The sequence below is a fragment of the Syntrophotalea carbinolica DSM 2380 genome (assembly GCF_000012885.1).
In the GTDB taxonomy this organism is placed as follows: domain Bacteria; phylum Desulfobacterota; class Desulfuromonadia; order Desulfuromonadales; family Syntrophotaleaceae; genus Syntrophotalea; species Syntrophotalea carbinolica.
In genome coordinates this window covers 1383493-1498835 of sequence record NC_007498.2, presented here as the reverse complement: position 1 = coordinate 1498835, position 115343 = coordinate 1383493, and the positions used below count along the sequence as shown (strand labels likewise).

Below are 115343 nucleotides of genomic sequence, written 5' to 3'. Positions count from 1 at the left end.
AACGGGTAGCGGCATCGAGCACCCAGTAGATTAATGGCCGCCCTGCCAGATTTTTGATATTTTTACGTGGAATCCCCTTACTGCCTCCCCTGGCCGGGATAAATGCAATAATTTTTTCCATCACTTCGCAGTCCGTTTTAATTTTGCACGCTGAACTTTTTCAACATCCAGGATCTCTTCTTTTTTATAGGAAAGAGCTTTACTGACATTGCGCACATCACGCACGAGCTTACGTAACCCATCAGGCTCCAGAGATGCGGCATGATCGGTGCCTTTCCAGGTGCGGTCGAGAGTGAAATGCCGCTCGATCCATTGCACACCAAGAGGCAGTGCGGCAATATCGGCAGCGATCCCCAAATGGTGGCCGGAAAAACCGATGGCCTTGACCCGACTGCCGAAGCGTTCTTTTAAACGGGTAATTTCATAAAGGCAAATATCTTCAAAGGCCACGGGATATCCGGATGTACAACCGTAAAGAACCAGATCTTGAGCACGTCCTTTTTTCTCGAAGAAGGCCACGATCTGCTCTTCTTCCTCTTGGGTAGTCATACCCAAAGATACGTGAATTTCCCCTTTATAATGATCGCACAGATATTCGAGCATCTTGAATTGCAGATTGCAAGCCGAGGGAACCTTGATCAATTCGGGATTGAGGCTGGCAATTTCCTTTGCGGAAGTCAAATCCCAGACGGAGGTACTGTAAACGATGCCAAACTCCTCGCACCATTTCTTGAGTTGCCGATGCTGATCTAAAGACAATTCCAGAAATTCGCGATGTTCTCCATAGGTAGAGCCATAGGAATTGGCAGGATTGGGATGCGGAGCATCGTATTCTTCCTTGCTCAACAATTCAACATTATGGCGCTTTTGAAACTTGGCAACGTCTGCTTTGCAAAAAGTTGCGGCAACAACGATCAGCTCCTTGGCGATATCCATATCGCCTTTATGGTTGCAGCCTATTTCGGCAATAACTTTCGGTGTCAACATAAAAATCCTTCCTGAAACTCCCGGAAATCCGAGTTGGTGTCATTTATTAGGGTCATAGACATACATAACCGCCCAGATCGGACATGAATGCCTAACACACCACCTAGAGGTTTACAATCTGAAAATGGTCACTTAGATAATGCTGGCGATAATAGGTGTAAACACGTTCGGTAAATACTTTCCGCTCTGATTTAAGGATGTCTTCAACGGGAATCTCATAACTGTGTATCGGCAACTGTTCCCCGAAAAGAGTATGAGCATTATCCAATGCGGTGGAATAAAGTCCGATCAAGCCCAGAGGGAGCTCCCCCTTTTCCAGAAGAACCAATTCAATAGGCTTATCGAAGGATTTGACCTGCCAGTTGAGACATGTTGCAAGGTCACGAACGCGCGGAGCATCCTCACGCCTATGAGGAATGTAACAGATCGTTTCTTTGAAATCCTGTGCTATCCGTTCGAGATATCCCCGGTAGTGACTTTCGCTCACAATCCCCATTTCCACCAATGGGCAACCGATAAAATACCTTACAGGCTGGCGCTTGCAGACAGACATGCCCCGACGTAAAGCCTCATAACGATGCTTTACGATCCGATCCTGGTCCGGAACTTGAAAATTAAAGGTAGAAAAAAAAGTCAGTGCGGGAATGTCATGATCGCGATACCCAAAGAGGCGACGTTTATTTAAATAACGACGCCACCCCCGTTCATATTTGGCATCGGGTGTGACGTTCTGCCGACGTCTGTCGGCCACGGCAAGAGTCGCCGTCCCATCGTCGAGCAAAACCACGGGTTGCCCTAGAGTATTCGCCACGTGGCGCATGAATCTGGAGCGGAAATCCCCGATAATGACTTGGTCAATGCTTTCGTACCTCCCATGCAACCAGCGATGAAAAAACATGCGTGCGGAGAGAAACGACACCAAAGACTGTGCAGACCCAATCGATTTAACTTCACTCCAGTCCGACTCTCGAATCAAAGATAGGGTTTGGCGCTGATTCAGAGGCGACACGCCCTCCAGAACAAGCAGCAAGGACTGATCCGGAGAAACCCCAAAATGCCGCTGAGCCTCTATCGCATTGATCAGTTGAAGCGGCGATTCAACCATAAACAATTTCACAACTATTCATCCCTATTGGCAGCTGATTTTCGTTTGATGCGTCTTTCCTGCTGATGCAGTATGGCCTCGGCTTTTTCAGTAATCGCACGAAACAAGCCCCCATTTGCCTCAAATATACGTGACAAAGACCGTTCACCGAAATAGGTTTGTAAAAAACGCAGGTGGTCACGCTTCGATAACGGTTTACCCAGAACCGAAAACAACAAAGCAGCCAGATCCTTCACCCGCCACCGGTATGATAGAACTGTATGCTCTTGAGCCCGATGCAGATCCATTAGAAACAAGGGAGGTTCGCCGATGGGATTTTCCAGCCAGTTTAGAGGCAAGCGGAAATGATTAACATAAAGATCCCTATGATTTATCCCGGCACCGTGCATCTTTGCCACGATCTCACCCACCGCACGTATCAATTGTCTTTTCAGTTTTGCCGACGGTTGTTGTTTCCACTGCATGCACAGTTCGTTCAGAGTACAACTCTGAGGCAGGGCACGGGTAATGATAAAGGAGCGCTGTGTCGTAGGCCAGCGACCATCAACCCCGAAGGCAACGAGTTGCGCGGTGTCGATACCGATACAGTTGAGCAACGCAGTCATACGATATTCGTTGCCAGCGCCCAAAACCGGACGCCGCAAACGTATGACTTCTCCGACGATATCGGCCCAGGTCAATCCGTAATGTTGTTTGACAAAATAGTCCCGTCCCCCAAGTTCGACCCGAAACGTGTGACGCCGCTCGATCCGACGAACACTCTCTCCCGCCAGCCCCATAACCCAATCAAAGGTCGCTTTGGGGCCCTGTGGCGCCATATGCCGCAATTCATCAGCAAGCCAGATCTGCATGCACTTTTTCCTTGACGAGTTTCTCAATGATATCGCAGGCCACCCGCGGGCGGCCGTAAAGATCCGTGATATCGGCATAATACCAACCATTTTGGCCGAGTTGTTTCCTGAACTCCTGATCGCTTGCGAGTCGCAAAAGTGCCTTATCCAGCAAATGTTGATGCCAAGGTATGTCGGATACGACCAAGCCCCCATCCGCCCTGGCAACATGCACACTAAATCCGGCACTTTCACTGACAACGACCGGAATGCCGGCGACCAAACCTTCAAGAATGGCGTTGCCGGCAGTTTCGCTCAGAGCGGGATGCAACAAAATATCGGCAGCGGCAAGCAAGTGGGGAACATCGTCGCGAGGCCCCAAAAAGACAACCTGGTCAGCAATACCCAACTCTGCCCCCATTTTGGCAAAGGGGCGCGCGTCGCCCTTTCCCACCACCCAGAGCTGCGTATTCTGGCGCAAGTCTGCAGGCAGTGCGGCCAGCGCACGCATGGAACGATCCACCCCTTTACGTTGAAAATCGGATCCGATCATCAACAGTACCAAAGAATCCCCGGACACCCCCAGAGCGGAACGCGTTCTGGTGCGCTGGCCGGACGAACTAGCATCCCGAATAGACTTTTTATCGATTCCTGCCGGCAATGGATGAAATCGCTGCTCGGGTGTCTCGTAGCAGGACTGAAAGATACGTTTTTCACGTTCCGCAATATACATGATATGCGTGGACGCTTCCTTGGAAAAAACCGCTTTTTCAAAGGAAGACAGAATTTTGTAACGAGGAGCAAGCTTGAGCAATGGGATGTATTTTAAACCGACTTCATGTTGGTAACAGACATCCCCATTATAGTAAAGATCGAGCCCGGGCATCCGCTTAAATCCCACAACCAGATCATGTTCACATTTATGAACTGTTTTCTGAAACTTCCGAACAAACGAAAGCATCTTTCCGTGATTGGTCCAGCCTTTGGCGGGAATTATTTCAATCTTGGCACCCGAAAGATGAGGCCCCTCCCAGGAATGGCAATAAAACGTGAGCTTATGCCCACGCCTCAAAACCTCCCGGGCAATGTTGTGCATACTTTTCTCTAACCCCCCAAAGGGATAATACTGAAAAGTAGCGAATCCTATATCCATGAACGGCTTCCTATATTCTTATTAAAAAATCACCGTGATCATTACTCAGGGCAACAAAAAACGATTTGATTTGTTTTGCGACTGAACAAGCCAAAATCCGATCTATCCGGTTGAAGGTAAAAAGGCACCGATAACCATGCTGAGATTGGCCCATTCGCGAACCGTTAAAGCCATAACGATTCTTCACAACAAGTGGTGGCCATCGCCAGCCGCCATGGTACGCATAAACTCGGCACTGCCCATAATGTACATGACGCCGCGCTTTGACAGGTAAGGTTGCATCTGATCGATAATCTCTAATCTCAAACCGTCAGCCTTTTTAATATGCTTCTTTCTCACCAACACCAGAAAGGGACGCTGTTGCTCCTGCCACAGGGCAACTTTATCGGCCGTGATTTCCGGAAGAGGCCGCCCGTAATAATAAATCAGCTGAATCGGTTCTTCGCCCAGATAATAAACCGGCACATCGCCTCGTAATGAGTCGATCCTGGAGGCTAAAGGTTTTAGCGATTCAAAACGATAAGCAACGGCCCGCGGCTCAACATAACCAAAATAGCCAATCAAAACCAGCATCAATACGGCGGTTCCCCCGACCATTACACGACCTACCCAGGCTCGCCCACGCTGCGCCATCGCCATGCGCCAGTGCTCCGCCACCATGCCAAGACATACGGCCATAGCCGGATAGATAGGCAGGATGTATTTGTCCCGCTTATAGTCGAACAATGAAAAAAGCAAAAGCGGTACCAACGCCGCCAGACCGAAAAAACGTCCGGATTTTGAAGCAACTATACGCCGAAAAACGTGCATGGGACGATAAAAAATCAGTAGAACCCATGGGGCAAAGGATCCCAGCAGATGGCGAATATAATAGTATGCCGGCTCAGCTTGATGCGCTACCTCCACGACCTTGGCGGAAACTTCACTGCGTATCACCGAAAGCATGGGCGTACCTTCGAGATACAGATTGACATACAGATACCAGGGAAAAGCTATGAGACCGAATACCAGCCATCCAGGCCAATAAACGAGAGCCTTGAGTGTCCGGCGATCTTTTTCCAACAGCCCAAAAATAAGCACGGGTGGAATAAAAAACAATAGCGCCACGGGGCCCTTGGTCAAAAAAGCCAACCCCAATGCGCCATAAACCAGAGACAGATATCTGCGGGCACCACCGCAGATGTATTCGTAAAGGCACACAATCGCCGCGAACACGCACACCGTCAACAGCATATTAATCTCGGCAAGACGGGCCTTGGTGGAAAAAAAATACGAGGTCACCAAAACCGCGGCCCCAAACAGCGCAGGCCATTGACCAATATAGCGCTTCAGCCGATAAAACAAAAGCCAGGTAGCTCCGAACCCACTCAACGCCGAGGGCAGCCGCAAAACCCATTCGGCAGTACTAGCGCTAAGCAAGGCAAAAACCGCACCGAACCAGGTAAACAAAGGCGGCTTTTGCAGATATACCTGACCATTTTTGGTCGGTATCAACCAATCGCCACTGGCCAGGAGCTCCCGTAATACCACCAATCGCCTGGCCTCATTGTGGGTCAGCAGCGGTACGGACCAGATCCCCCACCCGTAAACCAGCAGAGAGCCAACAAAAACCAACCAGAAAAAGAGCCGAAACAACTTGTCACAATCAGGCTCGGGTTGCAAAAAGCCACCGGGCGGATCAGTAAAATTCATCATAGAAGCCAAAAGACCGGGCATACCGGAAAAGGAAGGGAAAAAGAAGTGAAGCCATAATCAGCAGTCAGGCCATGGCATTTTGCTTGCGTTGCTTGTGAATAAAATAAAGATTACGACCATAAATGAGAAACCCTGTCGACTGTCCAAGGGTGAATACCAGGTCGCGCCGCAAAAGAGCATAAATCAACAGCAGAAGACTGCCACCCAGGCTAAAATACCAGAACGCTGTCGGAATCACGCTCTGACGACGTTTTTCCGAATAAACCCATTGAATAATAAACCGCATGGAAAACAGGGCTTGTCCTGCCAGGCCCAAAACCAGGATAGCCGTTTCAGTTTTAATCATTGAATTCCTTGATCCTTACCTTGAGATGGCGCTTGATCATCCAACGCACGGCAATGACATCGTACAGCCCTTCGATGCCGCGCTGCAGATTATTGTACTTGGAAACACCGTGCACCCTTGCCCGATGATGCACCGGAACCTCCAGAACCCTGGCACCTTCCAGGCGCATAAGCGTCGGTAAAAAACGGTGCAGACCACGGAAAATGCGAATTTCTTTAAGCATGGAAGCACGCATGACTTTAAGGGAGCAACCGGTATCGTGAATAGTCTCCCAAGTCAAACGATTGCGCACAAAATTGCCGATGCGGCTGCCAATTTTTTTGGACAAGGTGTCCTGCCGGTCGGCACGCCAGCCGTTGATCATATCGTATTCGCCGAAATGCTGCAAAAGGGTCGGTATATCGGCCGGGTCGTTCTGAAGATCCGCATCCATCGTAATGATGATATCTCCGTCGGCATGTTGAAACCCCGCATATAGCGCCGCCGACTGGCCACAATTGTTTTCGAACGAAAGATAACGAACCTGCTTATGGCGAGCCGCCAGAACCTTGATGATACCCAGGCTGCCATCGCTGCTGCAATCGTCCACCAGCAATATCTCGTAAGGATGTTTGAGCATGTCGGCCACACAGGTCAGCTCTTTGAACAGCTCCTCGATGTTGCCTTCCTCGTTGTAAATAGGTATGACAAAAGAAATTTTTTCCATGATATCTCAATCTTATAGGATGGCGGACATGAGCCGTAGACGCTGTCGCAACACTGCGGGAAAATGCGTTTCCGTTACCCTTTGGACAAATCAAGGGCCGATTCATTGCCCTGCAATAGCCGGCTATTTCACAAAACGTTTCGGCCGTGGATCGCAGTGCTGCAAAACCAGGCCTTGCGTATCTGTAACAACTTTACATATTACTCCGTTTGCCCGGACGGGGTAAACAATTCCTTTTCCAGCAGATCGCAAAACAGGTGCAATACCGCCCCATGCGCTGTCTGAATATAAGGGGTATGATGCTCCGGTACCGTCAGGTTGACATCGACGATGGATGCAATGCTGCCGCCTTCGCGCCCAAGCAGACCGATGGTTTTGCAGCCAACCTGATTAGCCGCCGTCAGAGCATGAAATACATTGTTCGACATCCCGCTGGTACTGAGACCGATAACCACGTCCCGAGGATCGGCAAGAGCTTCGATCTGGCGTTTAAAAATCTCATCAAACCCGTAATCGTTGCCCACCGCCGTCAAAATGGACGTATCGGTGGTCAAAGCGATGGAGGGCAAAGCCTTGCGTTCCATAAGAAACCGACCCACAAGCTCCGCGGCAAAATGCTGTGCATCCGCCGCGGAACCGCCGTTGCCCATGATCAGAACCTTACCGCCGCAACGCAGGCACGCCGTCAAAAGTTGAACGCTCTGCCGAATCTGGTCGACCTTTTCACGGCCAACCCGATCAACCACATCCCGCAATTCCTGAAAATATGTTTGTATAGCGACTGTCGTCATTAAAGTACCCCTTATAAATTGTTCAGTGCATGCTGCCAGTGGCGGCGAAACAGTTGCACGGTCTCCCGGTCCGCACCAATACGAGACAAGTCACGCAGAAAATGCCCGATATCTCGCTCTGCCCGCTCTGCGGGAAGCCGTCGATAACGGCGCACGCCGTCCAGGTCGACAAGCCAGATCTGGGGGTGGGACGTATGTTCATTCCCGATGAGGATATTGCGCCAGTTACTATCTCCATGAATGACATGAGCCCGGTGCATCCGTCCCATCATGCCGCCCAACACCCTTAAAAAATACTGCCGCCTGGAATCATCCAGTTCCGGCCAAAGATCGCGCAGCGAACGACACCCTTCCAGAAACGGGCAGACCAGATAGCTTCGACCCAACAACCCCAGGTGGCGTTCTTCCAAACCCACCAGCGGCGCCGGCGTCGGAATTCCGATAGACAGCAAAAGCTGTCCGGCGCGAATCGAGCGTAGAGCCCTGGAAGCCCTGAATATATTCTTGATGCGGTAGTAAGTACCCTGGCAATTGTAACGCTTTACAAAATACGGTTTACTCCCGACAACAACTTTGACCTGATCGCGGGGATTGCCGGAACGCCCCGAAGAAACCTTCTCGCCAAGACGGAACAGGCGCTCCGGATCGGGAAGCAGCGCCTCCTTTATCTCTCCAAGAAATGTTCCCCTTGCAAAATAGCAGCGATAAACCCCTCTGCGCTCGAATTCAACCCCTGCTGGCGTTTCCCTTCGTGTTGGCTGTATACCCATCACCAGTACCTCTGCCGATGCCAGCCACGCATAAAAATATCCAGAAAACCATCCGGCAACCGGGAGCGTTTGAAATCACGGGAAAAACGACGCAAATCCTTCAGCACCCGCCGGGAACGAACCCAACGGTTAACCCGACTGCCGTCAAAATCGACCAACGATACCTGAGCCGGCTGTTGCGGGTTAATCAGAATGTTATCCCATTTTAAATCCCCATGGGAAAACCCCGATGCATGCATGTTACCGACCATTTGACCGAGCCGGTACAGATGGTGGCCAAGCCTGGCTTCCGGGATGTTTTGAAGATGCCACAGTCGTTGATGCCCTTCAAAAAAATCCATCAGGATCCAGGATCGTCGAACCACGCCAAAGGACTTCTCTTCCAGACAAAGCAATGGCCGGGGCATAGGCAGATGCCGGAAGATTCCCTTCCAGGTAACCAGCCAGGTGCGGCGGGCGCGGGAAAAACGACCGAAACGGACCAAACTGTAAAACAGACCGCGACGATTGTAGCGTTTTAAAAAATAAGAACGCCCACCCAGCACAACATGCCCGGCATGCGTACGACTGCCCGGTTTATAGATCACGGCATTTTCGAAAGCCTGATCGGGATCCGGCAGCAAAGCGCGTAAAGCGGCCTCAGCTTCGGCGCCGCGCTGGCGATAAACATCGTAGCCCTGACGGTTTTCTCTGACAAAATCGTCATTGATGCCAAAACAGCGCCGAGCCTGCCGGGACCATAAACGCCTGGCCTGCCTGAGACAGCGGGCCTGCAGCCCTTTTAACCATCTGCGTCGCAGCGCCCGGCTGACTTGAGGACCGAGATAAGCCGTAATGAGTCGCCACCTCTCGGATCGGCTGGCACGACCAAAAACCGAAGCATACAAAGAGGCCAGGGAAACCATACGTTGTCTATCGGATAACGCTTTTCCCCAACGGCCCGGCGGATGACCATAAAGCCCAAAGGAGATCTCCGATCTTTGCGCATCAACCAGCAACTCACCCCAGAGACGGTGATCAAAAGCAATGCCGGCATCGTGCAGACGATGCAGAAAGCGCCCCAGAACCCGAACAAACCGGCGCTTATCGGCAGCAGTCAAATCACCGTATGCACCATTCCAATAGGCCTCCAGGGGGAGTGCCTTGCCGACAGACCGTGTCTGAAAAACAATGCGCTCGGATAACCACCCGGCACTCTGCACCCCGACACCCACGACACCCCAGGCCGGACACCCGCAGTTTTCAAGGTGTCGCAGAAACCGCTGTGTGCGACGCGCGACTCGGTGGAACAGGTGTCCCCTCGGGGAAACAACAGATACCACCTCGCAGGTATCGGCAGCGACCGAACGGCTGGATCGATAAAGCCAGACAGTTGTTGGTGGTGTTTTGGCACATAACATCGAACCTGATTTTCCTCTCAACCTTTGCATCCCGCTCATGTACTTGAGGTATCGATCGCAGCTTGCCGCCATAAGGTCAGCGAATACCACTCACCCCGTGCTAAATCAGGCGCCACACGCCACCAGCTTTTATCCGACAACGGGGTTCAAGCGCAACTGAAGATCGAATAAAAAGCATCCGCAAATGAACGCATCACGAACAGTACGGGAAAAACAAGCTATCATAGGGGCAAAAAATCGTTCTGACAACCGTGATTTTATCGTTATGGTGTCTTTTATTTGCCCAGGCACAGCAAAAACTTCAACAGATACGAGCCCTTGAACAAACAGCGGGGGGAGGTTTGCAGTGCCTGCGCATAATAGGCTCGGGCCCGGGCATGATTGCCAGCCAGGTAGTGTGCACGAAACAGGCGTAAGCAGCGGTTGGCTCGATACATGGAGCGCAGCTTCATTTGCTCGGGGGTCAGCCGGGCGGGATCAAACAGCGCATCGACGGAACGTAGACCGGTTTCCTCGATACGATCGAGATTTCCCCGCAAGCTGGCGGGATGACGTATCTTTTCGACCAGCACCTGGGGAATCGCCAACGTATCGCAACGAGCGATCATCTGTCCGAAAAAGACCACATCCTCGTTGACATGAATACCTTCGGGAAACCGAAGCTCCCCCAGAGCCGCCTTGCGAATGACCACGGCTCCGGTGGTGAGACTTTTGAGATCTTTCCGCAGAAACCGCCGAAAATTTTCCGTCCGGTCGGAACTCAAATTTCCCGGAAGTTTATCCGTTGACACCCCGGACTGCGCGACCGAGCGGTAACCGCCGAAAAACATCTCGCCGTCAGGATGCTGAGCCACAGCCAGACGCAGATGCTCAAGGGCATTGGGGGCCAGGCGGTCATCGGAATCAAGGAACCAGATGAAATCCCCCCTGGCCTTGGCAATACCATGATTTCGCGCAGCCGCGGGGCCTTGATTGGATTGATGCAAAAGGCGCAGGCGACCGACGGGTAGCTTGTGTTTTTGCATAAAGGTCTTGATAACGTCGCGGGTATCGTCCGTGGAACCGTCGTCGACAACCACGATTTCGTAATCCTCGCCGGACTGATCGAGAATGGAAAGCAGACATCGCTCGATATAACGACCGTAATTGTAGGTGGGAATGATAATAGACCATTGCATTGCAAGTATCCCTTGCCGGTTGAACAATCTGAATTATCGAAGAGTCAGCGAAGTGAAGGCAAAATCGCCCGAATCGCCGATTGTTCCATGGCGCGGGCACTTGACAACAGGCGTGCATGCACGGCCTGCGTGGATACGGGCGTTTGCAGCAATTCGGTTAATTGATCGAGCCTTCGGCCACGCAAGCGGCGATCCCCGATCTCTTCCGCGTACACGTAATAGTCCAGAGCATCGTACATGCCGTAGAATACCTGCCGTTTATCCCTCCAGGCGAACACGTGGCCGCTGTTGATATTGTCCTGTTCCGAAACTACCGCCTGACCGATGCACACCGCGGGAACCCCCAGACGCCAGGCATTCACACATACATGATAGGTATCGGAGATCACCAGTTCATAACTGCCAAGCATCCGGTACAGATCGCCGGGAGTCGGCGGCGTCGGATGGTTCACAATCTCCAAACCGGGAAACCGGAAACGAACCTTGTCGCGCATGCGCCCGAAACCCTTGGTCAGGCCCCACGGCAACCATTGTCCGCGCTTACCCAACCTGCGACACAGATCGCGCGCAAAACGTGCCATGATTCCGGGATGGCATTTATTGCGCCCGAAAAAAACACCGACACGGCCGGTGTCGGGAACAATAGGATTCTGCCGATCGCTGCAGGCCAGCTCTTTTAAATCCTCTGGCAATAACACCAGGGAACAATCGCACCCCAGATAACTCGCAGAATAGTCGTTGCGCAGTTCGGACACCCGGGCCGCCGAATAAATATCCCGCATCTTGATCTGTTCGGCACGCCGAAAAAATCGTTGCGCCTCTGGTCCGTAATCGTCGGCGCTATAATGCGCTGAGCGATTATGGAGCAAGTTACCGCCGAAAACCAGGACCTTCGACCAGACCTCTGCGGGCGCGTGGCGTAGAAAATAGTGATCCCTTACCAACGCAAGAGCATCATCGGCATGATCGACCAGGCCGATTTTTACCAGGCGTCGCGCAGCCGCCACATGATAATCCGCACTATGCAGAAAGTCGCCCCAAAACACGATCCGGTCACTGGAGAAAACATCTTCCAGACGATTGCGAAAATTCTGGTAGGCAAACGGCAGGCTCTGCCGGATACGCACTTCCTTTTGCAGCTCATCTCCAGCTTGTGCATGCAACTCATCGGCGGTGTAAAGCTGATAAAAGGTTACCTGATCGGCAAACCCATGCCGACGGCTTAATGCATGGAAAGCGAGATCGACACTGGCCATGCCGGGATTGGGTTTGGGCGCAGGTGCGCATATAACGCTGATTTTCCGAGTCATGCACCCCCCAATGCTATGCATCGTTCAGGATTTAAGGTAATTCTCCGCGGCGACGGCGACGCGCCAGCAACTTGATATCGTGTCGGGCAATACGGGCCGTCTTGGCCAGAACAGCCTTCACCAGCTTTCTTTCCGGAACAGTCAGGTGGGAATGACCGAAATAAGCCGACAGAAACCGCAACCGATCGGTTCGGCTCAGACAGCTCACGCGACCGGCGGCATAGTTAAGTTGAGCCAGATCCTTGATACGAAAATGACCGGCACGCAAAGGATTGGACAAGACCCGCTGCAGATCGATAAGATGCAGTACATCGTCGGGACCAAGGAAGAAATGGCTCAGATAAAAATCCTGATGATAGAGGCCATTCTCATGCAAACGGCGAGCAAGCTCCCCCAATTGACGAATGAAACCGCGCTTGCGTTGGCGCTGCTCCCGGGATAAAGCCCCGGAAAATCCTGTGTTCAGCACCTGATCCAGCGGAAGGCAATCATACAACTCTTCGGTCATGCTGAAAGAACAGGTTTCAATCCCCAGTAGGGGGCGTTCACCAAACGCAACAGCCATCACCGTCGGCACGCCGACAGCACGCACCTTGGCAATATTGCGCCACTCGCGAAGCGCCCCGCGAACCGGCAGACGCAGACGCGAGATCCCCTTTAAAAATTCAACCCAGTGAAACCGGTTACGCTTGAGAAAAAAAGCCCGCTCGCCGATCTGCAAACGCACAGTGGAGCGACCCCGCTTATGGCAGATATGCGTACCTCCCGCATATCCCATAAAATCATTAAAACGGGTAAGACCGGCGGCCTCGAGCGCGGATCGGGCTTCCTCGGTGACAGTCATACTGCCTGTGCCATAAATCATTGTTGGCCCTGTCTTTTGAGTTGTTTGCGTGTGGCGTCCAGCACCTGGTTAACGGTAATGCTATGTCCGCATTCCGCATCCCTTGGACATGATTTCTGAAGACAAGGCGAACATTCCAGGGGACTCTGCAAACGTATGTGAAGTGGCCCACGCGGCCCGTTTCGGGATCCGTCCGTCACTCTGAAAATCGACACGGTAGGAGTGTCGAGGGCGGCAGCAATATGAATCGGACCGGTATCGCCTCCGATCACTAAATCGGCTCTCTCCAGGAGCGCGGCAAGTTCCTGTAAAGTGCCGCGCGGCCAGATCACGGCCTGTCCATCGGTAGCCCGGTAAATGGCCTCGGCGGCGTCACGTTCGGCCTCGTTGCCCCATATCAATACCGGTCGCAGGTTATCTTCCGTACAGAGCGTGCGAGCCAATCGCTGCCAGGAATCAAGGGGCCAGAGTTTGGTTTCCCAGGTCGTTCCGTATTGCAGGACAACCAGCGATGGGCCATTCATATTAAATGAACCGAGCTGCTTCTCCACCGCTGTACGTGCCTGAGGTGTCACGTGCAAAGGCCCCGCCGCGGAACGCGCATTGCCGACAGGAAACGCCTCGCGTGCCACCGCCAGGGAACGATCACTGATATGATGGTCGGCGGCAGTCAATACAACCCTGCGATTGGTCGCAAGCAGGTTCGGCCATTCCCGCACGCCACTGAAAGAAAATCCGTACCGCCGGGGAGCACCGCATAGCAAAGTAAAGAGACCACTTTTACAGTTCCCCTGCAAATCGAGAACCATATCGTAACGCTCGTTACGCAACTCGTGCACTGTGGACTTAACGCCTGCGAGAACGGATCTCCAGCCCTCGCGCCGCCAGCGCTTGAGTCCAAGACGGTAAACCCGCCGCAACATCGGGTGGCCTTCGATCAGCGGTGCGAAGCCTTCTTCGACCAACCAGTCGATCTTGATCTCCGGATGGGCCTCCTTGAGATAGGCGAGCACCGGTAACGCATGCACCACATCGCCCAGGGCACTGATTTTAACAATCAGCACTCTCATGAGACATCTCCCAGGAGCTGACGTGCAGCGGTCAGTACATCTTCGGGCGAAATGGCCCGCATACAACGATGATCGGTCGGACACTGCCGGAGCAGACAGGGGGCGCAATCGATGGATTTACGTACGATGCGACAATCCTGAGTCCAGGGTGAAGTGGTGGTATGATCGGTCGGGCCGAACACCGCCACGATGGGCACATCGAAAGCAGCCGCTACGTGCATAGGCCCCGAATCGTTGGTAATCATCAGCCGACAGGCCTCCAGTACCGCCATCAACTGCCGCACGGATGTTTCGCCAATCAGATTCAGTGCCGGGGCACGCATGGCCTGCGCGATATCCCGGCCGATTTCCTTCTCGCCGGGTCCGCCGGTCAACACCACCCGCAAACCGAATTCCTCGACAAGACCATCGGCAACCGCGGCGAACCGCTCGGGCAACCAACGTTTGGCGGAGCCATAAGCGGCACCGGGATTAATGGCTACCCAACGATCGTCCCCGAGAGTCTCCCTTACCCAGGACTGCTCCGCCTCGCTGCACGCAAGACGCAGGCGACCGTCACCCTGCCCCGGGCAGATATGGCCAAGCATATGACGGTAATATTCTGTATGATGCAAACGTTTCTGCTCGGCCCCCACGGCGACACCGTGGGTTAAAAGTAAACGCCGCGCATCGGTGCGGTATCCGACCCGTCGCGGTATGCCGGCCAGAGCAGCCATAATGGCCGCTTCGATGGCGTTTTGCAGCAAAACGGCCATATCGAAGTTTTCCCTACTGAGTTGCCGTGCGAATTTCCACAATCCGGCAAACCCTTTGTGAGGCCCTTTTTTGTCGTAAACCAGCACACGATCGCAATAGGGGTGCCAGGTAAACAGTTGAGCCACCAGAGGATTGGCAACAACGACGATTTCAGCGTCGGGAAAGGCCTTCCTAAGATCGGCCATAGCCGGCGTGGTCATGACGGCATCGCCAACCCAGTTGGTCGATCGCACCATGATACGCCGAATGTTTTGAGGATCGATCGGTTTCAAAAAACAGCTACTCCTTTATCAGGGAATGCATCGTAGGCACCATGAAAGTACAGCGAAATAACGAGGTACTTTACCACGGAAAAGACAGAAAACACGATGGCCATGACAAGCCATTCAGGCCTGCACGACCATGCGTTCAACGCCTGAACCAAGCTGGACCAGCTAATTCATGGGGTCATCGGGGATTTTCGACTTTGTCACAGTCTTCCAGAGGCTGGGCTTCCTCAACCAGCATCACGGGGATGCCGTCCTCAACGGGATATTTCAGGCAACACCGATCGCAAATCAGCGACTCGGGAGCCTCCACCTGACGAACCGCACCCTTACATTGCGGACAGGCAAGAATTTCAAGTAATTCCTGAGATATCGCCATACAGATCACCTCTGATTGCTGATAATGGGGGATAGCTTTTGTTCCAGTTGACCAGTTTCAACAAACATCAACCGCAACGGCACCTGAAAACAGGGTAACGGTAATGTCATGTGCGCCAACTTGACGGCGTCTTTTTCCGTGGTAATAAAATAATCCCCCGACTTTGCCGCATCCTTTAAAAGGATCGCCGCCCGCTCATCATAGGCGGCATGATCCGAAAAATGCAGCGTCCGGGTCAAAGTTAAACCATGGCTTTGGAGCTCACGAAAAAAACCCTCGGGCTCGGCGATACCCGCAAAAGCGATGCCACGCAGCCCGGCCAATTCCCGCAGACTTCGAACTTCGCCATCCAGATCGACAGCGCTCTCTTCCAAAATATGCCGGCAATGCACCACGGGACCGGGCACATCCGCTGTACCGGCCAAATCTTCCGGACAGCGCGTCAAAACAAACAGGTCACCCCGCCTCAGCGCAGAGACTGGCTCGCGCAAAAGCCCGGCCGGCAATACCTGCCCATTACCGAAAGGCCGCAAGGCATCGAGCAGTACCAGGTCAAAATCTCTGGACACGGCCAGATGCTGAAAACCGTCATCCAGCAACACCACCTCGGCACCGAGATTTTCAACCGCATGACGCACCCCTTGAGCACGATGCGGCGCGACGATAACAATGGCTGCGGGATTGCGACGGGCCAGCAACCAGGGTTCATCGCCGGCCTGCTGAACATCGAGTATTGGACCCTGCCCGGCGCAGACAACACGCAGCGCGGCCCCTTTGCCGCCGGCATAACCGCGGCTGACAACCGCCACGCGCTTATCCAGCGACCGGCAATAGCGGATCAGGTAATCGACAACCGGCGTTTTCCCGGTCCCCCCCACGCTCAGATTACCGACGGAAATAACCGGAACATCCGCACAATAGGCATCAAACCAGCCGATGCGGTAGAACAAGGCCCGCAGGCGCATGACTGCACCATAAAGCCATCCCAGCGGCAGCAAAAATGCAAAGATCAGCCATTCCAGCGGGGAACACGGACCCTTGACTGCCAGATGCCGATAAAATAGAGCCAGCTTTGTCATACTTCAGCGCTCAAAACACGCCGGATAACCTGCACCGTGCGTTCCGTGGCGCCGGTATGCTGCAGCAATAGATCGTATCCGATCGCGCCCATCGTCTTTCTGGCTTCAGGATCGGTCAACAACCGCACCAGTTCATCAACCAGCTCCTGTTCCGCGACCATTTTGCCGCCACCGGCCTCGGTCAACAACCGCGCGATTTCACGGAAATTCTGCATGTGCGGTCCGAACAACACCGGTTTTTTCAACAACGCCGCTTCCAGGACATTATGCCCGCCCACCGGGGCCAGACTACCCCCGACAAATACGACATCCGCAGCCGCATAGAGTTTCAACAACTCGCCAACGGTATCGACCAGCAGGACAGCCCCATCCTTCAGGACATCGCCATACTTATCCAGCGAAGTACGCACGACCCAGGTCAGCCCATGGCTGTCGAGCAACTCTCCGACCTCCTGGGCCCTGCCGGGATGCCGCGGGGCCAAAACCAGCGTCAAGGCAACGCCCTGTCTTCGAACTTCATGGAAGGCATGCAGGATTTTCTCTTCTTCGCCGGGATGGGTACTTCCTGCCACCCACACCAGTGTTTCCGTGGATAATTTGTAGGCAAGCCGTAATGCTTCGGGCGTCAATGCCCCGACCCCGTCACAGGACATGTCGAACTTAAGATTGCCCGTAACGGCGACATGCCCCTCGCTGGCACCGAGTGCCAGCATACGTTGCTGATCCTGCCGGGTCTGCATACACAACGCATCGAACCGATTCAGAATGGCCCGCAGCAAAAACCGTACTTTGAGATAACGGGGAAAGGACCGATCCGAAATCCGCCCGTTGACGAGTACCATGGGGATCGAGGCCCGCTTGGCGCACCGCACCAGATTGGGCCAGATTTCCGTTTCGACGATGACGACAATATCAGGTCTGATCTGCCGCAAGACACGCCGCACCGCCCATGATATATCGAAAGGGAAAAACAGGCTCAGATCGACTTCGTCGATATCGCAGGCAATGGCATGGCCGGTTTCCGTAACGTTGGTAAGGACCAGGGCATGTTCGGGATAGGTCTGTTTAAGGGCACGAATCAAAGACACCGCGGCGCGGGTCTCCCCTACGGAAACGGCATGCAGCCAAAGCACCGGACGCCCCTGTAAGGGGGCCAGACGATGAGGGGCATACCAACCGAAGCGTTCGCGAAGACCTTTCCGGTTTTTGCCTCCACAGAATCTGCGCAACAGATACCATGGGATTAGAACCGTGGCTGCGACAAGCCAGATCAGATCGTAAAGCAGGTACACTCCACCCTCCCCTTAAACCCTACTCAATCCCGGTCGGCGAATTGCATCTCATACAGACGCCGGTAAAGACCGTCACCGGAGAGCAAATCCTGATGGCGACCGATTTCGCGAATACGGCCACCCTCCAGAACCACGATCTTGTCGGCATGCATGACGGTGGATAGCCGATGCGCGACAACGATGGTGGTACGGTTGTTCATAAGATTGACGAGAGCTTTTTGCACCGTTGCTTCGCTTTCGGTGTCGAGGGCACTGGTCGCCTCGTCAAGCAGTAGAATCGGCGCATCGCGCAAAATGGCGCGTGCAATGCAGATGCGCTGGCGCTGGCCGCCGGACAGGCGGACGCCCCGGTCGCCGATAACCGTTTCATACCCATCGGGCATGGCACGCACGAACTCGTCCGCATAAGCCTGCCTGGCAGCCTCTTCGACTTCGGAATCGCTGGCTTCGGGACGACCGTAACGGATATTATTCCACACCGTATCGTTAAACAAAAAGGTTTCCTGATCGACCAGGGCCATGCTCTGTTTGAGGCTATCCTGGGTCAATTGACGGATATCGTACCCATCGATATGAATGGCACCCTGTTGCGGGTCGTAAAAACGGTTCAGAAGGCCGATAACGGTCGATTTACCGCCGCCGCTCGGACCGACCAGGGCCGCAATTTCCCCGGCCCGAATCGACAGATTAAGATCATGCAGCACCGGCTCATCACCATACGAGAAACCCACATGCTCAAAAACGATATTCCCGACAGCTCTTGGCGCCTGTATGGCATCGGGCTGATCGGCAATTTCGGGAACTTCATCCATGAGTTCAAAGACCCGCTCCGCGGCACCGAGTGACCGCTGGATGGTATTGCTTACCTTGGTCAAACGCTTCATGGGGGCATACATCATGAACAATGCGGCGATAAACGCCGACAAATCCCCCTGCGTCATGGCTCCGTCGCTGACCCGGCGGATACCGTACCAAAGAACGGCGCCGATGCCGAAGGACGAGAGGATCTCGATCACTGGGGTGGCCGCCGAATCGTACTTCAGAACCTTACGGATAAAATGATAGAAACGTTTGTTCTCGGTTCTGAACCGCTGACATTCCCGATCTTCGGAGCCAAAGGCCTTGATGACTTTGATGCCGGCAAGACTCTCCTGCAGAACCCGGGTCAAGGTACCCATGGTGCGTTGGCCCCGCCGGGTGTTTTCTTTGATACGTCTGCCGATGACACTTGCGGGAACAATGGATACAGGCATCACCAGAAATGCAATGGTGGCCAAACGCCAATCGCTCTGAAAAGCCACGAAAGTCAGCCCCATAAGGGTAAAACTCTCCCGCAGGCCATCGACCATGACATCCGCGGCTGATCTCTGCAGGGCACCGACATCGTTAAGGATGCGAGACATCACGTTGCCCGTGGAACTGCGCGAAAAGTATCCCATGGAGAGATTCATGGAATGTCGATAGAGATCATTACGGATATCCTGCACCACCATCTGACCGGCAGTCTTGATAAAATATTCCTGGATATAACGCCCGCCTCCCTTGCAAACAGCCAGACCAATCACGATGATCGGTACCAGATTGGCCAGACCTCTGTCGGCCGCCATCAGCACATCATCGACAAAGGGCTTCACCAACTTGGCGGTTGCCACATCCACGCCGGAAACCACGATAGATGCGAACATCGCCAGAAACACCCGGGGCAGATAAGGCTTGGAATAGCGCCAAAGGCGCTGATAAAGTTGTTTAGGATTGTATTTCAAACCATACGCTCCTTACCTGGAATCTCACGGCAAAGCTCCGAAACCATACGAGCTACCCGTGCAGCGCAACCACCCTCTCCCATCCGCTGTTGAACGGTGGCGAGGCCGCCGCGTATGCTGCGGTTGTACTCGGCATCTGTCAGTATGGCGTCAATCTCCCGTGAAATCATGGCCGGCGTCGCGTCTTCCTGAATGAATTCTTTGACCACGCCCCGGCCTGCCACGATATTGGCAAGCCCGATGTGGGGAACCCGGATCAAACGTTTTCCAATAGCGAAACTAAGCGGTGCCATTTTGTAGACGATAGCCATGGGGGTACCGACCAGAGCGACCTGCAGGGTAACGGTACCGGATACGCTAATGACAGCATCACAAGCATTTATGACATCGTAAATAGGCTCGTCGACCACGGTGACAGGCAGACCGTAGGGAGCCACAAGAGCTTCGATGTCCTGACGGCGGAAGCTGGAAGCTACCGGCAGCAGGAATTGCGCATCGGGGTGTTTCTCCCGCAACTTGACCGCCGACTGCAGAATGGTTTCGGCGATATACTTAAGCTCGTTTTTTCGGCTGCCCGGAAACAGGCCTATCACCTGCCGGGCGGGGTCAAGACCCAGGCGCCGCAAAAAAGCATCCCGCTCGCAAGTGATGGCAAACTCATCGAGTAACGGGTGACCGACATACTCGACATCGATATCCAGCCCCTGGTAGAGTTCAGGCTCAAACGGAAAAATGGCGGCCAGACGATCGACCACCGAAGCGATGCGGCGCACCCGCCCGCGCCGCCATGCCCAAACCTGCGGACTGACATAATAAAGCACCGGCACTCCGGCCTTTTTTGCCTGAGCGGCCAGCAACAGATTGAATTCCGCAAAATCGATAAGAACCAGGGCATCGGGTCGCTGCGGCCCGTGCAAGATCTTCTTCAATTTTCGAAAAGCACGCCATATGGTCGGGAAATGACCAAGCACCTCGACCAACCCCATGACCGCCAGATCTTCGCCGGGGATCAGAATCTCGCACCCGGCTTTCGCCATGCATGCACCACCGACGCCGAAGAAAGATAAACCGGGGTCCACCTTGCCTGCGGCCTCGATAAGATGGGCGCCATGCAAATCGCCGGAAGCCTCTCCGGTCACGACCATAATGCGTCGCGGTTGTTTGACTTCATGCATGTCGCTCACCTAAAGGGCAGCCAACAAGGTACGGCAGATGGTGTCAATCTGTTCTTCCTTCAATTCCGGATACATCGGCAACGACAGAACCTCTTTGGCAACCTGCTCCGTAACCGGAAGCGATACACCGGCGCAATCGGCGGCAAAAACCTCCTGCTGATGAAGCGGCACAGGATAATAGATGGCCGACGCAATGCCTTGTGCCGTCAAAGCTTTCTGGATCTTTTCGCGATCCTTGACGCGAATGGTGTACTGATGGAACACATGGGTGCCGTCCCCGCTTACAAACGGCACCGTCACGCCGGAACCGTCCAGGCGCGAACTGTAATGGCCGGCATTTTCACGGCGTAACCGGTTATAGGTATCGATATATTTCATTTTGGTGCGCAAAATCGTCGCCTGCATGTCATCCAGGCGGCTGTTATATCCGACAACGGCGTGATAATAGCGCTCCCGGCTGCCATGATTGCGCAGCATCTGGATATTTTCCGCAAGCTGGTCGTCATCGGTGACGATCATGCCGCCATCGCCGTAACAACCGAGATTTTTACTCGGGAAAAAGGAAAAGCAACCGAGATCCCCCCAGGAGCCGGTCATGCGTTCTCCATAGGCAGCACCAAACGACTGGGCACAATCCTCTATCATCTTCAGATTATGCTTGTCACACAACCGGGCAAGACTCTCAAGATCGGCGGGCTGGCCGAACAGATGCACCGGAAGAATGGCTCGAGTACGGGGGGTCAACGCATCTTCGATTTTGCTCACATCGATGTTGAAGGTGGCCGGATCGATATCGACGAATACGGGCTTGGCGCCGACATAGGCGATAGCCTCGGCGGTGGCGATAAAGGTAAACGCCGTGGTAATCACTTCATCACCGGCACCGATGCCCGCTGCCAATAACGCAAGATGCAAGGCATCTGTCCCGGAAGCCACACCGAAGGCATGCCGCACACCGCAATATGCGGCTATTTCCCGTTCAAGCGCACGGCCCTGGGGACCGAGAATAAACTGGCTGGACTCAAGCACATCGAGCAAACCCTGGCAGATTTCTTCCTTGATGCTGTTGTATTGCCCTTTAAGATCAACCATAGGTATGGACATATCTAATCCTTTTGAAAAACCCTCTGCCTGTAGGTCAGAACATGGGAAGACAAATTTTAAAAAACCTCCGGCACGGCTCGACACGCGAAGCGGACAGGTGTTATATGGCTGTGCAGCGAGGCAGACGCTCATATGCCCGAGATGAGAGCATAATCCTCACTCAATGATAAAAAGGCGAGGTCTGACACAGGTCCCCGCCTTCAAAACCATCATGGCAAGCCAAACATCAACCTGGAAGCATGCCACCCAGGTGACTGCTGATCTGCAGAGCCACGTCAAGAGCACGACGGCCATCCTCGCCGCCGACAACGGGTGAAGTCCCGTTCCTGACGGCACCGATGAAAGCCTCGATCTCATCCAGCAGGGCATCACTTTCGGCAAAACCCTTTTCCTGCATGGTGATCCCGGGCAACCCTGGCAGATTCATGCCGACGCCACCCTTGCGACACACCGCGATTTTCCGTTTCTGATAATCGATGGAGAAATATCCGTCCGGCTGGAAGACGCGCACCTTGCGCATGGCGTCCCGGCTGACCCGGCTGGCGGTGACGTTGGCAACACATCCGCTGGAAAATTCAAGGCGCGCATTGGCGATATCGACCTCTTCGGACAGCACAGGCACCCCCGATGCGCTAATGGAGGTGAGATCGGCCTGAACCATGTTAAGAATGATGTCGATATCGTGAATCATCAGATCGAGAACCACATTGACGTCGGTCCCACGACCGCGAAAGGGTGTCAGCCGATGCGATTCGATGAACATGGGCGTGTGCAGTTCGCCGTTGAGCGCGACAATGGCCGGATTAAAGCGTTCCAGATGTCCGACCTGCAATACAGCCCCGTTCTGCCGCGCCAGGGCGATAAGCTCATCCGCCTCGGCTACCGTTTCGGTAATCGGCTTTTCCACCAGCACATGGCGACCCGCATTCAAAAAGTCCTTGGCGACTTGATAGTGCAGGCGAGTGGGCACGACAATCGACACGAGATCGACCCGCTCAAGCAGCTCGCGATAGTCGGAAAAAGCGCGACACCCCACCTCGGCCGCAACATTCTCTGCCGCGGCCTGATCGACATCGACCACACCGATTAACTCAACGCCGGGCAGTGCCGCATATTTCTGGGCGTGAAAACGCCCCAGATATCCCACACCGATAACGGCGGCCCGCAGTTGACTCATCGTGCAACGCCCCTTTCGCTGGTTCGTATAAAATCGACAAATGCCTTGATTTCAGGAGCATCCGAAATTTCGGCGGAGATCCGGTCGAGGGCTTGTTCCTGACGAAGGTTACTACGGAACATCAGCTTGTAAGCCTGTTTTATGTCCCGCAAAATTTCATCGGAAAAGCCGCGCCGTTTCAGACCGACAAGATTGATCCCGGCGGCCTTGGCCCGGTCCCCCTGCGCGATGATGTAAGGAGCGATATCCTGGGTAACCATACTTCCGCCGCTGATCATGGCATGGCAGCCGACACGGGTAAATTGATGTATGGCGGACAATCCGCCGAGAATCGCCCAGTCATCTACCCGAACATGCCCGCCGAGGGTAGCGCCGTTGGCGAGAATGACCCGATTGCCGATGATGCAGTCGTGGGCTACATGCGTGTAAGCCATAAACAGGTTGTCGTCGCCGACCACAGTCTCAAGGCCGCCATCTTCCGTACCCCGATGCATGGTGACAAATTCGCGGATGGTATTGCGGTCACCGATACGCAAGCTCGACTGCTCGCCATGGAATTTAAGATCCTGAGGATCAGCACCGATGGACGTAAACTGGAAAATACGATTATCCCTGCCGATATCGGTCCAACCTTCAATAACGGCATGCGCACCGACACTTGTACCGGCGGCGATGCTCACATGGGGACCAATCACCGCGTAGGGACCGATTTCAACGCCATCTTCGATACGGGCACCATCATGAATAATTGCTGTTGCATGAATCATGCTGTCAATCCTGAGAACGAGGTGCAAAGACCGCTTTCAACTCCGCTTCGGCAACCAGGTTGCCATCGACATAAGCTTTTCCGCTGAAAACAAACAGACCGCGCCGACTGCTGAGAAGTTCCAGCTGCAACTGCAAAACGTCGCCGGGGCCTACCGGCCGACGAAAACGCGCCTTATTGATACCGGTGAAATACGGCACCTGATCGTCTTTATCTCCGGCTGTGATAGCGGCAACCGCGCCACCCACCTGGGCCATGGCCTCGATGATCAGAACCCCGGGCATGATGGGATGACCCGGATAATGACCCTGGAAAAACGGTTCGTTGATGGTGACATTCTTGATGCCGACGGCCCTTTTACCCGGTTCCAGATCTTCGATGCGATCCACCAGAAGAAAGGGGTATCGATGCGGCAGCAGTTTCATGATATCAAGAATCTCGAGGGTCATGCGGTTACCTTTCCTTGATAAGCTTTTCCAGCTCTTCAATACGTTTTTGCAGATTGCTGACGGTTTTACGCATTGCCGGCAGCGATCGCATACTGGCCGAGGCTTTGAGCCACTCCCGATGAGGCATGGTAGGCGTTCCGGAGAAAACCTGGCCAGCCGGCAGATCGCTGATGATCCCGCTCTGCGCACCGACCATGGTATTATCGCCAATCTTGAGGTGCCCGGAAACACCGACCTGACCGCCAAGCGTACAGTGATCGCCGACTTTGCTACTGCCGGCGATACCGACCTGCGCAACCAGAATGGTATCTTCTCCGATGCTGACGTTATGGGCGATCTGTACCAGGTTATCGATCTTGGTGCCGCGCTTGATGAGAGTCACCCCCATGGCTGCACGGTCGATACAGACATTGGCCCCAACTTCCACATCGTCTTCAATGGCGACGATTCCCACCTGGGGGATTTTGTAATAACTTTTCCCGTCGGGAGCAAACCCGAATCCATCGGATCCGATCACCGCTCCAGGCTGCACCACAACGCGATTGCCGAGACGGCATTGTTCACGAACCAGCACGCCGGCATGGACAAGACAATCCTCGCCAACCTGGACATCGTCATAAAGAACAACCCCGGGGTAGAGAATCGTGCCGCGGCCGACACGGACGTTCTTGCCGACGACACACCCCGGATGAACGGTCACATCGGCACCAAGTTCGGCTGAGGGGTCGACCCATGCACCGTCCATAACCCCTTGCGGTGCGGGCCGCTGCGCATGCAATGCCGTGAGTACTTTGGCAAAAGCCAGATAAGGGTTGGCACATATCAGCAAATTAACGCCGGGACATTCAATCCCCGCCTTGACGATAACGGCCGAAGCGGTGGTGTCTTTAAGTTTTGCCAGGTACTTGGGGTTGGCGACAAAAGTGATATCGCCCGGGCCGGCTGACTCAATGGGAGCCATACGGTTCAGGACCACGGATCCGTCACCGACCACCTCGCCACCGATCAGTTCAGCCAATTCATTCAGGGTCGCCATGGCTTCTCCTTTTCCCTTTACTTGCCTTTAAATTGCTTATCGTAGGCTTTCACCACCTGGTCCGTCAAATCGGCACGGTCGGCGGTATAAAGGGTTGTACTCTTTTCAACAATGACATCGTAGCCGGCTTTAGCGCCCATCTCTTTGACAACCTTGGCCACTTCATCAAGAATGCGGGTAGTTGCCTGGCGGTCTTCCTGCTGCAGTTCTTCCTGAGCATCTTTGCCGAAGCGCTGAAAATCCTTAACTTTTTGCTGAAGATCACGCTCTTTGTCGGCGACGGCCTCCTTGGACAATACCATCTTCTGTTTTTCGAAATCCGCATTGAGCTTCTGAAGATCTTTTTGTCGGCCCTGCATGGTTTCCTGGAAAGCCTTGGCTTTTTCGGCAATGTTTTTCTGAGCCGCTTGTCCGGCCAAAGAGGTCCGCAAAACTTTCTGCAGGTCGATGACGCCGATTTTCACATCGGCGGCTGCGGCGGGTGCGGCCGCAATCAACATGGCAACCAACATAAATCCAAAGATCTTTTTCATTTAACGCTCCTTTAAGGTTAAGTGAATCAGCCCAGCTTACTATGAAAGAGAGGGCCGACGAAAAAAGCGCCGGCCATGTATCATACCTGGCCCGTTAAGACCGGGTTAAAAGTTTTTCCCGACCGAAAAATCGAATGCCGAAGGTTCTTCCCATTCCTTGGGACTGAGGTTATACCCCCAGGCGAAGCGCAATGGCCCCATGGGGCTGTTCCAGGCGATCCCGGCACCGACACTGTAACGCATCTCGGAGAACATGGTTTCATCGTCGGCCCAGGCGTTGCCGGTATCAAAGAAGACCAAACCTTTCATCTTCATATCTTTGATGAGCGGAAAGGTAAGCTCCAGGTTGAAAACGGCTTCCTTCACCCCACCGACAAAATCGTAGTCGGTGCCATCATCGTTCGCTTCACGGGGGCCGACTTCGCGGGATTCGAAACCGCGCAGCGAATTCATCCCCCCGAGGAAGAAGCGCTCATCCAGCGGAGCATCTTTCCCGCCCATTTCCTGGATGTATCCCACCTGTCCATGGGCGCTGAAGACCATGCCCCACGGTAGCGGATAAAAGTACCGATGATCGGCGGTGTATTTGATGAACCGCTCGGTACCACCGAGCCCGGCATACTCAATGGCGAGTTCGGAAATATTGCCGCGGCTGGGGTCCGGACGAAAATCGGTGGTGTTGCGTGACAATGAGGCGGTGATGGACGACAGGGTATGCTTGCCCGCCTGCTTCCGGATCGTCCAACTGGCGTCGTCGTCGACATCGGTGATGTTTTTCTCTTCGTAGCGATAGACGAAGAACGTACGGATGTCGTCGGTAATCGGTAACCCGAGTTTGATATCGCCCCCGGTTGTATCCCGATCGAAATCGGTCCATTCCCGTTCGGTATCGTACACGTCGAAACCCAGCGCCAAATCGCGATCCAGAAAGTACGGATCGAGCAAACCGACCCGGTAGACCGTACGACTGCCACCCAAAGAACCGGACAAATCGAGACGCAGGCCGCGTCCAAGGAAGTTATCCTGGGAAACGGAACCCTGCACCATCATGCCGTCGACGGAAGAAAAGCCCGCCCCGATGCTGAAGCTGCCGGTAGCTCTTTCCTTGACATCGATATCGATATCCATCAGCGACAGATCATCACCCTTGCGGGTGGTCAGGTTGACTTCGTCGAAATAGCCAAGATTATTGATTTTACGGCGGCTGTTTTTAATCAGGGAGGCGCTGTAGGTTTCCCCCTCGGCCAGCTTGACCTGTCGACGGATAACTTTGTCGCGGGTTCGCGTATTGCCTGAAATATTAATGCGGCCGATGCGTGCGCGGATGCCCTGTTCGACATCGTAAGTGATATCGACCTGCCGAGTCTGTTCATTAACCTGAGTTTCCGGCGTGACATTGACATAGGCAAAGCCGCTATCGGCATAGAGATCGTTGAGTTTGGACATGTCTTCGCGCATGACCTTGCGGCTGAACACCGCGCCTTTGTGCAGGGTCATGGTCTCCAACAGTTCCTGTTTGTCCTTCAGAAGATCTCCCGATATGTCCAGGTTGCCGGCAAAAAACTGAACGCCTTCTTCTATTTCATACAACAGTTCGATGGACTTTTTGTCCGGCAGCAAATTGACAATCGGACCTTTGACTCGAACTTGAATGTAACCTTCATTGTAGTACTGGTCGGAAAGAATATCCCGATCGACCTTGGTCATTTCTTCATTATAGCCACCGCGGCCGGTGATAAAGGACAGGAACCACTTCTCCTTGGTCAGCATGGCCTTTTTGAGTTCCTTGGCCTTGAATACCGTATTCCCCTCGAATTGGATGTCGGTCACATAAACCTTATCACCCTCATCGATGGTGAACGTGATGGTAGCCTCCTGGCGGTCATTGATATCGACGCTGGCCTCGATCTCGGTGGCGTAATAACCTTCCTGGATATACGCCCGCTTGATGATTTCCGTGCCTTCACGGATGATCTGCGGACGGTAAAATTCGATTTTCTGAGCGTTGACCATTTCGCCCAGCTTATCCGTTTTTATTTCCGAATTTCCCGAAAAAACGATTTTACGCAGCAAAGGCCTTTCACTGACGTTGAACACAAGCACCTGTTTGCCGTTGCGTTCAACAAGCTCGGCGGACACGTCCCGGAAACGGCCGGTCTTGAATATTGCCTGGATATTCCGATCTACGTCCGCAACAGTGATGGGTTTGTCGGCCGAAACCGTCAACACCCCTTCGATATAGGAGCGTTCAACACGGCGGTTGCCTTCGACCACAACCTGATCCACCTGGATGGGAGAAGCCACCCCGGAGACCGGTATCAACAAAAACAGTATCAGCCAGATTATCCAACGATTCTTCATGCAACCATTACTCCGAGCGGGCAAACAAAAGGGTGCCATTATAGGTAAAGATCCATGGGGTGTAAACCCCTATCTAGCCGGTAATTCGGCCATCTGCCATATGCACGACACGATCGAGGCCAGCCGCAAGACGGGCGTCATGTGTAACGATAAACAGAGTAAGTCCACGGGTCTCATGCAGCCTGGACAACAACCGATAAATGCTTTCGGAGGTATTGCTGTCAAGATTGCCGGTCGGCTCATCGGCAAACAGCACCCGGGGCGACCCGACCAACGCCCGTGCGATGGCGACGCGTTGCTGCTCGCCTCCGGATAATTCCCCCGGTTTGTGGCTCAACCGCGACTCGAGGCCAACCTCCGTAAGCAGTTCCCTGGCCGCGGACTTTGCCTTGGCGCGCGACCATCGGGCGATCAGAGCCGGCAGCATGACATTTTCCAGCGCCGTAAACTCCGGCAGCAGTTGATGGAATTGAAAAACAAAACCGAGAGTGCGATTGCGAAAATCGTCAAGCCCAGCCCCCTTGAGACTGAAGATATCCTGCTTATCGTATAGGACATCGCCGCTGGTGGGGCGATCCAGGCCTCCAAGGATATGCATCAGAGACGTCTTGCCTGCCCCTGAAGCACCGACCACTGCAACCCTTTCGCCGGCATCGATCTTCATATCGACATGCGAAAGCACATCAACCCGACGGGTACCGCTAACGAAGCTTTTGCATAAATTCGTAACCTCGATCATAGCAGCCCCCCTACTCATAACGCAGGGCTTCACCCGGATCCATCCGAGATGCCCGCCACGCCGGATATACGGTTGCCAAAAGACAAATGCCCATGGCCATCAATGCCACCGCGGCGACATCATCCATATGAACCACCGAGGGAAAGTGCTCCATGCCATACACCGCCTGATCGAAAATCCTGATATTCAGAGCCTTCTCAAGCCCCTTGATAATAGGATCGGCATTGCTCGCGAGCGTAACGCCAAGCAACATGCCAAGCAGGGTGCCCAGAGTACCGATAATCAAACCCTGGAACACGAAGATGCGCAAAATACTGCGGGAAGTTGCCCCCATGGAACGTAAGATGGCTATATCCTTATGTTTCTCCATGACAATCATGATCAGGGTGGTAGCGATATTGAACGCTGCGACCAGAACAATGATGCCCAGCACAATAAAAAGGCCGAGTTTTTCAAGCTTAAGGGCAGAAAGAAAAGATCCGAACAGATCTTCCCAGGAACTTACAAGATAGGGATACGGCAGGCTTTCGCGCAGGCGCCTGGTTACCGGACGCGACTGCTCAAACGAGGACAATTCGATTTCCACACCGCTGACCTGCTCACGGGTTTCAAGGAACTGTTGCGCCTGAAGCAGGTCGACATAGGCAAAATACGCATCAAGAAAGCCACCCCGGTGCTCCAAGATCCCCACCACCCGAAAGGGTTTCATTTTCGGGATAAGGCCAAAAGGTGTCACATTAAACTTGGGAGGAATAACGTTGACGGTGTCTCCCAGTGCAACTCCGAGCGTAGACGCCGTATCCAGGCCGAGGATAATGCCGGGCAGTCCCTCCTGATCGTCGAACAGAGCGGATTGCACCTGCTCGCTGCGAAAATTCAAAAAAGACTGAGTGAAAACCTTGTTGCCCTTTTCAATCCCCTTGACACTCACTGCAGCGACATTGCGATGCGCCAGCAACATGGCCTCTTTACTGACAAAGGGATTGACGGCGATCGCTTCGGGGACCGTTTGCCTGACTTGCTCGACAAGATCCTTGTATCGAGCAATGGATCCACCCTGTTGTTGAATCAACACATGGGGCACGTTGCCAAGGATCTGCTGCCGAACCCCGTCGTGAAAGCCCGTCATTACTGCCAGCACCACGATCAGAGCAGCCACTCCCAGAGTTACCCCGGCAATGGATATAAACGAAATCACCGAGATAAATGTTTGTTTACGCTTGGCCCGCAGATAGCGCAGACTGACAAACCATTCGTAGCCCATGAATCTCCCGTGGTAGCGATACGGGCAAGCGCGAGAACGCACTTGCCCGGCATAATGATTTATTTGGCTTCAGGACGCAATTGAGGAAACAGGATGACCTCCCGGATCGACGCTGCATCGGTCAGCAGCATGACCAGCCGATCGATACCGATGCCTTCACCTGCGGTGGGAGGCAATCCGTACTCCAGGGCACGGATGTAGTCTTCGTCCATGGCATGCGCTTCATCGTCGCCGGCTTCCTTCTCCAACAGCTGCTTGGCAAAGCGATCTTTCTGATCAATCGGATCGTTGAGCTCGGAAAAGGCGTTGGCCAATTCGCGACCGACGACAAACAACTCAAAGCGATCGACCACCTCGGGATTGTCCTCGTTTTTGCGCGAAAGCGGGGATACTTCGGTCGGATATTGGGTGATAAAGGTCGGATTCCACAATTTCGGCTCCGCCACCTCGTCAAAAAGTTCGGTCAACAGCTTGCCGTAACCGATCGTATCGTCAAAATCCAGACCGAGGCTTCGGGCGTAGGCCAGACACTGATCCTTGTCCTCCAGCACTTCCGGTTCGACATCGCCATACTTGAGAATCGCTTCCTTGACGGTCAAACGATCCCACGGAGCCGTCAGATCCACCTCCCGGCCGCCGTAAGTAAAGGTGAGAGAACCGACCACCTTTTCCGCCACATGGCAGATGAGCTTTTCGGTAAAGTCCATCAGGTCTTCGTAGTTAGCGTAGGCCTGATAAAACTCCATCATGGTGAATTCGGGATTATGCTGAATGGAAATCCCTTCGTTTCGGAAGTTGCGATTGATCTCGAACACCCGTTCAAATCCGCCCACCACCAGACGCTTGAGGTACAATTCGGGGGCAATACGCAGAAACAGATCCATCTTCAGCGTATTATGATGGGTCATAAACGGTCGCGCCGTGGCGCCGCCCGCCACAGGCTGCATCATGGGTGTCTCGACTTCGAGAAAGTCGTTATCCACCATGAAATTACGTATAAGACTGACGATCTGACTACGTTTTTTGAATATCTCCTGGACATCCGGATTTACGATCAGATCGAGATAGCGCTGACGATAGCGCATTTCCACATCGGTCAGGCCATGCCATTTTTCCGGCAGCGGCTGCAAGGACTTGGTCAGCAGACGAAGGGAGTCCGCACGCAAAGACAGTTCGTTGGTCTTGGTACGAAACGGCTTGCCTGTCACCCCGACAATATCCCCGATATCGAGCTTGCGGAACATCTGGAAAGCTTCTTCCCCGACATTGTCACGACGAACGAATACCTGCAGACGACCATGGCGGTCCTGAATCTGTATAAAAGCGGCCTTGCCGAAATCACGACGAGCCATCATGCGACCGGCAAGAGCATAGTGGTGATTGATATTTTCCAGCGCTGCGCCGTCCTGCTCACCATGGGCTGCGACAATATCCCCGGAGGTAGCAGTCACGCAAAAATCGTTGGCGTAGGGATTGACCCCCTCGCCCCGAAACTCGTCCAATTTGGCGCGACGCTGCAGCAACAGATCGTTTAATTCTTCCATGTTTTCCCTTCCTTTTCCTTGCATTTTGTCAAACAAGGCACCTTAAACAATGGCCTCCGGCAAGTCAAGGATAAAGCCTGTCTTTCCCGTAGGTTCAGAGGCGCATTCGTTCCTGCAGGATCGGCTGAAAAGCTACTTGGCCGAAAGGAGATACGCCTCGATAAAACCATCCAGATCACCGTCGAGCACAGCATCAGCATTGCCGGACTCAAAGTTTGTGCGATGATCCTTTACCATCCGATAGGGATGCAGCACGTAAGACCGAATCTGACTGCCCCACCCGATCTCCATCTTTTCACCGGCGATAGCAGATGCTTCCTCTTCTTTTTTCCGCAATTCAAGTTCATACAACCGGGCCTTGAGTTGCTTCATCGCTGTAGCTCGGTTCTTGTGCTGAGAACGTTCATTCTGACACGCGACAACGATACCGCTTGGAACATGGGTAATACGAATGGCCGAATCGGTCTTGTTGACATGCTGGCCGCCGGCACCGCTGGATCGGTAAGTATCGACCTTGAGGTCCTTCTCGTTGATATCGACCTCAACATCATCGGGCAATTCCGGAAAGACAAATACCGAGCAAAAGGAGGTGTGCCGACGAGCATTCGAATCGAAGGGCGAAATTCTCACCAGGCGATGAATCCCTATTTCGGCCCGCAACCAGCCGTAGGCATAATCCCCGGAAACAGTAAGGGTCGCACCCTTGATCCCCGCCTCATCGCCGGGCTGATGATCGGTCAGTTCGGCCTTGAAACCTTTTTTCTCAAAATACCGCATATACATACGCAGCAGCATATCGGCCCAATCCTGAGCCTCCGTACCGCCGGCGCCGGCATTGATACTGAAAATAGCGTCACAGGAATCGTGCTCACCGGAAAGCATGCGAGCAAACTCCATTTTATCCACCCGCCGCTGCAGATCCGGCAACAAAGCGGAGATCTCTTCAAGCGTGGCTTCATCACCGCTTTCGGCGCCGAGGTCTGCCAAAAGCTGCAGATCTTCCAATTCCTGCTGCGATTCACGAAAAGACGTGACCAGCTTCTCAAGACCGGTTCGTTCCTTGAGAATATCCTGAGCCTGATCTCCCGATTCCCAGAATCCGGGACGAGACATTTCAGCCTCTAGCTCAGCGACTCGCTCGGCCTTGGCATCAACGTCAAAGATACCTCCTCAGCTCATCGAGCTTCTTTTTGAGAGAACCCAATATTTCATTAACTTCACGATACATTATTCGTTCTCCTTGAATACGTTCGACAAAAGAGTCAACGCACATGCAAGCGAATGCAAATCACATTACTTCACCTTGGACAAACAACCTCCCTAGCTAAAGGGATTACCGTTAAGGAGGCGCGAGTATAGCGACTTGCCGCGTTCAGAGCAAGGTGTTGTTGCGAACACACCCACTGTTCATTAGCACAGTCATACGCGAAATCGGCAACTTAACACCAAATTGCTGAAGAATTAACAACACAGAATACAGGGATGACGATGGATATTATTCGACCAAAAAAATTAAAAATCTACTATTTTCATAATCGTTGTATACGATTTTTTGCACTCATATAAAAACGAGACAACCCCAAAACCTTTTAAACGCGGTAATCAACCATTGTTTTACCCTTGTTTTACGGGGTATTGCGTGTGTTTCAATGAATGCTCCAAGTTTCGCTTTAAGGTATTTTTTCACCTTTTTGTCTTGACTTTAAAGCCGTTTCTTCCTAGAAGGTTGCATTCGATAAAGATTGACATTGCCTTTTTGAATTTCGTGAGTAATCGGTATTGGTCGGGAGATACGGACTCACTGCGCCACACTTTATCCAAGGATTTATCATGAGTGGACAGTCAGCCCAATCTGCCCGGCTGCAGTTAAGATGCCTGTTTCAGGTAGTCATTCCAACACATCTAGGAGGAACACAATGGACGCAAAGCAAGTCATTGACCAGATGGTAGAAAAAGCTCAGGTCGCTCTGGAGGAGATGAAAAAGCTCAACCAGGAACAGACCGACGCTATCTGCAAAGCCATTGCCGAAGTCATCGAAGCCAATAAAGAAGACCTGGCCAAAGATGCCGTTGAAGAAACCCGCCTCGGTAAATACGAAGACAAGGTCATCAAGAACCATTTCGGTTCCACCGTGATCTGGGAAGACATGAAGGACGTCAAGACCGTTGGTGTCGTCAAGGACGAAAACGACATCATCGAGATCGCCGAGCCTTACGGCATCGTTGCTGGTGTTACTCCGACCACCAACCCCACTTCGACCGTATCCTTCAAGATCCTCTCCGCTCTTAAAGGCCGTAACGTTATCATCCTCGGCTTCCACCCCCGCGCCCAGAAGTGCTGCGCCAAGACCGCCGAAATGGCTCTCAAAGCCGCTATGGCTGCCGGTGCTCCCAAGGACTGCATCCAGTACATTGCCGAGCCTTCCATCGAAGCTACCAACGCTCTGATGACCAACCCCGGCGTAGCCGTTATCCTGGCTACCGGTGGCGGCGCCATGGTTAAAGCCGCTTACAGCTCCGGCAATCCCGCTTTCGGCGTTGGCGCCGGCGGCTGCCCTGTATATGTTGCCGCCGATGCTGACATCGACCAGGCTATGGCTGACACTCTGCTGTCCAAAAACTTCGACCACGGCGTGGTCTGCGCTTCCGAGCAGAACCTGATTTTCGACAACGCCGAAACCGCTGAAAAAGCCATTGCTAAACTGAAGGAACTCGGCGCTTACATCTGTAATGATGAAGAAAAAGCCAAGCTGGAAAAACTCTACTTCGGCGACTGCTACGTTGTTTCCGGCAAGGTCGTTGGCCAGCCTCCTTACAAAATCGCCGAAATGGCCGGTTTCTCCGTACCCGAGAGCACCGAAGCTCTGATCGTCGGCCCCCTCAAAGGCACCCAGGACGAAGAGCCCATGAGCCGCGAAAAACTCAGCCCCTCTCTCGGCTACATGATCGTCGACGGTAAAGACGCAGCCATCGAGCGTTGCGCCGAACTGCTCAAAAAAGGCGGCAAAGGCCACACCGCTGGTATCCACTCTGCCGACGACGCTCTTTGCATCGAGTTCGCCAGCCGTGTCGATGCCAACCGCGTTACCTTCAACTCGCCCACCAGCCACGGCGCCATCGGCGGTCTGTTCAACGTCATGATCCCGTCGCTGACCCTCGGTTGCGGCCCTCAGGGTAACAACATCACCTCGGACAACGTCAGCTTCCGCAACCTGGTCAACATCAAGCGCGCTGCCCGCCGTGTTGTACAGGGCTAAGTTGCACCAGAAACTTACCAGGGAATTAACCAACCATACCTAATCCTCCGGTAAGCAAGCCCCCCGCGCAAGCGGGGGGCTTTTTTCATGCACGCATCATTGAATGTTGGTCTTCCTTGACCCTTGCATTCTCCGCATGCTCTGGGATAACCGATCGACTTAGAGTCTGTCGATATTCAGCATCGATATAACGCTCCGGCCTGGGCTAAAAGAATACCCCCTTGCAGGATGCAGGCTCTTCATCCAAAATAGGCAAGCCCCCTGCCATGGAGACATGAATTGAAGGATCACCCCCTGTCCAGCATCCCGCTCTTGGCCATCATTGCCTGTCTGTTATGGTCGACGGCCTTCGTCGGTGTTAAAACCGGCTTGCAGTACTGCGGTCCGCTGGCCTTCGCCGGATCACGTTTTGTGCTTTCCGGTCTGCTCCTCGTCCCTCTGTGGTGGTCCCGGCGCCCCCGCCCGGCGACCGTTTTAGGTAACGGCGGGTTAATTCTCAAGGTCGCTTTTTTCCAGACCTTCGCCCTGTACGGACTCTTTTACTTGGGCTTGACCCTGGTTCCCGGTGCCCTGGCTGCCATGGTCATCGGCGCGTCACCACTGGTTTCGGCGGTTTTGGCACACTATCTTATGCCTGGGGACCGCATGACGCCGATCAAAACCGTCAGTCTCCTGCTGGGACTCATCGGGATAGCCATATTAAGCTTAAGCCGTCAACCCTGGACATCCCCCGCCGGCTTGTCGGAACTGATCGGCATCGGTGTTTTGCTGTTGGCCAATGCTGCCGGTGCCCTGGGAAACATTTTCGTCTCCCGCCACGGAAGCGCTCTGGAACCGGTATTTTTAAACTCCGCACAAATCTTTATCGGCGGACTCGGTCTCTGGCTACTCTCCATACCCTTCGAAGAACCCATATCCTTGACCAATCCGCCGTCCTTCTGGGCGGCACTCATATGGTTATCGTTTCTCTCGGCGTCGGCCTTTTCCATCTGGTTCAAGCTGCTGCGTAAACCTTCCGTCAAGGTATCGGAACTCAATCTCTGGAAATTCCTGATCCCCGTCTGCGGCGCCATCCTTAGCTGGATACTCCTGCCGGAGGAATATCCTACCGTCTGGTCCCTGGGAGGAATGGGATGTATCTCCATTGCCATTATTATCTACAACCTCCCCGCTTTGCTGAATCCCGCTGCCGGCCTTCCCGACAGACGCTAGTTTTTCACCACTACGGAGACAATTTGCGATTGAATTTTACTCCGGCTTTCGATAGGTTTCAGAGAAACTGTTTCATTCCGCACAGGACAAGTTTTATGAAATAGCCATTGTATCTGTGTCATGATTCCATGCACGGACAATGACATCTTCGACCGGGAGGCTCCGTATAAAATCGGAGCGGATTATTCATCTTTATTTTATGGAGTGCAACATGAGCCGTACCTTAAACGATATTCCTCTGCCGGACAGCAAAGGTTACTTTGGCGAATATGGCGGCAGCTACATCCCCGAAGTCCTGCAAAAGGTCATGGATGAAATCACCGAGGCCTATCTCCAGATCAAGCAGGATAAATCCTTTCAGGAAGAACTTCAGTCCCTCTATCGCCATTATGTCGGCCGGCCCAGTGCCCTTTTTCATGCGCGGAACCTCTCCAAAAAAATCGGCGGAGCCCAGATTTACCTGAAACGGGAAGATCTCAATCACACCGGCGCTCACAAAATCAACCATTGCCTCGGCGAAGCCCTGCTGGCCAAACGCATGGGCAAGGAAATCCTCATCGCCGAAACCGGCGCAGGCCAACACGGTGTCGCTCTGGCGACGGCGGCGGCCCTGGTCGGTCTCGAATGCCATATTTACATGGGCGAGGTGGACATCGCCAAAGAGCACCCCAACGTCACCCGTATGAAAATCCTTGGCGCCAAAGTTATCCCGGTCACGCGCGGTACCCGGACCCTCAAGGATGCCGTCGACGCCGCATTCGAAGCCTACCTTGAAGATCCGATACGCCAGATCTACGCTATCGGATCCGTGGTCGGCCCCCACCCGTTTCCGATGATGGTGCGTGATTTTCAGCAGATCGTCGGCACCGAAGCGAGACAACAGTTTCTTGAAATGACCGGCCGTCTGCCAGACAACCTGGTGGCCTGCGTCGGAGGCGGCTCTAACGCCATCGGCATATTTACCGCGTTCCTCAATGATGAGAGCGTGTCCATTTACGGTGTCGAACCCTCCGGCCGAGGGTTGACCGGCGGCGATCACGCAGCCACCCTGTCCCTGGGCAAGCCGGGCATCATGCACGGTTTCCGATCCTACATGCTGCAAGATGAAAACGGGATGCCACTGCCTGTCTACTCCGTGGCCAGCGGCCTTGACTACCCCGGGGTCGGACCCCAACATAGCCTGCTCAAGGATCTTAATCGGGTCAACTACGTCACTGCAGGCGACAAAGATACCATCGACGCCTTTTTCGAATTGTCTCGAGTGGAAGGTATTATCCCGGCGCTGGAAAGCTGCCACGCCGTAGCTTACGCCATGGAACTTGCAGCGACCCTATCCGCGGAAGACACTATTTTGGTCAATCTGTCCGGGCGCGGCGACAAGGACCTCGACTTTGTCATGGAAAATTACGGAAAGGATTACGGCTGCGAATAGTTTTTACCCCGGACAAAGGTTCCAATTTTCAAAAACGGGCCGGCTTTACCCATGCATGCCATCGAGTAAAAATGGCCCGTTTCTTTTTAGCGAATAAAAGCCAATTAACTCTTTCCTTTAGACTTTATTCCCCCTATCATAACAAGGGCTTATGCGCCCGAGACAATCTATCCCCAACCCCTTACTCACACCCCATCAACCGGAAGGGAGCCGAGCATGCAGCAGAAAATCCGCGAAATCGCTTCCCGCGTACGTGAATTGCGCGAACTGTCCGAGATATCCGTAGAGCAGATGGCGGATAGTCTCAACCTTCCCATTCTCACCTACCAACGCTACGAAAACGGCAGTGAGGATATCCCCGCCAGCATCCTGTATAAAATCGCCACCGACCTGAAAGTCGACATGGGCCTGCTTTTGACGGGCGACATGCCGCGCATGCACATCTTCACCGTAACCCGCAAAGACAAAGGGGTCGCGGTGGAGCGTCGCAAACAGTACAGCTACCAGAATCTCGCGGCCAATTTTATTCATAAAAAAGCCGAACCTTTTCTGGTCAGCGTCGATCCGCGGCCGCAGGGCGATGCTCCACAGCGAAACGCCCACCCCGGTCAGGAATTCAATTTCCTTTTGGAGGGCCGGCTCAAAATCTATATTCACAACAATGAAATCGAACTCGAGGAAGGCGATTCCATCTATTTCGATGCCAACTACGAACATGCCATGGAGGCTCTCGATGGTCGCCCGGCAAAATTTCTGGCCATCATCCTGTGATTTGGATGCGGAGCCTTTTGCTTTGCGTCTCTACCGGCGTACCGCGCGCCATGCTGTTTTGAGGAGGAACCATGTCTTGTCTTCTGGACCGGTTCGTCAACCGGACCGAATTTAACTCCTACAAAGATTTCAAGTCCCATCTGAACATCAAGATTCCGGATAATTTCAACTTCGCCTACGATGTGGTCGACGTTTATGCCGCCGAGCAGCCGGAGAAGCGCGCGCTGGTATGGTGCGATGACCACGGCAACGACCGGACCTTCACCTTCGGCGACCTGAAGCACTACAGCGACAAAGCCGCCAACCTGTTCCGCAGCTACGGCATCAAAAAAGGCGACCATGTCATGCTGATCCTCAAAGGTCGCTACGAATTCTGGTTCTGCCTACTGGGGCTGCACAAGATCGGCGCCATCGCCACTCCGGCCACCCATATGCTCACCTCCAAGGATATCAAGTACCGCGTGGAGGTCGCTTCCATCCCCATGATCGTGAGTGTGGCCGACGACGGGCTTGTCGAGCATATCGAGGAAGGCCAACGTCAGACCGGCGACAGAATCCGGCACAAGCTGATACTGGGGGAACCGCGGGACGGATGGCTTGATTTCAAGAGCGAACTGGAAAAGGCTTCTGCGGACTTCGTGCGTCCGGAAGGAAATGAAAACACCTGCAACGACGATACCTGCCTGGCCTATTTTTCCTCCGGCACCACCGGCTATCCCAAACTGATCCACCACGACATGATCTATCCCCTGGGACATATCCTTACCGCCAAATACTGGCAGAACAACATGGATGACGGCCTGCATTACACGGTGGCCGACACGGGCTGGGCCAAGGTGGTGTGGGGCAAGATCTACGGCCAATGGCTGTGCGGCAGCGCCGTGTTCGTCTATGACTACGATAAATTCAACGCCGCATCGATGGCGGCCATGGCGGCCCGCTACGGCGTGACCACCTTCTGCGCACCGCCGACCATCTACCGTTTCCTCATCAAGGAAGATCTCTCCCAGTACGATTTTTCCGGGCTGAAATATTGCGTCGTGGCGGGCGAGCCCCTGAACCCTGAAGTGTACGAACGGTTCCTTAAATACACCGGACTCAAACTCATGGAGGCCTACGGGCAGACCGAACTGGTGGTCACCATCGCCACCTGGCCCTGGATGGAACCCAAACCTGGTTCCATGGGCAAACCTTGCCCGCTTTACGATATCGATCTGCTCAACGCCGAAGGGCGCCCCTGCGACGTAGGTGAAGAAGGCGAAATCGTCATCAACACCAAGTCCGGACGGCCTCTTGGCCTGTTTCCCGGTTACTTCCGCGATGAAGACAAAACTGCCGAGGTCTGGTACGACGGTTACTATCACACCGGTGATATGGCCTGGCGGGACGAAGATGGTTATTACTGGTTCGTCGGCCGTGCCGACGATGTCATCAAAAGCAGCGGCTACCGCATCGGACCGTTCGAAGTCGAAAGTGCTCTCATGGAACACCCGGCGGTTATGGAATGCGCCATTACCGGCGTGCCGGATCCGGACCGTGGCCAGGTGGTCAAGGCGACCATCGTGCTGACCAAAGATTTTACAGCCGATGATACGCTAAAGGAAAAACTGCAGAATCACGTTAAAAATGTCACAGCGCCTTACAAATATCCACGCATCATCGAATTCGTGCCGGAGTTGCCCAAAACCATCAGCGGCAAAATCCGCAGGGTCGAAATCCGTGAAAAGGACGATGACAGGATTTAAGGGTTCAGCAAGATTGTGATCGTTGAAACATAACACCTGACAATTTGTCGATTGTCCGATACAGTCTTGCCACCGCTAAAATCAGCAGGGGCCTTCGCCAAGCGAAGGCCCCCTGTCATAACACCCCTGCAACCTGCAGTGATCACCTCAATTCTTATCGCCTTTCAACCTTTGCAGCGACAATTCCCGCATTTGCGGCTTGTGCAGCTTGCCGCTGCCGGTTTTGGGAAATTCATCCACGATCCAGAGATACCGGGGCACCTTGAAATGGGCCAGACCGGCTTTGCAAAAATCCCTTAGCTCTTCCTCGTCGGCCTGCTGTCCGCTTTCAAGCCGCACCCAGGCCATGATCTGCTCCCCGTAGAATTCATCGGGCAAACCGAATACCGCCACCTCGGCCACCTTGGGATGCTGAAGCAGATGTTGTTCGATCTGCCAGGGACAGATGTTTTCGCCGCCGCGAATGATGATTTCCTTGCGCCGTCCGGTGATCTTCACATAACCGTCGCCATCCATGGTACCGAGATCGCCGGAGTGCAACCAGCCATCGGCATCGATGCCCAGGGCCGTGGCCTCGGGATCGCCATAATATCCCTTGGCGACATGATACCCGCGAAAGCAGACCTCACCGACTTCGCCCATGGCGACGGTGGCTCCGCTGTCGGGATCGATGAGCTTGACCTCCTGGTGTGGCAGATTTCGACCGACCGTTTCCAAACGGATCGGCAAAGGATCTTCCGGCGCCGTCAAATGGGTTAAAGGCGAGGCTTCGGTCATACCGTAGCCGATAAGGATTTCGGGGCAATGCAGCTCGTCCATGACCCGTCGTACCAGCGCCGGCGGACACGGTGCGCCCCCCATAATGCCGGTGCGTAAACTGGTCAGATCGAAGCTGTCACGCTGTGGATGCTCCACCTGCGACAGAAACATGGTCGGCACACCGTAAAGGGTTGTGCAAGCTTCGGCCTCGATCGCCTGCAAGGTCGCCAGGGGATCGAAATACTCCTGGGGCAACACCACACATGCCCCGACCGCCATGCAGACCAGATTGGCCAGTACCATGCCGAAACAGTGATAGAAAGGCACCGGGGCGCACAGTCTGTCCGTTTCGGTAAAAGCCATGCGCCGGGCGGTAAACCAGGCGTTGTTGAGGATGTTATGGTGGGAAAGAACGGCGGTTTTCGGTGATCCCATGGAACCGGAGGTATACAGCAGGGCAATGGTATCGTCCCGATCGAGGGCAGCGGTGGCGGCTTCGAGATCCTGCCGCGTCACGCCCTCCCCTGCCGCCAGCACCTCCTGCCAAACTGTCAGGCCCGGCAACACCTTACGGGTCGCTTCGGCATTTTGCGGATCGAAAAGAACCACCTGTCGCAGATGAGGGAATTCCGGATGGCTGAGTTCCGTTCCGCCCTCATGCAGCCCAGGAATGATACTGCCGAGTATCTCCACATAGTCGCTCGATCGGAAAGCCGGGATGAAGAAAACCCCGTGCACCTCCGAGTGTTGCAGAGCATAGGCGATTTCCTGCCGCCGGTAGCCGGGATTGATGGCTACCAGAGCAACCCCGATGCGCGCCGTGGCCAACTGCAGCAGCAACCATTCGATGCTGTTGGTCGCCCACACACCGATACGGTCGCCGCGCCCATACCCCATGCCGAGCAGCCCCCTCGCCAGACGGTCGGACGCTCCTGCAAGTTGGGCATAGGTCATCCGTTGTCCCTGATGGCGTGAAACGATGGCCTCTCTGTCAGCACAGTGTCTTGCGATCCGGTTAAAATGCTCCGGAATGGTTTCCCCTTTAAGGGGCTCCAGACCACCACAGTGGTAATAACTAGCTGCCTTGCCCATGCCATACCTCCCCATCCCGAAGGGTCCCGCCCCCTTAACTGAAGGCGGGAGATCATCCGTTTCGATGGTACGATCTGCCAAAACCGCTTAGTCGATATGCTCCCAGTAATCATCCACCTGCCGCTGCAGAGCGGTCAGTTTATCCGTATCCCGCACGGGAGCAAACAGATGTCGGAAACGCCCCTGCAACTGCAAATAGTCCGTCACCGGTTTCCGCCGTGCCGGGACCTGGGTATGCCGCACCTGCCCGTCGCTGTACTCCTTCAGAGGCCAGATACCGGTCTTTACTGCCAACTTGCCGAGTTCCACCATGCGTGCGGGTTCAAATCCCCACCCCGTGGGACAAGGGGCCAGGACCAGAAGCAGGCGCGGGCCGCTCAAGCTTAAGGCTTTTTTTAGCTTGCGCGCCAGATCGGCCGGTTCGGTACCGATGGCGGTGGCAACGTAGGCCGGTCGGTGGGCGCTCCAGATGGCGAACAGGTCCTTTTTAATCCCCGCGTAACCGTCGACCCGGCTGGTGGCCGTGCGGGCTCCTGCCGGCGTTGCCGCCGAATACTGGTGTCCGGTATTCCCATAGCCTTCGTTATCGTAACAGATATAGAGAAAATCAAGTCCGCGATCGATGGCTGCCGAGGTGGCGGAAAGCCCCATGCCGTAAGCCGATCCGTCTCCGGTCAACACCACCGGCAATTGATCCTGTTCCGGTTGAATGCGCCCTTTGGCAAGCAGCACATCGAGCGCATCCCTGACCCCCTGGGCACCGGCGGGTGCGCAGGCCATGGCCGTGTACAGCCAGGAGCCGGGAAAAGGCGTAAAAGGATAGATAGACAGCAGGGTCATGCAGCCGGCAGCATTGACAAACACGGTCTTGTCCCCCACCAGATCGTAAATCTGATGCAAGGCCTGCAACCCGCCACACCCCGCGCACATGGGAGTACCGGCACCCAACAGTCCCTGCCGAGTGGCTTTCCCGGTTCCGGCACAATCCTGCTCGCTCATGATTCCCCCTCTTCTGATCCGGCAATGCGCTGCAATCCCCGAACAGTCTGCATTTCCTGATCGGTAAACAACAAACGCGGAGGCGGAGCCTGGCCTGTTTCCACGGCCTGGCGCACCTGCTCGGCCATGGCATAAAATTCACCCGCCGTGATATCGCGTCCGCCCAATCCGCCGATAAAACTCGCTAAAATCGGACGCCGTGGCACAGGGTAAAGCGCCGCCGCCAGTTCGGTGTAGAGAATGCCTCCAAGCCCGGTGCTGAGGTTCTGATCGATAACCGCCACTCCCGCCCGTCCCGATAGCAAGCGGACAAATTCCCGCGCTGGAAACGGACGTAACAGTCGCGGCCGCAACAGTCCGACTTTCTGACCGGCATCGCGCAGGCGATCGACGGCCTCGCGGGCCTTGGTGGCAAAGGATCCGATCATGACGAACAGGATCTCGGCGTCCTCGCAGCGATAATCCTCGATCGCCTTGAAACCACGATCGAAATGATTACTGAAGGCCTCACTGAGTTCGTCGAAAACTTCCCCGGCTTCGACCGCCGCCAGGTGAGTCTGATAACGGAAATAGGAATAAGGACCGCCGCCCAGCACCGCCACCGCCTGGCTGACCGGCTCCCCGCCGCGAAATCTGTTACTGCCGGCATCGAAAGCCGGCAAAAAGGCCCGCACCTGTTCGCGCGAGGGAAGGATCACCGGTTCGCGGGTAAAGGAGAGATAAAAACCGTCCAGATTGACCAGCACCGGCAGCCGCACCCGTTTGTCCTCGGCCAGGCGATAAGCGAGCAGCACGCTATCGAGTACCTCCTGGCAGGTAGCGCAGTGTAATTGCAGAAAACCGCTGTCGCGCGCCGCCAGCACATCGTTATGATCCGGTTCCAGAGTGATGGGCGCCGACAGGCCCCGGGAAACATTGACCAGCACCAGCGGCACACGCCATCCGGCCACGTTATAAAGCATTTCCATGGCATACAGCAGCCCCTGACTGGAGGTGGCGGTGAACACCCTCACCCCCGTCGCCGCCGCCGCCCCTGCCGCGGTCACCATGGAATGTTCCGATTCGAGGGTCGTGAGCCGGGCATCGAGTTCCCCGCGATCGACCCATTCAGCCAGGGTTTCGATGATCTCGGTCTGGGGTGTAATGGGAAACACCGGCAGATAATCGACCTCGGCCAGCCGTGCCCCCCAGGCCGCGGCTTTATTTCCGGTCAGCAGCTTGCGCATCCTGCTCCTCCTTGGCCTGCGACTCGGGAATGACCTTTATCGCCTTAAAGGGGCACTGGGCAGCACATACCAGGCAGCCCTTGCAATGTTCATAATCGATGACCGGAAAGCCATCCTCTCCGACCCGAATCCCCCCTTCCGGACACCAGGCGCAGCATTGCAGGCAGCGACGACATTTTTCCTTATCAATGACCGGCCGCCGGGTACGCCACAGTCCGGTTTTGACCAGACAACTGGTGGTGCCGGCATGAATAACCGGCGCCGCAATATCGACCGCATCCCTGGACATATCGATCCATGCCGGAGGCTGCGTCTCGTTAACCGTCAGGGGCGGGCCGGACTGTACCTGCCCGTGATAATTTGCGACCGCCGCATAAGCTGTCATGACAGCCTGTTTATTGGACAACACCAGCTCGGGATCATGGGCCGCCAGTTCTTCCTCCACCGCCTGGGTCAAGGCCTCCTCGGACACCTCACCAAGCAAAGCTGCCGCTGCCCCGGCACAAAACGCCCCGGCGGGGATGCCACCGGGATGTTCTGCTATAGGCGACAGAACAATAATCCGTCCGACATGGGGAAACTGCTCCCGCCACCATGATTCCGGATGACCGGAGTAAATCAACACCACAGTCGCAGCGGTGATCCCCTCCAGAACCTGTGCAGGAGTAATCGCAAGCAGCGTTTCATCCGCCACGACCACCAGATCCGGCCGATGGATCACCCCACGCTCCTGTATGGGGATTGTATCGGCCCGCACATAGGCGAATATCGGCGCGCCGCGCCGCTCGGCACCATAACGAGGCGCGTCCTGCACCTCGAACCCCTCGATAAACAGAGCCGTGCCGAGGATGCGGCTGGCGGTCTTGATCCCCTGGCCACCACGACCATGAAAACGAATTCGGTACATGCCTGCCTCTTTCCCTGGTTTTGCGTTGCGCGAAAGGTGCGTTTTAAACCATCAACCCCTTTTACCGCGGAGTACGCTGAGAGCGCAGAGAAAAGCTGTGAGCAAAGACTTATTTAAGAAGGGACAACGGCCTCTAAACGTGAACCGCGCAGTATTGTCCATGATCGATTTCCTCCGCGTCCTCTGCGGACTCTGCGGTAAATTCCGTATTTTATCTCAAAAAATCGTCCAGCGCCGGGTCGCCATGGCTTTGTGCAATACCGTCAGGGCCATATCGGTGGCCACATCGCGTGGCAAACGGCCTTCTGTTTTTACCCTGCGCAACATTTCCTCGGTGTTGCTGCGAATTTTTTCCGCTACCACATCGAATACCAGACCCTTCCAGCCTCCGTGATACTCCAGGGCTCCGCAAATCACTCCCCCGGCATTGGCGATAAAATCTGGCAGGCATAAAACACCGCGTTCATGCAGGATTTTTTCCGCCCCCGGGGTCAAGGGGATGTTGGCGCCCTGAGCGACCAGCCGGGTACGCATACGATCAACATTGGCTTCCGTGACGACATCGGGCCTGGCGGCCGGAATCCAGACCTCGCATTCCAGGCCGATGACCGCATCCCGGTCGAGTTTCTGGCCGTCAGCATAATCGACAACACTCTTGCCGGCTTGTTTTAGCGCCATCAATGCATCGACGTCGATCCCTTCCGGATGATAAAGGGTCCCCTTGGAATCGGCCGCTCCAACCAGCACCGCACCCAGTTCGCCAAGGAAACGCGCAGCATGTTGTCCCACGGCGCCAAACCCTTGAACGACAACCCTTGCACCGGACAAAGAGAATCCTGCGGCAGGAGCGGCAATTTCCACAGCATGGCGCACTCCCCAACCGGTGGCACCGATTTTATCCAGAGGTATACCGCCGATGGCTTCAGGTAAACCAACGGCCCGGTCGATCTCGTCCTTGACCCAGGCCATACAGGTTTCGTCGGTGCCCATGTCGGGACCGAAAATATAATCGTGGCAATGGCGCAGGGCACAGGCCATAGCTCGGATCAGTTGTTCCTTTTCCGCAAGCGGCATCTTCGGATCACCGTAAAGAACCGATTTGCCGCCACCGTGAGCTAGCCCCGATACTGCGTTTTTCAACGTCATGGCCCGTGCCAGCCGGAAACACTCGTCGGTACTGACATCCGGTGCCATGCGCAAACCGCCGATGGCCGGTCCGATAGAAACATTATCAACCACCAGCACTGCCTTCAGGCCGATTGTCGGTTCGTAAATGTGGATAATTTTGGTAGGTCCCAGATCATCAGCATAGGAAAAGGCATCCAGCATGGGCTTAACCTCCTTCCTCGATCGAAAAGATCAAGCTGAAAGGTGTGTCCTACAACCATGAAGCCGACCAGCCCGTTGAAGAAGGTTGAAACCGGCCGAACTCCAGGATGAGCGATATCAGGTCAGGCCCTGTCGAACCTGCCCTTAATCAACTCTATTTTAATTTTCGCCGTTATGGGGAGATTGTCAAACGGAAGGATGGAGTGATTGGTAACTGGAATAATACTCTCGAACCTTTTACTTTCTATCTCGTCGCCAGGCCAGAAACAACCACACCAGACTGACAAATCCGCAAGCTGCCGGGAAGACATCGCCGAGTCGATTGTAAACCGTGGGCGCGGCGCCCAGACCGACCATGCCGCTCAAGGCTGTCCGTTCAAATAAAGGGGTCCGGGAGGTAATCCGGCCGGAAGGTGCTATCAATGCGGAAATGCCGGTATTGGCCGCCCGCGCCAGCCAGATGCGGTTTTCCACAGCCCGGAAACGGGTCATGGCCAGATGTTGATAAGGAGCGGAGGAACGACCGAACCAGGCGTCGTTGGTAATATTCACCAGCAGATCGCTGCCGCGGCGCACATAATCGCGTGCCAGTTCGGGAAAAATCCCCTCGAAACAGACCAGCACGCCGATTTTATGCCCGTTCATCGGCAGCGGACTGACGCTGCCGGGGCTGAAATCTCCAATGCCTACAACAAGTTTGTCGATGAAAGGCAAAAAAGTCTTCAGCGGCACATATTCGCCAAAAGGCACCAGATGTACCTTATCGCTGCGTCCCAGGTCCTCCCCCTCGGGAGAGAGCAGAAAAGCACTGTTGAGATAGTGACGCTGCCGGTTGATATCCTCAAAAGCCGGACTACCGAACAACAACCAGGCCTTGCTGCCGGCGGCGACCTGTCGCACCTGTTCGGAAAGGACACCGGGCTGCTGGTAGAAAAACGGCACGGCGCTTTCCGGCCAGACAATCAGTTCCGCGGACTGCTCCTGATGCTGCAGGGACAACCGTTTATAAATGTCAATGGTACGCCACTGAAATGCGGGATTCCACTTCAGGGATTGGTCGATATTGCCCTGCGCCAGAACGGTTGCCAGCGTTTCCTGACGGTGGTCGGGATGATGTGCCAGCCGATAATTACCGTAAACGTAGAAACCGCCTGCCAGTGCTAAAGTAAGAGTCACCGCCAGATAGGGAAAAGGCCTCGATGCGCGTCGGCAAACAAACTGTATCAACAGCGCCAGCGTGGCATTGGACAGGATCAGCAGATAGCTCAGACCGTAGGGACCGAACAGATCGGCGGACTGAATCAGGGGCAAAAGACTCTGCTGGGAATACCCCAGAGTTGCCCAGGGAAACCCCGTAAGCAGGAAGGAGCGCAAAAACTCGAGAGCAACCCATAATATCGGCAGGGTCAGGGCCAGAGAAAGCCCCAGGCGTTGCTCAAAACGCTTGGCCGCCCAGATGGCAGCCCCGAAAAACGACGCCAGATAGCCGATCAGCAGAAGATAGGCCACACCCGAAAGAACCGGAGGAAGCTGACCGTAACTGGTCATGACAATATTCAGCCAATACAGTACCGGACCGAAAAAACCGACGCCCGCGGCAACCCCGCAGGCAAACGGCCGCCTGGAGCAGACCAACAACAAAGGCACCAGGCCCAACCAGGCCATGGCAGCGATATCGGGCCGCGGAAACGATAGCGCCAGCAATACCCCGGAGAGAAAAGCCCAAAGCAGCTCGGTATCCGGCAGGCGCAGCTTCATGGGGCAGGTTCTTCAGGGGAGGAATCCCGACGGACCCGTACCGTATGAATTTTACGGTCATCGCACTTTTCCACGGTCATCAAGAGCCCCTGGTTGCGCAGCTCCTCCCCTTTGAGGGGTACGCGGCCAAGCAGGTGAAACAGCCATCCGCCAACCGTATCGAACCGCTCCCGTGGCAGAGTGACGTCAAAATAATCCTCGAACTCATCGATATTCAGCCGGCAATCGACCAGCAGGCTACCGTCCTCCTGGGGTTGCAGCCACTCTTCTTCCAGATCGTATTCATCCTGAATATCGCCGACGATCTCTTCGATAAGATCTTCGATGGTAATCAATCCGGAGGTACCGCCATACTCGTCGATGGCAATCGCCATATGCATTCGGCGGCTGCGAAATTCTTTGAACAGCTCCTCGATCTTCTTGGTTTCGGGAACAAAATACGGCTCACGCATAATGCTGCCCAGATCAATTTGCTCCAGCGGTTTACCCCAGTGCTTCAACAGGTCCTTGGCATAGACCAGACCGACGATCCGATCGGTGGTTCCCTTGTAGAGGGGAATACGGGAATGACCCGAATCGATAATGCCATGCAGCACCGCCTCGACCGTGTCATCGATACTGCAACAGAGCATATCGGTCCGGGGCACCATGATTTCGCGAACGATGGTTTCGCCGAACTCGAAGATGGAGTGCAGCATTTCGCCTTCTTCTTCGTTGATGATGCCTTCCTCCTCGGAGGCATCGATCACCGCCTGCAGTTCCTCTTCGCTTCGTACGCGCCGCCGACCGGGCAGCAACGCTTCGCTGAAGCGGCGCCAGAAAACGGTTTTGTTTCCCGAACTGTCGTCGTCCAATGCCGACCTCCACCTGAAAAATTAACGGCGTCCCGCCGAATGCCGAAGGCTCACCCGAAACACAGAAACAGCGCCCAGGTCACCCCGGCACCGAGCAGCGCGCCTGCCAGCACCTCATGCAGGCTGTGAATGCCCATATAAACACGGCTGTGACCGATCATGACCGCCAGCGCCAGAACCAGCAGCGTCACCACCGATCCGACCGCAGCCAGTGCCACCGAAGTCGCCACCGAAAAAGCAAACGCGGCGTGGCCGCTGGGCATGCCACCTTCCAAGGGGGTGCCACGTCCCGCCCAGGCTTTAAGCAGGACCACCAGCAAGATGACGGTCAAAAGGCTGAGGATTGCCAGTTCGCCCGGCGGCGCTCCGGTTAGAAGAAAATCGTTCCCGTCACCTGCCGAACGGAAAACGTACCCGGCAAGAATCAGGTAGCCCATGATCGCTGCACCGACACTTACCAGCAGTACGGCACCCGCCGCAACGTCCTTGACCCGCCGCGCCAGGGGATGAAAATCCGGTGAAACCAGATCCACCAAAGCCTCGCAGGCCGTGTTGATCAGTTCGGCAAACAGAACCAGAACCACACCGAACACCAGAAGAATGAATTCCAGCGCGGAAACCTTGAAAATAAGTCCCGCCAGAACCACCCCCACCGCTATGATGCAATGATAGCGCATATGCCGCTGGGTGCGCACCGCCCACAGAAAACCCTCAATGGCACAGTTAAAACTGAAATGGATGTTTTTTTCCGGTTTCATGCTTACCGATCGGCCTTATAGAAACTCTTCCCGAATCCGGGCAAACAATTCCGCCTCCCGTGCCTCCATGCGTCGCGCATCCTCTTCGGTGCCGCGCTCATGATCGTAGCCGAGTAAATGCAGAACCCCGTGCAGCAACAGAAAATAGAGTTCGCTTTCAAATGGCAGATCAGCCTCGCGGGCATCCCGGGCGGCGGTATCGGCGGAGATGATCACATCGCCGAGCAAACCGGGGTGCAAACCGACGTCCTCACCTTCCTGCATGGCGAAGGAGATCACATTAGTGGGTTTGTCGCGCTGCAGATAATCACGGTTGATTTGCTGTATTTCGATATCGTCGACGATCAGCAGCGATAATTCGGCATCAGGACATTCCGAGTCGTTTAAGATCCTCTGTGCTACCTTTTCAAGCGTTTCCACCGCTATCTTTTGATTCTTTTGGCGGTTCTCGATGTGAATCATCCCCATTTTTTTTCTTGACCGTTTCCTTCTCCCGTTCCTTGTGAACGGGCTCGGGGTAATCGATCCTGTGGTGAAAAATCCCCGCCAGGATACGGTTAAAACTCTTGGCTATATTGTGCAGATCCTTGAGAGTCAACTCGCATTCGTCGAGTTGCCCATCGATAAAGATATTGTTGATAATCTTCTGCACCATGCCCTGAATCCGCGCCGGTGTCGGATCCGCCAGGGTACGGCTTGCCGCCTCGATGGCATCGGCCAGCATAATCACGGCCGCTTCACGGGTCTGGGGCTTGGGTCCGGGATACCGGTAATCCCGTTCGTTGATCTGCTGGACGCCGGGATCTTCCTGGTTTTTGGCCTTGTCGTAAAAAAACTTGATCAGGGCCGTACCGTGATGCTGGCGAATGATATCGATAAGGGTCTGACCGAGTTTGTTCTCGCGAGCCATATCGGCCCCCTCTTTCACATGCGACATAAGAATCAGTGCGCTCATGGAGGGGCTCAGTTTATTGTGGCGATTTTCCTGGGTGCCGATATTTTCGACAAAGTAGAGCGGCTTGCGAATCTTGCCGATGTCGTGATAATACGCGGCCACGCGTGCAAGCAGCGGATTGGCGCCGATGGTTTCGGCGGCCGCCTCGGCCAGGTTGCCGACAATGATGGAGTGATGATAGGTACCCGGAGCCTGAATCATCAACTCGCGCAGAACCGGGGTATTCATGTTGGCCAGTTCCAGCAGCTTGATATTGGTGGTGTACTTGAACAGGGTTTCGACCAACGGCACCAGCCCGGTCACCAGCAGAGCGCAGACAAATCCGCCGGCAAAACCGAACCCGGCTTTGTAAAACATCTGCATATCGAAACCGCGGCCGGCGATGAGTTGTGTGGCCAGAACCATACCGACGTTGACCATCGACAGCCGCCAACCGGCCTGATAGAGGGTTGTCCGCTGGATGCAGTGACGCACCCAGTGCCCTCCGGTCAGACTGCCCACCAAAGCAAACAGGGCAATATGCAGATTGTCCCCGAACAGCAGGCCGATAACCATGGCGAAGCTCAGGCCGAAGACCAACGCCACCTCGGAATTAAGGACAATGCGCACCAGCATCGCGCCGACCGCAAAGGGAAAAGCGTAGTAATAGGTGGAAGACTCGATATAGGGAAAAGAGCCCTCCAGGGCGCTGCAGATAAAGATCGCCAATTTAACCAGGATAAACAACCCGACGAAGGTCACCGCCATAAATAGCAGATCCCGGTTATCGGGCCGATACTTGCTGATGTTCCGGCGTCCGTAACGATGGGCCACGGACAGCAACAGCAACAGGATCAGAAACAATCCGGCAGCCATGCGCAGAGACATCTGGTCGCTGCCGAGCGCCCGCAGGGCCTTGAGCTTATTGACCTGTTCCTCGGTAACCCGTTCCCCCTCCCGGACCACCATCTCGCCCTTTTTGACTTGCATCAGAACCGGCTTGACAGCCTGACGACCCTGTTGACGACGGGTTTCCGTCTCGCTCTGATTATAGGTCAGATTGGGCCTCAACAGCTTGGATAGCTGCACCGTCAACAACTTACGGTCGGCAGCGGACAGCCCCGTGAGTTGCTCCGATTTTTCTGCAACCCGATCGAGGGCATCGCCGATGCCGATCACCTGATCAAGCCCCTGGGCGACACGTTCCTCCCGGGTTACCAGGTTACGAACCACGATGCCGCGTTCACCGCCGGTTTGAAAAAGCTGGAGGTTACCGACAATCTGATTGAGCATAACCTGTTGCAAGGTTTGTACAAGCAATTGGGCCTGGTCACTCTGCGCAGCAAGTTGCTGCAACACCGCCATTTCAGCATCCGACAGACTTATACCGAGCAGGGTTTCCAGCTCATGACGCTGCGCAAGTCCGGGCTCCGGCAACTTTCGCAGCATGTCGAATCCATGTTTCAGGCGTTCGGTGACATCGCGCCCGGTGCGGGGATCGTAATCGTACAGCGGCAATACCGCGTCGGCAGCATCCCGCTGTTTTTTTTCCGTCAGCGCTTCATCGGGCACGAGCAGATCGCGCGGAGCTTTGACATTGCGCTGAGCAATGTCGCCCGGGCGATAAAAGCCGGGGATAAAGCTGCCTTTGGGGATAACGATAAAAGCGATCAGGATACTCACCAACAACAGCAAAAACTTCCGCTGGGTGGCCGAATCCGTAAAAATCTGGCGGTTCATAAAGGCAAAAACGGATTTACCCTTACGCACATTGCCTTCCTGCTTACGATCAGTCTTGCCGGTCATGACGATCCGTTTCTCCTCCGCTTGCCTTCGAAGCTGCAGGCCGTTTGCGCTTCCGGTCGTAAGCCTTGACGATGGCTTGAACGATGGGATGGCGCACAACGTCGCGATCGGAAAAATAGTTAAAATGAATACCTTTGACCTCCCGCAACACTTCAGCGGCTTCGAGCAGCCCCGACCTGCGTTCGTTGGGAAGATCGATCTGGGTAATGTCTCCGGTAATCACAGCCCGACTGCCGAATCCGAGACGCGTGAGGAACATTTTCATCTGCTCGGCGGTGGTGTTTTGCGCCTCGTCGAGAATGACGAAAGCATCGTTGAGGGTTCGTCCCCGCATAAACGCCAGCGGCGCCACTTCGATGACCCCCTTGTCGATATACATCTGCCCCCGGTCGTAATCGAGCATGTCGAAAAGGGCATCGTAAAGCGGCCGCAGATAGGGATTGACCTTCTCCGCAATATCTCCGGGCAAAAAACCCAGCTTTTCGCCGGCTTCGACGGCCGGGCGTACGAGCACGATACGCGCCACTTCCTTTTTCAACAGAAACGACACGGCCATGGCCATGGCCAGATAGGTTTTACCGGTACCCGCCGGGCCGATACCGAAAACAACCTCGTTGCGGCGAATGGCATCGATGTAGGCTTTTTGAGCCAGGCTTTTGGGGGAGATGATTTTTTTACGGGCGGAGATGCAAACGGTATCGAGGAAAATATCCTTCAATCGGGCCTTGCCGTCGGCACTGAGGATGCGTATGGCATAATCGACATCGGGAGGGTAAATAGGGTAATCGGCTTGCAACAAGCCATAAAGTTCTTCCACCAGGCGTTGAGCCAGTGCAACCTGATGCTCGTCCCCGGAGATGTGCAGCTCGCCCCCTTTGGAGGCGATACGCACCCCCAGAATTCGTTCGATCTGCTTCAGATTGGTATTGGCTTGACCGAAAAGGAGGTTCGCCAGCCGTTGATCTTCGGCCACAAACCTCCCGCGGAAATTCCGTGTACTCAAAAAGTATCCTTTATCCTTGGTGCGATTGATGGTTGAATCCGTGCGCAAAGATCCATCAGATGATGGAAGCAACAGACACGGACACAACACGACAGACGCTGCAACCACCCTGCTCTATCAGCGCATCGAAATGCACGGAGCACACATAACTTGCGAGGTTATGTCATCTTGGACGAAGGGGGCCAACGTTTTCAATGGTTCGGGTTGTGCTTTTATTTCCCATCCTTTACCACTTATCGTCCGCCAAAATCAATCCTTTTCAAGCGATACGGCAATCTGGCGAGCCTAAAAAAGGGCTTCCAATTCGGAGCTAATGTGCTATAAATGTGTCGGTCACCAGACCGCCATGAATTACTGTTAATCTCATTTCCATTCATCCTTAATCCTATATTCAGAGGGGCTTGTCATGAGCGAAATTGTTGATATTTATGCCCGCGAAATCCTCGATTCGCGGGGAAATCCCACCGTGGAAGTTGAAGTTTTCCTGGAAAGCGGCGCCATGGGCCGCGCTGCCGTGCCTAGCGGTGCCTCCACCGGCGAACGTGAAGCACTGGAAATGCGTGACGGCGATGCTGCCCGTTACCTGGGCAAAGGTGTGCTCAAAGCCGTGGATAACGTCAACAACGTCATTGCCGCCGAGCTGCTCGGCTGGGAATCGACGGAACAAACCGCCCTTGATCAAAAACTGATCGAACTCGATGGCACCGAATTCAAATCGACCCTGGGCGCCAATGCCATGCTCGGCGTATCCCTGGCCTGCGCCAAGGCATCCGCCGAAGAACTCGGACTGAGCCTGTATCAGTACCTGGGCGGCCCGAATGGCCGGGAACTGCCTCTGCCCATGCTTAATATCCTCAACGGTGGCGCGCATGCGGACAATAACGTCGATATCCAGGAATTCATGGTCATGCCCGCCGGCGCCGATTCCTTCAAGGAAGCGTTGCGCATGGGAGCCGAGATTTTCCATGCCCTGAAATCGGTACTTAAAAAACGCGGCTACAATACCGCGGTCGGCGATGAAGGCGGATTCGCACCCGATCTGAAGAGCAACGAGGAAGCCCTCGAAGTCATCATGGAAGCGATCAAGGCTGCCGGATACAAACCGGGCGAGGACGTACTGCTGGCCCTCGACGTCGCTGCTTCCGAACTCTACGCCGACGGCAAATACAATCTGGCCAACGAAGCCCAGCCCCTCAAAACGGCTGCCGAGCTCACCGATTTCTACGCCGACCTGGTCGATCGGTACCCCATCATCTCCATCGAAGACGGCATGGCCGAAAACGACTGGGACGGCTGGAAGATTTTGACCGACAAACTCGGCAAACGCATCCAGATCGTCGGCGACGACCTGTTCGTCACCAATACCAAGATCTTCAAGGAGGGCATCGATAAGGGTATCGCCAACTCCATCCTTATCAAACTGAACCAGATCGGCACTCTGACCGAAACGCTGGAAGCCATCGAAATGGCCAAACGCGCCGGGTACACCGCTGTTGTTTCCCACCGCAGCGGCGAAACCGAAGACACCACCATCGCCGACCTGGTCGTGGCCACCAATGCCGGCCAGATTAAAACCGGCTCTGCCTGCCGCACCGACCGCGTATGCAAATACAACCAGTTGCTGCGCATCGAAGATCAGCTTGGCGAGGCCGCCTGCTTCAACGGCAAGGATGTTTTCTACAACCTGCGTTAAATCCGTCGTATTGCCAATGATCAACGTCAAAAGGCCTGTGAATATTCACAGGCCTTTTGACGTTTCCGGGGGCAGATAACGATATGTTTTACCGTTGACCAAACTACCAGGCCCCTGCGACTACGGCGATCTGTACCGTCATGACCGGGGGCGCCATTGAATTTGCCGTGGCCATCGCCCCTTGAAGTGGCGCTTCAACCTTTTGCGGCAGGGACATTGCAGAACAAAAGTCGCCTCTCTGGGTCAGTCCGCAAAACCTGCCTTCAGCCTTCTACCGCCCCGCCGGCCAGTTCCCCCTGCAATACATGATCGCCATCCGGATGCGCGGCAGGATCGTCCTGCACTTCGATGCCGGTTTCACGCAACACCTCATCCACCCGAGTGCGATCAAGCACTTCCTCCTCCAGCAGAGCGTCCGCCAGCTTTTTCAATACCGGCAAATGGTTGGCAATAATCTCGTCGGCCGCCTGTTCCCCAGCCTTCACGACTTTTTCGATCTCCTGGTCGATGATCCATGCCATATGCTGGCTGAAGGCGTTATCGCTGGCCAGTTTACGCCCAAGAAAAGGATGCTCCTCGCCGCGATTGATACTCATGGGACCCACACGTTCGCTCATCCCCCATTGGCAGACCATCTTTTCGGCCAGGTCGGTCGCCTGTTTGAGATCGTTTTGCGCACCGGTGGAATATTCCTCGAAAATGGCCTTTTCGGCGGCGCGTCCGCCGAGACTCACAGCAATGCGGGTCATCAGATAGGAACGTGAGTAATGATAGCGATCATCCACAGGCAGTTGCTGCGTAACCCCAAGCGCCTGGCCCCGCGGGATAATGGATACTTTGTGAATAGGATCGGCACCGGGACTCAGACGAGCCAGCAAAGTATGACCGGCCTCGTGATAAGCGGTGATGCGCTTTTCCTGTTGCGACATCACGAGCTTACGCTCGGTACCCATCAGGACGCGGTCCTTGGCCTGCTCGAAATGCTGCATGGTTACCTTCTGAGCGTTTTCACGCGCTGCAATCAAAGCCGCCTCGTTGACCAGATTTTCCAGGTCGGCACCACACATGCCGGGGGTGCTGCGCGCAATGATCTGAAGATCGACATCCTCGTCAATCGGTACCTGCCGGGTATGAACCTTGAGGATTTCCTCCCTTGCACGCCAATCGGGTCGTTCCACGGTCACCTGCCGGTCAAAACGCCCCGGCCGCAACAAAGCAGGATCGAGCACATCCGGCCGGTTGGTAGCGGACATGACAATCACTTCATCGTGGGCCTCGAAACCGTCCATCTCCGACAACAATTGGTTGAGGGTCTGTTCGCGTTCGTCATTGCCGCCACCGAGTCCGGTCCCCCGGGAACGACCAACAGCATCCAGTTCATCGATAAAAATAATGCTCGGAGCGTTCTTTTTAGCGTTGTTGAACAGGTCACGCACCCTGCTGGCACCCACCCCGACAAACATTTCAATGAACTGGGAAGCGGAAATGGTAAAAAAAGGCACCTCCGCTTCTCCAGCCACAGCCCGCGCCATAAGAGTTTTACCGGTTCCGGGCGGCCCCACCAACAGCACTCCGCGTGGCGCTTTGGCTCCCAGGCGCATGAATTTTTTGGGATTACGCAGAAATTCGATAATCTCCATCAGTTCCTGCTTGGCTTCGTCCAATCCGGCCACATCGGCGAAGGTGACCCGGGAGCGTTCTTTGGTATACATTTTGGCGCCCGACTTGGAAAACCCGCCCATCATACCGCCACCGGGCCCCTGCCGCGTACGCATGCCTTTGATGACAAACCACCAGACCCCCACGATCAGGAGCCAGGGCAGCATGTAAATCATCGCCGTGGCCCAGGGTGATGGTTTGCTCTCGGGGCGAACCTTGACATCGACCTTGCGCTGCTCCAGATCATCCAGCAGTCGCGTATCGGTGACGGGTGGCATGGTCGTACGAAAACGCAGGAACGATTGGACCTCCTCGGTTCCTTCGACACGGTTAAGGATGGTCCGTTCCCGAAGGTTGCCGACCACATTGTTCCCTTCGAAGGTAATGGCCGCGACGTTATCCGCCGCCAATTCCGTTTTGAAACGGCTGTAACTGACGTCCACCACCGGTTCCTGGGTTTGAGGCGTCAGCGTCGTCAGCACATAATTGACCATCAGAATTGCGCCCAAAACAATGACCATCTGCCAGAGAAGACTGCGCGTCATCAACGATTTCCTTTCGCCCAACATGGCTGAATCAGACAGGATTTTCATGTGAAATACTAACAGGAATCCGGCCGACCACAACTCCTTCCATAGCCCCAATAGTTGCTTTCAAACAAAGCTTCTGATAAAGTCCCGACAAGGTTCAAGAACTGCTTGGGCCTTTTTTCATTCTACCTTCAAAATCGCAGGGATAACATAGACCATGTTTGAATTTTCACTGCTCGCAACCGACTCTCAAACCGCGGCACGACGTGGCAGACTGACCACCCCCCACGGTACCATCGAGACCCCGATTTTCATGCCCGTCGGGACCCACGGCGCCCTCAAAGCCATGACGCCGGCCCAGGTCGAAGAAACCGGAGCCCAGATTATTTTGTCCAACACCTACCACCTGCATCTGGCGCCCGGAGAGGGTCTGGTGCAGAAAGCCGGGGGGCTGCACAGCTTCATGAACTGGCCCCATCCGATTCTCACCGACAGCGGCGGTTTTCAGGTCTTTTCCCTGCCCAAAAAACGCATCACCGAAACCGGCGTATTTTTCCGCCACGAAATGACCGGGGAAGAAATCTTTCTGGGGCCCGCTGAAGCCATGGCGATCCAGAACACCCTGGGGGCGGATATCATCATGGCCTTCGACGAATGCATCCCCTACCCGGCAACCCATGATTACGCGGCGAAGTCGATCCGGAAAACCCTGCGCTGGGCGGAAGCCTGCCTGCAAAATCACAATCGTTCCGACCAGGCTCTGTTCGGTATCGTACAGGGTGGAATCTATGAAGACCTGCGTCAGGAATGCGCGCGGCAGATGACCACCATGAATTTCCCCGGTTACGCCATCGGCGGAGTAAGCGTTGGCGAGGGGCTGGATCTGCTGAAAAAGGTGGTCGACTACACCGCCCCCATGCTGCCTGAAAACAAACCGCGCTACCTGATGGGGGTGGGCTTGCCCGAAGATATTCTGGAAAGCGTGGAACGCGGCATGGACATGTTCGACTGCGTCATACCGACCCGTTACGCCCGTAGCGCCACGCTCTTTACGCGGCGCGGAAGGATCCGTTTGACCAACCGTCGCTATCGCAGAGACTTTTATCCGGTGGATGCCTCCTGCGATTGTTACTGCTGCCGTAATTTCAGCCGGGCCTATCTGCATCACCTGTTCAAATCGAACGAAATTCTGTCAGCGACCCTGGCAGCCATCCATAATGTGCATTTCTATCTGAATATGATGAAAGAAGCCCGCCAGGCTATCGAAGCTGGCGACTTTGCCGCATTCAAGAAAAACTTCCTGGAGGAATACGGCGCCAACAAATAGAAGCATCCGGACCGGGGAACGCAACACCGGCGAAAGCCACCGGGCCACCGGCCGTTTTTCAACATCGCGCCTATCCAAAATATGGACAGTCGACGAAAAGCCCATGCTATCAGCCCCCATATAGCCAGTCGCTTATATGGGGCACTGACCTGCAGTAGCGAAGCCCTCTACGGAATCCTCCAGGATCCCGCCCATGAGGTGGTGCGCGCGGCCCTCAAAAACCGCGCACTGGAGGAGCCTCACCTGTTGGCGCTGCTGAGACGCCGCGATCTCAGCGAAGATCTGTTGCGCGCCATACATCAGATGGATCTGGCTCTCAATAGCCATAAAGTGCGTCGAGCTCTGGTCAAAAACCCCCATTTGCCGGCCCCTGTCCTGCAGGCGCTGCTGCCTCAGTTGCATCTGTTCGAATTGCTGGATATATGTTTTTTGCCCGGCGCCTCCCCCGATCAGAAACTGGCGGCCGAGCGCCTCATCATTCAGCGTCTGCCAACCACGCCTCTGGGCAACAAGATCACCCTTGCGCGCCGGGCGCCAACGGCCATCGCCGCGGAGCTTCTCAAGGAAGGCCATGCCGCCCTCATGGATCCCTGCCTGACGAACCCACGCCTGCAGGAAATGGCCATAGCCCAGTTTTTACGCGGCGCCACCGCCAGCGCCGAAACCATTTCCAGCATCGCAAGGCACCCTCGATGGAAAGCACGGAAAAGTGTACGAGACGCCATTCTCAAACACCCGCGCACGCCGGGTATCTGGTTTACCCTGTGGATGCCTGGGATGCGGGGACCGGAAATCCTGCAGTTATCCGCCTCCCGGCGTCTAAGCCCATCCCAGAGACAGCTGGTCAAAGAAGAATTACGGCGACGCGGATTGGCCTGAGCCTGCAAAAACCCTCGCCGGCCGCCCTATTCACCCATGCATCCTGGCCGAAAGCGACCGCGCAGCCTTCCCGAGCAATTCAGGCGCACGCGTCAGAGCCTCGTCCAAAGGCATATCCTGCGGCATGGCCGCCACAGCATGACGAATACCGGCCTGCTGCAATTCCTCCGCAGTCAAGCGTATCTGTCCTGCAAGCACCGCCACCGGTACTCCCTGCCGGCGGGCTGCGTCAAGCACTCCGCTAACCACTTTCCCCTGCAGGGAGGTGCGATCGAGACAGCCTTCACCGGTAATCACCCAGTCGGCCTGACCCAATTGCCGCTCGAATTGAACCTGCTCCATCACAGCGGAAACACCCGGTATCAGACGCCCCCCCATAAAGACCTGCGCACCTGCACCGAAACCTCCGGCCGCTCCGCCTCCCGGCAGATGCGCCACATCGATACCAAGTTGGTCTTTGATCCTCCGGGCCAGATTTTCCAGCCCCTCCGCCAGCATGGCAACCTGTGCCGGGGTGGCCCCTTTTTGTGGAGCGAAGATCTGGGCTGCGCCCTGCGGGCCGCAAAGGGGATTGGTCACATCGCACAATACGGTAATGCGGGGTAAGGACAGGCTGGATGGCACAATGCGTTGCAAATGGATCAAGCCCCCACCACCGAGAGGAATATCCTTGCCGCCGGCATCAAGAAACCGCCAACCGAGGGCGCGCACGGCACCGGTACCACCATCGACCGTAGCGCTGCCGCCCAACGTCAACAGGACATGCGTCACTCCGCTTTTGATGGCTGCCGATAAAAGCTGTCCGGCACCGTAGGTCGTGGTTTGCAAAGGGTGGCGCTGATCGCCTCTCAGCAGCACCAGGCCGCTGGAGCGAGCCATTTCCACCACAGCTGCCCGACGCTGCTCAAGACAACCGTAGGCTGCCGTCAGAGTCATCTCCGGCAGCGGTCCCATGACATCCGGCACCTCGACCCAGGAGCCCCCGGCTGCGGCTACCAGGATCTCCGCGGTCCCTTCACCGCCATCAGCCAGCGGCACCGAGGTCAGACGCCAGTCCGGCTCTACGGCAGATATGCCTGAGGCAACGGTACGGCAGGCTTGTTGCGCAGAAAGGCTGCCCTTGAATGCATCGCAAGCTACAAGAATACGCATAAGCCCCCCGAGCAGAGGTAAAACCAAGCGGATCAGCAGGAATCAAGGTCACCCAAAGCAACAGATGCTCGGCTGACCGATGAGGGAAAAGCGATAAAGAGACAAAACATCCGCCCCCGGCAAGGTGCAAGGGGCGGCCGTCATTGGGAAATGAACTTAAAAGCCCATTTGGGAGTCTATCGGACTGTCCACGATCCGACAGCCTCCTAATCCTGGCCGATAAGCTTTTTCATAATTTCATACACATTTTCATCGGTGATCCAGACAACGAAACCGTTACCTTCTTCATCGCTGCCGCACAGATAACCAACGCCCGGTTTTTTGCCATCGCAGGTATCGCATGCGGGATACATGGTCAGTTTCTGATTGGGGGCCATCTTCACGACAAATTCTTTTTTTTGATCCATGATTATCCCTAAATAGAATGGTTGCCGGATCACCGTGCATCAGGGATGCGCGTCAGGCAACGGATTGAATGGTAACGGTATTGCGACCCAATTTTTTTGACTGATAAATGGCCTGATCGGCGACATTCAAAAGTACATATCGAGTTACGGACTCATCTCTGCCATCAAAACTGGTTCCGCCGATGCTTATGGTCACAGCGATGGTCTTGCCGTTCATGGGCACCAGCATCTTTTCGACCTCAAATCGCAGGCGCTCGGTAAAAATCGCCAAATCGCCTTGATCCGTTTCAGGCATGATGATCGCGAATTCGTCTCCACCGTAACGCACAACCGTATCGCAACTGCGTACACAGGAGGTTACCTTCGCGGAAACGTGACGCAATACGGCATCCCCTGCCAGATGACCATGGGTATCATTGATATTTTTAAAGAAGTCGACGTCGAAGAACACCAGTGACAAGGAATATCCGTAGCGTTTGGCCCGGGCCAATTCCTTATCCATTTCGGTCAGGAAAAAACGCTGATTGTAAAGACCGGTCAACTCATCGCGGTAGGCAAGTTTACGCAGAGATTTATTGGCGTCAAGGAGCTTATTGATGCATTGTTGGGATTCTTCCTGAGTTTGCCTGAGTTCCCCCACCATCTGTTCATAGGACAACGAGCGCTTCCCGAGCTCGTAATTGGCTTCCTGCAATAGACGCGACAGGGGTTTCATCTCGCCCGGATCGATATCAAAATAACTCAGGATCTCAACCGTTCTCTCTGCCAGAGAATCGACCAACTGCCGTATCGTCTGGCTGTCAAGCGCATAGCGATGCTCAAGTGTTCGATGCAGCTCCTCCAGAACCGACGGGTCGGCCGCACCGTGATAAAGAGAGGACAGCTGGTCGGCAAACTGCAAAATGGCCGCCTGATCCCCATGGGGTGAATCGTATCGCACCTCGTCATGATGATGAAAGATAGGCCGGTAAATATTTTCCGGCAGCCCCCACTGTTTAAGCATCAAGCCGGTCAGCTGGCCATGATCGAAACCGAGAAGCTCCCTTTCGATCGGATAGCTCGCGCTTCCGGCATAAGCTTTCAGCAAAAGGATTTGTTTATATTCCATCTCCATCCGCTGGTACATGACCAGCACGCCGATATCCTTCAGGAGGCCACTCAAAAAAGCATCGGCGCCTGAACCGCGGATATGGGAAGCCAACATCTCGGCGGCCACGGCTGCGGTAATGGCACGTTTCCAGAAATAGTCCATGTCGAACAGATCGCTGTCAGGTGCCGCCAGGCTGTCCATAATCATAAACGACAGGGCTATATTCCGGGTCACGTTTATGCCGAGAACCGTCAGAGCATTTTCTATGGTTTTAATCTTTCCGCCGAACCCGAACAGGGAGGAATTGGCGATTTTCATCATTCTGGCCGTCAAAGAGGGATCTTTGCTGATGATGTTGCCAATTTCCAGAAAGGAATGTTCGTCATTCCTGACGACTTCGAGGAGACGAAACACCACGTTGGGCGGAGTGGGTAAGTCGAGGTGGCCCTGAATGATGCTTTCGATGGCCGCTATTTTTTCGCCCGCGGGCGAATTCTCAAAATCTGAAAAATCCATAAATTGCAAAAAATCCTGCACTGCAAATGCAAACGGCTGGAGAACAAAAGGAAGCAGTCAACCGCGTCTTAATCGAGGGCCACCACAAAGCTGTTGCCATACCCTGAGCGGGCAAAAGCTTCCTTCGCTTCAAAAGCTGCAGACAACGAAGGGTAACGTCCTACCCATACCCTGTAAAACAATTTACCGTTGACCCAACCTTTTTGCACACGGGCCTGCCCGAGTTGCTGCCGGTATCTGCCGGCCAGCCGCTGAGCATTTTGGTTAACGGTAAATGCGCCGATCTGAACAGCATAATCGCCCACTTCGTAACTGGGGGCCGGACGATAGGTTACCAGACCCCGGTTATCCACCGCAGCCATACCAAGGGCTTCAATGCGCACCGGCGCCGTACCGGGACCTACGACCTGCAGACGCATTGCCGCCTCGTAGGACAGATCGATAATACGATTGCCGACAAAGGGGCCCCGGTCATTGATCCGTACAATTTCCTGATGACCATTATTTTTGTTGACGACACGAACATGGGTACCCAGTGGCAAAGTCTTGTGCGCGGCGGTCATGGCGTGCATGTCGTATATCTCGCCGTTGCTGGTCTTTTTGCCATGGAATTTGGGGCCATACCAGCTGGCCAGCCCCTCCTGCACGAATCCCTCGCAGCTGCTCATCGGCTGGTAGAGATTCCCGTTCACCGTATAGGGCTTCTGGTGTCCCTTAAGTCCTGCCGTGGCCGGGGTATCGACCACCCGGGTGCGATACCGCCCGGCACAACCGCATAACAAGGCAGCTGCCAGGCAGACAATCCCGGCTCTTTGCAACATGCGTAGCAACATAAATACCCTGGTCTTCACTTTTCCATGTGCATTTTCAGTGTGACAGCGTCATTCGAAACGCCTGCCACCTGATATCCGAAACCGCGAACAGCAAAGCGAGGCTTATAGATACTATTCCTGAACCATGGTCATGGCGCGCAGCTTTTGATAACGCTGTTCACGCAGTTCATCCGAAGACAGGTCTTTCAGGTCGTCAAGATGTTTCTTGAGGCAAATCCGTACCTGCTCGGCAGCTGCCTTATGATCGCTATGGGCACCGCCCAGCGGCTCGGGAATCACTTCATCGATGACACAACCAAGATTCTGGATATCACCCGCGGTCAGTTTAAGTGCCTCTGCGGCAACCGGCCCTTTGGCACCGTCCTTCCACAAAATGGCGGCGCAGCCTTCCGGAGAGATGACCGAGTACACGGCATTTTCCATCATCAGCACACGATTGCCGACAGCCACGGCCAACGCCCCTCCGGAACCGCCTTCTCCGGTAACGGTTACGATAACCGGGACTTTGAGAGCCGCCATTTCCCGCAGGTTGCGGGCGATGGCTTCGGCTTGTCCCCGCTCCTCGGCACCGATTCCGGGAAACGCCCCCGGCGTATCGACAAAAGTAAAAATCGGCAGACCGAATTGCTCAGCCATCTGCATGACCCGCAGGGCCTTACGGTACCCCTCGGGATTGGGCATGCCAAAATTACGGTAAACCTTCTCCTTGGTATCCCGCCCCTTCTGATGACCTATAACGGCGCAGGGCTGCCCGTCCAAACGGGCAAATCCGCAAACCAACGCCGGATCATCGCGAAAGTTGCGATCGCCATGAACTTCGAACCAGTCCGTAAAAACATGTTCAACGAAATCGAGGGTAAAGGGACGATTGACATGACGTGCCAACTGGGTCACCTGCCAGCGGTTGAGATTGGAGAAGATTTCACGCCGTAATTTTTCGGCTTTTTTCTCCAGGCGCTGGATTTCACCGGAAAAATCGACCTCGTCGGTGGAATAGTCCCGCAATTCGCTCAGTTTCTGTTCCAGTTCAACCAGGGGTTTTTCAAAATCCAGGTAAAATTGCATGTACCTCTCCTGACATCCTTGTCTGCAACCATGGCATCATACGATTCGGATCACACAAATACGCCACAGGCATACAAAGCCTACTTTATTCGAAAGTTATCACATTGTACCCAAACAGGCGCTCGGTGTCTTCCATCATTTCATCGGTAGGGGCAATTTTCAGACTTTCGGGCAACCGCAGAACGGTCTCGCTGCGATGGGGAATCACCAGGTGCATGAGCACCGGGCAAGCGCCCCGATGACGCATTATGATCTCCTTGAGACGATGCAGTTGATCGTCGACGAGCCCCGGAACCTGAAACCTGAAGTGCACCCGTTTGGTTTCCTTGCGGCTGACCTCCGCCAGAGGCAGGATTTCTTTCGGCATCAGTTTGCGTGTTTCCTCTGCAACTTCCACCGTCCCGGTCACCAGCAGCGGCTGATCGCTGTGCAGAGAGTCCGAAGCGTCGCGATAGATATCGGGAAATACCACCATTTCCACGAAGCCGCTGAGATCCTCCAGGGTCACAAAAGCCATGCGTTCGCCCTTTTTGGTCACCAGATCCTTGATGCCGCTGACCATGCCGCACAATCGCACCTCTTCCTTGTCGGCCCGTTCAGCAACGTCGGCGGTGGTACAATTGGCGAAACGCCGTATGACCTCCTGATAGCGTCCCAGGGGATGGCCGGTGATATAGAACCCCAGTGACTCTTTTTCGAACCCGAGCTTGACTTTATCGGACCATTCCTCCATTTCGGGCAAAACCCCATAGCTGGTGCCCCGCTGAGATACAATCTCATCGGTACCGAACAGGGATGCCTGCCCCTCCGCCTTTTCGCGCTGCACCTTCTGGCCGATTTCCATGGCCTCTTCCAGCACCACCAGGTACTGGGCGCGATGACCGCCCAAAGAATCGAAAGCTCCGCACTTGATCAACGCTTCGACGACTTTTTTGTTGACCTTGCGTAAATCGACCCGCTCGCAGAATTCGTGCAAAGTGGTGAAGGGCTGCTCCTGGCGAACCTCGAGTATCGCGTCGATAGCCGCTCCGCCGACGCCCTTGACGGCGCCGAGTCCGAACCGTATGGCATTGTCGTGTACGGTGAAGGAACTGCTCGAAGCATTGATGTCCGGAGGCAGCACCTCGATACCCATAGAGCGTACTTCGTTGATGTTCTTGATGACCTTTTCGGTGTTTTCCATGTCCTCTGTCAGCAGAGCAGCCATGAATTCCACCGGATAATGGGTCTTCAGATACGCCGTATGATAAGCGACCAGGGCATACGCCGCCGAATGCGATTTGTTAAAACCGTACGCGGCGAATTTTTCCATGAGATCGAAGACCGCCTCGGCCTTTTTGACATCGAGTTCGTTCTCCCGGGCGCCGGACATGAAAATCTCTTTTTGCTTGGCCATCTCCTCGGGTTTTTTCTTACCCATGGCCCGGCGCAGCAAGTCGGCGCCTCCCAGGGAATAGCGTGCCAGCACCTGGGCGATCAGCATGACCTGTTCCTGATAGACGATAACGCCATAGGTGTCTTTCAGAATCGGCTCGAGTTGCGGAAAGTCGTAGGTGATCTCCTTTTTGCCGTGTTTGCGCAGAATGAAATCGTCGACCATGCCCGATCCAAGCGGCCCCGGACGATAAAGGGCGCAGACGGCGATAATATCCTCGAAACAACTCGGTTTGAGCTTGACCAGCAGTTCCTTCATACCGGAAGACTCGAGCTGAAACACGCCCGTGGTTTCACCGGCCGACAGCAACCGATAGGTATCGGGATCATCGTCCCCCACCAGTTTCAGGTCAAATTCCGGATCATTGCCCTCATGAATCAGCCGTACCGCGTTGGCGATAACGGTCAGCGTCTTCAAACCGAGGAAGTCGAACTTGACCAGCCCGATCTGCTCCACGTATTTCATGGGGAACTGGGTAACCTGGCCGCCCGATTTCGGATCGGTGTACAACGGCAGATATTCGGACAACGGCTTGGGGGTAACCACCACGCCGGCGGCATGGGTGGACGCATGCCGGGTCAGACCTTCCAGCGTAAGGGCGATATCGAGAAGTTGTTTGACCTGGGGATCCTTGTCCTGCAATTCCTGCAGACGCGGTTCCTGTTCCAGGGCTTCCTTGAGGGTGATATTGAGCACCGTGGGTACGAGCTTGGCGATTCGATCGACATCGCCGTAGGACATATTGAGGGCCCGCCCCACATCACGGATCACCCCCTTGGCCATCATGGTACCGAAGGTGATAATCTGGGCGACGTTTTCCTCGCCGTACTTCTGCCGCACGTATTCGATAACATCTTCCCGCCCGTAGATGCAGAAATCGACGTCGATATCAGGCATCGAGACGCGCTCGGGGTTCAGAAAACGTTCAAACAGCAGATTATAGGGAATGGGATCGATATCGGTGATGCGAATGGCGTAAGCTACCAGCGAACCGGCGGCACTGCCGCGACCGGGACCGACGGGGATCCCGTTATCCTTGGCCCAGTTGATAAAATCGGCCACGATCAGGAAATAACCCGGGAACCCCATGCTGTTGATACATTCGAGTTCCCGTACCAACCGGTCGTGGTAGACTTTTTCCTCTTCGGCGGAAAAATCGGGACGAACCTTGCGGATTTCGGCCAGGCGCTCTTCCAGACCGCGCCAGGAATCCTCTTCCAGCACCTGATCGAGGGTCTTTTCGGCCGGTTTTTCGTACTGGGGAAAATGGTAGGTATCGAAATCGAGTTCCAGGTTACAGCGATCGGCAATCGCAACGGTATTGGCCAGGGCCTCGGGTGCATAATGAAAGAGTTCGGCCATCTCTTCAGGCGTTTTGAGATAGAACTCGTCATTGGAAAACCGAAAGCGGTCCGGATCATCCATGGTCTTGCCGGTCTGCACGCACAGCAAAACTTCATGGGCGGCAGCGGACTCGCGGGTCAGATAATGACAATCGTTGGTGGCAACCAGGGGCAGTCCCAACTCTTTGCCGATAGCGATAAGACCCTCATTGACGGGCTTCTGCTCAGCGATGAAGTTCTCCTGCAATTCGAGATACAGACGATTCTCATCGAATATGGCGGCCATATCACGGGCGCGGGCCACGGCCTGCTCGTGTTTGCCCTGCATCAACAGCGAGGGAAGCTCCCCGCCCAGGCAGGCCGTCAGCGCAATCAAGCCTTTATTGTATTTACGCAGCAGGTCCCAGTCGATACGCGGCTTATAGTAAAAACCTTCGCGGTAACCGGCTGAAACCATCCGGCAGAGATTCTGGTATCCTTCGATATCCTGACACAAAAGCACCAGATGGTAGGCTTTGTCGCCGCCACGCACATTGCTCTTCTCAAACCGGGAACCGGGCGCAACATAGACTTCGCAACCGACAATCGGCTTAACGGAGCTTTTTTTGAGTTTGCTGAAAAATTCGACGGCACCGAACATATTGCCATGATCGGTAATGGCGACGGCCGGCATACCGCAGTCTTCGGCACGTTTGATCAGGTCACCTATGCGAATGGCGCCATCGAGAAGGCTGTATTGGGTGTGAACGTGGAGGTGTACAAAAGGCACTTTTTCCATGCAATATCCAACCGAAGCGACCGCTATCGGCAGGCTTGCCGGCTGTACTCAAAAAGAATGGCCGACACGCCCATCGAAAAGCGCGCTCATGTCAACAATGGTGATAATTTATAGGGACAACGTCAGGATTGAGAGGATAAAAACGCGACACTTTAGCACCGCTGCCGCGGACCGTCAAGATCACGCCTGATCGCCCAGCACCCGGACACCGAAATGACCGAGAAAATCGACAAGCTTGATCAAAGGCAAGCCGATGAGCGTTGTATAATCATCCCCCTCAAGCCGCTGCATGAGAGCTATCCCCAACCCTTCGACCTTGAAGGATCCGGCACAGTCCAAAGGATTTTCCCGCTGCAGATAGCAGCGGATCTCCTGCTCCGTCAAGGCGCGCAGAGTCACCCGATAGGTCGCGAAACCGGTCAGAGTCTCGTCGCGGTTGCTGTCATACACGGACAACCCGGTATAAAAGGTGTGACTTTTGCCCGCCATGCCGCGAAGCTGGCGCACCGCCCCCTCCAAGCTGTCGGGCTTGCCAAGCACTCTCCCGGACGCGTCCACAAAAACCTGGTCCGAGCCGATGATCAGAGCATCGGGATACTTCTGAGCCAGGCTTTTGGCCTTGCCGGCGGCCTGGTGTTTAACCAGCAGTTCCGGAGCGATTTCCTGATCGATCTGTTCCTGATATTGAGGCGCTGCGACATGAAACGGCAGACCGAGTTGCCGCATCAACTGCATCCGATAAGGGCTGGTGGAAGCCAAGACAATGATCTTCATAAACACGCTCCTGAAATAAAAATATCCTCCCTTTTTACTTCAGCTGCGCCATAAATGCAACGTCTACACCGCCTGCGGCCCTACGAGAACAGCATGGGCGGAATTTGCAACTCAGACACATCCGCCAGACCACGCCCCATCAAAGCTTTACCGATGGCGGCCAGAAGTCTTTCGCGATCGACCCGCTCGAAAAACTCGCCGATCCGCGAACAGCCGAGCCATTCGTCGGCAAAGGTCACCTGCACCTGGTCCCCCGACTCGATCAGCACCTCGCCTTCATACCACCCGTCCCCAAGCAGCGCAGACAGGGCCCAGCGGGGAGTCCCCGAGCGCTGGCACCATTCCGCATGATGGATATCAAGATATACCGTTTCCCCCGATTGTTCGCCCAAAGATAAAACCAGCATGTCGTTATCCTCCCGAAAAGTATGTGTCTACCTTGGAAGGATATTCCCCATCTGCGACAGATTAAGTCACAAGTCACAATGTCGCATCTAAAGCCTGCTGCAACCCCGCCGCAAAGGCGTGGCGCAAGGTATCGGGGCCGAGCACCTCGAGATGAGGCAAAAAGGAGTAAAGCCAGGCAAGGATCTCCTTGTGACCGCCGGCCTGCAGAGAAAGAATCAGCGAACCATCCGGCTGTTCTTCAAGCTGTTGAGTGGGGTGCCATTGGCGTTCCCGAATCAGATGCGACACTTCGGAAAAAAAGCGTACCCGGATAGGTTGCGGTTTTTCGCCGACCATGCCGAAGGCCTCCCGGTCTTCTTCGTCCAGGCGGAAATCCTCGGGAATCTCGAAGCGCTCCTCGCCGACCCGGACACTTTCGATACGATCCACCAGAAAGCGTCGCAGGTCACCGCGGTTGTGCGCATAGCCAACCACATACAACGACTCTTTGAAAAACAACAGGGTATAGGGATCGCATAGATACTCGGCGGCCTTGCGACGTGCCGGCGCATACCGAATAGTACAACGATACTGATACAGCAGAGCCCGCCGCAACGATTCGAGAACCTCGCGCTTGCCACGGTAATCGCGGGTTCCCTGGAAACGCGGGGTCACAGCTTGTGCGAGACGTTCCAGATGGGCGACGCTGCGCGGTGGCAGGCTGGCCCGGATGCGCCCGAAAACGGCATCGAGATCATCCAGAAAAGGGGTACCCTCGAGCATGCCGAGTTGCCCGCGACATAGGTAAAGGGTCATTAATTCGGACAGGGAAAAGGTAATAGGGGGGATTTTGGAAAAACCGGTAAGAAAGCCGTAAAGGATCCGGCCATCCCCTGAAGGCTCCTTGATCAGGGGATAACCGGCATCTTCTATAGCCTGCAAATCACGGTAGATGGTGCGGCGGGTAACGCCGCACTCCTCAGCCAACTCGTCGGCGGTGCTGCCGTGGCGGACCTCCAGAATGCGGATCAGGTCATGCAGGCGCGCGGCCTGGCTATACTTGCGGGGCGGTCGCCCCGGCCTGCCCGGCTGATGGCCCGCCATACGGCTATTCCCACTCGATGGTTGCGGGGGGCTTGCTGGAGATGTCGTAAACGACCCGGTTGACACCTTTGACTTCATTGATAATACGCCCGCTGATATGCGCCATGTCGGCATAGGGCAGAGGGTACCAGCCGGCGGTCATGAAATCCTTGGTTTCCACGGCACGCAGGGCAATGACGTATTCATAGGTGCGGCCGTCGCCCATAACACCGACACTCTTGACCGGCAGGAACACGGCGAAAGCCTGGCTGATTTTGTCGTAATGGCCGGTACGATAAAGTTCCTCGATATAGATGGCATCGGCACGGCGCAGGATATCGGCGTATTCCGGCTTGACCTCGCCCAGGATGCGCACCCCGAGACCGGGGCCCGGGAACGGGTGTCGATAGACCATCGGATGCGGCAAACCCAGCTCTTCGCCGATGGCTCGCACCTCATCCTTGAAAAGCTCACGCAGGGGCTCGAGAAGTTTGAGTTTCATATGTTCGGGCAAACCGCCGACATTGTGATGGCTCTTGATATTATGAGCCTTACCGGTCTTGGCGCCTGCCGACTCGATAACGTCGGGATAGATGGTCCCCTGGGCAAGCCAGGTGGCATCCTCGATATTGGCCGACTCCTCCTCGAAGATTTCCACAAACAGATTGCCGATAATCTTGCGCTTACGCTCAGGGTCGCTTTCACCGGCGAGCGCCGTCATGAAACGATCCTGGGCATTGACGCGAATCACGTTAACCCCCATGTTCTGGGCAAAGGTACGCATGACCTGGTCGCCCTCATCGAGACGCAACAGACCGTTGTCGACAAATACGCAGACCAGCTGATCACCGATCGCACGTTGGATCAGGGCTGCGGCCACCGATGAGTCAACCCCACCGGACAGCCCCAGGATGACGCGTTCGCTGCCGACCTGTTCGCGGATGCGCACGACGGCATCCTCGATAATCTGTCCCGGTGTCCACTGACCGGTGCAGCCGCAGATCTGCCGAACGAAGGTATCGAGCAGCTGTTCGCCGCGAGGCGTATGATTGACTTCGGGGTGAAACTGTACGCCATACAGATCCCGTGCGATATCCTGAATGGCACACACCGGGGCATTTTCGCTGCAGCCCACGACCTCGAAACCATCGGGCACCTGTTCGACATGGTCACCATGGCTCATCCATACCGGGCTTTTGCCGTCGACGAAAAATTCGTCGAACAGCGGCCCCGGAGAACCGCATGGCAGCAGCGTCGCATGACCGTATTCGCGCTTGCCGGCCGGCACCACCCGCCCACCGAAATGGCGGGACATGAGCTGCATGCCGTAACAGATCCCCAGCACAGGAATCCCCAATTCGAACAAAGCCTCCTCGACCACCGGAGCACCTTCTTCATAGACGGATTTGGGGCCGCCGGAAAGAATGATCCCCTTGGGACCGAAAGCGCGAATCGCGTCAAGGTCCATATCAAAAGGATGCAGCTCGCAATAGACATGAGCCTCGCGTACGCGGCGGGCGATCAGCTGGGTGTATTGGGATCCGAAATCGAGAATCAGTATCTTTTCGCCGTGAATATCCTGGGACATGGGTACTCCGTAAAGCTGGTATGGGGGTAAAGAATGTGCCCATGGAAAACAGTCTCCATGGGCCATCCTAAAAACAATTCAGATTCAGAGCAACTATAAAACCTTAAAAACCGCGCTCGACGCGATAGTTTGGCGCTTCATGGGTAATGGCCACGTCATGCACGTGCGATTCCCGCAGACCGGCGTTGGTTATACGGACAAAACGTGCCTTGGTCTGCAACTCTTTAAGAGTCGCGCAACCGGTATAACCCATGCCGGCGCGCAAACCACCGAGCAGTTGATGGATATTTTCCGACAGGCTGCCACGGAAAGGCACGCGACCTTCGATGCCTTCGGGGACCAGTTTGACTTCCGATTCCACATCGCTCTGGAAATACCGATCCTTGCTGCCCTGCTTCATGGCGCCGAGACTGCCCATACCGCGATAGGACTTGTAGGTACGGCCCTGATAGAGGATGGTTTCACCGGGGGATTCTTCGGTCCCGGCAAACAGGGAACCGATCATGATGACATCGGCCCCGGCGGCAACGGCCTTGGGCACTTCGCCGGAATACTTGATGCCACCGTCGGCGATCAGGGGGATACCGGCCTTGTGAGTGACCTTGGCCACATCCATAATGGCAGAGATCTGGGGGACACCGACCCCGGCAACCACGCGCGTCGTACAAATGGAACCGGGACCGATCCCCACCTTGACGGCATCCACGCCAGCCTTGATAAGCGCGGTAGCCGCTTCGGCCGTGGCGATATTACCGGCGATCAGCTGTAAATCGGGATAGGCGCGCCGCGTATCGATCACGGCATCGATAACAGCCTGTGAATGGCCATGCGCGGTATCGAGTATCACCACATCGACGCCGGCACGTACCAAGGCCTCGAGACGTTCTTCACGGTCGGCACCGACGCCGACCGCGGCGCCGACACGCAGGCGACCGATATCATCCTTGCAGGCAAATGGGTATTTGCGTACTTTCTCGATATCCTTGATGGTGATCAAGCCTTTAAGATGGTATTGCGCATCGACCACCAGCAGTTTTTCGATACGATGTTTATGCAGATGATACTTGGCTTCTTCGAGGGTGGTGCCGGGCGGTACGGTGACCAGGTTTTCTTTGGTCATGACATTGGCGATGGGTTGATCGAGCTGAGTTTCGAAACGTAGATCGCGATTGGTGAGGATACCCACCAGTTTGCCTTTACTGGTGATGGGCACACCGGAGATACGGTATTTTTCCATCACTTCCAGAGCCTGGTAGATTTTCTGTTCCGGCTCCATGGTGATGGGATCGACAATCATGCCGCTTTCGGATTTTTTGACCTGATCCACTTCCAGGCCCTGCTCCTCCGGCGTCATGTTCTTGTGAATGATCCCCATCCCCCCCTCACGCGCCATGCCGATGGCAGCACGCGATTCGGTCACGGTATCCATGGCGGCAGACAGCAGCGGGACGTTAAGCCGGATATTACGCGTCAATTGCGTGGTAAGATCCACTTCTTTGGGCAGCACAGTCGAATGTGCGGGAATGAGCAAAACGTCGTCAAAAGTAAGACCTTCTATGATGTCGCTGGGAGCCTGCATCGCCATCTCCTTGGTATTGATAGGGTGAAAATATTAATCGAGCATGCTATCCCTAAGTTAGGCCCTGTGTCAAACTTATTTTCACTATCCGAAAAGGCACCACCCCGCACAATACAAAACCACCGCGGAGTCCGCGGAGAACCCCGAATTTTCCATAAGAATGTCTCCGCGAACTCAGCGCTCCGTAACAAAAGGGTATCCAAGCCGAGCCGGATTGAATCGACAAAAAATCCGGCTGCAAAACCTCACCGTTTAATTAGGAATAATGGAAAAGTCACTGTCCAGCCGGTAAATCACCCCCGTCAACAGACGAATGGTGGCCTCGATATCGGCCAGCGACAAAACCTCCACCGGCGAATGCATATAGCGCAGGGGCACCTGCACCAGCGCCGCCGCAACGCCTGCACGGGTCAGCTGCATGACATTGGCGTCGGTGCCGGTTCCACGTGGCGCGCCCATGATCTGACAGGGGATACCCTCTTCCTCTGCCGTGCGTAGCAACAGGTCGAAAAGCGCGGGGTTAATGTTGGCACCGCGGGAAATGATCGGTCCGCCCCCCACTTTGAATTCGCCGATTTCCTTCATTTCCACCCCGGGAACATCGCTGGCGAAACCGACATCCACCGCAATGCCGATCTGAGGGTCGATACCGAAGGCACTGGTCGTCGCACCGCGCAAACCGACTTCTTCCTGCACTGTGGAAACACCGTAAACTTCCACCGGCGGCACACCGCGCTGCCGCACGGCCCGCAACACTTCCACCACGATGAAGGCGCCCATCTTGTCATCGAAACCACGGGAAGCGGCAAGCTCACCCTGCAGGCGCTCGAACCCCACGGCAAAAGTAACGGGATCGCCCACAGCGACCAGTTTGCGCGCGGCTTCTCCGTCGGCACAGCCCAGGTCGATGAACTGACTGTTCAGTTTAACCACCGTTTCCCGGTCCTTAGGCTCCATGAGATGGATAGGCTTTTTGCCTACCACCCCCAGCACCGGGCCGTCAGCGGTATGCACGTGCACGCGCTGGCCCGGCACCAGATGCGCATCGACGCCTCCGATCGGAGCGAAATAGATAAACCCGTTGTCGTCGATATAACGCACCATAAAACCGATCTCATCGCAATGACCGGCCAGCATCACCCGCATGGCCTGACTGGATGCGGCATCGATACGGGCAATGACGTTACCCATGACATCGGTACGCACCTCATCGGCCAAAGGCGACAATTCGCGACGCATGATACGCTGCACGGGCTGCTCAAAACCCGAAGGACTCGGGGTTTCGACGAGTTCCTGCAAAAAACTCACTGCATGTTCGTCCATAGTATTTCACCTCATGTTTTGAAGGATAGGATGGTATCTATCTGTGATACAAAGAATTCTTAAGCGGGGAGAACCGAACAACTGAATGCACTGCACCGCCTGACGGGTCAGCCCCCCATCAGCTTGCGCACCAGATCCTCGGCATTCTGACGAGCCTGCTGAAACTGAGCCTCGTTCAAACCGGCGCCAAGAGCGATCCGCCGCGCCTGCTCCAGCGGCGTCAAATCGCCGGGCGCATGACTGTCCGTATTCACAATCAAAGCCGCTCCGGCGGCCAGCGCCACGCGCGCCACGTGGCCGTTGGTCAACGAATGCCCCTTGCGGGTGGTGATTTCCAGACAGATACCCCGCCGGGCTGCCAGAGCCGCATCTTCTTCGGAAAGCAGCCCGGGATGTGCCAGGATATCGATATCGGCCTCCAGTGCCGCGCGATTGGTACCCGCTGCGACCGGTTCGGCAATGGTTTCGCCATGACACACGACCAGCCGGGCACCAAGCCCCCGGGCCTGCCTGGCGACTTCGGCGATCATTGGGGGCGGAACATGGGTCAGCTCAATCCCCGGCACCACCGTCAACCCCCACGCGGCGCCCAATCCTTCCGCAACCCGGACGATACGCGGAATGATAAAGTCGATATTACTCGGGTCGCCATGATCGGTGATACCGATGGCGCGATACCCGGCCACAGCTGCCCGACGGGTAAGTTCAGCGGGAATCAACTCTCCATCGCTAAAAACGGTATGGGTGTGCAAGTCGATCATGTTCTCTCCTTGAAATAACCACCTGACGAAAACGGATCAGACCCGTTCGCCCAGGTGGGAATTGCGATAAGCGACGGTAAGGCGCACCGGCACGATGCGGCCAACCAGATCGGGATTGCCATCGAAATTTACAATGCGGTTCCAGGTGGTGCGCCCGAACAGCTGACCGTTGCCCTGCCGACTGCTGCCCTCGACCAACACCGGCAAAACCTGACCGATATCCATCTGGTGATACTGCCGGGTTATCTCTTCCTGCAGGGCCAACATGCGATCGAACCACTGCTGCTTGACCTCCTTGGGAATATCGTCCGGAAGGTCGGCAGCCGAAGTGCCGGGTCGGGCGGAAAAAATAAACGAATAGATTTCGGTAAACCGGGCCCGTTCCAGAAGATCCATGGTCTGCTCGAATTCGCTTTCCGTTTCACCGGGAAAACCGACAATCACATCGGATGTCATCCGGATTTCGGGACACACCCGCCGCAAGCGTTCGATACGACCCAGATACTGGTCGCGCGTATAGCCGCGGCGCATGGCCTTGAGTACCGCATCGCCGCCGGCCTGCACCGGCAGGTGGATATGCTTGCACAACTTGTCAAGATCGGCAAAACAATCGATCAGCTCATCCGACAGATCCTTGGGGTGGGATGTCATGAAACGAATGCGTTCCAGCCCATCCACCTCAGCGACCTTCCGCAACAGCGAAGCGAAAGAAATCTCGTCGTCCTCCTTGCAGCCGTAGGAATTGACGTTTTGACCGATCAAGGTAATCTCGCGCGCACCCTGCTCGACCAGCAGGCGTACCTCCTCCAACACTTCGGCACTGGGGCGACTGACCTCCCGGCCGCGAACATGGGGTACAATGCAATAGCTGCAGAAATTATCACATCCTTGAATAACCGTAACGAAGCGTGACACTTCGGCACTCGGTGCCCGTTCCGGGAAAAGCCGGCGCCGCTTATCGGCTTCGAGAAAATCGACCTCGACATGTCGCGCGCGGTGCAGTTCGGCATCCCTCACCATATCAGCCAGGCGGTGTATATTATGGGTACCACAAACGATATCAAGATAAGGCACCTTCTCCAGCATGCGCTGCCCCTCCTGCTGGGCAACACAGCCACACACGGCAATGATCAACTCGGGACGCCGCTGCTTGAGCGGCTTGAAGCGACCCAGGTGACCGTACACCTTGCGCTCGGCACGCGCACGAATGGAACAGGTATTGAGAATGATAAGGTTCGCCTGCTCGGGACTGTCAACAGAGCTGTATCCCAAGCTTTGCACAAGGCCGACGATCTGCTCGGAATCGACCACGTTCATCTGGCACCCGAAGGTCTCCAGGTAAAAACTCTTCATAACTGAGATCACCGATCATAAAACGGACCCGCCGTGGTCATATCGCGAAAAGTCCTGCTGAAATCCGGAAACACCCACTGTTCCCCTTTCTTCCACAGATTCATTTCCCGCGCCCGGCAGGCCATATTGGTCCAAAGGTTAGTTGACCATATTAATCAAGAGCCTGTCGGGGTGTCAACGGGTTTCCCCCCTGCGCCCCCCCCCTTATCAGGGCAACCAAGATCGCAGCGTCTTCCAGGCAGTACAGCGTCAGAATCGACCCGTCCGTACGAGAACGCAATTGCACGGTGGCGACACTGCCGGATACAGGCATGACGCCGTACAGTTCCACGTCTTCCAGGGCAAGTTGCCGCACACGATGTCCCCGCAACCCGCAGCGCAGCCATATCCGTCGATCGGTCACCAGGTAAGAGATCCGCCACCATCGCCACCTGGCCACCAGCAGATGCCCGATGGCCCCATAGCCGAGAAGCCCCCAGGCGATCGCGTACCAACCGAGCCCCCCCAAGGCCGACCGCACCTCGCAGCAAGCGACATTGGCAAGACAAACCGTGAGCACCAGCCAGACCGGCAGACATGCCAAAGACCATCGCCAGCGCCTGAAAACATAAGCCCGAGACGCGGGACAGGCTTGCCAGCGAACCGTTTCACCGGGCTCCAACGAAAAATCCGCCTGCATCACTTAGCCTGCAACTCCGCCACCTTTCGGGCCGCGGCCTGACCGATTTTGCTTTGCGGATAAGCCTCGGCAATCTGCCGATACAGATCCGCAGCCTTTGCAATCCGGCCCTGCTTTTCATGCCCCATAGCCAGCAGATACCCGCCCCGGTCGGTCGGTAACAGGTTCATGCTCTTTTCCAAATGGCTTATGGCCGCCGACTCATCGTCCAGCTCCAAATAAACCAGCCCCAACCCCAGATGCGACAAATAGTAATTGCCATCCAACTGGACGGCCCGGGCCAGGTGCGGACGGGCGGCCCGAACATCCCTGGCATGCAGATAGGCCATCCCCAAACCTGTCAGAATCAGGGCTTGATCCGGCGCCACCGTGGCAGCTTGCAGATAGGTGGCAATCGCCTGCGATACATGGCCTTGCTGTTCCTGCTGCCGAGCCTGATCGTAAAGCTCGTAGCCTTTGCTCGACTGCCTGAGACCGCTTACGGCCCGCTGAAACGGCTGCTCGTTCAACACAAACCGTGGGTCGCTCTGCTGCAGACTGTAGCGCTCGGCAATATAGGCTTCCAAAGCCAACATACGCTCTTTGGAAAAAGGGTGCGTGCGAAACAAACCCGCAAGCCACATCGGTTCGGCGCCCGCCTCGACGGTACGATAGAAGAATTCCTGCAGTTGCACGCTGCCGCGCGGATTGTAACCGGCCCGAACCATATAATCGACACCGAGACGATCGGCCTGGCGTTCCTGTTCGCGACTGAAGCGATTATCCAGCAAGCCGGCAGCCAACTGACCGGCCTTCTGGGCCACGCCACCGTAAGCGCTGGAGCCGGTAGCTGCGGATAAAACCGCCAATCCGGCCCCGAGCAAGGTGCCACGCTGCATACCCTGAACCGAATCGCGAGCCGTCACATGCCCCACTTCGTGCCCCAGTACGGCCGCCAATTGCGCCTCGTTTTCAAGGCTTACCAACAACCCCCGGGTGATGGCCACAAAGCCTCCCGGCAAAGCAAAGGCATTGGGGGTTGAATCGTTGAGGACCCGAAACTCGTAAGGCAACTCAGGCCGTTCCGCCACCTGGGCGACACGCTTCCCCACCCCGTTGACATAAGCGGCCAAGGCCGGATCGTCATACTCGCCGCCCATCTGTTGCACAGCCTTGGGAAAAGCCTCCTGTCCCAGCTGAATCTCCTGGGAAGGAGTGATGGTGAACAAAGCGAGTTCCTGACGCCCCGTAACCGGGTTGACGGCACATCCTCCAACCATCAACAAGACCAGGGCCGCAGCAACAACCGACAGCCTATGAATAACACGCATGACCACACCTCTTTTCGCTACGCATGACGTAAAAGATAAAACCCTTTTGATTTTTATCATAAAACGCCTGCCCCACGGCGAGCAAGAAGTCATTGGGAAGCAACGAAATATGACCATCGGGCAAAAATAAAGAGCGTACCCTGCCTGCATTCGAATTCGAAGTTCAAGCTTCCGGGTCGCATCCTAAACATCCAGCCTCATTTTAAGCTGGCATAAAAATCCGATCCATTATAGTATGGGAGGATTTTGTAGAATAAATAACCCGAGCAAGGAGTCTATAAAAGTTTTATGCAGCAGAACATTCGCAATATCGCCATTATCGCCCATGTCGACCACGGTAAAACGACCCTGGTAGACGCCATGCTGAAACAATCCGGCGTGTTCCGTGAAAACCAGGCTGTCGCCGAACGGGTCATGGACAACAACGACCTGGAAAAAGAGCGTGGCATCACTATCCTCTCGAAAAACCTCTCCATCCATCGCAACGGCCTGAAGATCAATGTCGTCGATACGCCCGGCCATGCTGACTTCGGCGGGGAGGTGGAACGTGTCCTCAAAATGGTCGATTGCGTCCTCCTGCTGGTAGACGCATTCGACGGCCCCATGCCGCAGACCCGTTTTGTTTTGAAAAAATCCCTTGATCTGGGCCTCAAGCCGATTGTGGTGATCAACAAGATCGATCGCCCCGGTTCACGGCCGGAACAGGTCGTCGACATGGTCTTCGATCTGTTCTGCGAACTCAACGCCAACGAGGACCAACTCGACTTCCCGATTATTTACACCAACGCCAAGGCCGGTATAGCCAAAGCGGAACTCAATGAGGAATCGGCCGACCTCGAGCCCCTGTTCAGCCTGATTCAGGACAAAGTCTCTCCCCCCAGCGGCAACCCTGAAGCGCCCTTTCAAATGCTGGTCACCAGCATCGGCTACAACGACTACCTCGGCCGCATCGCTACCGGCAAAGTCGTCAACGGCGTGGTGCGCACAGGACAGACCATCGCTCTGGTCAAACGGGACGGCAAAATCGAAAAAGGGCGCATCAGCAAGCTGATCGGCTATCAGGGCGTTGCCCAGGTCGAACTGGACGACGCCCCGGCAGGCGATATCGTCAGTATCGCCGGATTCGAGGAAGTCGGTATCGGCGAAACCTTCGCCGATGAAAGCTGTCCGGAGGCATTGCCCTCCATCGCCATCGACGAACCGACGTTGTCCATGAACTTCTCTATCAACACCTCGCCTTTTGCCGGACGCGAAGGAAAATTCGTCACATCCCGCAATCTGCGCGATCGCCTGATGCGTGAATTGCGCACCAACGTCTCCTTGCGCGTCGAGGAAACGGACAACACCGACACGTTTCGCGTATCGGGTCGCGGTGAACTGCACCTGTCCATCCTGATTGAAAACATGCGCCGGGAAGGTTTCGAGCTTTCCGTATCCAAACCCGAGGTCATTTTCAGGGACATCGACGGAACGCGCTGCGAACCGATGGAAAACCTTATCATCGACGTCCCCGAAGAACACCAGGGAACGGTCATCGAGAAACTCGGCAAACGAAAAGCCGAGATGCTTTCCATGAACCCCATGGACGGTATCAACCGCCTCGAATTCACCATCCCGGCTCGCGGCCTGATCGGTTTTCGTACGGAATTCCTGACCGATACCCGCGGCACCGGCGTCATGAACCATACGTTCAACGAATACGCCCCCTACAAAGGGCCCATCGCCGGGCGCAGCAACGGCGTTCTCATTGCCATGGAAGATGGCGAAACGGCAGCTTACGCCCTGTTCACCCTGCAGGATCGCGGCACTTTGTTCGTCGACCCGGGCGTCAAGGTTTACGAAGGTATGATTATTGGCGAAAATGCCAAACAAAGCGACATGGTGGTCAACCCCTGCAAGGGTAAAAAGCTCACCAACGTACGTGCTTCCGGCAGCGACGACGCCATCCGCCTGACTCCGCCGAGAGTCCTCAGCCTGGAGCAGGCACTGGAATACGTCAACGACGATGAACTCGTCGAAGTTACACCGACGTCGATCCGGTTGCGCAAAAAACTCCTCGATGCCAATGCGCGAAAAAAATATGATAAAAACAAGTAAGTTGAAATAACATTACGGCCCGGGCAACCGGGCCGTTTTTTATGCGCCAGCGGGCTGTTTTTCTTGTCATACGAACATAATCCTATTAATATTCAAACCGACTTCAACATCGCCTTGCCCTGTTGGACCGAACCCTGCTTCCAGGAGGTTTCATGGACCAGCCACTGACCGAACCACAGCAAGCCATTCTTCTTGCCATCGCACGCAAATCGATCGAAACATGCGTATTGACCGGCAAACCCTATATCGAACCCCGCGAAGAAAAAGCCCTGAATGCGCGACGTGGTTGTTTTGTTTCCATCAAACAGGATCAGCAACTGCGCGGTTGCATAGGAAACTTTCAGTCCGAATGGCCACTTCACCGCGAAGTTGCCGAAATGGCTTGCGCGGCAGCAACCAAGGATCCGCGCTTTTACCCCATGGCCGAAACCGACCTGGCCGATTTCCAGATCGAAATATCCGTTCTGTCCGCCCTGGAAAAGATTACCGATCCGAACGAGATCGAGGTCGGAGTTCACGGCATCTACCTTGAAAAAGCGTTCCACCGCGGCGTATTGCTGCCGCAGGTTGCCGTCGAACACCACTGGGACCGCACCACATTTTTAAACCAGACCTGCATCAAAGCCGGCTTGCCGGCTGATGCCTGGGATTGCGAGGATACGGACCTGTATATTTTCAGCGCCCAGGTGTTCGGCGATGCATAACCGGATCCACGTGCATCATTGAGCCGCGGAAACGATATCGAACAGGATCTGCACAGATTACTAGCAATACGCTAACTTGATATATGTTCTGACTAGTTACGCCCTGTCGACACCGGACATCCATACAGTTCTCCACAACCGCTGTGGACAACCCGGCTTGCGGACTCGCCCCATAGATCAGTAAGGGCGGCCGCCACTCGAACCGACGTGGCATTACACTTCCGCCGCCGAGTACCAACAAGCACGAACCGGGCCTGCAACCATCCGCTATCCACCGGAAAGCCAAAGGCAAATCCGGGTTAGGCCATTGCCATGAAGACCGGAACACGGTAAACTTCAGATCATAGTCGGATCTTACCAATACCGGGTCGAGCGCCTCTTTATCATGACCAAAATCAGTTCTACATACAACAGCACCCTACAGGGCTCCACTGCCCTCAAAGCCCCCGCCGGCAAAACCCTCGGAAGCCAACCAGGCACCGTGACAGCCCCCAACCGTCCGGCCGGCGACCGCATAACCCTGTCGGAGGCGGCACTGGCGGCCGCCGCGCGCTACAGCCAGCTGATCCCCCGATCCGCCGATATTTACGCCCCGGCCCTGCCGGCGCCCCGAACCGAAACCGAAGCCGCCCCCCTGTCGACACCCGATCCTAGCGGGGAAACCCCGACCTCCCGAAACATGGTACGCACAATGTACGCACAGCAGCAGAAAATGGCCGCCGACCAAAGCCTCCCCCTCGCCTCCCGATTGGACATCCGCGTCTAGCAGAACACCGTCACCAACTGCCCCGGGTTATTTCCACCGAACTCCCGGATACCCTGCCAAGGCCCCGACAAGATCGGCTATACTCCCCGATTTGTTCAAAAAGGATTTTTACTTAGACTGTTTTTTTGTTAGTATATTGACGTACTTTTGCAGGATGTTTCCTTTGGCATACAAACCGAAGGCAACTTAGATATATCCAATAACTATTTCCAAACCAAACAGGTGAGCATGTTTTATTCTTTGCGTAGCGTTCTTCTTGTCCATAAAGATCCCAAAGAAAGAAGTGAGCTTGCCGTAGCTATTCGCAGAACAGTCGACTGCACAGTGCTCGAATCCGACTCCCCCGCAGAGGCCCTTAAGTTATTGCAGGATGATGAAGTGTCCGTGATCCTTACGGATCTCTTCGCGCCGAGCAACGAGGGTCTGGAACTGCTGAAGAAAGCTTCGCAGCACAACTCTCAAATCGTCACCATCGTCGGGGTCCCTGTCGACCATCGCGGCATGGCTCTGGAATCACTCAGACGCGGGGCGTTTTTCTGCCTCAACACGCCTTACAATCACGAAGAAACCATCATTGCCACCTCTCGTGCCTTACAGCATCATGACCTTCTCACCAAGGGAGAAATAAAAGCACGCAAATTCCGGAAATCCGACGGCTTTCACGGTATCATCGGGCAGGCTCCGAAAATGCGGCAACTCTTCAACAACATAGAAAAACTCGCGGCCGAGGGCGATTCATCCGTACTGGTACTCGGCGAAAGCGGTACCGGTAAAGAACTGGTGGCCCGCGCCATTCACGCGCACGGTCCGCGCAGTCGCAAAAATTTCGTGCCGGTCAACTGCGCCGCCATCCCCGAGGATCTTCTGGAAAGCGAACTGTTCGGCTATGTCAAGGGAGCCTTTACCGGTGCCACACAAGCGAAAATGGGCCGGCTTCAATATGCTGAAGGCGGCACCCTTTTTCTGGACGAGATCGGCGATATGAAAGCAAGCCTGCAGGCCAAACTTTTACGGGTGCTGCAGGAGAAGGAATTTGAACCGGTCGGTGGGGTAAAACCGGTATCTGTGGATGTGCGTATCGTTGCCGCGACCCACCGGGATCTGGAAAAGTCCGTGGCCGAGGGACGCTTTCGCGAGGACCTCTATTACCGCCTGAATGTCATTCCGCTGCAGATCCCCCCTTTGCGCAAGCGCAAAGAAGACATTTCTCTGCTGATAGAACGATTTGTCGGTATCTACAACCGCAAGAAAAAGAACCCTTTCAAAGGATTCAGCGACGATGCCCTGCAGGCATTGAAGCAATACCCCTGGCCCGGCAACGTGCGGGAACTCGAAAACCTGGTACAGCGTATGTCCATATTTTTTGCCGGCCAATCCGTCAGCCGCAAAGACCTGCCGGAAAAATACCAGGGGTGCGACGAAGCACAGCAACAACCGGTACAAGAACAGGAAAATTCCATCAGCCTCGAAGACGGCGGCGTCGATTTCAACCTGCTCGTCAATCGTTTTGAAAACCAGCTGATACTGCAGGCCTTGAATGTCACCGGAGGCAACAAACGCGAAGCGGCCAAGCTGCTCAACCTGAAACGCACCACCTTGATCGAAAAACTCAAACGAAAAAATATTCTGACCGACAACTGACCCGAAAACGGCACGGACTTGCCATCGGGGATGAAAAACCGGATAAACAGGGTTAAAACAAGAGGTCACGCCGAACAGCGCAACTGTTTGGGAGATCGTTCACTTACGGCTCGAGGCAAGATTCTGACGTAATTTTTCCCGGATATCATCCGGCGTTGCCGGCATCACCAGAATATCGCAAACACCATATTTAACAGCCTGCAGCACTTGACTGCGGGTCCATTGTCCACCGGCGGCGACAAGCGGCACGGACTCACCAACGATCGACTTCGCCTTGATAATAGCAGCCAGCCCCTGCTCCTTGCCCTCATCCATGGTCAATACAACGCCGCTGGCAGGAAAGGAGCCGTTCGGTCCGAACGGCTGCAAATCGTCCTGATAGCTGGCGACCTTCGGCACGAACCCTTCCGCAATGCAGCCATCGGTAAGATCGTGAACATCCTGCTTGCGACCGGCTATGACCAGGATCGTATTTCCGGAACTTTCCTCAACCGCAGACTCTGCCTCCCTGGCGGCCGATTGAACCGGCGGCGGGGTTTCATCTACGGCAGGTGTTACAGCCCCGGCAGACGCAGCTTGCTCGGGCTCCTCAATGACCATCCCCAACAGCTCGGGGGGGAACAGCATGTCCATGCTTTGCAGGGTCTGCCCATCCAGGGTGATATCGTAGGCGACATGATAGATATTCCCCGGACCAAAGGGCTCCGGACCTTCGGGATCGACCTTGGCGGGGACAACCACATCCATGCCGGTTTTTTTGAAGTGCAGTTTGTCGACGGCCGCTTCGTCGAAGGCCTGAATCAATTCGCCGGATACGATATTGACGATTTCCCCATAGGCATCGGCTTCATCCTCGGAGAACACTTCGTTCCGAACCTGCTTTTCCAATTCGGCCGGCGGCAGCATGATCAGCGTTCCACCAAGCAGAACAGCATCTTTCAGATGGCAGGAACAGTACATCCGACCTTCGCGGCTGCCCGTCACATCGAAGTTCGCCAGCACCAACTTTTTACGAAATCCGCCAAAGAATTGCGCTTTGGAAACCAGCTGCTCCGAAGCCAGCGAAACCTCGATACTGCAACCAAGAAGGTCGCCGAGACCGCTGGCCAGCTTTTCCGCCAGAGTACTGAAAATGTCTGTTATGCGTTGCTTATCACTCATCCCTTTAAATCTTGCTTTCCGAAGCGACCGACAATGTCGCAAGCCGCTTTATGTTTCGACACCGCAACACAGGCATAGACGGCGATGGGCAGCGCCCCATATAAAAAACCGCCGATGCAACAGGCGCGGACCCACCAGGGTCGATTGTCACATCAGCGGTTTACCTCTCAACAATTCTGGAGATAGCACTCGACCAGAAATTCACCCTCATCAATACTGAAGGGCACGATAACCCCTTCGGCATCGGACAGACACTCGACTTCGTATTCCGTTCCGCTGATAGCGGAAGGAATGGCCAGTTTAAGACCGCTTCCCGTTTCGGTCAACATCGACTTGACGCTTCCTGCCAGCATATTGGCAAGCTCGCCAATGGCATCCTTGACATCATCGTCGATTTCCTCGATTTCCATGAAAAGGAATTTACTGGTAATGCTCATGGCAACCGCATTGGGGACATGAATGGCCAGCATGCCACGATAATTACCGGCCAGGCCGACGAGACCTGAGACGGAATCGGTAAACTTGTTGGAGCGCGTCTGAATAGGAGCTGCAGGACGAGCTTCGGCCATCAACATGGATTGAAAAATCTCTTGCGTTGCTTCAGAAATGCATTTGGCTAAATCCACTGCACCTTCTCCTTATCAAAGGAACTGGCCCAACACCTCTTGAACCTGATCCGGCGTAAAGGGCTTTTTGATGGTGCCGACCGCGCCGAGGGTTAAAGCCTCGTTAAGCACATCCGTACCGGCCTCGGTAGTGATCATGACTACGGGAATCCCCTTGATCTGCTCATCCGCATTTTTTTGGCGCAGGAACTCGATGCCGTCCATAACCGGCATGTTGATGTCGCTCAATACGATATCCACGGATTCTCCGGCAAGAACTTCCAGGGCCGCCTGACCATCGGCTGCCTCCAGCAGTTTTTCGAATTCGAATCCTGCCTGCCGCAAAGAACGCGCCACGATTTTCCTCATGGTATTGGAATCATCAACGATCAATACTTTCTTGCCCATGCTATCCTCTATCCTTCCTTAACAATGTGAAATTTCATTTTTTAGGCTATCAGGCCTGTTCTGAGTCATCGGAAAAAAAACCGGAACCGACAATGGTCAAGATGAGCGGATCGCCCTCGACATCGTAGCTCCAGGTTTTGGTCGGACCGTCGCAGGACTCCGGCCGTTCCTGGCCCATTTCCGGCAATCCCAGGCGGTAAGCCTGATTTTCCGGAAGGAAATCGTTAAGCAGCCGACCGGCGACCGTGTTCAACAGCTCGCCCAGCATATCGGTCCGTATCTGCTCTGCCACATCATCATCCGGAAAGGCATGAACCACATCGATGATGTTCTGAAGCAGGTTTACCGGCAGAGTCAGAGTCATTTCGGCCTGCAACGGATCCAGCACCAGCAGACGAGCCGACATAGCGTCCTCGCCTTTTTTGGCTTCGGCCTCCTCGGTCATCGGCAAGACTTCCATAAAGGCCATATTTTCAAGGGTCACGGCAATAGATTGACGGACCAGTTCATCAAAGTTCTGGCTCATTACACCCTCTCTTTTTTATTGCATAAGCGGTTCAAGCTTTTTCAACAGCGTCGCCGGAGAAATAGGCTTATCGAGTACCGCATACGCCCCCAACTCAGACAACACCGCCTCTTTGGCGGGGTTTCCGGCACTGGTGATGACCACCACGGGCACATCCGTAAGTTTGGGGCTGCCCTTGACCCATTTGAGCAAGGTTTCCCCGTCCATAATAGGCATGTTCAGGTCGGTCACCAACAAATCGGTCGGCTCTTCCTTGAGGCGGGCTAACGCCTCCCTGCCATTAGGCACTTCAACCATTCCGGCGTCTCCTAAACCGATAATTTCAAGGCACCGCCGTATAACCATACGGGCGGTGGCCGAATCGTCGGCAATGACGATGCGCTTCACTAATCAACCTCCTCTTCAAAGGAAAGAGACGAAACCGCTTTTTGAAATTGGGCTTCCGCTTCCATGAGAATCTGAGCCAGAGTTTTTGAATTGACATCAAAGTACTCGGCATATCCGGCATCCAGTTGATACTGCATGCCGTCATTGCCGGTATCGCAGCCGGCCATCATGGCGCACATATCGCCCAGGTGAGCGGCGAAAGCCAGCGCTCTATATTCCTCCGGCGCCTGCATGGGCGTATGGTGATAAAGAATGGCCTGCTGCAACGGCTCGGGAAAATCCCAATGCCTGGCCATTTCGTATCCCACCTGCGCATGATCCAAACCCGCCAGGGTTCTCTCGGCTTGCAGATAATCGCTAACATTACCCTCCTTGATATATCCAAGGGCTTCCGGCGCCAATTGTTTCCAGAAGGGCGAAAAAACAAATTTTCCGATATCGTGCAAAAGCCCTGCGGTAAAGGCCAGCTCGGCTTCGAAATCCTGTTTGGCCAATCGCGCCACTTCACCGCTGGAAAATGCCGCGAACAGATCGTGTCGCCACAGAGCATCCTGCTGCCCCTCATAGCCTTCAAGGGGCTGACTGAAAAGATCACCGGTATTATCGGATAAAATGATACTGACGACAATCCATTTTCCAAGATAGCTGATAGCCCGGTCAAGCGACGTGACCGGATTAAGCAATCCGAAAACAGGCGAATTGACCATCTTGAGAACTTTGGCTGTCAAAGATGCATCATATTTAACGATATTGACCACATCGTCAAGCTCATAATCTTCATTGGCCATGACCTGCAGCAACCGACTGACATTCGGTGACAGCATCGGCAGGTTATCAATGGCCTGCCGGACTTCTTCGGAGCTTATTTTCGGTTCCATGCCCCCCCCTATATTTGCCATTGGCCGCGTCCGGGACATGACACGTTCACCAAGCCGGTATCGACGTGCAACGATACCGTGCGACTATAATTAGCGCCGACATCTTCGGCGACCGGTCCCATCCCCAGCTTCCACAAAATCTTTTTTACCGCAAGGATATTGCGCTTGCCTATATTAAACGTATCGTTGCCTGCCATAACAGCAGCGCCGCCGAGCATTTTGACGACCAAACCCCGTCCTCGTGCATGACACCCCAAACGCACCATTTCCTTGAACAGCAAGGGGACGCCGAGATCGGCAAAATATCCCGGACATTGCTCGCCCTTGGCGGTATTAAGTTTGGATTCGGGAAGGGCCACATGAACCATTCCGGCTATTTTCAGATTCGGTTCATACATGGTTACGGCTACACATGAACCGAGGGCGTATGTTTTAACCATGGAACCGGGGGTTTTGGACACACCATATTCCCCGATACCCAAAATAAGATCGCTCATATTCGCCGCTCCGAAAGAAGGTCGACAATCCTGGGTGCCATGGAATCCAACGATACCAGGGAGTGAGCACCCCCCATTTCATAGGCCACTTTAGGCATGCCAAACACCACGCAGCTGGCTTCATCCTGGGCCAGGTTGCGGGCACCGGCTTCGCGCATGGCCCTCATGCCCTCCGCACCGTCCGAGCCCATGCCCGTAAGCATCACGCCTATGGCATTGCCCCCTACATGCTTGGCGACAGAGTGCATCATCACATCGACGGAAGGACAATGGCCTTTGACAGGCGGTCCGGGCTCGCAGCGAACCTGATAAAAGCCACCGGAACGCACCACTTTCATGTGAAATCCTCCGGGACCGATCAACACCCGCCCCGGCATGATCCGGTCGCCGGTAGCCGCTTCCTTGACCTCCATGGCGCACAGCTGGTTGAGACGTTCGGCGAACAGCCGGGTAAAACCGGCCGGCATGTGCTGAACAATCACCACCCCCGGCATGGTCGCAGGGAACTGCGCTATGATCTTGCGGATAGCTTCGGTTCCGCCGGTAGACGCACCGATGGCGATAACCTTATCCGTCGACTCGGCCAAAGCCCTTTTTTCCAGGGTTTTGAGCCGAGCAGGCACCACAGTTCGGGCCGCTTTCCAATGCGAGACATTGGCGGTAGATGCCAGCTTGACCTTGGCGCACAATTCCGAGAGCATCGCTTTTAGCCCCCGGGCGATATCGCTGGTCGGCTTGGAGACGAAATCGACGGCCCCGGCATCCAGAGAATCGAGGGTGATCTGCTTGCCCTTTTGTGTCAAAGAACTGACCATCACCACAGGAAGTGGATATTGCGGCATCAGGCGGCGTAAGAAGTCAACCCCGTCCATACGCGGCATTTCGACGTCCAAAGTTAGCACATCGGGTTGCAATTTAACAATTTTATCCCGGGCGATATAAGGATCCCCTGCGGTTCCGACCACTTCGATGGAAGGGTCCAGGGCCAACCCCTTGCTCAGGATCTGCCGCACGAGGGCGGAATCATCGATAACAAGCACTCGTATTTTTTTTGGCATCGGTTATCCCTGACTACTGTTTGTGGTAAACGGCGGGTGCCAGATATTGGTACAGACTCTGCCCCCTGCCCAGGGTTTCTGAATGCCCCAGGAAAAAGTAGCCTCCCGCGACCGTATGCCTATGAAATTTGGCCACCAGGTTTTTGCGTGTCGGATCGTCAAAGTAAATCATCACATTACGGCAAAAGATGACATGAAAAGGCTTTTTAAACGGAAAAACATCGTTCATCAGATTGAAACGCCTGAATGTCGCTTCCTGCCGCAACTCCTCGATAACTTCAAACTGCCCGTCGGGCAGCGCACGAAAATATTTGCGCCGCAAATGCTCCGGAAGGTTCCGCACCCGATCCTCGGGATAAACGCCGCGTCTGGCAATATCGAGTACCCGTGAGGAGATATCCGTTGCTAGGATGCCGCCATCCCATTGCGCATACTGGTTACCGAAAAACTCGCGCAAAAGCATCAGCAGCATATAGGCCTCTTCACCGCTGGAACACCCGGCGCACCAGATGCGTATATCGCGCTGGTTCTGTTTCTCCAGGGTCTTTTTCAGCTGCGGAAGCGCCGTCTCGATAAAAAAATCGAAATGGGATTTTTCCCGGTAAAAATACGTATGGTTGGTGGAAATGCGATCCACCAGCTGGCTGAGGGCCTGTTCGGTCGGGTCTCCCAGCAAAGCTTCGTAATAGCTTTTAAAACTGGTGTGACCGCTTTGCCGCAGAACCTTCTGCAGGCGTCCAACCAACAAAGATCGTTTCTGATCGGTAAGATTAATCCCAAAACGATTGTAGATGAGCCCACGCAACAACTCGAACTCTTCGTCCGTGATACGCATCAACATGCCACTATCGGGAAACATCGGCGCTGAACGCCGTTTTGTGTCAGGCATAAAACAGTCTCTGAACGTCCAGCAGAATTTTCACTTCGTCGTTGACCTTGCCGATCCCCTTGACATATTGCCCGGTTTGCGCCGAACGGCCGGGGGGAGGCTCGATCTGGTTATCCGCGATTTCGGTAACTTCCTTGACCTCGTCGATAATCAGTCCGGATGTCTCGCCGTCGACATGCACGACGATAATACAGGTGCGCTCATCGTAATCGCGGTCCGACATACCGAAACGGGTGCGTATATCCATGACCGGAATAACACGGCCGCGCAGGTTGATAACACCCTTCATATAACCCGGCAGATCGGGTACTTCGTTGATCTTCTGAATACCTACAATTTCGGTGACGTGGCGGATTTCGATGCCAAACTCCTCGCTACCGACTTTAAACACCAGGAATTTCCCATGCAGGGTATCTTCGGATGAGACATCCATACCGGCGACCATGTCCAAATGAGATTCAGCAGTCATATATCCCCCTTTGTAAACCTAAAAATAATACGCTCACGCATCGAGCCCTGCGCGGTCAAGCCATTTCCCCGGACTGGCCCTTGAGGTCATTTTCTGACTGACGCTCAAGCCGCATCGGAGATGTCACCAGGGCATCGGCGGAAGGCAGCTTACTGCCCCTGCAAGCGCCGTTGCCCCACATGTTCGTCTACCAGCGTAGCCACATCCAGGATAAGACAGACCTCACCGTTGCCCAGGATGGTACATCCCGAAGCAATGCGCACATTGCCGATGTAATCGGATAAGCCCTTGATAACGGTCTGTTGCTGACCGAGGATTTCATCCACCAGCAGGCAAAGGAATTTATCCTGATACTCCAGCACAATCAAAACACCATCTTCGATGGCGTTATAATCCGCCGGCTCTTCCAGCAACCGGTCGAGATAAACAACCGGGTGAAAACTCTCCCGGACTTTCGCCAGTTCCTGACCGTCGGGCATAACCGTAATATCGTCTGTGGTCGGACGGAAGATCTCCCGAATCGCCAACAACGGGACAATACAACGGGATTCACCGATACGTACCAACATCCCATCGATAATGGCGAGAGTCAGAGGAATCCGCAAGGTTATGCGTGAGCCCTGGCCCGGCGTGCTCTGCACTTCGATTTTGCCTTTGATCTTTTCCAGATTCTTCTTTACGACATCCATGCCGACGCCGCGCCCGGAAACATCCGTCACCTTGTCGGCGGTGGAAAAACCGGGCTGAAAAATAAGGTTGTAAATTTCTTTATCGCTTAGATGACTGCCATCGCCGGCGACCAATCCCTTGCCGATAGCTTTGGACAGAATTTTGTCACGATTCAGACCGCGACCATCATCCTGCACTTCGATCCACACTTCCCCTTCCTGATGCCGGGCCGACAGCTTAACCACCCCTTTTTCGGGTTTGCCGGCGGCCAGACGTTCGGCCGGGGTTTCAAGACCGTGATCAAGACTGTTGCGCAGCAGATGTACCAAAGGATCGGTGATCTGCTCGATAACCGTCTTATCGACCTCCGTCTCCTGGCCAAACAGCTGCAGGTCAACCTTTTTCCCGGATTTCACCGACAGATCGTGCACCAGTCGGATCATGCGCCGGAACAGACCGGAAACAGGGATCATTCGAATAATCATGGCCATTTCCTGCAGATCACGGACAATCTTGCTCATCTGCTGGGCGGCCTTACTAAAATTGTCGAGCTCCAACCCCTCAAGATCGGGGCTGCGCAACAACATGTTTTCGGCAATAACCATCTCGCCGATCAAGTTGATCAGATCGTCAAGTTTGGCCAGATCGACCCGAATATCCTGACGGTTCATGGCAGGCGGCTTGCCCTTGGACGGCATCGCAGCCCCATTGGTCCCTCCGGACGATTTGGCTTGGCCGCTTTGCTTCTGGATCTCCAGAGCCTTAGCCAACTGCTCCGGCCCGACCTTGCCCCGTTCGACCAGCAACTCTCCGAGAGGTTTGCGCTGCTCTTCTATAACCTCAGCGATTTCACCTTCATCGGCAAGCCCTTCCTCAACGAGAATTTCGCCGAGCAAACGAGACCCAGAGGCGGACGAAGTATCGTCATCCTCTCCCAAATCCTCGGCAGGCACGGCCGACTCGCGCAAGCAATCTTCCGGTATCCGTGCAGGCTCAGAATCCTCCGGAGTCGTTTCGGCATCCTCCGTGGGGACATAGCGGACAAGCTGCTTCAGAAGCTCATCGACTTCCTCGATGACGCCCTTGCCCCCTTGGGAGATATCGGCCACCGCCCCACGCAGGGCATCCAGGCAACCGAGCAATGCCTCTGCAGGCGAACCGTTGGAAAACTCCCCCCCCTCCTTGGCAATATCGAGCAATGTTTCCATCTGGTGGGTGAGCTTTTCCATATCGCCAAAGCTGAAAAAACCGCTGTTGCCTTTAAAACTGTGCACATTTCGATAAAGTTCGGCGATCCCTTCCGCATCGAGCTTATCGTCGCTCCAGGCCAACAACCCCTGCTCGACATTCTGCAGCAACTCGTCGGCTTCCTGAACAAAGCGCTCCAGCATTTCCGGAGAAATAAGCATCTGCATCAAATCGTCGAAATCGTCTGCTTCCAGACCGGCATCCTCATTCGGTTCGGCAGCATCATTCGGTTCGGCAGCATCATTCGATTCCGCAGCGACAGCGGCTTGTTCAGCACCATCCGTCGATGCATGTTCAATCCTGCTCAATGCATCCTCGGCCGCCTTGGCGAGCAATTCCGAAATGTGGTTGGCAGCCTCCTCCATACCCTGGTCGTTCAATTCCTGTTCGACATGGTCCATCGCCTCCTTGGCAAAATCACAAGACTGGCAAAGGAACTGCACATGTTCGGGAATCATCTGAATCTTACCGGACCGGATCATGTCCAGCAGACTCTCTGCAGCATGGGCAACATGGGCGATATGGTTCAGTTCGAGGAAACCGGCGCTGCCCTTCATGGAATGGAACAAACGGAATATGGCATTCATGGTCTCGCCATGACCGTTGATACTTTGGAACACAACGCAAGAGCGACACTCTTCCGCGGATGACGCATGCGGGCAGGACTGGTCGCCCCCTTCCACATATCCGGTTTGCAACCAGCAAGGCATGTCAAGAGATCGACCATGTCTCTGGCAAAGAGTATTGCTACATTCCTGGGCTAACCAGCAATCGACTACCTGGCAACTCTGCCCCAACTCAATGATCGTGGGCTCGAGCTGGTCCAGCATCTCCCTGCTCTCAAGAAGGAATTCATTAACAATTTCAGCCTGTTCTGACAACAAATCAGTGGTCATCGGTGCCTCTCTGATGTGGTTTTCATCCACGTGGTATCCAAAGTCAGCCCGTTGCGGCGTCCCTCTCCCGCTGTCAGGATCGGCGACGTCACAAATCGGCGCGTCGATGATACTTCAAGTTTCGGGCCACATTCAATAATTTTATAAAACATTTAACAATCCGCCCGCAGCAAGGCCGCTTCAACACAGGACGGGTCCTTATCGCGAAAAAATTCGACACCGACTGCCCCTGGCCTGCCCCAGTTATGTTGCACCCCATCGACAGCGTTGCCACACCATTGCCCTGTCAAATCCTTGTCTGAAAAGCATGTCGTCCGGCACCACTTTTCAATGAATATGAATTTATGGCTGTTTTTCAACATGTTAATGATTGGCACAATAATAGCAAAACCACCCAGAACAACGGGCAAACAACCTGCTGCCACTATTTCTTTCCAAGAGCGTGCTTTTATGATCAAACTGCGATTACTCGTCATAGTCCTGCTGCTCATCGGTTCGGTACTTCCGGTCCGGGCCGCCGATGTACACAGGCTGCAGAACCTCACCAAGGTGGATGAGTTTGACCAGTCGCGGGTCGTCTTCGACTTTTCGAAACTCCCGGAGTTTCACCTCGAAACGTCCGGTCAACGTGTCGATCTTCTTTTTCAGCAGACCGACATAGGTTCATCCCTGACCACCCTCCCGGAAGACGATAAAATCGTAAAAGTTCTCCTGGCCCGAAAGCAGGAGGAGCTGCTGGTCTCTATCTTGTTACATAAAATTCCGACCCGCGTCGCGACCATTGAATCGCCTGCCAGGCAACAGATAACTCTGGATATTCGCTGGCCGACCGAAGGCGCTCAACGCCCGGCTGTTGCTTTTCAACTAAGCGGCATGCCGACCGCGCACAAGAGTCTCGACAGCATTGCCACGCCGCAGCTCAATTCCGTCTATACGGGCCGCTGGCAGGACTTCTTCAAGGTTTTCCACACCCGGCCTGACATTCAGACCCCCATGCAATATTCTCTACCGGCCTTGCCCTCTTGGCCCACAGACCGGACCGAGCCCATATTGCACAAAGCGCTTAAACTGGCCAACAGCGGAAAGTGGCAAACGCTGGCTGCAGAACTGAAACAAGCGGGCATTCCTGTGACGGGGCATCCCGGCGCAGAACTGAAAGCCGAGGCGTTGCTGCGCACGGGGCATGCAAAGCGGGCCGTACAGATATTAAACGCGTTAAAAACTGAAGAAGGTGATGCAGCGCAACCCGCCAGGGCAAACTATCTTTGCGCGCTGGCTGAAGCCGCCAGCGGCGCCCCCTATCAGGCACGGTGTTCACTCGCGCCGGTACTGGCCGCCTCAGCCACAACATCTCCCCTGACCCCGTACGCCCGGCTGCTTGAAGCCGAGTTGTTGCTGGCAATCGGCAAGCACGCACAAGCCTACGCTCTCCTCAAAAAACCGGTTCAGCATTGGCCGAACGCCCTGCAGCGGACGGTCCAATGGCGACGTTCGCAAGCACTTCTCCACATGGGTAAAAAAACCAAGGCGGCTCGCGGCTTTCGCCGTATGTACTCCCGCCCCGACCTGCATGCCCGGTTTCCCGACATCCGTTACGATGCCGGACTGAGCTGCCTTGAAACCGGCCGATACAAGGAGGCCGAGGTTCATTTCGTGGAATTAAGCCAAAGCCTGCACGATCCCATCCAGCATGGAAACGCCGAATTCTGTGCGGCAAAAGCTGCCTATCTTGCCAAGGATCGCAAGCGGGCGCTGGTTTCCCTGGAGCAATTACGTGACAATTACGAAGGGACGGAAACAGGATTTTTTGCGTGGATGGCTTTGCTCGATCACCGCTTTTCAAACCAGGAAAACGTGTCATTTCTGCAGATTGCCAGGGACTACGGCACGATTGCCGAAAACGCGCCGCTGCGCTCTTTGCGGGAAGAGGCGGCTATAAAACAAGCGTTGGTCCACCATCTGCATAATCAGCAAGACCGGGCCGCCGCATTGCTGAAGGTTTTTCTGCGCAATTTTTCGCGCGGACCGTTTCAAAAGGAAGCGAAAACCCTTTTGTCGGAAATTCTGCCGCCGCTTATTGAAAAGCTGATCCGGGACGGGCACGACCTGGAAGCCGTGGTCATGGTCGAAGAACATCGCGACCTGCTGATCGACGGCAATCTGTCCTGGTCTTTTCTTCCCGACCTGGCCCAGGCTTACACCCGGCTCGGATTATGGCAAAAGGCCAGCAAAACCTATTTTTTCCTGATCGATCGTAAAGGAGCGGGACACCGGGACAAAGCTTACTACCTGCCTCTGGTTCAACTGCTGCATGACCGCTCGCAGTATGCCATGGCCATCTCCCTGGCGCGGCGCTACCTGGAAAAATATCCCTCAGGTAAGGATCGACTTCAACTTTTCGAATTGCAACTGATGGCCATGGCCAAATCCAACCGTCTCGATGAAGCGGTCCAGCTGCTGCAGAAGTACAAACACCTTACAAATGCCGACATTGCCCTTCAAAGTGCTGTAATTCACTGGAAACAGGGCAACAGTCGAAGAATCATTCAACAACCCAAAAGTTTAAACGATACCCCCGAGGGCCTGCTCCTCAGAGCGGAGGCCCTGTTCAAAGAGACTCGCAACGCCGAAGCTCTGGATCTTTACGAACAGCTGCGACGGCATAAGACCTATGCCGATCAGGCAACGTATCGCTGCGGCCAGATAAAACTGTTATCCGGCGATAACCAATCGGCCCTAAAACTTTTTCGGCAAGTTGCCGAAAACAAACAAGCTTCTTTTTGGGCACGCCTGGCCAAAGATGCCATTGCGGCTCATGACATGAAACGATCGGCCCGTCTTTAAATCGAAAGGTGCAACCCATGTCAGAAATCAGAATTTTCGATCGCACCATTAACGTATTGAGCAAGGTTCTGGATTTGCGCCAGCAAAAACAGGAACTGATTGCCTCCAATATCGCAAACTCCCAAACTCCGGGCTACATCCCGGTACAACTGTCGTTTGAGGAGGACCTTGCCCGTGCGCTGCAAAACAATCAGTCCGCCCCGGGCCAGCCCTCAGACCAGCCCCACCCAAGGCATATTCCCATTGCCGCCGGGGGACTGGACACGCTGCAGGGGCAAATCCAGCGTCGCCCGGACCAGGGCCTGAGCAATGACGGCAACGGCGTAGATCTGGACAAGCAACTCATCGCCCAGAGCGAAAACCAGCTACTCTATGAAACCACGACCCAGATACTCAGCAAGAAATTATCAACCCTCAAATACGTTTGCCAGGACGGCCGCTAAAGGAGAGTTTCCATGGATATTTTTACTGCCATGCAGGTAAGTGCATCCGCCTTATCTGCCCAGCGTACCCGACTCAACGTCATCAGCGGCAATCTTGCCAATGTAGGCACAACGCGCACCCCGGAAGGCGGCCCCTACCGCAAACGCGATGTGGTTTTTCAGTCGAGCCAGAACATGTTCGAAGATCACCTTCAGCAGGCTATGGACACAAATGTGCAGGGTGTCGAAGTGTCCCGAATCCAACCCAACTCAAGGGATTTTCGCACCGTCTATCAGCCGGGGCATCCCGATGCCGATGAAAACGGTATGCTGACCTTGCCGAATATCAACGTCATGGAAGAAGTCGTCGACATGATGACAGCCATGCGCAGCTACGAAGCCAATATCTCGGCCATAAAATCCGCCCAACGCATGGCCACCAAAGCCCTCGAAATCGGACGCTGAGGATCTTTATGAAAAACATCGGTGCAATCTCTCAACCGCTGCAAACGGCGATCAAAGCCGGCGGTGAAGCTCAAACAAAAAAAACCGGCAACTCCTTCGGCGATTTACTCGCCGAAGCCATCGACGAAGTCGGCAAAACGCAGGCCCAGGCGGATCAGGCCATCGAGAAACTGCAGACCGGCGAGTCCCGCAACATTCATGAGGTGATGATCGCCATGGAAAAAGCCGGCATTTCCATGCGTCTGATGGTTCAGATGCGCAACAAAGTGGTCGAAGCCTATCAGGAAATCATGCGCATGCAGATTTAGTTTTCACGGACCTTTGATTCGGTCTTTTCGGGCCGGGCAGTATTTTCACGGATCGTTTCCGTGACCGTTCCCCATGGTCTCCGGATTCTCAATAGCGGTGGAAAGGCCAGGCCGGCCATCGCTCTTCGGGAAACAGCGAACCGCTATGCAACACGCACCATAAAGAGCGCCTCGGTTGCAAACAAACCTCGCTTTACGCCCATGCCCCTGCGCCGGATTCCGGCAGCATGTTGAGCAACGGTTCCACACCACAATGATGAAAGGTTTGGCCCCATGGCCGAAGAAACCTCGCCGAAAAATTTGATCGAAACCATTCGCCAGTGGCCTCGTAAGCGGCAGCTGAGTCTTCTGGCTGTCGTTTTGGCCTGTGTGGTTTTCTTTGCCGCCATTATATTTCAGGCCAACAAAGCCGATTATCAAATGCTCTTCGGCAATCTGGACAGTGCCGATGCGGCGGCGGTGGTGGATCGCCTCAAAGAGCAAAAGGTACCCTACCGACTTGAACACGGCGGCCGTGCCATTTTCATCCCGGCCGACAAGGTGTATGAAATTCGCCTTGCCATGGCAGGCAGCGGCCTGCCCCGCGGCGGCGGCGTCGGTTTCGAGATTTTTGACAAGCAAAGTTTCGGCATGACCGACTTTGCGCAAAAGATCAATTATTTGCGGGCTCTCCAGGGCGAGCTGTCGCGGACCATCGCCTCCCTGGCCCCGGTGGAAGCCGCCCGCGTTCATCTAGCTTTGCCGGAGAAGCGTTTATTCCGCGATCAGCAGCAAAAAGCCAGCGCCTCGGTAATCGTCAAACTGGCAACCGGGCAAAGTCTTCGTGAAACCCAGATCCTCGGCATCGTGAATCTGGTAGCCGGCAGCGTCGACGGACTCGATGTGGACCAAGTCGCGGTTATCGATGACAACGGCCGGGTTTTGTCCCAGACCGCCGACCACTCCGGCACTGGCGGCACGGCACCGGACATGCTGGAATACCAGCAAAACCTCGAGCAGCGCCTTGAGTTGCGGGCACAGGCATTGCTGGATCGCGCCTTGGGCATGGGCAACTCCATGGTCCAGGTCACGGCGGCCATCGACTATACCCAGCGTGAGCGCATGGAGGAAAGCTACGACCCCAACCAAACGGCCGTGCGCAGCGAACAGTCCTCCAGCGAAAAAGGCGGTGTCGCCAATGCGGGCGGGGTTCCCGGCGTGCAGACCAACATCAAAAACGAAAAAGCCGGCAACTCCTTTATTCCCACCAGCCGCAGCAACGAAACCATCAATTACGAAATAAGCAAAGTGGTCAGCAAACAGGTCGACTCGGTGGGCTCCATCAAGAACCTTTCGGTGGCAGTGCTGGTTGCCGATCGTCCGGTCGACAATCAAGGCGATACCGACAAGGCTCCATCCTATCAACCGCGCGACCCCAAAGAACTTGCCGCCATTGAAAAGATGATCAGCCGCGCCCTGGGCCTCAACCCGGACCGCGGCGATCAGATCGCTGTCATATCGAGACCCTTTGAAACGGCTTTCAACAGCGAACCGCTGGTAAAATCATCGCCCTGGAGCCGTATATACCAAATGGTTCCGATGATCAAATATGCCTTGCTGGCACTGACCGCAGGGTTGTTTTACTTCTTTGTGATCCGGCCGCTGTTGCAGATTTTACGTGGCGACGGCCCCATGGTCGAACATTACAAAACCGTGGAACAACTCGAATCCGAGATGGCCGGATTACCTGACGGCAGCGCGGCTCAGGAGCCCCCTCTCAGCCTGCCCAGTGGCCAGCCGTCAGAGCAGAAGGATCCGGCTCAGATTATCAAGGCCTGGCTCAAAGATAATTGATTCGACCGGCGTCTGAGACCGAGAAAGACAAACCATGGACATCAAAAAACTGACAGGCCCGGAAAAAGCAGCGGTTCTATTACTCACCCTTGGCGAACAAGCCACCATGCAGGTATTCGAAACCCTCTCCGATGCCGAGGTAAGAGAGATCAGCCGTTGCATGCTGGCCATCGATCATATTCCGGCCAAGGTTTCCGAACAGATTCTGGAAGAGTTCGCCCTGGCGCAAAAAACCAATACGGGTTTTTTTGTGCGCAGTAACGAATTCGTCAAAAATGCCATTGCCGGCAGCGGCAATGAAGAACGGGCCAAAAAACTCATGGAGCAGGTGTCTTTCAGCATGGAACAGCTCGAATCGAGTGCCCGTCCTCTGGAGACCATCGCCATGATGGACCCGCGCATGGTCGCCAGCCTGCTCGGCAACGAAATGCCGCAGACGGTGGCTGTCATTTTATCGACCCAGCGGGTCGATCATGCCGCCAAAATCCTCAATCACCTGCCTGAGGAAGTACAATCGGACATCATGTTCCGCATCGCCAAAATCGACAAAGTATCGCCGGAAGTTCTCGGTCAGATCGAAAACGCCCTGCAGCAGGAAATCCGCGTCGTGGCCCACAAGGAACAACACCAGATCGGCGGCATCGGCAGAGCGGTGGACATCATCAACCATCTCGGCAGCGGTGCGGACCGCACGATCCTGGTAAATATCGAAAAGACCGACCGCATACTGGCGGAAAATATCCGCAAACAGATGTTCACCTTCGAGAATCTGGCCCACATGGACGGTCGCACCATGCAGGTCCTGCTGCGCGAGGTGAACAACAACCAGTTGACCATGGCCCTCAAATCGGCTTCGGACGAACTTAAAAATCAGGTTTTCGACAATATTTCCGAACGCGCCGCGGAAATGATTCAGGATGACCTTGAAGCCATGGGCCCGGTCCGGTTGTCGGAAGTCGAAGCGGTTCAGCAGGAAATCGTCAAAATCGCTTTGCAACTTGAAGAGGATGGAAAAATCGTACTTCCAGGTAGAGGTGGCCAGGATGCGCTCGTCTAAGCTGATAAACTCATCGGATCCAGACGATCTGAAACCGTTGCAGTTCCGGGAATTCGGCGAGGATATGCCGACGGACAGTTACAACCCTTTCGAAGCCGGGGAGACGCTTGCGCAGGAACCTCTCACCCCCTGTGAAGAGTCGCCGGAGCAAACCGAGCCCGAACCTGCGGAGAAACCCGAGCCGGAACCGGAGCCCGCCCCGGCCATCGATTATCAACGGGAACTGGAAACGGCATTCCGGCAAGGCCGCGAAGAAGCGCTGCAAGAGGCCCGACAGCAACTGGGACATGCCAGCGATATGCTGGCTCAGGCCCTGGAAGAGGTCAGCCGTCTGCGGGGTTCGCTGCTGCAAAACAGCAGCAACGATATGCTACGCCTGGTTATGTCCATCGTTCGCCAGGTGCTGCATGCCGAAACCAGCGTCAATCCGCAAATCATCATCGACACCATCGAAAAGGCTTTGCAGATGGCGGTGCGATCCGATCATTACCACGTACGGGTCAATCCTGCCGATCTGGAAACCGTTACCAAACACAAACCCCTGTTTTTGGCGAGCATCAACGGTCTGCAGAATCTGACTTTTCAGGCCGATCCGAATATCTCTTCGGGAGGGTGCCTGCTCGAATCGGAGATCGGTGATGTCGACGCCACCATCGACGGCCAACTCGACCTGATTCACCGCAGCCTGCTGGCCACCCTGGAGCAACCCTGATGGATCGCCTGCTCGCATGCATCGACAACCTGGCCCCCATACAGGTCAGCGGCAAAATCACCCAGATCGTCGGTCTGGTGGTGGAAGGCTACTGCCCTGCCGCTACGGTCGGCACCCTCTGTGAGCTGATGCCCCGCGACGGCGGTACCCCGGTACCGGCCGAGGTGGTCGGTTTCCGGGATTCGCGCGCCCTGCTGATGCCCCTCGGGGAATTACGGGGACTGGGGCCGGGCAGCCGCATCCGGGTGGTCTCCAACAGTGCGACCCTGCCGGTCGGCCGCGAACTGCTGGGGCGCGTTATCGACGCCATGGGGCAGCCCATCGACGATGGGCCCCTGCCCGTCCGCGAAACCGACATGCCCCTTTACGCCTTACCGGCCGGTCCCATGGAAAGGGACACGATCGATACTCCACTCGATTTGGGCATCCGCGCCATTAACGGCCTGCTGACATGCGGCCAGGGCCAGCGCATGGGCATCATGGCCGGTTCCGGGGTGGGAAAAAGCACACTGCTGGGCATGATCGCGCAGAATACCCAGGCCGATGTCAACGTCATCGCCCTGATCGGTGAACGCGGACGCGAGGTCCGCGAATTCATCGAACGCGACCTGGGCCCCGAAGGCCTGGCCCGCAGCGTCGTGATAGTCGCGACCTCCGATCAGTCGCCGCTATTGCGCATGCGCGGCGCCTTTGTAGCGACCACCGTCGCGGAGTATTTCAGTTCCCAGGGGCTTAACGTCTTGTTGATGATGGATTCGGTGACCCGGTTTGCCATGGCCATGCGTGAAGTCGGTTTGGCGATCGGCGAACCGCCGACCACCAAAGGTTATACCCCTTCGGTCTTCGCCACCCTGCCCAAACTGTTGGAGCGCGCCGGCAGCTTCCGCAACAGCGGCAGCATTACCGGTCTCTATACGGTGCTGGTCGAGGGGGATGATATGAACGAGCCGATCGCCGATGCGGTGCGTTCCATTCTCGATGGCCACATCGTGCTCTCCCGCCGGCTCGCCGCCAAGAACCATTATCCCTGCATCGATATTCTGCACTCGGCCAGCCGCGTCATGAATGCGGTTGTCGATCCCGGACACCAAGACCTCGCCGGGCGCCTGCGGGAAATTCTTGCCACCTACGAGGAGGCCGAAGACCTGATCAATATCGGCGCCTACAAAAAGGGCAGCAACCCCAAAATCGATACGGCCCTATCCCACATCGACAACGTTCTGCGCTTTTTACGTCAACGGGTCAGCGAAGCGGTCGATCTGTCGACCACTCTTGACCAGCTTAACGACCTGCAGCTCTAAAACCATAAGAGCCCCTGCAAGGATGCTCAGAGTTACATTGTATTAAGCGCCGGAGTTGGATGGACAATCTATCTTTAATCGCACAACGTCCAGGGACGCCACGATGACCTTCAAATTCAAACTGCAACCGCTGCTCAAACATCGCACCCTGCTGGAAGACCAGGCACGCCAGGCTCTGGCCGAAGCCATGTCGGAAGAAGCGGCATTGCAGCAACGCATGGACCGGCATCAGAGCGGCTATCTCGCCATGCAGGAGCAATTCGAGGACAAAAAGAGAAACGGCATGGCTTTGCAGGAGTTGCTTATCTATGAGCGGAGTCTAAAACGCCAGGCCCAGGAGCTGAAAGAGCTGCGGACCAAAGCCGCCGACCTTCAGGCCAGGACCGAACGGCAACGCAACTGCCTGACAGAAGCCAGCAAAGATAAAACCCTGATGGAAAAACTCAAATCAAAAAAAGAGGAGGAGCATCGTCAGGACATGCTTCGTCAAGAGATGAACCATCTCGATGAAATGGCCCTGCTGCTCGGGAAAATGCGCCCATGAGATCCCTTCGATTGACAGCCATACTATTGAGCCTCGGTCTTGTACTGGGGGACGGCTTGCCCCTGTACGCCGAAGACACCTTCGCCCCCGCCGGGCCCGCCACATCTTCCGTCGCACAACGGCGCATCGAGGCTGCTATCCAGACCCAGCTAAAAAATCTCAAAATCAGGGATAAAGCTCTGGAAAAACACGAAATGGAGCTAAAGACCCTGGAGGCTGAGGTCGATAAGAAGTTATCCGAGCTTGAGAAGGTTCGCGCCGAGGTTACACGTCTGCTGGAACGCAAAACGACCCAGGAGGCAGAGAAGATCAAAACCTTGAGCAAGATCTACGAAAAGATGGAACCCGCCAACGCGGCCGCCATCATCGCAGGTCTGGACCTTGAGCTCGCGGTGGAAATCCTGCAGAACATGAAGATCAAAGCTGCCGGCCGGATCCTGGACAACCTGGGAGCCCCAACTGCCGCCAAACTGAGTTCTTCCTTTCCCGCGCTGGCGCGGGACTGAAGCACCCGCCTGCATAACGGGCGGTCTGCCCGGGTTTCCACCACCGATCCCATGGAAAGGAGGTGAAAACCCATGCAAATGCTATCCTCAATCCTGCCTGAAACCGCCGTCGCTCCGGGTATCGCACAAAAGACCTCGAGACCGGCAACCAAAGGTGCTTTTCAAAAGGTCCTGAAACAGGAATCCGGCAGCAACAACATGTCGGAGGATCTGCCTGTTTCACATGCAAAAGCCACGACAAACACGCAAAACACCGCCAATCTCCCGAATTCCGGAACACAACAGTCTTCGACTGGGGAAAAAAGTCCCGTCGAGGTAAAACCGGACGGCCCGACCGACCGGGAAATCGTGTCGGCACGGACATCGGAATCGGCGTTGGAAGACCTGCAACCTTCGGACGAAGGCACCGAGCCGATAGCGGAATCCTTGATGGCCGGTACGATCCTGCATGCACCCATGGTGCAGATCCCCACGCAAAACACCACGAGCCCGACGGCAACCGGTTCCGTTATGGAAAAATCTGAAACAACGGTGGCTGTTGCGCAGACAAACCAGGCAATCCCCGTGATTCAGGAAACGCAGACGGCTACCGCGAGCATCGGCAAGCAACAACCGATCGCGCCCCAGCAAAACAATGCTCCGGGCAATGAGATCTCCGGGGATGTTGCGCAGCAGACAAGCCCTTCGGAGGAATCCGTGAACGGCCGCTCTGCCCTGTCACACATCGCCGATACGACACACCAGCAAACCGGCAGCAACCAACAAACCGCCCCATCGCCCGACCTCGAGGCATCTCCGGCTACGGCTGCACAAACCCTGTCGCAGGTCACCGCTGATCGAATCGTACAGGTGGCACCATCCGTTTCCGGGCAGGCCACGAATAAACCGGTAGCGAACAAAGCCAAGGCACAACCGCTTGGCGAAAGCCGCTTTTCGGATCTGCTTGGTCAGAACCAAACGAGCAACTCCGATATGGTGTCGGCAGAACAGCCAACCGCCTCTGCCACCCAGGCGCCGGTTTCGGAACCGAACCTGGTGACGGCACCGGCAGCGCGCAATACGGCAAGCCTGCCAAACAATGCCGCGGATAAAGGAAACAAAGGTACAGAGACGACTGAGACGGTTTTGGAAATCAAGGACCAAACGGTCTCAAATCCATCGACCGTCATTGCCGGCACGGAAAATAGTCAACCCGCCATCACCGGGGATCCCGGCCAGACAACCACGATCATCGAGGTCACCCCGGGCACGACGGAATCGGCACCCGGCATGATACAGGGCACCGAGCAGACCGCTGTTGCCGGCAATTCGCCTTTGTCTTCGCCCATGTCCACAGCGTCTGCAGCTACCACCGACGCCCTGCCATCCGGTAACGGCTTTGCCATACCGGAACAACAGGTCATGGAGCAGGTCATTCAGCGATCGTCCCTGAAAGAACTGGAGGGCAAAAGGCAACTCACGGTGGAACTGCATCCGGAGGAACTGGGACAGGTGAAACTCAATCTGACGCAGGACAACGACCGTATGCAACTGCACCTGCAGGCCCATAGCAGCGAGGTACGCGACATCTTGGAAAAACATCTGCCACGCCTCCAGGAAGCCTTGCAACAGCAGGGTCTGCGCCTGGAAACCATCCAGGTGAGCGTCGACGCGCAACGCAACAACACGCAGGAATTCTTGGATCGTCAACAGCAGCAAGCCCATCGCAACCCGTGGCAACAGAACCATCGCGCTGCCGTACAGACCGAAGAACAACTCATTGCCAAACCGACAAATCGGGCAAATTCCGCCACTGGCCTCAGTTTGAGGATTTAAAGAGGAGAGGTCAAAACCATGACAACCGTTACAGATGTAAACCAGACGGCCTCCAGCAGCATGACAGGCAGTCTCACCGGATCGAGCAACCTGGGCAAAGATGATTTTCTGCTGCTACTCGTTACCCAGCTGCAGAATCAGGATCCCCTCAACCCTCAAGATCCGACGGAGTTCACCTCGCAGTTGGCTCAATACAGTTCCCTGGAACAGCTGTTCACCGTCAACGACCAGCTTCAGCAACTGGAGACAACCAACGGCAATGTGGTGCAAATGACCGCCTTGGGCCTGATGGGCCAGGATGTGGTGGTGCAATCCGACAGCTTCAAGTTGGGCGGCACCCCCGTCACCCTGGGCTACGACCTGTCGAACAACGTGGATGAAGTCCAGCTGGTGGTTCAAAACGCCAAGGGGCAAACCGTAGCCACCCTGGAAGGAACCGACTTGTCCGCGGGTGAACATTTCATCCAGTGGAACGGCACCGACGCCAACGGTGCGTCACTGCCTGCCGGTGACTATCAACTGCAAATCAGCGCCCGCCGCGATGGCGAAACGGCCTCCGGCAGCCCGCTGGTCAAAACCGCTGTCAGCGGAGTCGATCTCAACGGCGGCAGCAGCACACTGGTCACCAGCCTCGGGGAATACAATCTGAGCAAGGTCACCAGCGTCAGGAATTAAGACCATGAACGAGCGATTAACCATTTTGCCGCAACCCTTGTTGCCAACCCAGGCAACAAACAGGAGCAGCCGTTCGACACCCGGCAAAACGGCACAGTCCTTCGAACAGACACTGGCCCGGCAGCTTGAAAACCCGGTGGGTTTTTCCCGCCATGCCCTGCAACGCATGGAGCATCGCGGCATTAAGTTTTCCGACAGTGAGTTGCAACGACTCAACGGAGCCGTCGATCTGGTGCAGACCAAAGGAGGACGCGACTCTTTGGTGCTGATGGACAACACGGCACTGGTCGTCAGCGTTAAAAACCGCCAGGTGGTCACGGTCCTGGATCAGACTCAACTTAAAGACAACGTTTTCACAAATATCGACAGCGCTATCATCGCTTAACCGAACCGGTCCTCTCGAGGAGGTTCGCGGATCGCCGACCGACAGACGCGATCCCTGACAAGGAGAGTACAAATGGCCCTTTCAAGTGCACTTTACAGCGGCATCAGCGGTATGAACACCAACGGCACCGCCATGTCCGTGATCGGCAACAATATCGCCAATACCAATACCGTCGGTTTCAAATCGAGTCGTACGGTCTTTTCCGATCTGCTGGCCAGTTCCGTGAACGGCTCCGGCGGCGCCTCTCAGGTCGGTCGCGGCACCGGACTGTCCACGGTCGACAACCTTTTCAGTCAGGGCACCTTCGAAACCACCGAATCGCAGACCGACCTCGCCATCGAGGGAGAAGGTTTATTCGTGGTACGTGAAGAAGGGGCCGAAAGCCTCTATTATACCCGCGCCGGCTCCTTCAGCTTCGATGGCGAAGGCTTTCTGACCAATGCCGAGGGATACCGGGTGCAGGGGAAAACCTACGTCAACGGCGTCCTTTCCAGTGCCGATGCCACCGATATCATGGTCGACATCAACGCCGGTATCGAGGCGAAAATGACCGATAAGATTACCCTCTCCACCAATCTGGATGCCAATGAGCCCGTCATCACGGCCGCCTTCGATCCGAACGACACAACAACCTACAACTACTCGAACTCGACCACCATTTACGACTCCCTCGGCAACACCCATCTGATGACCACCTACTTTATCAAAAGCGACGACAATACCTGGGACTGGAACGTGGTCGACGAAAACGACGCCACGCTCTATTCCTCGGCCACCGCCGGCAATTCACTGGAATTCGACACCAGCGGCAAGCAGATTTCCGGCGGCACCGCCACCCTCGGCCCCCTGACACCGGGAGCCGGCACCGCCTCCCAGACCATTAACTTTGCGCTGAAGAACACCACCCAGTTCGCCAACGATTCCCAGGTCATCTCCCAGACACAGAACGGCTACGGCGCGGGCAATCTGACCAACATCTCCATCGATAACGAAGGCAACGTACTCGCCAAATACTCCAACGGCGAGGAGATCGCAAAATCCCGCATCGTCTTGGCCAAGTTTTCCAGCTTCAGCGGCCTGCGCAAAGAAGGCGCCAGCCTGTTCTCCGCCACCGGGGAGTCGGGTCCCCCGCGCATCGGCGTTCCCGGCACCGAACTCGGTAACATTTTCACCAATGCCCTGGAGCAGTCCACCGTCGACCTGGCCGCCGAATTCGTCAAGATGATCACCACGCAACGAGGCTTTCAGGCCAACTCCAAGGTCATCACCACCACCGATGAAATGCTCAGCGAACTGATCAATCTCAAACGTTAGTTTGGAGATTTACACATAGTGTATGTTTGAGCCCGGAACCCATGCTGGTTCCGGGCTTTTCACATTAAATGACTAATCCATATTTCCTTCCCATGGTTTCTCCAGGTATTCCCTTTGATCTTCAACGATCTTCCCGGTGCTGCCCCGATCATTAAACCGCAACAGCTCAACCCTGCCGTCATCCCGCTCAAAATAGGAAACGTCCGGCTCATTAAAAACCGGAAAATAGCCGCCGGCCATATCTTCGTACAGATCAACCCGGTACAATAAACGGCCCCCATGGTTTTCGTGCTCCGGACTCAACTTTAACAGCCCCTTTTCTCTGAATACCGCATAGTTGCCCTCGTCATTCCTGTAGCCGACGAAAAATCTGCCATTTTTTTTATGGTACAGATCCGCATCCAGAAGATGGCGTCTATCGCCAACAACCTCCCGGAACCGGCCTTTGACAATCCGGTAGCTCTTGCCGGTATGGCACAGAGGCCATTCGGAGGTAAACCTGTCGGGACAATGCGCCAGCAGGGTTTGCTCTTTGTGCAGGGTGGTGTTTCCCAGGTTTTGATAACCGGTGTGGACCACGTTTGATCCGGCGGATATGTCATGTATCACTGCGGCATTTGCAAAGGCGGTTACGGCCTCCGCGTAGCGTTCTTCACTCCAGATGCGCTCAATGTAGTCGTTGATGTCTCCGTAGATAACCGCCGCCGACTCGAATTCCCCTTTTGACATGCGTAGCTGCTGCGGCCTCCTTTCCGAGCAGAGCCGCTTCCACAGCCTCTTGTCATGCACGGTATCCGAGCTGAATATCAATGTCTCTGCGCCATTACTTATCTTCACTCCCGTACAGGAAATGCCATGCCAAACCGGGGCGGTGAGCGCCTCGATCGCATAACCGGCACATGCATAAATATTCCGGTCCTCCTCGTAGAAGTGCGCTCCCGAAAAGGGATAAAAATGTTCCGGCTCGATCCATTCGCCGCAGTCGGGATCCTTGAAGAGCATGCGCGTTTTTTTTGTCGCGGGGTGGATGATGACTTTCGCTGCCTCCGGCGGCAGGACATTCCCCTCCCGGTCGACAACTTCGAGTGCATATTTTCCGCTATCCTCTTCCCGGGTTACTATTCCGTACCGCGCCTTGGGCCCGATAATCCGATAGTCGATAAAATCCTCGAACGCCACATCCGTGACAGTCGTTGCATCGTCCGATAGGCCCGTGCCCAATATCGGCATCGATGCCGCTTTGAGATTGTGGTAAACGGCCTCGGTAGTGAGCAACCGGAGCTTTCTGCGTATATCGGGGGCATAGCGGTAAAACAGGGCAAGATCCGTGAACCAGCGCTTGTGGTCGTCGTGACAGTGGGTCAGTATCAGTCCCTCGATCTCTTGCAGACCATGACCGCCTATCTGCTGGAACAGCGGCGCCCCACAATCGAGGAGCAAGGTGGACGATCCGAGGCACAGCTTGTACCCCACGCTTTTTCCTGTTCTGGAAAAGGGTCCATGATCTCCAAGGATCTGCACGGTTATTCCATCCATTGCATTATCCACAGGGATCCTCATCGTTTGCATTTTTCAATCGAAGCCAATGTCTTCCTGACCTTCTCGGCAAAACACAGCCCTTCGCCTTCGGCAATCTGAATCGCTTCTTCAAGATAAGCGCGTGCTTTTTCGAACTCTTTTCCCTTCATGGACAAGACCCCCAAACCGTATAGCCCCCTTGCAAGGGGTGACGGCATGTGGCAGTCCCTGGCGCTGCGCACGACTTCCTGGTAATGCCGGCGCGCCTTGCGATTTGCGACTGGCAAAGTTCGCACAATGAACCAGAGGTTTTTCAGAACGATGCCGAAAGGTAGTTTCATTTTCCCCAGGGCCATCCATCTATAGATGTCTCCCAAAATTCTGTGCGTGGTTGTGGGGACTGTATAATTCCCCAATGACGCCCAGTATTTGATTGCGTCCTCCAGGTAACATACCCCTTTTTGTATTTGACCTGCGAGCACAAGTGCTGCTCCAAAGTACATGTCAACCGGTGCCCTGAGAAAAACGAATTTGTTCTCAACAATATCATCCCGTACTTTATGTAAAATCTCGAGGCCTTCTTGTACCTTTCCCATGCGGGCAAGCGCCCCACCTTTCACCGCTAATGCGCAGAGATCATCGAGGCGGTCAGGTGACAACTGGAGAGCCTGCTCCGCATTCTCCAGGGCTTCTTGGTACCGTCCATCTCTGAAGTTAATAAATCCGTGATACGATTGGGCTTGGGACAAGAATCGATTATCCCGGAACCTCTGCCCTAATTCGATGAATTTAGAACAAAACGCCCGCGCTTCGACAATACGGCCCCGTGATATTAGATGGTTTGCCATGAGGGACGTTATGTCAGAGAAGATAAAGATGTCATTGGTTTGTCCGGCGCATTCGATAGCCTGATTGTAATAACGCTCCACCATGGTGTCGGATTGCCCGCAATCCGAAGTCCAGTAATTGTACAGCCAGGCCAGCACCCGCGCGGCGTGGCCGATACACAAGAGATCATCCGATTCTTCCGCTAATTTCATCGCCCTTTCGACCAACGGTTTTGCCTTGTCCCCCCGACCTACGCAAACGTACGATCCGGCAAGCAAGGAAAGAATCAGGGACAATCTTTTTTTATCGCCAAGGGTTTCCATTCTCGGCAGGTAGCGTTCCAGAAGACTAAGCACACTCTTGAAATCGGCACGATATACAAATACCAGCGTCCATTTAAGAAGGACATCGGCGATGAAGAGATCGTCGACACACCCAGGCTCGGCTTCGATCAAATCGACGGCCTTACAGAAGCGTTCGTGAGCCTCTTCCATCGCGCCCACCCAGTAGCTCTTCTCGCCCGCCATGACCAGATACTGGACGGCTTTACCGATATCCCGCGTATTTCCCCAATGATAGGCAATGGTATGGGCCCATTCGCTCAGCCGGTCCGTATACACCCGCTCCATGGTTTCGGCGACCGCCTGGTGGAGTTCCTCCCGTCGCTCCTGCAGCAGGCTGTTGTAGACGGCATCCTGCAGCAGGGCATGTTTGAATCGGTACAGGACCTGTTCTTCGGCCTGTTCCCGGAAGATCAGCCCGAGTTTTTCAAGCTCGCCCAGATGTCGGTCGAAGGAATCGCCCAATTCCGAGACCTGGCGGGCCAGGCTTGGGGAAAACCGCTGGCCGATGACCGCCGCAATCTGCAAAACTCCCTTCGGCTCTTCCTGCAATCGATCGACCCGGGTTTGAAGCAGATCCAGAACCGTCGGAGGAACCTCGATTTCTCCGGCAGAAAACTCGCAGGTCGCTGTTCGCCCCAACCGTCTTATGGCACCGTTTTCCAGCAGAAAGCGGGTCATCTCCTCGGTATAGAGCGGGTTACACCCGGTCTCTTGGAAAATCACCCGCGCCAGGCTTTCATCGATGGTGTCGCAATCGAGAAGTGCCCGAACCATGTGCATCGTACTCTCCCGGGAGAGCGGTTTGAGCTGCATCTCCCTGACATTCTCCAATAGCGACCACGGTGATGTGAAGGAAGGTCGGGTGGTGCAGAGAATAAGCAGCGGCATCTGCCCTTTTTCCCGGGCCATCTGGCCGAGCAATTTCTCCGATGCCGGATCGATCCAGTGCAAGTCTTCTATAACCAAAATCGTGGGGGTCAGTCGGGATCGGTTACGCAGCAGATCGACCAGGATTTCCCGGGTGCGCTCGCCGACGATCTTGGCATCGAGCCCCCTGAGCGCATTACCTGTTTCATGAAATCCGATCAGGGTCATCAGGTACGGTGTTGCGGCGGCCGAATCCATACCGAAGAGTTCCAGCCCTTGGGTCAGTTTCCGCTTAATTACCGACCGGTCATCATCGTCCTGGATACGAAACAGATCTTTTACCAGGTGAATGAACGGCATGAGGGAAATGGAGCTGCCGCAGGAGGTGCAGTTGCTCTGCAGAAAAAGGACTCTTCGGCTTTGCATGCGCTCTTTGAATTCATGTACCAACCGGGATTTGCCAACCCCGGCCTCGCCGATGACCAGAACCAGGTGCAGGGTATTCCGGCCAACCTTTTCCTGATAATGATGCAACAGGTCCAGCTCCTCGGATCGGCCTGCCAGAGGGGTGAGTCCACGCTGAAGAGCAGCATCGAAGCGGACGGCGTGTTCTTTTATGCTCTCGAGCCGGTAGACTTGCTGCGGTTGCTTCTTGCCCTTGATCTTCCGCTCGCCGACACAGGAGCAGACAATAAAGGGATCGGCCAGGCGGTGGGTGGTCGCGCTGATGAAAACACAACCAGGATCGGCAATGGACTCCAGCCGGGATGCGAGATTTATGGTGTCTCCTACAGCCTTGAACTCCATGCGCAGGTCGGTGCCGAGGGTACCGACGATAACCGGTCCGGTATGGATGCCGATACGTGCCAGTGGGCGGACGCCAAGTTCGCGTTCCAGCTGCTCACCGAGAACTTTCAATTTGTTCTGCAGGGCCAGGGCAGCGCGACAGGCCCGCAGAGGGGCGTCCTCCAGGGCGATCGGCGCGCCGAACAGGGCGAAGATGCCGTCGCCGGTCAATTCCTGTACGCTCCCCTCTTCTTCGAGGACGGCGGTGATCATACCTTCGTAGACCCGCTCCATCACCTTGAAGATCGCCTCTTCCCCCAGCGCCTCCGAAAGCGGCGTGTAGCCCTTGAGGTCCGCAAACAGGGCCGTCACCTGCCGGCGTTCCCCCTCGATTTTGCCGCGGGCGGACAGGATCTTGTCCGCAAGCTGCGGAGTCAGAAAACGCCGGATGATGGCCATGCCGTCTGAACGCGAAGCACTTTGGGGCTTTCTATTTTGTTCGGCACTGGCAGAGGGTTCTTCCGGCGCATAATCGCCCACAGTATGGAGCCGTTCGCCGCATCGGCCGCAGAAGTTCAGGTTATCGGAACTATCGAAACCGCATTTGGGACACTTCATTTCCGCATCCTCGACCGGAAGAGTTGGTCATTTGTTGAACTGCGGCGGGAGTCGAACAACGGGTATCGGACTAACAGGCAACCGATTCCGGGAATAAGTTATGTGTTCGAGTCGCCAGAAAGCGAACTGTGGTTAAAAAAGGGAACCGAAGCATTGTTTTATGTGAAAAGTGTAACAAACTTATAAGGAGAAGAAAGGCCTGCAAGCTGCACTTCGTGAAACGCTCAAAGAGCGAATTTCGTTAATGCGGACAGTTGCAATAAGGAATGCTCGCTCGTACTTTCGGGGCAATCGGCGCGAAGAGGAGCATTTGGATGAACCGACGACAATTGCCAAAAAGCTTTGATGAGTTGCAGAACCTGGATCTGCAGAAGGTGTACGAGCAGGGCAAACAGGAATTGCTACGGGATTACGCCTTCAGAATCAGGCTGGACGAGGCCGATGATCTCGAGTCTCTCACCTCGCTGGTTTTCGACAACGTCGCCGGGCTCGATCGCTGGACGACTGCCGAACTCCTGGAAATATCCAACCGCTTCCGCCTGCACAGTGCGCCGGACCGTGAAATCCGGCTCTTCGAAGAATCCGGAAACGCCGAGTTTCGGGCCGTTCCCCGGGTCCGGGAGTTTTATCTGCTAGCCCTGAACAAGGTCGGCAGGTCCGCGAAAGTCATCACGGAATGTGGAAGAATTATTGCCGAAGGCGGCAGCAATGGCCTGGTATGCGGCATTCTGGGCGACGCCTGCAGCAACAGAATGCTGGCTGCGGAGAGTTTCGCCCGCGAACTGGAGCTTGTCGATGGGATCATCGCCCGCGTAACCGAACAAACCAGGGAGGATTTTGCCCGCCACTTTCCCGGTGTTGATCTTAACGGCATCACTCCTGACCGCCTTCACAGTTTGCGCCGCAAGTGGTTGCACAGTGCATACAGGGCGTACCGCCACGGCTTCGAGCAATTTAGCTCGACATTTCCCGGATTCGGCTGGTTGCAGCGAACCATGGACCTGGAAAGGGATCTTCTGCGGCAACGACTTGCAATGCCCAATAAAATGAAAAAAGGGTCACTCCGCCGGTTCGGGACCGAGATCCGTAAGCTGAAACACTGCCTTGCCCTCCAACCCGCCCTGCTGCGTGTGGCCCTGGAGATGCGGGGCGGAGCGGAATCGCTCGACTTCTGGGCCCATGCAGGATACCTGCAACTGTATTTCGTCGAAGGCTGCCCTGCGAGTGATATCTCTCCCCTCCTGGCCCGCCTGTTTGCCTGTCTGGATGCCGATTTCAAGCTGAAGGCCCTACTCCACGATTTGCAGCATATTCGTGACTACACCCGGGCAACGGCCGATATCCCCGGCAGCCGGTTGCCGGAAGCCGATCAGGTAAATTCGGTTCTGAGCCGAATGCAGGCGGTGCTGTCCGAACTTGAGTCGGCCCGCGAGCGGTTTGCCGATGGCGGCCAGAGATGCGGAGCGGCGCTCGCCGAGCCCTTTAGAAAACTGCTGGAGACGGACTCCGCAGATTCGACAGACCAGTTCCTGAAGCGAACCATAAATTTCAGGTCATTGACCGACAATCTCGTTCCCTACCACATCCAGGGCGGCATCGGCCGTGTAGGAGCCCGCATGCCCGACCTGACAATCAACCGCCAGGTGCAGGACGACCTGCGCTTCCTTGTTACGGAAAAGATACTGCCGGCGCTGCCTTCCGCGGAGCGGATGAACCCACGGGCCGCACTCGATGAAATCCGCCGTCTGGTCGGTTCCTGGCTCGGTGTGGCCAAGCTTCAGAACCTTCAGTCTCCCGCCCACCGAAGATTCGACGCCCGCTCCGACGGCCTGATTCTGCTCTCGGGCATCGATCCCGCCATGCGGATCGGTTCCCGCTCCATCACCGACCTGAGCGCCGCGATGCTCCTGCAAACGGGCGATTGCCGGGAAACCATGTACCTGAACGGAACGCTCTTTGCCCTCTATCAACAGGTGCAGGTAAAACAGAAACTGGCGGCGGCACTGACCTGCCTGGAACAAGATGCGATGGAGGAAGCGCAGCGGATT

At 55.1% G+C, this 115343-nt stretch carries 101 protein-coding genes (2 of these 101 only partly in view); 27 read left to right on the top strand and 74 right to left on the bottom strand.

Annotated features, from left to right (window positions below):
* The 32 genes from PCAR_RS07225 to prfB form a co-directional block, all read right to left on the bottom strand.
* Positions 1 to 121: the 5' portion of an acylneuraminate cytidylyltransferase gene (locus PCAR_RS07225; protein ID WP_011341002.1), read on the bottom strand. 1043 nt of this gene lie to the left of the window's left edge; only the first 121 of its 1164 coding nucleotides appear in the window; its start codon is at positions 119 to 121; its stop codon lies beyond the left edge, outside the window.
* On the bottom strand, positions 121 to 987 hold the full coding sequence (locus PCAR_RS07220; RefSeq protein WP_011341001.1) for an N-acetylneuraminate synthase family protein: 867 nt from the start codon (positions 985 to 987) through the stop codon (positions 121 to 123). Before PCAR_RS07220 ends, PCAR_RS07225 begins: the two co-directional genes overlap by 1 nt.
* Positions 988 to 1090: 103 nt before the next feature.
* A complete protein-coding gene (locus tag PCAR_RS07215; RefSeq protein ID WP_011341000.1) occupies positions 1091 to 2104 on the bottom strand; it encodes a hypothetical protein in 1014 nt (337 codons plus the stop codon).
* Between the two features lie 2 nt (positions 2105 to 2106).
* On the bottom strand, positions 2107 to 2943 hold the full coding sequence (gene rfaP, locus PCAR_RS07210) for a lipopolysaccharide core heptose(I) kinase RfaP (protein WP_011340999.1): 837 nt from the start codon (positions 2941 to 2943) through the stop codon (positions 2107 to 2109).
* A complete protein-coding gene (locus PCAR_RS07205; RefSeq protein ID WP_041531296.1) occupies positions 2924 to 4075 on the bottom strand; it encodes a glycosyltransferase family 4 protein in 1152 nt (383 codons plus the stop codon). The genes rfaP and PCAR_RS07205 overlap by 20 nt, the downstream gene beginning before the upstream one ends.
* Before the next feature lie 183 nt (positions 4076 to 4258).
* Positions 4259 to 5770 carry an ArnT family glycosyltransferase gene (locus PCAR_RS07200; protein ID WP_158447410.1) on the bottom strand — a complete coding sequence of 504 codons (1512 nt, stop codon included), beginning with the start codon at positions 5768 to 5770 and terminating at the stop codon, positions 4259 to 4261.
* Between the two features lie 64 nt (positions 5771 to 5834).
* Positions 5835 to 6116, bottom strand: coding sequence for a lipid-A-disaccharide synthase N-terminal domain-containing protein (locus PCAR_RS07195; RefSeq protein WP_011340996.1), 282 nt, complete (start codon positions 6114 to 6116; stop codon positions 5835 to 5837).
* Positions 6109 to 6822 carry a glycosyltransferase family 2 protein gene (locus PCAR_RS07190; protein WP_011340995.1) on the bottom strand — a complete coding sequence of 238 codons (714 nt, stop codon included), beginning with the start codon at positions 6820 to 6822 and terminating at the stop codon, positions 6109 to 6111. The genes PCAR_RS07195 and PCAR_RS07190 overlap by 8 nt, the downstream gene beginning before the upstream one ends.
* A gap of 200 nt (positions 6823 to 7022) precedes the next feature.
* A complete protein-coding gene (locus tag PCAR_RS07185) occupies positions 7023 to 7613 on the bottom strand; it encodes a D-sedoheptulose 7-phosphate isomerase (protein WP_011340994.1) in 591 nt (196 codons plus the stop codon).
* Positions 7614 to 7624: 11 nt separating this feature from the next.
* Positions 7625 to 8383, bottom strand: coding sequence for a kinase (locus tag PCAR_RS07180; protein ID WP_011340993.1), 759 nt, complete (start codon positions 8381 to 8383; stop codon positions 7625 to 7627).
* Positions 8383 to 9783: a lipopolysaccharide kinase InaA family protein gene (locus tag PCAR_RS07175; RefSeq protein ID WP_011340992.1), complete on the bottom strand. Its 1401-nt coding sequence runs from the start codon at positions 9781 to 9783 to the stop codon at positions 8383 to 8385. The genes PCAR_RS07180 and PCAR_RS07175 overlap by 1 nt, the downstream gene beginning before the upstream one ends.
* 275 nt (positions 9784 to 10058) lie before the next feature.
* On the bottom strand, positions 10059 to 10961 hold the full coding sequence (locus tag PCAR_RS07170; RefSeq protein ID WP_011340991.1) for a glycosyltransferase family 2 protein: 903 nt from the start codon (positions 10959 to 10961) through the stop codon (positions 10059 to 10061).
* 44 nt (positions 10962 to 11005) lie between these two features.
* On the bottom strand, positions 11006 to 12271 hold the full coding sequence (locus PCAR_RS07165; RefSeq protein ID WP_011340990.1) for a polysaccharide pyruvyl transferase family protein: 1266 nt from the start codon (positions 12269 to 12271) through the stop codon (positions 11006 to 11008).
* A gap of 31 nt (positions 12272 to 12302) precedes the next feature.
* Complete coding sequence (locus PCAR_RS07160; RefSeq protein WP_158447409.1) at positions 12303 to 13115, bottom strand: lipopolysaccharide kinase InaA family protein; 813 nt, start codon at positions 13113 to 13115, stop codon at positions 12303 to 12305.
* Positions 13116 to 13132: 17 nt separating this feature from the next.
* Positions 13133 to 14185, bottom strand: coding sequence for a lipopolysaccharide heptosyltransferase I (gene waaC / locus PCAR_RS07155; RefSeq protein WP_011340988.1), 1053 nt, complete (start codon positions 14183 to 14185; stop codon positions 13133 to 13135).
* The gene (gene waaF / locus PCAR_RS07150; protein ID WP_011340987.1) at positions 14182 to 15213 is read right to left on the bottom strand and encodes a lipopolysaccharide heptosyltransferase II; all 1032 of its coding nucleotides are present in this window, start codon (positions 15211 to 15213) and stop codon (positions 14182 to 14184) included. Before waaF ends, waaC begins: the two co-directional genes overlap by 4 nt.
* Positions 15214 to 15388: 175 nt before the next feature.
* Positions 15389 to 15586: a Trm112 family protein gene (locus tag PCAR_RS07145; protein ID WP_011340986.1), complete on the bottom strand. Its 198-nt coding sequence runs from the start codon at positions 15584 to 15586 to the stop codon at positions 15389 to 15391.
* 5 nt (positions 15587 to 15591) lie between these two features.
* Positions 15592 to 16665: a tetraacyldisaccharide 4'-kinase gene (lpxK, locus tag PCAR_RS07140; RefSeq protein ID WP_011340985.1), complete on the bottom strand. Its 1074-nt coding sequence runs from the start codon at positions 16663 to 16665 to the stop codon at positions 15592 to 15594.
* Complete coding sequence (locus PCAR_RS07135; protein ID WP_011340984.1) at positions 16662 to 17957, bottom strand: 3-deoxy-D-manno-octulosonic acid transferase; 1296 nt, start codon at positions 17955 to 17957, stop codon at positions 16662 to 16664. Before PCAR_RS07135 ends, lpxK begins: the two co-directional genes overlap by 4 nt.
* A gap of 23 nt (positions 17958 to 17980) precedes the next feature.
* The gene (locus tag PCAR_RS07130; RefSeq protein WP_011340983.1) at positions 17981 to 19720 is read right to left on the bottom strand and encodes an ABC transporter ATP-binding protein; all 1740 of its coding nucleotides are present in this window, start codon (positions 19718 to 19720) and stop codon (positions 17981 to 17983) included.
* Positions 19717 to 20895 (bottom strand): lipid-A-disaccharide synthase, encoded by a 1179-nt coding sequence (gene lpxB / locus PCAR_RS07125; RefSeq protein WP_011340982.1) that lies wholly within the window; start codon positions 20893 to 20895, stop codon positions 19717 to 19719. Before lpxB ends, PCAR_RS07130 begins: the two co-directional genes overlap by 4 nt.
* 9 nt (positions 20896 to 20904) lie before the next feature.
* Complete coding sequence (locus tag PCAR_RS07120) at positions 20905 to 21999, bottom strand: DegT/DnrJ/EryC1/StrS family aminotransferase (RefSeq protein WP_011340981.1); 1095 nt, start codon at positions 21997 to 21999, stop codon at positions 20905 to 20907.
* 226 nt (positions 22000 to 22225) lie between these two features.
* A complete protein-coding gene (locus PCAR_RS07115; RefSeq protein WP_011340980.1) occupies positions 22226 to 23176 on the bottom strand; it encodes a Gfo/Idh/MocA family protein in 951 nt (316 codons plus the stop codon).
* Positions 23173 to 23943 (bottom strand): acyl-ACP--UDP-N-acetylglucosamine O-acyltransferase, encoded by a 771-nt coding sequence (lpxA, locus tag PCAR_RS07110; protein ID WP_011340979.1) that lies wholly within the window; start codon positions 23941 to 23943, stop codon positions 23173 to 23175. Before lpxA ends, PCAR_RS07115 begins: the two co-directional genes overlap by 4 nt.
* 4 nt (positions 23944 to 23947) lie before the next feature.
* Positions 23948 to 24391, bottom strand: coding sequence for a 3-hydroxyacyl-ACP dehydratase FabZ (gene fabZ, locus PCAR_RS07105; protein ID WP_011340978.1), 444 nt, complete (start codon positions 24389 to 24391; stop codon positions 23948 to 23950).
* A gap of 4 nt (positions 24392 to 24395) precedes the next feature.
* Positions 24396 to 25427 (bottom strand): UDP-3-O-(3-hydroxymyristoyl)glucosamine N-acyltransferase, encoded by a 1032-nt coding sequence (lpxD, locus tag PCAR_RS07100; protein ID WP_011340977.1) that lies wholly within the window; start codon positions 25425 to 25427, stop codon positions 24396 to 24398.
* Positions 25428 to 25444: 17 nt separating this feature from the next.
* On the bottom strand, positions 25445 to 25960 hold the full coding sequence (locus PCAR_RS07095; protein ID WP_011340976.1) for an OmpH family outer membrane protein: 516 nt from the start codon (positions 25958 to 25960) through the stop codon (positions 25445 to 25447).
* 105 nt (positions 25961 to 26065) lie between these two features.
* Positions 26066 to 28321 (bottom strand): outer membrane protein assembly factor BamA, encoded by a 2256-nt coding sequence (gene bamA / locus PCAR_RS07090; RefSeq protein ID WP_011340975.1) that lies wholly within the window; start codon positions 28319 to 28321, stop codon positions 26066 to 26068.
* Between the two features lie 73 nt (positions 28322 to 28394).
* The gene (locus tag PCAR_RS07085) at positions 28395 to 29078 is read right to left on the bottom strand and encodes an ABC transporter ATP-binding protein (RefSeq protein WP_011340974.1); all 684 of its coding nucleotides are present in this window, start codon (positions 29076 to 29078) and stop codon (positions 28395 to 28397) included.
* Positions 29071 to 30324 carry a lipoprotein-releasing ABC transporter permease subunit gene (locus tag PCAR_RS07080; protein WP_011340973.1) on the bottom strand — a complete coding sequence of 418 codons (1254 nt, stop codon included), beginning with the start codon at positions 30322 to 30324 and terminating at the stop codon, positions 29071 to 29073. Before PCAR_RS07080 ends, PCAR_RS07085 begins: the two co-directional genes overlap by 8 nt.
* A 59-nt stretch (positions 30325 to 30383) precedes the next feature.
* On the bottom strand, positions 30384 to 31868 hold the full coding sequence (gene lysS / locus PCAR_RS07075; RefSeq protein WP_011340972.1) for a lysine--tRNA ligase: 1485 nt from the start codon (positions 31866 to 31868) through the stop codon (positions 30384 to 30386).
* A 132-nt stretch (positions 31869 to 32000) separates the two neighbouring features.
* Positions 32001 to 33096 (bottom strand): peptide chain release factor 2 gene (gene prfB / locus PCAR_RS07070; protein WP_011340971.1). Its coding sequence is split into 2 segments (ribosomal slippage): positions 32001 to 33026 and positions 33028 to 33096, totalling 1095 coding nucleotides; the frame shifts between segments, so codons are not numbered across the junction.
* Between the two features lie 688 nt (positions 33097 to 33784).
* Here prfB and PCAR_RS07065 point away from each other — a divergent pair.
* The 5 genes from PCAR_RS07065 to PCAR_RS07045 all read left to right on the top strand — a co-directional run bounded on the left by PCAR_RS07065 (position 33785) and on the right by PCAR_RS07045 (position 40285).
* On the top strand, positions 33785 to 35125 hold the full coding sequence (locus tag PCAR_RS07065) for an aldehyde dehydrogenase family protein (protein ID WP_011340969.1): 1341 nt from the start codon (positions 33785 to 33787) through the stop codon (positions 35123 to 35125).
* A gap of 279 nt (positions 35126 to 35404) precedes the next feature.
* On the top strand, positions 35405 to 36337 hold the full coding sequence (locus PCAR_RS07060) for a DMT family transporter (protein ID WP_011340968.1): 933 nt from the start codon (positions 35405 to 35407) through the stop codon (positions 36335 to 36337).
* A gap of 211 nt (positions 36338 to 36548) precedes the next feature.
* Positions 36549 to 37769: a tryptophan synthase subunit beta gene (trpB, locus tag PCAR_RS07055; protein ID WP_011340967.1), complete on the top strand. Its 1221-nt coding sequence runs from the start codon at positions 36549 to 36551 to the stop codon at positions 37767 to 37769.
* A gap of 216 nt (positions 37770 to 37985) precedes the next feature.
* A complete protein-coding gene (locus PCAR_RS07050) occupies positions 37986 to 38540 on the top strand; it encodes a helix-turn-helix domain-containing protein (protein WP_011340966.1) in 555 nt (184 codons plus the stop codon).
* Between the two features lie 71 nt (positions 38541 to 38611).
* On the top strand, positions 38612 to 40285 hold the full coding sequence (locus PCAR_RS07045; protein ID WP_011340965.1) for an AMP-binding protein: 1674 nt from the start codon (positions 38612 to 38614) through the stop codon (positions 40283 to 40285).
* Positions 40286 to 40432: 147 nt separating this feature from the next.
* Here the strand turns inward: PCAR_RS07045 and PCAR_RS07040 are convergent, their stop codons facing one another.
* The 11 genes from PCAR_RS07040 to PCAR_RS06990 all read right to left on the bottom strand — a co-directional run bounded on the left by PCAR_RS07040 (position 40433) and on the right by PCAR_RS06990 (position 53680).
* Entirely contained in the window at positions 40433 to 42136 is a 1704-nt protein-coding gene (locus PCAR_RS07040) for a fatty acid CoA ligase family protein (protein ID WP_041531295.1), read from the bottom strand.
* An 87-nt stretch (positions 42137 to 42223) separates the two neighbouring features.
* Complete coding sequence (locus PCAR_RS07035; protein ID WP_011340963.1) at positions 42224 to 43135, bottom strand: thiamine pyrophosphate-dependent enzyme; 912 nt, start codon at positions 43133 to 43135, stop codon at positions 42224 to 42226.
* Positions 43132 to 44361, bottom strand: coding sequence for a pyruvate synthase (locus PCAR_RS07030; RefSeq protein WP_011340962.1), 1230 nt, complete (start codon positions 44359 to 44361; stop codon positions 43132 to 43134). Before PCAR_RS07030 ends, PCAR_RS07035 begins: the two co-directional genes overlap by 4 nt.
* A complete protein-coding gene (locus tag PCAR_RS17760; RefSeq protein ID WP_011340961.1) occupies positions 44336 to 45268 on the bottom strand; it encodes a 2-oxoacid:acceptor oxidoreductase family protein in 933 nt (310 codons plus the stop codon). Before PCAR_RS17760 ends, PCAR_RS07030 begins: the two co-directional genes overlap by 26 nt.
* Positions 45269 to 45484: 216 nt before the next feature.
* Positions 45485 to 46597, bottom strand: a complete 1113-nt coding sequence (locus PCAR_RS07020) for a Glu/Leu/Phe/Val family dehydrogenase (protein ID WP_011340960.1) — start codon at positions 46595 to 46597, stop codon at positions 45485 to 45487.
* A gap of 237 nt (positions 46598 to 46834) precedes the next feature.
* Entirely contained in the window at positions 46835 to 48355 is a 1521-nt protein-coding gene (gene lnt / locus PCAR_RS07015; protein ID WP_011340959.1) for an apolipoprotein N-acyltransferase, read from the bottom strand.
* Positions 48352 to 49209 (bottom strand): hemolysin family protein, encoded by an 858-nt coding sequence (locus PCAR_RS07010; protein WP_011340958.1) that lies wholly within the window; start codon positions 49207 to 49209, stop codon positions 48352 to 48354. The genes lnt and PCAR_RS07010 overlap by 4 nt, the downstream gene beginning before the upstream one ends.
* 50 nt (positions 49210 to 49259) lie before the next feature.
* Positions 49260 to 49967, bottom strand: coding sequence for a diacylglycerol kinase (locus tag PCAR_RS07005; RefSeq protein WP_011340957.1), 708 nt, complete (start codon positions 49965 to 49967; stop codon positions 49260 to 49262).
* Positions 49968 to 49982: 15 nt separating this feature from the next.
* Complete coding sequence (gene ybeY, locus PCAR_RS07000) at positions 49983 to 50435, bottom strand: rRNA maturation RNase YbeY (RefSeq protein WP_011340956.1); 453 nt, start codon at positions 50433 to 50435, stop codon at positions 49983 to 49985.
* A complete protein-coding gene (locus PCAR_RS06995) occupies positions 50374 to 52707 on the bottom strand; it encodes an HD family phosphohydrolase (RefSeq protein WP_011340955.1) in 2334 nt (777 codons plus the stop codon). Before PCAR_RS06995 ends, ybeY begins: the two co-directional genes overlap by 62 nt.
* A complete protein-coding gene (locus PCAR_RS06990) occupies positions 52691 to 53680 on the bottom strand; it encodes a PhoH family protein (protein ID WP_200858990.1) in 990 nt (329 codons plus the stop codon). The genes PCAR_RS06995 and PCAR_RS06990 overlap by 17 nt, the downstream gene beginning before the upstream one ends.
* 436 nt (positions 53681 to 54116) lie before the next feature.
* Between PCAR_RS06990 and eno the strand changes: the two genes are divergently transcribed.
* Positions 54117 to 55403, top strand: coding sequence for a phosphopyruvate hydratase (eno, locus tag PCAR_RS06985; RefSeq protein ID WP_011340953.1), 1287 nt, complete (start codon positions 54117 to 54119; stop codon positions 55401 to 55403).
* A 263-nt stretch (positions 55404 to 55666) separates the two neighbouring features.
* Here the strand turns inward: eno and ftsH are convergent, their stop codons facing one another.
* Positions 55667 to 57607: an ATP-dependent zinc metalloprotease FtsH gene (gene ftsH, locus PCAR_RS06980; protein ID WP_011340952.1), complete on the bottom strand. Its 1941-nt coding sequence runs from the start codon at positions 57605 to 57607 to the stop codon at positions 55667 to 55669.
* Between the two features lie 202 nt (positions 57608 to 57809).
* On the opposite strand from ftsH, the gene tgt reads away from it, so the two are divergent.
* Positions 57810 to 58919, top strand: a complete 1110-nt coding sequence (tgt, locus tag PCAR_RS06975; RefSeq protein ID WP_011340951.1) for a tRNA guanosine(34) transglycosylase Tgt — start codon at positions 57810 to 57812, stop codon at positions 58917 to 58919.
* Positions 58920 to 59000: 81 nt separating this feature from the next.
* Positions 59001 to 59798 carry a hypothetical protein gene (locus PCAR_RS06970; RefSeq protein WP_011340950.1) on the top strand — a complete coding sequence of 266 codons (798 nt, stop codon included), beginning with the start codon at positions 59001 to 59003 and terminating at the stop codon, positions 59796 to 59798.
* Positions 59799 to 59828: 30 nt separating this feature from the next.
* Here PCAR_RS06970 and PCAR_RS06965 read toward each other — a convergent pair whose 3' ends face one another.
* From PCAR_RS06965 to PCAR_RS06885, 16 genes are all read right to left on the bottom strand, one after another.
* Positions 59829 to 60950: a glycerate kinase family protein gene (locus PCAR_RS06965; protein ID WP_011340949.1), complete on the bottom strand. Its 1122-nt coding sequence runs from the start codon at positions 60948 to 60950 to the stop codon at positions 59829 to 59831.
* A 206-nt stretch (positions 60951 to 61156) separates the two neighbouring features.
* A complete protein-coding gene (locus PCAR_RS06960) occupies positions 61157 to 61357 on the bottom strand; it encodes a hypothetical protein (RefSeq protein ID WP_041531294.1) in 201 nt (66 codons plus the stop codon).
* Positions 61358 to 61409: 52 nt separating this feature from the next.
* Entirely contained in the window at positions 61410 to 62963 is a 1554-nt protein-coding gene (locus tag PCAR_RS06955; RefSeq protein ID WP_011340948.1) for a sensor domain-containing diguanylate cyclase, read from the bottom strand.
* A gap of 68 nt (positions 62964 to 63031) precedes the next feature.
* The gene (locus PCAR_RS06950) at positions 63032 to 63796 is read right to left on the bottom strand and encodes a septal ring lytic transglycosylase RlpA family protein (RefSeq protein ID WP_011340947.1); all 765 of its coding nucleotides are present in this window, start codon (positions 63794 to 63796) and stop codon (positions 63032 to 63034) included.
* Between the two features lie 111 nt (positions 63797 to 63907).
* Positions 63908 to 64861 (bottom strand): acetyl-CoA carboxylase carboxyltransferase subunit alpha, encoded by a 954-nt coding sequence (locus PCAR_RS06945; protein WP_011340946.1) that lies wholly within the window; start codon positions 64859 to 64861, stop codon positions 63908 to 63910.
* 85 nt (positions 64862 to 64946) lie between these two features.
* Positions 64947 to 68417 carry a DNA polymerase III subunit alpha gene (dnaE, locus tag PCAR_RS06940; protein ID WP_011340945.1) on the bottom strand — a complete coding sequence of 1157 codons (3471 nt, stop codon included), beginning with the start codon at positions 68415 to 68417 and terminating at the stop codon, positions 64947 to 64949.
* A 180-nt stretch (positions 68418 to 68597) separates the two neighbouring features.
* The gene (locus PCAR_RS06930) at positions 68598 to 69191 is read right to left on the bottom strand and encodes a Maf family protein (RefSeq protein ID WP_011340944.1); all 594 of its coding nucleotides are present in this window, start codon (positions 69189 to 69191) and stop codon (positions 68598 to 68600) included.
* Positions 69192 to 69271: 80 nt separating this feature from the next.
* A complete protein-coding gene (locus PCAR_RS06925) occupies positions 69272 to 69598 on the bottom strand; it encodes a hypothetical protein (protein ID WP_011340943.1) in 327 nt (108 codons plus the stop codon).
* A 73-nt stretch (positions 69599 to 69671) separates the two neighbouring features.
* On the bottom strand, positions 69672 to 70682 hold the full coding sequence (locus PCAR_RS06920) for a helix-turn-helix transcriptional regulator (protein ID WP_011340942.1): 1011 nt from the start codon (positions 70680 to 70682) through the stop codon (positions 69672 to 69674).
* 4 nt (positions 70683 to 70686) lie between these two features.
* A complete protein-coding gene (gene guaA / locus PCAR_RS06915; protein ID WP_011340941.1) occupies positions 70687 to 72249 on the bottom strand; it encodes a glutamine-hydrolyzing GMP synthase in 1563 nt (520 codons plus the stop codon).
* 103 nt (positions 72250 to 72352) lie between these two features.
* On the bottom strand, positions 72353 to 73828 hold the full coding sequence (gene guaB, locus PCAR_RS06910) for an IMP dehydrogenase (RefSeq protein WP_011340940.1): 1476 nt from the start codon (positions 73826 to 73828) through the stop codon (positions 72353 to 72355).
* A 252-nt stretch (positions 73829 to 74080) separates the two neighbouring features.
* Positions 74081 to 75151, bottom strand: coding sequence for a M42 family metallopeptidase (locus PCAR_RS06905; protein ID WP_011340939.1), 1071 nt, complete (start codon positions 75149 to 75151; stop codon positions 74081 to 74083).
* Between the two features lie 107 nt (positions 75152 to 75258).
* Entirely contained in the window at positions 75259 to 75912 is a 654-nt protein-coding gene (locus PCAR_RS06900) for a histidinol phosphate phosphatase domain-containing protein (RefSeq protein ID WP_011340938.1), read from the bottom strand.
* 36 nt (positions 75913 to 75948) lie between these two features.
* A complete protein-coding gene (miaB, locus tag PCAR_RS06895) occupies positions 75949 to 77274 on the bottom strand; it encodes a tRNA (N6-isopentenyl adenosine(37)-C2)-methylthiotransferase MiaB (protein ID WP_041531659.1) in 1326 nt (441 codons plus the stop codon).
* A gap of 142 nt (positions 77275 to 77416) precedes the next feature.
* Positions 77417 to 77944: a hypothetical protein gene (locus PCAR_RS06890; protein WP_011340936.1), complete on the bottom strand. Its 528-nt coding sequence runs from the start codon at positions 77942 to 77944 to the stop codon at positions 77417 to 77419.
* Entirely contained in the window at positions 77944 to 79254 is a 1311-nt protein-coding gene (locus PCAR_RS06885; RefSeq protein WP_011340935.1) for a M48 family metallopeptidase, read from the bottom strand. Before PCAR_RS06885 ends, PCAR_RS06890 begins: the two co-directional genes overlap by 1 nt.
* Positions 79255 to 79542: 288 nt before the next feature.
* Here PCAR_RS06885 and typA point away from each other — a divergent pair, with 288 nt between their 5' ends.
* From typA to PCAR_RS06865, 4 genes are all read left to right on the top strand, one after another.
* On the top strand, positions 79543 to 81351 hold the full coding sequence (gene typA, locus PCAR_RS06880) for a translational GTPase TypA (protein WP_011340934.1): 1809 nt from the start codon (positions 79543 to 79545) through the stop codon (positions 81349 to 81351).
* A 152-nt stretch (positions 81352 to 81503) separates the two neighbouring features.
* Positions 81504 to 82055: an AmmeMemoRadiSam system protein A gene (gene amrA, locus PCAR_RS06875; RefSeq protein ID WP_011340933.1), complete on the top strand. Its 552-nt coding sequence runs from the start codon at positions 81504 to 81506 to the stop codon at positions 82053 to 82055.
* A gap of 385 nt (positions 82056 to 82440) precedes the next feature.
* Complete coding sequence (locus tag PCAR_RS06870; RefSeq protein ID WP_011340932.1) at positions 82441 to 82821, top strand: hypothetical protein; 381 nt, start codon at positions 82441 to 82443, stop codon at positions 82819 to 82821.
* Between the two features lie 228 nt (positions 82822 to 83049).
* On the top strand, positions 83050 to 84462 hold the full coding sequence (locus tag PCAR_RS06865; protein WP_011340931.1) for a sigma-54-dependent transcriptional regulator: 1413 nt from the start codon (positions 83050 to 83052) through the stop codon (positions 84460 to 84462).
* 99 nt (positions 84463 to 84561) lie between these two features.
* On the opposite strand, the gene PCAR_RS06860 is transcribed toward PCAR_RS06865, so the two are convergent.
* The 12 genes from PCAR_RS06860 to PCAR_RS18605 all read right to left on the bottom strand — a co-directional run bounded on the left by PCAR_RS06860 (position 84562) and on the right by PCAR_RS18605 (position 94629).
* Positions 84562 to 85623: a hypothetical protein gene (locus tag PCAR_RS06860; protein WP_011340930.1), complete on the bottom strand. Its 1062-nt coding sequence runs from the start codon at positions 85621 to 85623 to the stop codon at positions 84562 to 84564.
* A 167-nt stretch (positions 85624 to 85790) separates the two neighbouring features.
* Positions 85791 to 86249: a chemotaxis protein CheX gene (locus tag PCAR_RS06855; protein WP_011340929.1), complete on the bottom strand. Its 459-nt coding sequence runs from the start codon at positions 86247 to 86249 to the stop codon at positions 85791 to 85793.
* 15 nt (positions 86250 to 86264) lie between these two features.
* Positions 86265 to 86636, bottom strand: coding sequence for a response regulator (locus tag PCAR_RS06850; protein ID WP_011340928.1), 372 nt, complete (start codon positions 86634 to 86636; stop codon positions 86265 to 86267).
* 49 nt (positions 86637 to 86685) lie between these two features.
* Positions 86686 to 87162 carry a hypothetical protein gene (locus tag PCAR_RS06845; RefSeq protein WP_011340927.1) on the bottom strand — a complete coding sequence of 159 codons (477 nt, stop codon included), beginning with the start codon at positions 87160 to 87162 and terminating at the stop codon, positions 86686 to 86688.
* A gap of 15 nt (positions 87163 to 87177) precedes the next feature.
* The gene (locus tag PCAR_RS06840) at positions 87178 to 87549 is read right to left on the bottom strand and encodes a response regulator (RefSeq protein WP_011340926.1); all 372 of its coding nucleotides are present in this window, start codon (positions 87547 to 87549) and stop codon (positions 87178 to 87180) included.
* Entirely contained in the window at positions 87549 to 88427 is an 879-nt protein-coding gene (locus PCAR_RS06835; protein ID WP_011340925.1) for an HDOD domain-containing protein, read from the bottom strand. The genes PCAR_RS06840 and PCAR_RS06835 overlap by 1 nt, the downstream gene beginning before the upstream one ends.
* Before the next feature lie 8 nt (positions 88428 to 88435).
* On the bottom strand, positions 88436 to 88924 hold the full coding sequence (locus PCAR_RS06830; RefSeq protein ID WP_011340924.1) for a chemotaxis protein CheD: 489 nt from the start codon (positions 88922 to 88924) through the stop codon (positions 88436 to 88438).
* Complete coding sequence (locus PCAR_RS06825) at positions 88921 to 89982, bottom strand: protein-glutamate methylesterase/protein-glutamine glutaminase (protein WP_011340923.1); 1062 nt, start codon at positions 89980 to 89982, stop codon at positions 88921 to 88923. Before PCAR_RS06825 ends, PCAR_RS06830 begins: the two co-directional genes overlap by 4 nt.
* Before the next feature lie 13 nt (positions 89983 to 89995).
* A complete protein-coding gene (locus PCAR_RS06820) occupies positions 89996 to 90871 on the bottom strand; it encodes a CheR family methyltransferase (protein WP_011340922.1) in 876 nt (291 codons plus the stop codon).
* On the bottom strand, positions 90864 to 91340 hold the full coding sequence (locus PCAR_RS06815) for a chemotaxis protein CheW (RefSeq protein WP_011340921.1): 477 nt from the start codon (positions 91338 to 91340) through the stop codon (positions 90864 to 90866). The genes PCAR_RS06820 and PCAR_RS06815 overlap by 8 nt, the downstream gene beginning before the upstream one ends.
* A gap of 149 nt (positions 91341 to 91489) precedes the next feature.
* Positions 91490 to 94153: a chemotaxis protein CheA gene (locus tag PCAR_RS17755; RefSeq protein ID WP_011340920.1), complete on the bottom strand. Its 2664-nt coding sequence runs from the start codon at positions 94151 to 94153 to the stop codon at positions 91490 to 91492.
* A gap of 152 nt (positions 94154 to 94305) precedes the next feature.
* A complete protein-coding gene (locus PCAR_RS18605) occupies positions 94306 to 94629 on the bottom strand; it encodes a hypothetical protein (protein ID WP_148204313.1) in 324 nt (107 codons plus the stop codon).
* On the opposite strand from PCAR_RS18605, the gene PCAR_RS06805 reads away from it, so the two are divergent.
* From PCAR_RS06805 to PCAR_RS06740, 14 genes are all read left to right on the top strand, one after another.
* Positions 94604 to 96997 carry a tetratricopeptide repeat protein gene (locus PCAR_RS06805; RefSeq protein ID WP_041531292.1) on the top strand — a complete coding sequence of 798 codons (2394 nt, stop codon included), beginning with the start codon at positions 94604 to 94606 and terminating at the stop codon, positions 96995 to 96997. The genes PCAR_RS18605 and PCAR_RS06805 overlap by 26 nt on opposite strands.
* A gap of 17 nt (positions 96998 to 97014) precedes the next feature.
* Positions 97015 to 97440 (top strand): flagellar basal body rod protein FlgB, encoded by a 426-nt coding sequence (gene flgB / locus PCAR_RS06800; protein WP_011340918.1) that lies wholly within the window; start codon positions 97015 to 97017, stop codon positions 97438 to 97440.
* 12 nt (positions 97441 to 97452) lie between these two features.
* Positions 97453 to 97884 carry a flagellar basal body rod protein FlgC gene (gene flgC / locus PCAR_RS06795; RefSeq protein ID WP_011340917.1) on the top strand — a complete coding sequence of 144 codons (432 nt, stop codon included), beginning with the start codon at positions 97453 to 97455 and terminating at the stop codon, positions 97882 to 97884.
* Between the two features lie 8 nt (positions 97885 to 97892).
* Positions 97893 to 98192, top strand: a complete 300-nt coding sequence (gene fliE, locus PCAR_RS06790; RefSeq protein ID WP_011340916.1) for a flagellar hook-basal body complex protein FliE — start codon at positions 97893 to 97895, stop codon at positions 98190 to 98192.
* A 273-nt stretch (positions 98193 to 98465) separates the two neighbouring features.
* The gene (gene fliF, locus PCAR_RS06785; protein WP_011340915.1) at positions 98466 to 100025 is read left to right on the top strand and encodes a flagellar basal-body MS-ring/collar protein FliF; all 1560 of its coding nucleotides are present in this window, start codon (positions 98466 to 98468) and stop codon (positions 100023 to 100025) included.
* 34 nt (positions 100026 to 100059) lie between these two features.
* On the top strand, positions 100060 to 101082 hold the full coding sequence (gene fliG, locus PCAR_RS06780; RefSeq protein WP_011340914.1) for a flagellar motor switch protein FliG: 1023 nt from the start codon (positions 100060 to 100062) through the stop codon (positions 101080 to 101082).
* A complete protein-coding gene (locus PCAR_RS06775; RefSeq protein ID WP_011340913.1) occupies positions 101069 to 101794 on the top strand; it encodes a flagellar assembly protein FliH in 726 nt (241 codons plus the stop codon). Before fliG ends, PCAR_RS06775 begins: the two co-directional genes overlap by 14 nt.
* A complete protein-coding gene (fliI, locus tag PCAR_RS06770) occupies positions 101794 to 103095 on the top strand; it encodes a flagellar protein export ATPase FliI (protein ID WP_011340912.1) in 1302 nt (433 codons plus the stop codon). The genes PCAR_RS06775 and fliI overlap by 1 nt, the downstream gene beginning before the upstream one ends.
* A 103-nt stretch (positions 103096 to 103198) precedes the next feature.
* The gene (gene fliJ, locus PCAR_RS06765) at positions 103199 to 103639 is read left to right on the top strand and encodes a flagellar export protein FliJ (protein ID WP_011340911.1); all 441 of its coding nucleotides are present in this window, start codon (positions 103199 to 103201) and stop codon (positions 103637 to 103639) included.
* Complete coding sequence (locus tag PCAR_RS06760; RefSeq protein ID WP_011340910.1) at positions 103636 to 104145, top strand: MotE family protein; 510 nt, start codon at positions 103636 to 103638, stop codon at positions 104143 to 104145. The genes fliJ and PCAR_RS06760 overlap by 4 nt, the downstream gene beginning before the upstream one ends.
* Before the next feature lie 72 nt (positions 104146 to 104217).
* Positions 104218 to 105960, top strand: a complete 1743-nt coding sequence (locus PCAR_RS06755) for a flagellar hook-length control protein FliK (RefSeq protein ID WP_011340909.1) — start codon at positions 104218 to 104220, stop codon at positions 105958 to 105960.
* Between the two features lie 18 nt (positions 105961 to 105978).
* The gene (locus PCAR_RS06750; protein ID WP_011340908.1) at positions 105979 to 106635 is read left to right on the top strand and encodes a flagellar hook assembly protein FlgD; all 657 of its coding nucleotides are present in this window, start codon (positions 105979 to 105981) and stop codon (positions 106633 to 106635) included.
* 4 nt (positions 106636 to 106639) lie between these two features.
* Positions 106640 to 107020, top strand: coding sequence for a TIGR02530 family flagellar biosynthesis protein (locus tag PCAR_RS06745; RefSeq protein WP_011340907.1), 381 nt, complete (start codon positions 106640 to 106642; stop codon positions 107018 to 107020).
* A gap of 72 nt (positions 107021 to 107092) precedes the next feature.
* On the top strand, positions 107093 to 108334 hold the full coding sequence (locus PCAR_RS06740) for a flagellar hook protein FlgE (protein ID WP_011340906.1): 1242 nt from the start codon (positions 107093 to 107095) through the stop codon (positions 108332 to 108334).
* 72 nt (positions 108335 to 108406) lie between these two features.
* Here the strand turns inward: PCAR_RS06740 and PCAR_RS06735 are convergent, their stop codons facing one another.
* Together PCAR_RS06735 and PCAR_RS06730 are read right to left on the bottom strand one after the other, a co-directional pair.
* Positions 108407 to 109870, bottom strand: coding sequence for a hypothetical protein (locus PCAR_RS06735; RefSeq protein WP_148204312.1), 1464 nt, complete (start codon positions 109868 to 109870; stop codon positions 108407 to 108409).
* A gap of 20 nt (positions 109871 to 109890) precedes the next feature.
* Complete coding sequence (locus tag PCAR_RS06730) at positions 109891 to 113295, bottom strand: AAA family ATPase (protein ID WP_011340904.1); 3405 nt, start codon at positions 113293 to 113295, stop codon at positions 109891 to 109893.
* A gap of 314 nt (positions 113296 to 113609) precedes the next feature.
* On the opposite strand from PCAR_RS06730, the gene PCAR_RS06725 reads away from it, so the two are divergent.
* A protein-coding gene (locus PCAR_RS06725; RefSeq protein WP_011340903.1) for a cyclic nucleotide-binding domain-containing protein crosses the window boundary here: on the top strand, positions 113610 to 115343 show its 5' portion. The gene runs 1209 nt beyond the window's last position; only the first 1734 of its 2943 coding nucleotides appear in the window; it begins with the start codon at positions 113610 to 113612; its stop codon lies off the right edge, out of view.

What these genes read in the sequence shown, in the direction of transcription:
- PCAR_RS07220 (WP_011341001.1), bottom strand. Translation starts at nt 987, where the DNA reads ATGTTGACACCGAAAGTTATTGCCGAAATAGGCTGCAACCATAAAGGC.
- rfaP (WP_011340999.1), bottom strand. Translation starts at nt 2,943, where the DNA reads ATGCAGATCTGGCTTGCTGATGAATTGCGGCATATGGCGCCACAGGGC.
- PCAR_RS07205 (WP_041531296.1), bottom strand. Translation starts at nt 4,075, where the DNA reads ATGGATATAGGATTCGCTACTTTTCAGTATTATCCCTTTGGGGGGTTA.
- PCAR_RS07200 (WP_158447410.1), bottom strand. Translation starts at nt 5,770, where the DNA reads ATGATGAATTTTACTGATCCGCCCGGTGGCTTTTTGCAACCCGAGCCT.
- PCAR_RS07195 (WP_011340996.1), bottom strand. Translation starts at nt 6,116, where the DNA reads ATGATTAAAACTGAAACGGCTATCCTGGTTTTGGGCCTGGCAGGACAA.
- PCAR_RS07190 (WP_011340995.1), bottom strand. Translation starts at nt 6,822, where the DNA reads ATGGAAAAAATTTCTTTTGTCATACCTATTTACAACGAGGAAGGCAAC.
- PCAR_RS07185 (WP_011340994.1), bottom strand. Translation starts at nt 7,613, where the DNA reads ATGACGACAGTCGCTATACAAACATATTTTCAGGAATTGCGGGATGTG.
- PCAR_RS07180 (WP_011340993.1), bottom strand. Translation starts at nt 8,383, where the DNA reads ATGGGTATACAGCCAACACGAAGGGAAACGCCAGCAGGGGTTGAATTC.
- PCAR_RS07175 (WP_011340992.1), bottom strand. Translation starts at nt 9,783, where the DNA reads ATGTTATGTGCCAAAACACCACCAACAACTGTCTGGCTTTATCGATCC.
- PCAR_RS07170 (WP_011340991.1), bottom strand. Translation starts at nt 10,961, where the DNA reads ATGCAATGGTCTATTATCATTCCCACCTACAATTACGGTCGTTATATC.
- PCAR_RS07165 (WP_011340990.1), bottom strand. Translation starts at nt 12,271, where the DNA reads ATGACTCGGAAAATCAGCGTTATATGCGCACCTGCGCCCAAACCCAAT.
- PCAR_RS07160 (WP_158447409.1), bottom strand. Translation starts at nt 13,115, where the DNA reads ATGACTGTCACCGAGGAAGCCCGATCCGCGCTCGAGGCCGCCGGTCTT.
- waaC (WP_011340988.1), bottom strand. Translation starts at nt 14,185, where the DNA reads ATGAGAGTGCTGATTGTTAAAATCAGTGCCCTGGGCGATGTGGTGCAT.
- PCAR_RS07145 (WP_011340986.1), bottom strand. Translation starts at nt 15,586, where the DNA reads ATGGCGATATCTCAGGAATTACTTGAAATTCTTGCCTGTCCGCAATGT.
- lpxK (WP_011340985.1), bottom strand. Translation starts at nt 16,665, where the DNA reads ATGACAAAGCTGGCTCTATTTTATCGGCATCTGGCAGTCAAGGGTCCG.
- lpxB (WP_011340982.1), bottom strand. Translation starts at nt 20,895, where the DNA reads ATGCATGAAGTCAAACAACCGCGACGCATTATGGTCGTGACCGGAGAG.
- PCAR_RS07120 (WP_011340981.1), bottom strand. Translation starts at nt 21,999, where the DNA reads ATGTCCATACCTATGGTTGATCTTAAAGGGCAATACAACAGCATCAAG.
- PCAR_RS07115 (WP_011340980.1), bottom strand. Translation starts at nt 23,176, where the DNA reads ATGAGTCAACTGCGGGCCGCCGTTATCGGTGTGGGATATCTGGGGCGT.
- lpxA (WP_011340979.1), bottom strand. Translation starts at nt 23,943, where the DNA reads ATGATTCATGCAACAGCAATTATTCATGATGGTGCCCGTATCGAAGAT.
- fabZ (WP_011340978.1), bottom strand. Translation starts at nt 24,391, where the DNA reads ATGACCCTCGAGATTCTTGATATCATGAAACTGCTGCCGCATCGATAC.
- lpxD (WP_011340977.1), bottom strand. Translation starts at nt 25,427, where the DNA reads ATGGCGACCCTGAATGAATTGGCTGAACTGATCGGTGGCGAGGTGGTC.
- PCAR_RS07095 (WP_011340976.1), bottom strand. Translation starts at nt 25,960, where the DNA reads ATGAAAAAGATCTTTGGATTTATGTTGGTTGCCATGTTGATTGCGGCC.
- bamA (WP_011340975.1), bottom strand. Translation starts at nt 28,321, where the DNA reads ATGAAGAATCGTTGGATAATCTGGCTGATACTGTTTTTGTTGATACCG.
- PCAR_RS07085 (WP_011340974.1), bottom strand. Translation starts at nt 29,078, where the DNA reads ATGAGTAGGGGGGCTGCTATGATCGAGGTTACGAATTTATGCAAAAGC.
- PCAR_RS07080 (WP_011340973.1), bottom strand. Translation starts at nt 30,324, where the DNA reads ATGGGCTACGAATGGTTTGTCAGTCTGCGCTATCTGCGGGCCAAGCGT.
- lysS (WP_011340972.1), bottom strand. Translation starts at nt 31,868, where the DNA reads ATGGAAGAATTAAACGATCTGTTGCTGCAGCGTCGCGCCAAATTGGAC.
- PCAR_RS07065 (WP_011340969.1), top strand. Translation starts at nt 33,785, where the DNA reads ATGGACGCAAAGCAAGTCATTGACCAGATGGTAGAAAAAGCTCAGGTC.
- trpB (WP_011340967.1), top strand. Translation starts at nt 36,549, where the DNA reads ATGAGCCGTACCTTAAACGATATTCCTCTGCCGGACAGCAAAGGTTAC.
- PCAR_RS07050 (WP_011340966.1), top strand. Translation starts at nt 37,986, where the DNA reads ATGCAGCAGAAAATCCGCGAAATCGCTTCCCGCGTACGTGAATTGCGC.
- PCAR_RS07045 (WP_011340965.1), top strand. Translation starts at nt 38,612, where the DNA reads ATGTCTTGTCTTCTGGACCGGTTCGTCAACCGGACCGAATTTAACTCC.
- PCAR_RS07040 (WP_041531295.1), bottom strand. Translation starts at nt 42,136, where the DNA reads ATGGGCAAGGCAGCTAGTTATTACCACTGTGGTGGTCTGGAGCCCCTT.
- PCAR_RS07035 (WP_011340963.1), bottom strand. Translation starts at nt 43,135, where the DNA reads ATGAGCGAGCAGGATTGTGCCGGAACCGGGAAAGCCACTCGGCAGGGA.
- PCAR_RS07030 (WP_011340962.1), bottom strand. Translation starts at nt 44,361, where the DNA reads ATGCGCAAGCTGCTGACCGGAAATAAAGCCGCGGCCTGGGGGGCACGG.
- PCAR_RS17760 (WP_011340961.1), bottom strand. Translation starts at nt 45,268, where the DNA reads ATGTACCGAATTCGTTTTCATGGTCGTGGTGGCCAGGGGATCAAGACC.
- PCAR_RS07020 (WP_011340960.1), bottom strand. Translation starts at nt 46,597, where the DNA reads ATGCTGGATGCCTTTTCCTATGCTGATGATCTGGGACCTACCAAAATT.
- lnt (WP_011340959.1), bottom strand. Translation starts at nt 48,355, where the DNA reads ATGAAGCTGCGCCTGCCGGATACCGAGCTGCTTTGGGCTTTTCTCTCC.
- PCAR_RS07005 (WP_011340957.1), bottom strand. Translation starts at nt 49,967, where the DNA reads ATGAAACCGGAAAAAAACATCCATTTCAGTTTTAACTGTGCCATTGAG.
- ybeY (WP_011340956.1), bottom strand. Translation starts at nt 50,435, where the DNA reads ATGGGGATGATTCACATCGAGAACCGCCAAAAGAATCAAAAGATAGCG.
- PCAR_RS06995 (WP_011340955.1), bottom strand. Translation starts at nt 52,707, where the DNA reads ATGACCGGCAAGACTGATCGTAAGCAGGAAGGCAATGTGCGTAAGGGT.
- eno (WP_011340953.1), top strand. Translation starts at nt 54,117, where the DNA reads ATGAGCGAAATTGTTGATATTTATGCCCGCGAAATCCTCGATTCGCGG.
- ftsH (WP_011340952.1), bottom strand. Translation starts at nt 57,607, where the DNA reads ATGACGCGCAGTCTTCTCTGGCAGATGGTCATTGTTTTGGGCGCAATT.
- tgt (WP_011340951.1), top strand. Translation starts at nt 57,810, where the DNA reads ATGTTTGAATTTTCACTGCTCGCAACCGACTCTCAAACCGCGGCACGA.
- PCAR_RS06970 (WP_011340950.1), top strand. Translation starts at nt 59,001, where the DNA reads ATGGACAGTCGACGAAAAGCCCATGCTATCAGCCCCCATATAGCCAGT.
- PCAR_RS06965 (WP_011340949.1), bottom strand. Translation starts at nt 60,950, where the DNA reads ATGCGTATTCTTGTAGCTTGCGATGCATTCAAGGGCAGCCTTTCTGCG.
- PCAR_RS06960 (WP_041531294.1), bottom strand. Translation starts at nt 61,357, where the DNA reads ATGGATCAAAAAAAAGAATTTGTCGTGAAGATGGCCCCCAATCAGAAA.
- PCAR_RS06955 (WP_011340948.1), bottom strand. Translation starts at nt 62,963, where the DNA reads ATGGATTTTTCAGATTTTGAGAATTCGCCCGCGGGCGAAAAAATAGCG.
- PCAR_RS06950 (WP_011340947.1), bottom strand. Translation starts at nt 63,796, where the DNA reads ATGTTGCTACGCATGTTGCAAAGAGCCGGGATTGTCTGCCTGGCAGCT.
- PCAR_RS06945 (WP_011340946.1), bottom strand. Translation starts at nt 64,861, where the DNA reads ATGCAATTTTACCTGGATTTTGAAAAACCCCTGGTTGAACTGGAACAG.
- dnaE (WP_011340945.1), bottom strand. Translation starts at nt 68,417, where the DNA reads ATGGAAAAAGTGCCTTTTGTACACCTCCACGTTCACACCCAATACAGC.
- PCAR_RS06930 (WP_011340944.1), bottom strand. Translation starts at nt 69,191, where the DNA reads ATGAAGATCATTGTCTTGGCTTCCACCAGCCCTTATCGGATGCAGTTG.
- PCAR_RS06925 (WP_011340943.1), bottom strand. Translation starts at nt 69,598, where the DNA reads ATGCTGGTTTTATCTTTGGGCGAACAATCGGGGGAAACGGTATATCTT.
- PCAR_RS06920 (WP_011340942.1), bottom strand. Translation starts at nt 70,682, where the DNA reads ATGGCGGGCCATCAGCCGGGCAGGCCGGGGCGACCGCCCCGCAAGTAT.
- guaA (WP_011340941.1), bottom strand. Translation starts at nt 72,249, where the DNA reads ATGTCCCAGGATATTCACGGCGAAAAGATACTGATTCTCGATTTCGGA.
- guaB (WP_011340940.1), bottom strand. Translation starts at nt 73,828, where the DNA reads ATGCAGGCTCCCAGCGACATCATAGAAGGTCTTACTTTTGACGACGTT.
- PCAR_RS06905 (WP_011340939.1), bottom strand. Translation starts at nt 75,151, where the DNA reads ATGGACGAACATGCAGTGAGTTTTTTGCAGGAACTCGTCGAAACCCCG.
- PCAR_RS06900 (WP_011340938.1), bottom strand. Translation starts at nt 75,912, where the DNA reads ATGATCGACTTGCACACCCATACCGTTTTTAGCGATGGAGAGTTGATT.
- PCAR_RS06890 (WP_011340936.1), bottom strand. Translation starts at nt 77,944, where the DNA reads ATGCAGGCGGATTTTTCGTTGGAGCCCGGTGAAACGGTTCGCTGGCAA.
- PCAR_RS06885 (WP_011340935.1), bottom strand. Translation starts at nt 79,254, where the DNA reads ATGCGTGTTATTCATAGGCTGTCGGTTGTTGCTGCGGCCCTGGTCTTG.
- typA (WP_011340934.1), top strand. Translation starts at nt 79,543, where the DNA reads ATGCAGCAGAACATTCGCAATATCGCCATTATCGCCCATGTCGACCAC.
- amrA (WP_011340933.1), top strand. Translation starts at nt 81,504, where the DNA reads ATGGACCAGCCACTGACCGAACCACAGCAAGCCATTCTTCTTGCCATC.
- PCAR_RS06870 (WP_011340932.1), top strand. Translation starts at nt 82,441, where the DNA reads ATGACCAAAATCAGTTCTACATACAACAGCACCCTACAGGGCTCCACT.
- PCAR_RS06865 (WP_011340931.1), top strand. Translation starts at nt 83,050, where the DNA reads ATGTTTTATTCTTTGCGTAGCGTTCTTCTTGTCCATAAAGATCCCAAA.
- PCAR_RS06860 (WP_011340930.1), bottom strand. Translation starts at nt 85,623, where the DNA reads ATGAGTGATAAGCAACGCATAACAGACATTTTCAGTACTCTGGCGGAA.
- PCAR_RS06850 (WP_011340928.1), bottom strand. Translation starts at nt 86,636, where the DNA reads ATGGGCAAGAAAGTATTGATCGTTGATGATTCCAATACCATGAGGAAA.
- PCAR_RS06845 (WP_011340927.1), bottom strand. Translation starts at nt 87,162, where the DNA reads ATGAGCCAGAACTTTGATGAACTGGTCCGTCAATCTATTGCCGTGACC.
- PCAR_RS06835 (WP_011340925.1), bottom strand. Translation starts at nt 88,427, where the DNA reads ATGGAACCGAAAATAAGCTCCGAAGAAGTCCGGCAGGCCATTGATAAC.
- PCAR_RS06830 (WP_011340924.1), bottom strand. Translation starts at nt 88,924, where the DNA reads ATGAGCGATCTTATTTTGGGTATCGGGGAATATGGTGTGTCCAAAACC.
- PCAR_RS06825 (WP_011340923.1), bottom strand. Translation starts at nt 89,982, where the DNA reads ATGCCAAAAAAAATACGAGTGCTTGTTATCGATGATTCCGCCCTCGTG.
- PCAR_RS06820 (WP_011340922.1), bottom strand. Translation starts at nt 90,871, where the DNA reads ATGCCTGACACAAAACGGCGTTCAGCGCCGATGTTTCCCGATAGTGGC.
- PCAR_RS06815 (WP_011340921.1), bottom strand. Translation starts at nt 91,340, where the DNA reads ATGACTGCTGAATCTCATTTGGACATGGTCGCCGGTATGGATGTCTCA.
- PCAR_RS17755 (WP_011340920.1), bottom strand. Translation starts at nt 94,153, where the DNA reads ATGACCACTGATTTGTTGTCAGAACAGGCTGAAATTGTTAATGAATTC.
- PCAR_RS06805 (WP_041531292.1), top strand. Translation starts at nt 94,604, where the DNA reads ATGATCAAACTGCGATTACTCGTCATAGTCCTGCTGCTCATCGGTTCG.
- PCAR_RS18605 (WP_148204313.1), bottom strand. Translation starts at nt 94,629, where the DNA reads ATGACGAGTAATCGCAGTTTGATCATAAAAGCACGCTCTTGGAAAGAA.
- flgB (WP_011340918.1), top strand. Translation starts at nt 97,015, where the DNA reads ATGTCAGAAATCAGAATTTTCGATCGCACCATTAACGTATTGAGCAAG.
- flgC (WP_011340917.1), top strand. Translation starts at nt 97,453, where the DNA reads ATGGATATTTTTACTGCCATGCAGGTAAGTGCATCCGCCTTATCTGCC.
- fliE (WP_011340916.1), top strand. Translation starts at nt 97,893, where the DNA reads ATGAAAAACATCGGTGCAATCTCTCAACCGCTGCAAACGGCGATCAAA.
- fliF (WP_011340915.1), top strand. Translation starts at nt 98,466, where the DNA reads ATGGCCGAAGAAACCTCGCCGAAAAATTTGATCGAAACCATTCGCCAG.
- fliG (WP_011340914.1), top strand. Translation starts at nt 100,060, where the DNA reads ATGGACATCAAAAAACTGACAGGCCCGGAAAAAGCAGCGGTTCTATTA.
- PCAR_RS06775 (WP_011340913.1), top strand. Translation starts at nt 101,069, where the DNA reads ATGCGCTCGTCTAAGCTGATAAACTCATCGGATCCAGACGATCTGAAA.
- fliI (WP_011340912.1), top strand. Translation starts at nt 101,794, where the DNA reads ATGGATCGCCTGCTCGCATGCATCGACAACCTGGCCCCCATACAGGTC.
- fliJ (WP_011340911.1), top strand. Translation starts at nt 103,199, where the DNA reads ATGACCTTCAAATTCAAACTGCAACCGCTGCTCAAACATCGCACCCTG.
- PCAR_RS06760 (WP_011340910.1), top strand. Translation starts at nt 103,636, where the DNA reads ATGAGATCCCTTCGATTGACAGCCATACTATTGAGCCTCGGTCTTGTA.
- PCAR_RS06755 (WP_011340909.1), top strand. Translation starts at nt 104,218, where the DNA reads ATGCAAATGCTATCCTCAATCCTGCCTGAAACCGCCGTCGCTCCGGGT.
- PCAR_RS06750 (WP_011340908.1), top strand. Translation starts at nt 105,979, where the DNA reads ATGACAACCGTTACAGATGTAAACCAGACGGCCTCCAGCAGCATGACA.
- PCAR_RS06745 (WP_011340907.1), top strand. Translation starts at nt 106,640, where the DNA reads ATGAACGAGCGATTAACCATTTTGCCGCAACCCTTGTTGCCAACCCAG.
- PCAR_RS06740 (WP_011340906.1), top strand. Translation starts at nt 107,093, where the DNA reads ATGGCCCTTTCAAGTGCACTTTACAGCGGCATCAGCGGTATGAACACC.
- PCAR_RS06735 (WP_148204312.1), bottom strand. Translation starts at nt 109,870, where the DNA reads ATGGATGGAATAACCGTGCAGATCCTTGGAGATCATGGACCCTTTTCC.
- PCAR_RS06730 (WP_011340904.1), bottom strand. Translation starts at nt 113,295, where the DNA reads ATGAAGTGTCCCAAATGCGGTTTCGATAGTTCCGATAACCTGAACTTC.